The organism is Mesorhizobium atlanticum (genome assembly GCF_003289965.1).
GTDB classification, from domain to species: domain Bacteria; phylum Pseudomonadota; class Alphaproteobacteria; order Rhizobiales; family Rhizobiaceae; genus Mesorhizobium; species Mesorhizobium atlanticum.
The window spans coordinates 219,713-331,196 of the sequence record NZ_QMBQ01000007.1; the positions used below are offsets into that span (position 1 = coordinate 219,713).

Consider the following 111,484-nt stretch of genomic DNA (forward strand, 5'->3'; position numbering starts at 1 on the left):
CGCTTGAAGCGTCAGCTCGAACGTCTCGGCGTGACCGTCCTGGTGCAGTGGAAGCCGCTCGATCTCGCCGAAACGCCGGCGGACATCGTCCTGGTCGACGCCGACCAGGGGTGGGACGATCTCTTGCCATGGGACGGCGACGACGCGCCTGTCCCGGTGGTCGCGCTGCTCGGCTCCGAAGCGCCGGGCCGCATCGCCTGGGCGCTCGGAAAGGGCGCCGGGGCGCTCATTGCCAAGCCGGTCACCGCCTCCTCGGTTTATCCAGCGCTGGTGCTTGCCACGCACGCCCACCATGAGCGCACCGCCGTCAAGGCGCGCATCGCCGGCCTGGAGGAGCGACTGCGGCTGAGACCGATCGTCTACGACGCGATGCGCTCGATCATGGCCGTGCAAGGCGGCGATGAGACCGGCGCCTATCGCACGCTCTGCCGCCTCGCCATGCAGCGCCGGCTTACCGTCGAGCACGTCGCCGCGGCAATCGTTGCCGGGCACGAGCCCGTGCCGCGCGCGATGTAGGCCGCCGGCATGCGGGTTCTGCGCGAATTGATAAGACGGCCTTCCGCCCTCTTCGGGCTGATCGTGGTCGTGCTCGTGCTGCTGGCGGCGATCTTCGCGCCATGGATCGCGCATTTCTCGCCGGACGATCAGCTTGCCGACGGCCTGTCGCTCGAAGGCGCGCCGCTGCCGCCCGGCGGCGGCCATCTGTTCGGCACCGACACGCTCGGCCGCGACCTCTTCGCCCGCGTGCTGTTCGGCGCCCGCACGTCGCTCATCATCGGTCTCGTCGCCAACGGCGTCGCCGTCGCGATCGGACTTCTCGTCGGGCTGCTCGCCGGCTATCTGCGGGGCGCCGCCGGCAATTTGCTGATGCGCTTCACCGACCTGATGATGGCCTTTCCGGCTCTGCTGCTCGCCATCGCGCTCGCGGCGCTCCTGAAACCCAGCCTGTGGATCGTCGCCATGGTGATCGCCCTGGTGAACTGGGTGCAGGTCGCCCGTATCGTCTACACCGAAACGCGCGGCCTGGTGGAACGCGACTTCATCGTCGCCGAGCGTTCGCTGGGCGCCGGCAACGGTCGCATCATCCTTCTGCACATCCTTCCCCATCTGATGCCGACGGCCATCGTCTGGGGCACGCTCGGCATCGCCACCACCGTGCTGCTCGAGGCGACCTTGTCCTTCCTCGGCATCGGCGTGCAGCCGCCGCAGCCCTCCTGGGGCAACATCATCTTCGAGAGCCAGAGCTATTTCCAGGATGCGCCCTGGCTGGTGTTCATCCCCGGCGCGATCATCCTCGCCACGGCGCTGTCCTTCAACCTGATCGGCGACGCCCTGCGCGACATCCTCGACCCGACCCAGCGCGGAAGGCTGTGACGATGGCCTTCTTCCTCGCCCGCCGTCTCGTCCAGGCCGTGCTGATCCTGCTCGGCGTGGCCGCCATCACCTTCCTTCTGCTCTATTTCCTGCCGGCGGACCCCGCCGTGCTGATCGCCGGGCGCTCCGCGACGCCGCAGATGGTAGCCGCCATCCGGCATGAGCTCGGCCTCGACCAGCCTTTGGTCATGCAGTTCCTGCGTTATGTCGGCAATCTGCTGCATGGCGATCTCGGCCGTTCCTATACGCAGAAGACCGAAGTATTGCCGCTGATCCTGGCGCGGCTGCCGGCAACGCTGGTGCTGATGGCCGCAGGCATCGTCGTCGAGGTGGCGCTCGGCCTGACCTTCGGCATCATCGCGGCGGTCCGGCGCGGCGGCTTCATCGACCGCTCGGTGATGATGCTCTCCTTCGTCGGCGTCTCGTCGCCGCAATTCGTCGTGGCATTGCTGCTTCTCTATGTCTTTGCCGCCACGCTCGGCTGGTTCCCGATGTCCGGCTTCGGCACGGCGCGGCATGTCGTGCTGCCGGCGCTCACGCTCGGCGTGCTCGGCGCCGGCTGGTACGCGCGCATGGTGCGCTCGGCCATGATCGAGGTGCTGCGCCAGGATTATGTGCGCACCGCGCATGCAAAGGGCCTCAGCGGCCGTCGCGTCGTGCTTGGCCACGCGCTGCCCAACGCGCTTTTGCCGATCATCGCCATGGTCGGCATCGACATCGGCCAGTTCATGAGCGGCGTGGTCGTGGTCGAGGCCGTCTATGGCTGGCCCGGCATCGGCCAGCTCGCCTGGCAGGCCATCCAGCAGGTCGACGTGCCGATCATCATGGGCGTCACCCTGGTCTCGGCGCTGGCCATCGTGCTCGGCAACCTGCTCGCCGACTTCGTCGCCCCGTTCGTCGATCCCCGCATCCGCAGCCAATAACCAACAAGACCGACAGAGGAGTGAACTCAATGAACAAATTCGCCAAACAGATCAGCCTGGCGGCGCTGCTTGCCGCCTCGGCCCTGGTGCCCGCCAGGCTCGCCTTCGCCGACACGCCGACCAATGGCGGCGACATCATCGTCACCTATAAGGACGACATCGCCACGCTCGACCCCGCCATCGGCTATGACTGGCAGAACTGGTCGATGATCAACGCCCTGTTCTCGCGCCTGGTCGACTACAAGCCGGGCACCACGGAACTCGGACCGTCCCTTGCCGACAGTTACGACGTGTCCGACGACGGCAAGGTCTATACGTTCAAGCTGCATCCCGGCGTCAAGTTCACCAACGGCCGCGCGGTGACGGCGGCGGACGTCAAATGGTCGATCGAGCGCGCCGTCAATCCCAAGACGCAAGGTCCGGGCGCCGGCTTCTTCCACTCGATCGTAGGCGCCGACAAGATGACGGCCGGCACCGCCGACACGATGGAGGGCATCACGGCGATAGACGACCATACGGTGAAGTTCACGCTTTCGCAGCCCGACGCCACCTTCCTCAACGTGCTGGCGCTCAACTTCGCTTCCGTCGTGCCGAAGGAGGCGGTGGAAGCAGCAGGCGGCGACTTCGGCAAGCATCCGGTCGGCTCCGGCGCCTTCACGCTGAAGGAATGGACGATCGGCCAGCGCCTCGTCTTCGTGAAAAACCCCGACTATTTCATCAAGGACCGGCCGCATGTCGACTCTTTCACGATCGAGGTCGGCCAGGAGCCGCTGGTGGCGCTTTTGCGCCTGCAGAAAGGCGAGGTCGACATTGCCGGCGACGGCATCCCGCCGGCGAAATATCTGGAGATGAAGAAGTCGCCCGAGTTCGAGGGCATGATCGTCGACCGCCAACAGCTGGAAACCAGCTACGTCACTTTGAACACGCAGGTAAAACCCTTCGACAATGCCAAGGTGCGGCAGGCCGTCAACATGGCCATCAACAAGGACCGCATCGTGCGCATCATCAACGGCCGCGCCACGCCGGCAAGCCAGGTGCTGCCGCCGCTGATGCCGGGCTATGACCAGAACTACAAGGGCTATGCCTACGATCCCGAAAAGGCCAAGGCGCTGCTTGCCGAAGCCGGGCTGAAGGACGGCTTCTCGACGCAGATCTACACCTCCAACACCGATCCGCAGCCGCGCATCACGCAGGCGATCCAGCAGGATCTGGCAGCGATCGGCGTCAAGGCCGAGATCAAGGCGGTGGCCAATCCGAACGTGATTGCCGCCGGCGGCACGCAGGGCCAGGCGCCCATGGTCTGGTCCGGCGGGCTCGGCTGGATTGCCGACTTCCCGGATCCGTCCGACTTCTACGGGCCGATCCTCGGCTGCGGCAGCGCGGTTGCCGGCGGCTGGAACTGGTCTTGGTACTGCAACAAGGACATCGACGCCCGCGCCCAGGCGGCGGACGCCATGCCGGTGCCGGCCAAGGCCGAGGAGCGCAACAAGGCCTGGGCGCAGATCTTCACCGACATCCAGACCAATGACGCGCCCTGGATCCCGGTCTTCAACGAACGCCGCGTGGTGGCCAAGTCCAAGCGCATGGGCGGCCCGGACGAGATCTACATCGATCCGACCCGCGTCATCGACTACGAAGCAATCTATGTGAACAAGTAGGCCGTCACATTTTCCGGCGGCGGGCGTTTGGCCCGCCGCCGGCCGCCTTTCAATGATGCCGCCAAACGGGAGGGCGGCTTGCCAAAGACAAACGAGAAGCAACCATGTGCGTGAAGTGCGACTACACCATCCATCGCGCCAGCCACCATTTCGGCTGGAACCGCGATTTCGAGCCGGCGCTGACGGCCAGGCCGGGTTCGACGATCCATTTCGAGTGCCTCGATTCCTCCGGCGGACAGTTCGATGCAAACTCCACGGTGGCGGATGTCTCGACCATGGATTTCGGCAAGGTCAATCCGGTCACCGGACCGGTCTATGTCGAGGGCGCCAGGCCGGGCGATGCGCTGAAGATCACGCTGCGCCATTTCGAGCCGTCGGGCCTCGGCTGGACCGCCAACATTCCGGGCTTTGGCCTGCTCGCCGACCAGTTCAAGGAGCCGGCGCTGCACATCTGGAAATATGATGCCGCCTCGCTGGCGCCGGCGCTCTATGGTCCGGGCGGGCGCGTGCCGCTGAAACCCTTCGCCGGCACGATCGGCTTGGCACCGGCCGAACCCGGCCTGCATTCCGTGGTGCCGCCGCGCCGTGTCGGCGGCAATCTCGACATCCGCGACCTTGCCGCCGGCACCACGCTCTATCTGCCGGTCGAGGTCGAAGGCGCGCTTTTCTCGATCGGTGACACGCACGCCGCCCAGGGCGACGGCGAGGTCTGCGGCACGGCCATCGAGAGCCGCATGGACGTCCAGGCGACGATCGAGCTGGTCAAGGACGCGCGGCTGGAAAGTCCGCGCTTCACCACGCCTGGCCCGGTGACCCGCCACCTCGACGGGGCCGGCTATGAGGTCACCACCGGCGTCGGACCGGACCTGATGACAGCAGCCCGCGAAAGCGTCATGCGCATGGTCGACCTGCTTGCCGCCGACCATGGGCTGAAGCCGATCGACGCCTACATGCTCTGCTCGGTCTGCGGTGATTTGCGCATCAGCGAGATCGTCGACATGCCGAACTGGGTCGTCTCGTTCTACTTCCCAAGGATCGTCTTCAATTGATGACGGCCGGGCGAGGAAGAGATGCCGTCCTGACCGTCGACAATTTGTCGGTCGACGCGCTTACGCCTGAGGGCGCGAGGCGCGTCATCGACGGCATCAGCTTTGCGCTGGCGCCGGGCGAGACGCTCTGCCTTGCCGGCGAGTCCGGCTCCGGCAAATCGGTGACGGCGCTTTCGATCATGCGCCTGTTGCCGCGCGCCTCGCTGCGCATCGCCGGCGGCGACATCAGGCTCGAACGCCAGTCGCTTCCGCGCCTGCCGGAGCGCGCCATGCGCGATGTGCGCGGCGGCGAGATCGCCATGATCTTCCAGGAGCCGATGACGTCTCTCAACCCGGTCCACTCGATAGGCGCGCAACTGACCGAGGCGATCCGCATCCACCAGGGCGCGGAAGGTTCAAGCGTCGAGCAGCGCGCCCGCGACATGCTGGATGTCGTGCATATCAGCGACCCGGCGCGACGCATGAAGCAATATCCGCACGAGCTTTCCGGCGGCATGCGCCAGCGGGTCATGATCGCCATGGCGCTGTCCTGCCGGCCGAAAGTGCTGCTGGCCGACGAACCGACAACGGCGCTCGACGTGACGGTGCAGGCGCAGATCCTGAAGCTGATGCGCGAGCTGAAGCGCGAATTCGGCACCGCCATCATCCTCATCACCCATGACATGGGCGTCGTCGCCGAGATGGCCGACCGGGTGGCCGTCATGCGCGACGGACGAATCGTCGAAGCAGGCCCCGTGCTCGACATTTTCGAGCGGCCGCAAGCCGACTATACGCGCGAATTGCTCGCCGCCGTGCCGCGCCTCGGCGCCTTCGCGGGAACCGACGCGCCGCCTCGCGTCACGGCCACCCCCCGGCCGCCGACGCCGAACGGCGAAGCGCCCGTGCTTTCGGTCAAAAACCTTGTCGTCGACTACGGCGCCTCGTCCAACCTCTTCCGCCGCCGCGCCTCGGAGGCGCCGGCGGTCCAGGATGTCTCCTTCGAGATAAGGCCGGGCCGCACGCTCGGCCTCGTCGGCGAAAGCGGCTCCGGCAAGTCCACCACCGGCAAGGCCGTGCTCGGCCTTGTTCCGTTCACCGGCTCGGTGATCATCGGCGGCACGTCCATCCACCGCCTCTCGGCGAGCGCGATGCGGCCGGTGCGCCGCGCAGCGCAGATGATCTTCCAGGATCCCTACGCCTCGCTCGACCCGCGCATGACGGTGGGAGCCGCCATCGCCGAACCGCTCGTCATCCACGGCATCGGCACAAAGGACGAGCGGCGAGAACGCGTGGCCTCGCTTCTTGCGCGTGTCGGGCTCGAAGCCGATCATGCCTTTCGCTATCCGCATGAATTTTCCGGCGGCCAGCGCCAGCGCATCTGCATCGCGCGGGCGCTGGCGCTCGAACCGAAGCTGATCGTCGCCGACGAAAGCGTCGCGGCGCTCGACGTGTCGGTCAGGGCGCGCGTGCTCGACCTGATGCTGGAGCTGCAGGAGACACTGGGGCTTGCCTATCTCTTCATCTCGCACGACATGGCGGTGGTCGAGCGCATGAGCCATGACGTCGCTGTCATGCGCGGCGGCCGCATCGTCGAAGCCGGCTCGCGGCGCGCGGTGCTGTCGTCACCGCGCGAGGACTATACTCGCGAACTGATCGCCGCCGTGCCCATTCCGGATCCGCGTGTCGCTACCCTAACATAGCGTAACCGATTGCGGGACCGCCGCAATTCCCGAGTGGCTGGCAGCGCCAAAGGGAAATCACTTGCCCCCTCAGCTATTGCGCGTCGCCACGAACGTCGCGGCCTCCTTGAGCAACTCCGCCTCTTCGCCATAGGGCTCGAGCAGCGCATGCGCCTGGTCGATCAGGCCGTGCAACTGGCCGCGCGCCCAGTCGGGGCCGTGCAGTGCGGCGAGCGTCGCCTTGCCGGCGGCGGCGTCCTTGTTCGTCGCCTTGCCCATCTGCTTGGCGTCGGCGGTGAGGTCGAGCAGGTCGTCGGCAAGCTGGAAGGCAAGGCCGATCGCCGAGCCGAACTCCGCCAGCCTCTCGCGGTCCGCGGGCGGCGCGCCGGCGACGATCGCGCCGGCCTCGCATGCGAAGCGGATGAGCGCGCCGGTCTTCATGGCCTGCAACGTGATGATGCCGGCCTCGTCCGGCCGGTTGCGCTCGGCTTCCAGATCGAGCATCTGGCCGCCCACCATGCCGCCGGCGCCGGCCGCGCGCGAGAGCGCCAGCACGAGCGCCACCCTACGCTCGGCAGGCAAGGCCGTCGCCTCGTCGGCGATGATGTCGAAGGCTAAAGTCAGCAGCGCGTCGCCGGCGAGGATCGCTGTCGCCTCGTCGAAGGCCTTGTGCACCGTCGGCTGGCCGCGGCGCAGGTCGTCGTCGTCCATCGCCGGCAGATCGTCATGGATCAGCGAATAGCAGTGCACGCATTCCAGCGCCGCAGCGACACGCAACGTCGCGTCATTGTCCGCCGAAAACAGCGCGGCACTTTCCATGACCAGAAAAGGGCGCAGCCGCTTGCCGCCGTTGAGCACGCCATGCCGCATGGCCGCCATCAGGCGCTCGGGCCGCGCGATCTCACCGGTGAGCGGACGCGCGTCGAGGATGCGGCGCAGCTCCGTCTCGACGGCGGCGGCGCGCATGAAAAGGGCGGATTCGAAGGCGATCTGGTCGTCTTTGCTCATGTCCGGGACCGGTAGCCGACACTCAGACATTGCGCAAGCTGGCGCGCGCCTTTATGCCGGAGAGGGCGAGGCACGGGTGGGACGGCTTGACGGAACCGATCGTCGAAGATGGAAGCGAAGGGCTGGACATGGCGCGGTCGCGGCGCCTGAGCCGCGCCAGTCTGAGGCGCATCGGCCGGCGCTGCCTGGTCGTCGCGCTCGTGCTGGCGGCCATCCCGGTCGTGCTCACCTTCCTGTACCTGCCGTCCTTCGTGCACCCTGTCTCGACGCTGATGCTGAAGGACCTCGCGACTTTCTCCGGCTACGACCGGCGTTGGGTATCGATCGATGACGTGGCGCCGGTGCTGGCGAATTCGGTGATCATGTCGGAGGACGGGCAGTTCTGCTTCCATCGCGGCGTCGATCTGGGCGAATTGCGCGGCGTGGTCGACGACGCGCTGGCCGGCGAGGCGACGCGCGGCGCCTCCACCATCACCATGCAGACGGTGAAGAACCTTTTCCTGTGGTCGCGGCCGCTTGGCAGCGTGCGCAAGGTGGTCGAGCTGCCTTTGGCCGTCTATTTCGATGCGGTGATGTCGAAGCGGCGGATCATGGAGATCTATCTCAACATCGCCGAATGGGGGCCGGGCATCTACGGCATCGAGGCCGCCGCGCGGCATCATTTCGGCATCTCGGCCAGGCAGTTGTCGCGCAGGCAGGCGGCGCTGCTGGCCGTCAGCCTGCCCAACCCGATCGAGCGCAATCCGGCCAAGCCCGGGCCGGGACTGAGACGTCTTGCGAGCTTGATCGAGCGCCGCGCGAGCCGGTCCGGCGCCTATGTCGGTTGCCTTGATTAGGCGTATCGGGATTCAGGTGAGCCAGTTTTCTGCTCCGGCAAAAAAATTCGCGGGTAACGCTGGCCAAAACGGCGCAAGGCGTGTATAGGCACCCGACTTTCTCAGATTATGGCCTCGATGCGGCCCTTTCGCGAGGGTTGCCGGGGCATTTTGACCATGTAGTGGAGCATATCCATGGCCGTTCCAAAAAGAAAAACCTCTCCGTCGAAGCGCGGCATGCGCCGCTCGGCCGACGCCCTCAAGGCCCCGACCTATGTCGAGGACAAGAATTCCGGCGAAATGCGCCGCCCGCATCACATCGACCTGAAGACCGGCATGTATCGCGGCCGCCAGGTTCTGGAGCCGAAGGAAAGCTGAGAAGCTTCCACGGTTCGTGATGTCCAAAAGACCGGCCTCTGGCCGGTCTTTTTGTTTTTTGTCGCCGGCGGCATACGGAATTGATCGCTCGCGCTGCCGAAGGCTAAAGCATGTCTCCCGAAAGTGGGAACCGGTTTCGGGATAAAGACATGCGTAAAATCAAGAACCTAAAGCGCGTGGAGCGAACCTGAAAGATCGCGACGCGCTTTAGACCGATTCACCGTTTCACGGAAACGGCGAGCCGCTCTATCTCCTTGTTCTGGCGCAATTCCGGACGGAAAACCGCTCACACTTTTCTTGGAATTGCTTTAAGCAACCGGCTGACATCGTTATTTCATTAGGTCTTACAGCGTGTTCGCCGCCGCGGCGAAAAGCCTTGACGGCACGCTTGCCGCGGATTTTACAAAAGGGTGCCTCATTGGAGTCGCCCAGATGTTCGGTGCCGTTCCGCTGCTGATCGTGCCTTTCGTCCTCTACAATCTCGGCCTGCTGGGATTGTTCGGCGGCGGCGACGACCCCTGGATGACCGAGATGTTCTCCTTCCGCATGATGTCGGGCGGCGTCTTCTCGATGACGCTCGGCGACCTGATGGTGCTGATCGGGTTGATCTTTCTCTTCATCGAGATCTCGAAATCGGTGCGCACGACCAATGCCTCGATCCTGGATCACCTTCTGTCGACGCTGGTCTTCATCGCCTTTCTCGTCGAGTTCCTGCTGGTGAAGGGCGCGGCGCACTCCGTCTTCTTCACGCTGATGATCATCGCGCTGTTCGATGTGCTGGCCGGCTTCTCGGTGTCCATGCGGTCGGCAAGCCGCGACATCAATCTGAACTAACCCGCACGGGAGTTTTGACGGGCCGCTTCCGCTATCGGATGCATGCGTTGACGATTGGCGGAAACCTCTAGCTCGCGCAGACCACGGCAGCACGACAGATTCCGGCTGCCAACGCCGCCTCAACCTGTCAAGATCGCCTGACCGCTGAACCAGATCGTGACCTGCCCTCGTATCTCACCGCATGAACCTCATCGGCGCCGCGCTCCTCTTCCTCATCGCGCTCCTCTTTGCCCTGGCCGGCGTCACCCGCGCCGGCGTCTGGCTGATCGAGCGACGCAGCCCGCCGGCCGGCGAGTTCGCCGAGATCAACGGCGCGCGCATCCATTATGCCCATATCCCGGCGCCCGCCGGCGCCGACCTGCCGCCGGTCGTCTTCATCCATGGCGCCAGCGCCAACCTCAAGGACCAGATGCTGCCGCTGCAGCCGCTGCTCGAGGGCCGCGCCGAGATGCTGTTCCTCGATCGCCCGGGCCTCGGCTGGTCGCGGCGCGGCAACAACGAAACTCTGGCCGCGCAGGCCGATACGATCGCCGGGCTGATGGACCGCCTCGGCATTGAAAAGGCCATTGTCGTCGCGCATTCCTTCGGCGGCGCGATCACCACGGCCTTCGCTCGCCAGCATCCTGAAAAGACACTGGGTCTGATCTTCCTCGCGCCCGCCACGCACCCATGGCCGGGCGGCGCGACCGCCTGGTATTACAGGCTCACCGCCACGCCGCTGATCGGCTGGCTGTTTTCCGAAACGCTCGCTTACCCGGCCGGCATGCTGCGGATCGGCGATGCGACGGCTTGCGTCTTTTCCCCCAACACCCTGCCGGACTTCTACCTCCAGAACGCCTCGATCCCTCTGGTGCTCAGGCCATCCGCCTTCCGCGCCAACGCCCGCGATGTCGCCCAGCTCTACGACTACGTCCGTGCCGCCTCGCCCGCTTACCGGGAAATCAAGGCGCCGACTGTCGTCATCTCGGGTGACCGCGACAAGGTGGTCTACGCGACGATCCACTCTGTCGGGCTCGAGCGCGACATTCCCGGCGCCGAACTGGTTTGGGTCCGCAATCTCGGCCACAAGCCGGACTGGATCGCGCCCGATCTTGTGGTCGGCGCGATCGAGAAAGTTGCCGGCGCGCCGGTCGATCTCCAGGCAATGGCAAGGACCGTGGAAGGCCGCATCGCCGGTGATGCCTATAACGACGGAAAATGCCCCGACATCAAAGTGCCCGACGCCGAGCTCGCGCCGACCTGATGAGCTTGTATTGCAATCGCCAACGACCTCACGTCAGCGCTGCGCTGACATTGAAAGCTTTACACGCAGCGATCTCGATGGAGCCCTTAGCCAACTTGGCCGGCAAATCACTCGGCAATTGGGCGCTAATGGGTGTCCGACCCGATATACGCAATGCGCAGCATATTGGTCGATCCGGGTGTCCTGAGCGGTACGCCGGCGGTGATGATGACGCGGTCGCCTGGCTTGCCGAAACCTTCTTCCAGCGCGATGCGGCAGGCCCGGTCGACCATGTCGTCGAGGTCGGTGGCGTCCGGCGAGACGACGCAATGCGTGCCCCACAAGAGCGACAGGCGACGCGCCGTGTTGAGGATCGGTGATAGCGCCACGATCGGCACCTGCGGGCGCTCGCGCGCGGCGCGCAGTCCGGTCGTGCCCGACGCGGTATAGGAAATGATCGCCGACAGCTTCAGCGTCTCGGCGATCTCGCGCGCGGCAAGCGAAATGGCGTCCGCCCCGGTGGCCTCGGGTTCCGAGCGCTGTGCGTTGATGATGCCGGCATAGGTCGGGTCGGTTTCGACCTTGGTGGCGATGCGGTTCATCATGCCGACTGCCTCGACCGGATAGGCGCCGGCCGCGGATTCGGCCGAAAGCATGATCGCGTCGGCGCCTTCGAAAACGGCGATGGACACGTCGGAGACCTCGGCGCGGGTCGGCACGGGCGCCGTGATCATGGATTCCAGCATCTGTGTCGCGATCACCACCGGCTTTCCGGCGCGCCGCGCCGCGCGCGTGATCTGCTTCTGGATGCCGGGCACGGCTTCGATCGGCATCTCGACGCCGAGATCGCCGCGGGCGACCATCAGCGCATCGGACAGCTCGATGATTTCGGGGAGCCGGGCAACGGCCTGCGGCTTCTCGATCTTGGCCATGATCAGCGCGCGGCCGCGCGCGATCTTGCGCGCCTCGGCCAGGTCCTCCGGCCGCTGCACGAAGGACAGCGCCACCCAATCGACGCCGGTGGCAAGCACCGCGTCGAGATCGGCGCGGTCCTTGTCGGTCAGCGCGCCGACCGGCAGGTCGGTGTCGGGCAGGCTGACGCCCTTCTTGTCGGAAATGCTTGAGCCCGCGACGACGGTGCAGGTGATCGACTTGCCGTCGGCCTTCACCGCCTTCAGCTCCAGCTTGCCGTCGTCGATCAAAAGTCTGTGACCGGGCTCGACCGAGCTCAGGATTTCGGGATGCGGCAGGTACACGCGCTTCGACGTGCCGGGTTCCGGATTGTCGTCGAGCGTGAAGGTCTGGCCGACAGTCAGCGCTTCCTTGCCGTTGGCGAACTTGCCCACCCTGAGCTTCGGCCCCTGCAGGTCGGCGAGGATGCCGATCGGCCGGCCGACGGCGGCCTCGACGGCGCGGATGCGGCCGACCAGCGTGCGCATCAGCTCGTGATCGGTATGGCTCATATTGATGCGGAAGACATCGGCGCCCGCTTCGAAAAGCTTCTTCAGCATCTCCTCGGAAGAGGAAGCCGGGCCGATGGTGGCGAGGATCTTGACCTTGCGGTTGCGTCTCATTGACTGTTTGTTCCCGGAGCGGGGGTCGCTGGCGCGCCTCCCGTTGCGGGCTCGTCGGTCAGCTGGACCATCCAGCTGGCCTGCTCGCCCGTGTCATATTCCTGAAATCCGGCGCGTTGAAAGCCCCGGGCGACGCAATCATTCACGCCGGCGATCTTGAACTCTTTTTCGGCGACGCACATGTTGATCGGGCCGTCCCAGCGCCCGCCACGCTCGGCATCTTCTGCATAAAGATAGTAAAACCTTGATGACAGCGGACCCTCGATCAGCGTCTTGCAGGTCGATCCTTCGATGTGCCACCAGCCCTCTGTGATCCAGCCGGCCTTGGCGCGATAGCCGATGCCGACGCCCACCAGATTTTGCGTTGCGTTGCAAACGCGGAAGTCGGCCCGGGCCGGCGAGGTCGCGGCTATCGCGAAAAATCCCGCGCCGACGATCAGCAACGGCACGGCCAGGCGCTCGCGCAGCCGGCCGGCAAAACCCATCGCAGATCCCCTTGCGAACCACATTTGCATCTCTCGAAGCCCCTTTTCAGCAAACTCCGGTCGCATGTCAACGCGCCGTTTTGTTCAATTCCAATCGATTTAGAAGGGCCGGCCGCGCAATTTCTTGTCCCATCGGGGATTTTTTGCGGAAACCTTGGCCAAACAACGGCATTGCGCCGGCGTCCTCTTCGTGGAATGACGATACCACATCGCAGCCGCCATCCCCTTTTCAGCCGATGACCCGATCCACAGTTTTCACGCCGTTCGACATCGTCGAGGGCGACCGCAAGAAAGGCGTCGTGCTTCTGGCCGACCACGCCCGCCGCGACCTGCCCGAAGAGTATGGCAGCCTCGGTCTGCCGGCGTCCGAATTCGACCGCCACATCGCCTATGACATCGGCGTCGAGACGGTGACGCGCGAGCTGGCGGCGGCGCTCGACGCGCCGGCGGTGCTGGCAGGCTTCTCGCGGCTGCTGATCGATCCAAACCGGGGCGAGGACGACCCGACCATGATCCGTCAGCTCTATGACGGCACCGTGGTGCCGGGAAACTATCCGATCGCCGCGGAGGAGCGCGAGCGGCGGCTCGACCGCTTCTACCGACCCTATCACGACGCCGTCGGCGCGATGATCGCCTCCGTCGCCCATGCCTCGGGCAAGGCGCCGTTCATCTTCTCGGTTCATTCCTTCACGCCGGTGATGCAGGGTTTCGTCCGCCCCTGGCATATCGGCGTGTTGTGGGACCGCGACGACCGCGTGGCGCGGCCGCTGATCGATATGCTGGCGCGGGACAAGGCCCTCGTCGTCGGCGATAACGAACCTTATGACGGCGCGCTGCGCGGCGACACCATGTTCCGCCATGCCATCGTCAACGGCTACGCCCATGCGCTGATCGAGATCCGCCAGGACCTGATCGCCGACCGTGCCGGGGCGCTTGCCTGGGCCGAGCGGCTGGCGCCCATCGTTGACGCCATCGACCGCCGTGCCGATATACACGAGGTGAAAATGTTCGGCTCGCGCACCGGGCCGGTGTGAGAAGGCCGCCAAGGCCGGGAGTCCCTCAATGACCGAACTCAGCGACGACCAGAAACGCGACTTCGAGGCAGCCGCCTTCCGTCGCCTGGTGGGGCATCTGCGCGAGCGCGGCGATGTCCAGAACATCGACCTGATGAACCTCGCCGGCTTCTGCCGCAACTGCCTGTCCAACTGGTATCGCGAGGCCGCCGAGGCCGAGGGTGTGGCGCTGTCGAAGGACGAGTCGCGCGAGATCATCTACGGCATGCCCTATGCCGAATGGCAGGCGCTCAACCAGACCGAGGCTTCCGCAACCAAGAAGGCCGAGTTCGAGGCAAAGCGGCCGAAGGATCATTAACGCTATCGAACGCCTTCGCGACTTCGAGAGGCGATTCCGCCAAACCTCCAAAGCTGCTGCCTGCCACGAACGACACTGGCTCCTTTGGGTCGCGCACCTGGTCCAAGCACTTCCTCATCACGGTCCTTGACTACGAATTGAATCGATCTAATTTGCCGCGCAAAACCCCTTTGCATGGCAGATTTCAGACCATGAGCGTGCAAACAACAATGCAAGCCGCGACGCGCGGCCGCTGGGCCGTCGCCGGCATTTTCCTCGCCAATGGTTTCTTGACCGGCAGCTGGGCGCCGCAGATTCCGGTGTTCCTGACCCGACTCGACATCACCAAATTCACGCTCGGCCTGCTGATCCTCCTGTTCGGCGTCGGCGCGGTCATGGCCATGACATGGTGCGGCCATCTCATCTCCAGGCATGGCTCGCGTAGCGTGACGCGGCTGTTCGGCATCTGCGGCAGCTTCGGCCTGCTGATAGTAGCGCTTGCGCCCAACGTGCCGCTGGCGGCCATCGCCATGCTCATCTTCGGCGGCTCGATCGGCGGCATGGATGTCGCCATGAACTCGAATGCCGTGGTGGTGGAAAGAAAGCTTTCCCGGGCGATCATGTCGTCCTCGCATGGCTTCTGGAGTCTTGGCGGCTTCGCCGGCGGCGCGCTCGGCGGCTATTCGATCCAGAACTATGGCTACCTGCCCCATGCCGTCGCGGTGACGGTGATCGCCTTCGCCGTGATCGCCTTCGCCATTCGCTACCTCATCGCCGAGGACCGGCCTCAGGCCGTCGAGCACCAGAAATTCACGCTGCCGCGGCACACCGCCGTCTATCTGGTCGGGCTGATGGCGCTGCTCACCATGGTCTCCGAAGGCGCGGTGCTCGATTGGGCGGCACTCTTCCTGCATCAGGAACTGGGCGCCGACCTCGCGGTCGCCGGCCTCGCCTATGCCGCCTTCTCCGGCGTCATGGCGCTGATGCGCTTCCTGGGCGATGGCGTGCGCAACCGCTTCGGCGCCGTGGCGACGCTGCGCGGCTCGGCGCTGGTCGCGGCCGCCGGCATGCTGGTCGCCGGCCTGTCGCCCTCGCCCTACCTCGCCATCGCCGCCTTCGCCTTCTGCGGCTTCGGCATCGCCAACATGGTGCCGATACTGTTCTCGGCCGGCGGCAACCAGGAAGGCATGTCGTCCGGCACTGGCATGAGCGTCGTCACCACCATGGGTTATTCCGGCATATTGGTGGCGCCGTCGGCGATCGGCTTCGTCGCGGAGCATTCCAGCTTCGGGCCGATCTTTATCGCCCTCTCAGGCCTGTTGGTCATCGTGCTGTTGATGGCAGGGCTCGCTCACCGGGCCGAGTTCGCTCCCGAACCTGCGCCGGCCGAATAGCGCTTCAACTCCTCCTGCAGGAAATCTGCCACACGGCGGATGCGCATGCTGGTGCGCACGTCGCGATGCATGGCGAGCCACACGGGCAGGACCGGCAGGGGCACATCGGGCAACAGCTTTTCCAGCTCCGGATCGCGGTCGGCCAGCGGCTCCTGGCCGAGGCCGATGCCGTTGCCGGTCCGCACCGCCTCCCACAGCACGATCTGGTTGTCGGTCCGGAAACGGAAATGGCTGCGGGCCACCGGTATGCCGAAGGCGGTGAAGCCGCGAATGATCTCGTCGCTGCGGTCGAAACCGACCAAGGCGTGGTCGGCAAGGTCGGCGGGTGTTTTTGGGCGACCGCGCCGGTCGAGATAGGCGCTGGCCGCGCATAGGCAGAGGGGAATGTCGGTCACCTTGCGCGCCACCAGCTCGTTCTGCGCCGGCCTGACCATGCGGATGGCGATGTCGGCGTCGCGACGCAAAAGGTTCTCGACCTGGTTCGAGGCGACGATCTCGACCTCGATGCCCGGTTCTTCCTCGCCAAGCCGCGCCATCATGTCCGGCAGAACGAAGGCGGCGACCACCTCGCTAGCCGCGATGCGCACTGTTCCCTCGATCGCCTCGACCGACCCCAACGCCAGCAGCGAGAAGGCATTGGCCTGCTCGCTGACCGCCCGCCCGCGCTCGTAGAGCGTGCTGCCGGCTTCCGTCAGCTCATAGCCGCGCCGCCCGCGCCGGAACAGGGTGACGCCGAGCGCCGCCTCCAGCTCGGCGATGTGGCGGCCGAGCGTCGGCTGGCTGGCCGCGAGCCTGCGCGCCGCGCCCGACAGACTGCCTGCCTCGGCGACCGCGACAAAACTCTTGATCAGGTTCCAGTCGAATTCCTTCATTCATTTTTGAATAACAGATCGCCGATCTCAGTCAATTTCAATTCGTCTATGAAGGCATCAGATTGCAGGGGCAAACGCAAACAACGGAGAGAACAAATGACCAAGATCGCAATCCTCGGCGCCAATGGCCGGCTCGGCCGCGTGGTCGGCAAGGCCTTCATCGATGCCGGCTTCGACGTCCGCGCCGTCACCCGCACCGGCAAGGTGCCGGCCGAACTGAAGGGCGCAACCGCCGTTGCCGGCGACGCGCTGGACCGCCAATCCCTGATCCGCGCCACCCAAGGCGTCGACATCGTCTTCAACGGCCTGAACCCGATCTACACCGACTGGGGCAAGTGCATGCCGATGGCCGAGAACGTCATGGCCGCCTGCCGCGAAAATGGCGCCCTGCATCTCTTCCCGGGCACCGTCTACAATTACGGCTCGCCAATGCCGCAGGTGATTACGGAAGCGACGCCGTTCCATCCGACGACCGAGAAGGGCCGCATCCGCTGCGCCATGGAAGACCTGTTCCGCGGCGAGGCTGAGGCCGGCCGGGTGCGCACCATCGTCCTCAGAGCCGGCGACTTCTTCGGCGGCACCGGCAGCGGCTCCTGGTTCGACCTCGTCGTCGCCGCGAAGATGAAGAAGGGCGTCTATACCGCGCCCGGGCCGGCTGACCTTACCCATGAATGGGCTTATCTGCCGGACTTCGCCGTCGCCTTCGTCGGCCTGGCGAAGAACATCGACAAAACGGGCTTCTTCGAAGCCATCAACTTCCCGGGCCACGCCATCACCGACCTCGACATGAAGGCGGCGGCCGAGAAGGCGCTGGGCCGCAAGCTGAAGCTCTCCTTCATGCCCTGGTGGGTGCTGCGCGCCGGCAGCCCGTTCGTCGCCATGTGGCGCGAGATCGTCTCAATGTCCTATCTGCGCTTCGAACCGCACCGGCTGGTTTCGACGCGGCTGGAAGAGGTCATCGGCGAAATACCGCACACCCCGCTCGATGAAGCGGTGAAGGAGGCGTTGCAGGATATCGGCATCGCCACGGAGCCGTCCCGCCTCGCCGCCTGATAAGACTGATCAGAATTGAACCGGCCGGGGCCAAGCCCGGCCGCGATCGTTTGGGGTCAGATCCTGCCCATCAGCAGTAGGATGAGCAGCACGACCAGGATGACGCCGACGATGCCGGAAGGGCCGTAGCCCCAGGAGCGCGAATGTGGCCAGGCCGGCACGGCGCCGATCAGGATCAGGATCAGGATAATTACGAGAATTGTGCCGATCGTCATGAAAAACCCTCGCCGTCTGGTTGAACTTCGAGGGAACAATGCAAAAAGCCGCCCGGTTGTTCCGGGCGGCTTTTTGCATTGGCGATCTGCAAGCGCTCTATTCCGCGGCTTTCGGGAACGCCGCTCCCGGGTCCAGATCGGTTTCCACGGCCGGTTGATCGGTCGAAATCTCGCCCTTGCCGCGCCGGAACAGGCGGCCGAACCAGTTACGCCGCTGACCGGGCTTCACCTTGGCGCGGGTGAACACCATCAGCATCGACGGCGTCACCACCAGCGTCAGCAGCGTGGCGAAGGACAGGCCGAAGACGATCGCCGAGGACAGCGATATCCACCATTGCGTCGATGGCGCGTTGATCGTCGTCTCGTGATGGAAGATTTCCAGGCCGAGACCGAAGGCGATCGGCAGCACGCCGAGGATGGCCGACACCGCCGTCAGCACCACCGGACGGGCGCGCTCGCGGCAGGTCTGCAGCACCGCTTCCATCTTGTCCCAGCCTTCCTCGCGCAGCCGGTCATAGGTGTCGATGAGCACGATGTTGTTGTTCACGACCACGCCGGCGAGCGCGATCACACCGATGCCCGACATGACGATGCCGAAGGCCTCGCCCGTCAAAAGCAAGCCGAGGAACACGCCGATCGTCGCCATGACCACGCAGGACAAGACGAGCCATACACTGGTGAACTTGTTGAACTGCGCCAGCAGCACCAAAAAGATGAGGAAGATCGCGGCGCCAAAGGCCTTGCCGAGGAAGGCGCTGGCCTCCGCGCTGTCCTCGTTGGAGCCGGCGAGCTTCCAGCGTATGCCGCTGCCGAGATCCATGTCGGCGACGGCCTTGGTCACCTGTTCCTGCACCGCCGCGACCTGCGCGCCGGCACTGACATTGGCCTGCACCACCACGGTGCGCGCGCCGTCGATGCGGTTGAGCACGCCGACGGTCGGCTCGGGCTTGCGCACCACGAAGTTGGAGATCGGCACCGAGCCCTGCGAGGTCTGCACACGAAGCTCGTCGAGCGTCGACAGCGTGCGCCGGTCCTCCGGCAGGCGCAGCCTGATGTCGACCGCCTTGTCGGCCCCCGCCGGCCGGTACTCGGAGAGCTTTAGGCCGTTGGTGACCAGTTGCACCACGGTGCCGACGGAGGTCGGGCTGATGCCATATTGCGCGGCCTTGGCACGGTCCACCTCGAGCGCCCAGTCGACGCCGGGCGGTGGCAGGCCATCCGAGATATCGATGACATTGGGCACCTTGGCGATCCGCGCCGCCACTGCGCGGGCCTTGTCGTCGAGCCCGGCCGGGTCGGCCGCCGACAGCCTAATCTGGATCGGCTTGCCGGTCGGCGGACCAGCCTCCGGCACGCGCACTTCGACATCCACGCCGGGAATGCCGGCCATGACGGTACGCAGCTCACTCAGGATCTGATTGGCCGATTTGCGCTCGCGCCAGTCGACGAACTCGTACTGGATGACGCCGACGACGTCTTCCGGAACATCCTGGCCGCCGCCTTGCGTCTTGCCGACGCGCGTATAGACCGACTTTACGCCAGGCCAGCCGAGCAGGCGGCTTTCCGCCGTCTTGGTAGCCGCATCCATTTCGGCCAGCGAGAGGTTGCCGCGGGCATGAACATAGAGCAGGCCGTAATCCGGCTCGACGCTTGGGAAGAATTCGACGCCGGCGCCATATTTCGAATAGGCAAAGCCGACGCCGACCAGCAGGCCGACGGTGAGCAGGATCACGGTGACCGGGAAGCGCACCGCTTGTTTGACGATCGCCATATACCAGCCGTCGCGATGATCGTCCTCGTGATGCTCGGGCGCCTTGGCGAAGATCGCACCCAAAGTTGGGGCGAAGACCAGCGCGTAGAGCATCGAGGCCGACAGCGTCACGATCAGCGTGATCGGCATGTATTTCATGAAGTCGCCGATGATGCCGGGCCAGAAGAGCAGCGGCGAGAAGGCGGCGATGCGGGTCATCGTGGCGGCGATCACCGGGCCGGCCATGCGCTGGGCGGCCAGTGCGAAGGCGTCCGCCTTCGGCATGCCCTCGCTCATGCGCCGTTCCGCGAATTCGGTGACGATGATGGCGTCGTCCACCAGCATGCCGACCGCAAGGATCAGGCTGAACAGCACGATCATGTTGATCGTGTAGCCCATCATGGCGAGCAGCAGGATACCGATCAGGAAGGACGACGGGATGGCAAGACCGATGAGCAGCGAGGCCCGTCCCGACAGCGCATAGAGGATGACGATGAACACCAGGATGACGGCGATCATCACATGGTTCTGCAGATCGCCGAGCAGCTGGTTGACGAAGACGGACTTGTCCTGCGTGTAGGTGACGTGCATGCCCTCGGGCATCGTCTTGATGAAGGCGTCTGACACCTGCCTGACATGGGTCAGCGTGTCGATCAGGTTGGCGCCGATGCGCTTCTTCACCTCGATGGCGATCGCCGGCTTGCCGTCGAGGCGCGTGACTGTCTCGGCGTCCTTGAAGGTCGAGCGGATGGTGGCGACGTCCTTGGCCTGCACGACGGCATTGGGCGTGGCGACAACCGGCAGGTTGGCGACGTCCTCCGGCGTCACGATCAGCGACGGCACCTTGACTGCGTATTTGCCCTCCGAACCCTCGAGGTTGCCGGCCGCGACCAGGCTGTTGGAGGCACCTACACCCTGGATAACCTGGTCGAGCTGCAGCCCGTAGGAAGAGAGCTTCACCGGATCGATGACGACCTCGACCAGGTCGTCGCGCGCGCCCTGCAGCGAGCCTTCGAGCACGCCGGGCACTTCCTCGATACGGTCGCGCAGCTCGCGCGCCGCAGCGGTCAGCACGCGTTCCGGCACATCGCCGGAAAGTGTGACGACCAGAACCGGGAATTCCGAGACGTTGACCTCGTTGACCGTCGGCTCCTCGGCCGCCTGCGGCAGGTCGGCCTTGGCGTCCTGCACCTTGCTGCGCGTATCCTGCAACGCGGTCGCCAGGTTGGTCTGCGGCTGGAATTCAACCAGCACATAGCCGCCACCCTGGAAGGCGGCCGAGCGCATCTCCTTCAGCCCCTTGAGGCTCTTGAGCTTGCTCTCCATTGGCCTGAGCAGCAGGCGCTCGGAATCCTCCGGCGAGATGCCCTGATAGATCAGGCTGACATACATCATCGGAATCGGAACGTCGGGCTCCGCTTCCTTCGGCGTCGACTGATAGGCGACCCAGCCGGCGACGAGCAGGAACAGCAGCGCCGATATTGTGAGGCGGGCGTTATTGATGGCGAGTCTGACGATATCCATGACTTCGGCCTGTTATGCTTCCAAGGCTGCGGACCGCCGCCGCCGGGTTGGTTCGGCAGCGAACGCGTCGTGCTTTACTGCGTGCCGGCGGCGGCTTCGCCGATCAGCTTGCGGATGGTCGCCTGGTCAGCCTCGACGGGCTTCACCACGTCGCCCTCCTTCACCAGCTCCTGTCCGGCGACGATGATGCGCGCATCTTCAGGGATGCCGCCCAGCACCAGGCCGTGCGGGGTATCGTCGACGAGATCGATCGGGAAGAACGCCACCTTGTCGTCCTTGCCGACAGCGCGGATGCCCAGATCGCCCTTATCGCCCAGCGTCACCACCGAGCGCGGCAGCATGACTGCATTGGTCGGCTCGGCGCTGAGCGTGATCTCGGCCGTCATGCCGGCGGGGATGGAGCCGTCGCCATTGGGGATCGCCACTTCGACACGGAAGGTGCGGGTCTGCGCCGAGGCATCGCGGCTGATGTAGCGTACCGTGCCGGTGACCTTCTGGTCGTTGACCAGGCGCACATCGGCCTCGTCGCCGATCTTGACGTAGCGCAGGTCGCGCTCGCTGATCTCGCCGCGCGCGATCACCGGATCGAGCTTCAGGATCGTCGCCACCTCGCCGCCCTGCATCACCGAGCTGCCGAGCTCAACCGGAATGCGGTCGATGACGCCGTCGAACGGTGCCTTGACCTCGTTGCGGTCGAGTTCGGCCTGCGCGGTGTCGAGCTGCGATTGCGCCTGGGTCAGGTTGGAGCGGGCGGTGTCGAGCTGCAGCTTGGGCAGATTGCCGGTTTTGGCCAGCCGCTCGGCGGCATCGAGCTCGGCCTTTCGCTGCGCCAGGAGCTGCCTGGCATTCTCGACGTTGGAGATCTTCTCCTCGGCCGCAAGCATCATGACCAGATCGCCGGTCTTGACGCGGTCGCCCTGCTTGACCGGCAGCTTTTCGATGACGCCTGCGACGCGCGTCGCCAGCACGGCGCGCTTGTCGGCCTCGGTGAGACCAGAAATCCGTATCGCTCTCGCGAAGGTCTTGCGCGGCGGCGTCACCACCGCGACGGTGCGCAGCGCGGCCTTAGGCTCGGCTTGCGCTGTCTCCGGCTTGGCAGCCTCCGGCTTCGCGGCGTCGGGCTGCGCCGGCTTGCCGGCGTCAGCAGGCTTGTCGGTGGTGACCGACTTGTTCGCGGCGCTGCCGACGGACGAAAATTCGCCCGTTCCCATCCAGGCGCCAAATCCGATGAGCACAGCTATGGCCGCAAGCTTGTGAAACCTGATTTTCGGCATCGTCATTTTTCCGTTACAGGACTTGGCGAAGTCGGCGCTTCCGACTTCGGGCGCGCGGCCGATATGGGTGCGCGCAAGGTCCGGTTCAATTTGCCGTGATCGGCGAAGTGCGCCTTCTACCTGAAAGTTGCGGCGCAATATAGTCGGAAAAGTTGCAGGATCATTGCGCCAGGGAAGGCAATATCTCGACAAAACGAAGCTTTTCTGCCAGCCGGCCGCACTTTTGCGGCCACGCGGATGACTTTCCCTAGGCTTCCCCGAGGTCACTGGCAGCAGCCGTCAGCATGATGCAAAAAATCTTCGACATCCGGCGGCAATTGGCTGGTTGAGCGCGGCCCTGCCCCGCGCTTCCTGGGCCTAAGCTGTCAAGTGATGAGGTTCAGCAACCGGAAGATCCGCTCGAACGTCTTCCCATAGGGCGGACGCAGCAGGCCGCCGGCGCTGAGCTTCGACTGGATGAAGATCGGCTTTTCCTTGCTGAAGGTGCGGAACCCCCATTCGCCGTGATAGGCGCCGGTGCCGCTCTCGCCGACGCCGCCGAAGGGCTGCCGCTCCTGCGCCAGATGCAGCATGCAATCGTTGATCGTGACGCCGCCGGCCACCGTCTCGCGCATCACCCTTTGGCGATTGGTGCTGTCGGTGCCGAACCAGTAGAGCGCCAACGGCCGCTCGCCCCGGTTCACATGCTCGATGGCCTCGTCGACCGTGCCATATTCGACGATCGGTAGCACCGGCCCGAAAATCTCTTCGCGCATCAGCCGCAGATTTTCGGCGGCATTGCGCACCAGCACGGGCGCCATCTTGCGGTCGCGGACACCAAGTGTCTCGTTGGCCGGGTTGACTTCGATAATATCGGCGCCGCTCTCGCGCGCTTCGGCGACCATGTCGCTCAGCCGCCGATGATGCCGCTCGCTGACGATCGCCGTGTAGTCGGGATTATCGGCAAGCCGCGGATAGAGCTTCGCGATTGCGGCGGAGAACTTGGCCGCGATCGCCGCGCCCTGCCTTTGTGGGACCATCAGATAGTCCGGCGCGATGCAGGTCTGGCCAGCATTGAGCAGCTTGCCATAGGCGACGCCGGCGACCGAAGCGTCGAGATCGCAGGAGGGGTCGAAGATAGCCGGCGACTTGCCGCCAAGCTCGAGCGTCACCGGCGTGAGATTGGCGGCGGCGGCCAGCGCAACCTGGCGGCCGACGGCGGTCGAGCCGGTGAAAAGGAGATGGTCGAACGGCAGCGACACGAATGCCTTGCCGACATCCGCGTCGCCGACCATCACGCTGACCTCATCGGCGGCGAAGTATTTTTCGACCAGGCTGGCAAGCAGGTCCGAAAACTTCGGTGTCAGCTCCGACGGCTTGATCATGACGCGGTTGCCGGCCGCAAGTGCCGCGGTCGCCGGCGCGATGGCGAGTTGAAACGGATAGTTCCAGGGTGAGACGATGCCGACCACGCCGAGCGGCTGCGGCAAGAGGCGGTTGCGCCCCGGCAGGAACGGCAGGCTGGTTGCGACGCGCCGCTCGCGCATCCAGGCGCTCAGATGCGACAGCGCATGCCTGATGCCGGCTCGCACGACGAACAATTCGGCAAGCCGCGTCTCCTCGGCCGAGCGGGCGGAAAAATCGCTGTCGATCGCCGCACAGATCTCGGCCTCGTGCTTTTCGGTGAGCGCCAGAAGGCGGTTCAGCCGGTCCTTGCGCGCCTCCAGGGTCGGGAACGGCTCCTTCTCGAAGGCCCGGCATTGCGCTTCAAACCGGACTCCCAGGGCATTCTGCCTGATCTGCAGCATCGTTACCTCCCCTTTACGTTCAGGTAAGACTACATCGCGCCGCGGGCATGATCCAGCGCCCGCCGGTTCCGCTGGGGAAGATGCTGACAGTCAAGGTGGACTTGCTGACAGGCAGCGAGGCCGCTCTAAGCCCGACGTCGCGCCGACTCCGGCTTGATGTGCGCGGCGAGGAATTCCTTGACGCGGCGCCCCGGCGCTGGGCCGCGCAACGGCTTGAAGCCGTCATCGAGCTCACCCGAGAGATCGAGCGTGGCCCGTTGCCCGACGGCGTCGTAATTCTCTTCCAGCCAGTCGCTGGCGGCACTTCGGCCAAGGTCGCGCAGATAGGCGATGAAAGCCCATTCGGCATTGACCTTGGACGACGCCGAGAGGTCCTTGAACGCCTCGTCGGCATCGATGCGGTGCATGCGGATGTCACGATATTCGCCATGCGGCAGCCGCCCGGCCGCGATCAGTTCCTTGACGAAGGCGATCGAGCGGAATTCGCGCAGCAGCCCGGCATTGAAGGTGATCTCGTCGATGCGGTTCTGAATCTCATTGGCGCTTTTCGGCGTGCCTTCGCGCACCACGGGGTTGATCTGCACCAGGAGCACATCCTCGGTGGCCGCCGCCTTGAAGAACGGAAAGAGCGCCGGATTGCCGCCATAGCCGCCATCCCAATAGGGCACGCCCTTTATCTCGACGGCGCGGAACAATTGCGGAAGGCAGGCCGACGCCATCACCGTGTCGAGGTCGATCTCACCGTCGGAGAAAACGCGTAGCTGTCCGGTCTCGACATTGGTCGCCGAGATGAACAACTCCATCGACTTGCAGGCGCGCACATTGCTGAAGTCGATCTCCTTCGCGACCACATCGCGCAGCGGGTTGAGGCCGAGCGGATTGGCGACATAGGGCGAGAACACCCGCGACATCGTGTCGAAGAAGAGATAGCCCGGCGTGTTCTCGATCGACCAGTTGCCCCACGCGATGTCCCACGGCATGCGCTGTACCGGGCTGAAACGGCCCTTCGAGGCCACCGCCCGCCAGAAATCTTCGAGCTTTTTTCGCGCGCCTTCCACGCCGCCCCGGACAAAACCGTCGGCCAGCGCCACCGCGTTCATGGCGCCGGCGCTGGTGCCGGACACCGCCGCGATCTCCAGCCGCCCATCCTCGAGCAGGCGGTCGAGCACGCCCCAGGAGAAGGCGCCATGCGAGCCGCCGCCCTGAAGCGCGATGTTGATCTTCTTCTTTTCCTCCGCCTTGCCGTTCTTCGCCATGGCGTTCCTTGTCTTGATGCGCCGGCCTGCCGCCACGTCATTTGGACGGAGCCGGCACGGTCAGCCTATGTTGCAGTGCAGCATATAAGGGCGAACCAAGGCAAGAACACGAACACACAAGCGTGATCACATGAAATTTCGGTCATGAAAGCTCCTTTCCTCGCCCCACGAAAGTAGCTAGGGACACACATCTTCTGTGACTGGCGTCACTGATCAGGCCGCGGCTTGATTGCCATGTGGTTCCCCCAATCCGTCGCTGCTTCGCAGCGCCACCTTTCCCCCCTCCGGAGGGAAAGGAAGGGAGCCTTGCTGGACAAGCGCTGACGGCAAAGGCTTGACGCCTCTGCTCTACCCCGTCGAACGGGGGAGAGGTGGCTCGGCGAAGCCGAGACGGAGTGGGGGTCGACCAGCGCTACCTTGGACAATGCGTGCGCCAAGCTGCCATGAACGCTATCGCCAAAGACCGACCGCTTAGAAATGTGTGCATGCCGTAGACAAAAGTGGGCGAGGAACCAGCTCAGGCCACCAGATCGGGCACCGGCCCGACATAGCGCGACTGCGGCCTGATCAGCCGCCCGGTCGCCTGCTGCTCGCGTGCATGCGCGATCCAGCCGGCGACGCGGCCGGCGGCAAAGACGTTGGAGAAAGCCTCTTTCGGGAAGCCGACCGCTTCGAGCAGAAGCGCGGTGTAGAACTCGACATTGGTCTGGATCGAGCGTTGCGGCTTGGCGATCCTGAGCACCTCGAGCGCGGCCTGCTCCACCGTCTCGGCGAAGGCCAGCCGGCTGCCGGTCTCGTTGCGGGAAGCGAGCTGCCGCACGACCGCCTTCAGCGCGTCGGCGCGCGGATCGCGCACGCGGTAGATGCGATGGCCGAAGCCCATGATGCGCTCGCCATGCGCGATCTCATTGCTGAGCCATGCGGTGGCGTCGCCGCTGGCCTCGATGGCGTCAAGCATCTCGATCACCGGTCCCGGCGCGCCGCCGTGCAGCGGGCCTTTGAGCGCGCCGAGCCCGGCCAGGATCGCCGACGTCAGCCCGGCCTGCGTCGAGGCCACCACGCGGGTCGCGAAGGTCGAGGCATTGAGCCCGTGGTCGCAGACCGTCACCAGATAGCTGTCCAGTGCCCTGGCAAGCGACGGCGAGGCGCTACCGGCCAACATCCTGAGCATATCGCCGGCATGATCGGCTTTTGCGTCGGGAGCGATCGGCGTCTCGCCCCGGCCAAGCCGCAGCAGGGCCGGCGTCAGCACCGCCGGCGCCGCGATGAGCCTGAGCGCGTCATCAAGTCCGTCGCCGTCCGGCAGCACGGTCATGCCGGCCCGCATGCCGCTGTAGATGTCCAGTGGCGCGAGCTGCGCAAGCATCGGTTTCACACGCTCAAATACCTCCACCCGCGCCTCGCCGATCGCCTTCTCCAGTTCGCCGTCGCCGGGAAGATCGTCGAAGAAGCCGTCGAACAGCAGGCGCACCACCTGCGCGTAGCGCCAGCGGCCGACCAGTTCCGCCAGCGAATGGCCGCGGATGGTCAGGTGCCCGCCCACACCGTCGACATCGGAAAGCACGGTGTCGGCCGCCACAACATCATCGAGCCCATTCGCCATGATCGTCTCCTTGACCTTTCGCGCATTGCAATTAATGCTGCGAAATCAATGCATCAATCTTGATCAAGATAATCAATGTAAGGCGGCGGCAAATGACGGAGTGGCTGACGCGGGAGCAAGCGCTGGAGCGGCTGAATATCCGGCCGCAGACGCTCTATGCCTATGTCAGCCGCGGCCGCATCGGCATGAAGCCGGACGACGCCGACCCGCGCCGCAGCCAGTACCGCGCCGACGACATCGCAGCACTTGCCACGCGCCGCGACCGCGGACGGAGCCCGCAGGCGATCGCCGAAAGCGCCATCGCCTGGGGTGAACCGGCCATCGCCACGTCGATCTCGACTGTGCTGCATGGCCGTCTGATCTATCGCGGCAAGGATGCGGTGAAGCTTTCGGCGACGGCGACATTGGAGGAGACCGCCGAACTCCTGTGGGCTTCCGACCGTCCGGTGTCGTTCGCCTCGCTGACGCCGTCGGCCGCCCGGCAGAGCGGCACGCCGACAGCTTTCGCCAGGCTCTCGGCGCTCGCGGCCGAAGGCTGGTCCTCCCTCGGCCGCAGGCCGGCCATGCTGCAGCAGGACGGCGCCGCCGCGACCAGCGCGCTGGCCACCGCACTCGGGGCGACGCCAGGCTCCGAACCCGTGCATGCAAGGCTGGCGCAGGGCTGGTCGGTGGAAGCCCCCGGCGCCGACCTCATCCGCAAGGCGCTGGTGCTTTTGGCCGATCACGAGCTCAACGCCTCGACCTTCGCCGCCCGCGTCGCGGCCTCCACCGGCGCGCCGATCGCCGCCTGCCTGCTCGCAGGTCTGGCGACGCTTACCGGCCCGCGCCACGGCGGCGCGGGTGCCGCGGCGATCGCGCTGGTCGAGGATGCGGAGCGGCTGGGCGCGGACGAAGCGATCGCCCGCTGGCTGGCCCATGACCGGCCGCTGCCGGGCTTTGGCCATCCGCTCTATCCGGAAGGCGACCCGCGCGCCGAGAGCGTCTTCTCCGGCCTCGAGATCGACGACGGGCTGTCGCGGCTGCGCAAGGCGGTCCTTGCCGCGACCGGCCTGCATCCCAATATCGACTTTGCTTTGGCCGCTATAACGCGCAGCCTGCGCCTGCCCGCCGACGCGCCCTTCCGCCTGTTCGCGCTCGGCCGCAGCGTCGGCTGGACCGCGCATGCCATCGAGCAGGTGACCAGCAACCGGCTGATCAGGCCCCGCGCCCGCTACGACGGGCCTATTAGCATGGGATGACGGCCTTGCAGATTAGCCGAAACACGTTTGAGGTCGTCATTCTAGGGCGGAGCAAGAAGCAAAGCGACGCGCGCAGACCCTAGAATCCATTCCGTGACGTTAAGGCGTTGCGAACATCTACAGAATTCTGCACCGCTGCGGCCCCCGGCAGACGTCACGGAATGGATCCTCGGGTCAAGCCCGAGGATGACGAAGGGATAGGCCTTTGCGCCAATCTCCACCGTTCGCGATCGCCGCCAAACGGCGGCATACCTTAAGACATCGTGTCGAGCTTGCGCTGCATGGCCGCGATCTGCGCCTTCAATTCCTGCAGATCGTCGGACTTCTCTTCCTTCTTCGGCGGCTCGGCCGGGGCCGCGGCATTGCTGCCGGCGGGCGGAAACGGCGTGAACATGCGCATAGCGTTCTGGAACATCTCGACATTGCGGCGCGTCTGTTCCTCGAGCGCCTTCATCGGCGTCTTCATCATGTCGATCGGCGTCTTGCCGAAGGCGCCCTTCATCTGCTCGCGAAACCGCTCCTGCTCCTTGGAGAAGGCGATCATCGACTGTTCGAGGAAGCTCGGCACGATCATCTGCATCTGATCGCCGTAGAAGGAGATGAGCTGTCGCAGGAACGGGATCGGCAGCATGTTCTGCCCGTCCTTGTTCTCCAGCTCGAAAATGATCTGCGTCAGCACCGGATGCGTGATGTCGTCGCCGGTCTTTGCGTCCTGGACTGTGAATTCCTCGCCCTTCTTGACCATCTCGGCCAAGTCCTCGAGCGTCACATAGGTGCTTGTGCCGGTATTGTAGAGCCGGCGGTTGGCATATTTCTTGATGACGATCGGGTCGTCTTTTGCGGCCATCCGTATCCTCCCCAGGACACCGGCACCTCTAGGAGTAAGCGGCCGGTAACGATTGCGCCCTCTATCGAGGATACGCGCAAAAGCGTCACAATTCCAAGCGGTTTGTGCACTGCGGCATCAATTAATGCTGCACAGCCCTTGCAAAATCCGCCGCGCGACCGACGTCACGTTACCGCGACTGGCGCGCGCTCTGCTTGCCTCGCATGGCGGCCATGCCCATTTCCGGTTTGACTCAGATCATTGAACGGGCAAGAAAAGTCTTCAACGATAACCTAAAGTACGACACCTCGAAGTCTGGAGAAGAAAATGGCCGCTTCCAATTCAATCGTCGTCGCCAGCGCCGCCCGCACCGCGGTCGGCTCCTTCAACGGCAGTTTCGCCGCCACGCCGGCGCATGAGCTCGGCGCCGTGGTCATCAAGGAACTGCTCGCCCGCGCGAGCGTCGAGGCCGCGGAAGTCGACGAGGTCATCCTCGGCCAGGTGCTGACCGCCGCTCAGGGGCAGAACCCGGCCCGCCAGGCCTCGATCAATGCCGGCCTGCCGAAGGAGACCACCGCCTGGGGCCTCAACCAGGTCTGCGGCTCGGGCCTGCGCGCCATCGCGCTCGGCATGCAGCAGATCGCCGCCGGCGACGCCAAGGTGATCATCGCCGGCGGCCAGGAATCGATGTCGCTGTCGCCGCATGCCGAGCACCTGCGCGCCGGCGTCAAGATGGGCGACTACAAGATGATCGACACCATGATCAAGGACGGCCTGTGGGACGCCTTCAACGGCTACCACATGGGCAACACCGCCGAGAACGTCGCCCGCCAGTTCCAGATCACCCGCGAAACCCAGGACGAGTTCGCGCTTGCCTCGCAGAACAAGGCCGAGGCGGCGCAGAAGGCCGGCAGGTTCAAGGACGAGATCGTCGCCTTCACCATCAAGGGCAAGAAGGGCGACACAGTCGTCGACCAGGACGAGTATATCCGCCACGGCGCAACGCTCGACGCCATGACCAAGCTGAAGCCGGCCTTCGACAAGGACGGCACGGTCACCGCCGCGAACGCTTCCGGAATCAATGACGGCGCCGCCGGCGCGCTGCTGATGACCGAGGCCGAGGCCGCCCGCCGCGGCATCACCCCGCTGGTGCGCATCGCTTCATGGGCGACCGCCGGCGTCGACCCGGCGATCATGGGCACCGGACCTATTCCCGCCTCGAAGCGGGCGCTGGAGAAGGCCGGCTGGTCGGTCAAGGACCTCGATCTCGTCGAGGCCAACGAAGCCTTCGCCGCGCAGGCCTGCGCCGTCAACCAGGGCATGGGCTGGGACCCCTCGATCGTCAACGTCAACGGCGGCGCCATCGCCATCGGCCATCCGATCGGCGCGTCCGGCGCCCGCATCTTCAACACGCTGGTCTACGAGATGCGCCGCCGCGGCGCCAGGAAGGGCCTTGCCACGCTGTGCATCGGCGGCGGCATGGGCGTCGCCATGTGCGTGGAAGCGCTGTGAGCGAACAGCAGATAGGGAGTAGCGAATAGGGGAGAAAAAGCGACGCGCGCGGCGGGACATCAAATCCCTACTCGCTATTCGCCACTCCCTATTCGCTCAGACGATTTCAAAGGGAGGACCACATGAGCAAAGTAGCAATCGTCACCGGCGGATCGCGCGGCATTGGTGCTGCGATATCGGTCGCCTTGAAGAACGCCGGCTATTCGGTCGCGGCCAACTATGCCGGCAATGACGAGGCGGCCCGGAAATTCAAGGCCGAGACCGGCATCCCGGTCTACAAATGGTCCGTCGCGGACTACGATGCCTGCGCCGCCGGCATCAAGCAGATCGAAGCCGATCTCGGCCCGATCGGCGTGCTGGTCAACAATGCCGGCATCACCCGCGACGCCATGTTCCACAAGATGACGCCCGCGCAGTGGAAGGAAGTGATCGACACCAACCTCTCCGGCGTCTTCAACATGACGCATCCTTTGTGGAGCGGCATGCGCGACCGCAAGTTCGGCCGCGTCATCACCATTTCCTCGATCAACGGCCAGAAGGGCCAGGCCGGCCAGGCCAACTACTCCGCCGCCAAGGCCGGCGACATCGGCTTCTCCAAGGCGTTGGCGCAGGAAGGGGCCCGCGCCGGCATCACCGTCAACGTCATCTGCCCGGGCTATATCGCGACCGAGATGGTCAAGGCGATCGACGAGAAAGTGCTCAACGAGCGCATCATTCCTCAGATTCCGGTCGGCCGCCTCGGCGAACCGGAAGAGATCGCGCGCTGCGTCGTCTTCCTGGCCTCCGACGAGGCCGGCTTCATCACCGGCTCGACCATCACCGCCAATGGCGGCCAGTACTTCGCCTGACAGTGTCATCGCCTGACAGTATTGCCAGGGCGGCCCGGTACCGGGGCCGCCCTCTCGGCCAGGGCGGCGCGACACCTTGCCTCAATTCGGGACGCAAAAGTTAACGGCCCGGCCGCGCTCTGTGCACAACCCCTCTGACAAACTGTGAATCCTCGGTGGGCAAGCTGTGGATAACACCATATCTAGGGGTGAACAAACCGGGAAACTTCCTGCATCTCTGATTCGTCGCCGATTCGTTCTGGCTTTGGCCGAGAAGTTAACGGCGGAGGGCGAAAACGTTACCCAAATCGTTAAAAGCGATTAAGAAAAATCAACAAATTCATAACCTTGACGACAGCCTCGAATCGACAGTGACCGTTCACCGGCAAAAGTTAACGGCGGCTCGATCCCGGCGGAGGCAAGGCATGAATCGGGCCAGTTTGCCGATTCAGCATGTGGTGAGACTCACCGTCAAAAAATCCACATATAGCCGTGAACAAAACCTGAATCAGAACGAGTCAGCGATTCGTCGCTGATTCGTTCCAGACTCGTTCCAGCCGTTAACGACAGGCGGTTTTGACCGGGTCCGCCGATTCCCGCCTGCCCCAAAAGAACATTCCGCTTTCGCTCGGCGTCCTAAATCCCTATGTGTCGGCTGTCACACGCGGCGGCGCCGTCGCGCTTCCGACCAAAAGCGTGATCCCGAAAAGTGGAAACCGGTTTTCGGAGAAAGATCATGCTTAAACAATCAAGGCGGCAGAAACACTTATTTCCGAGCCGATGAATATCCAGCCGAAACACTCCCAGCCGCTGATCCTTTCGGGCCGCGACGTGACGGCCGTGCTCGGCCCCACCAACACCGGCAAGACCCATCTCGCCATCGAGCGCATGGTTGCACATGAGACCGGCATAATCGGCCTGCCGCTCCGGCTGCTCGCCCGCGAGGTCTATGCGCGCGTCTGCGAAAAGGTCGGCGCCCACAAGGTGGCGCTGATCACCGGCGAGGAGAAGATCGTTCCTGCCGGCGCGAGATATTCGGTCTGCACCGTCGAAGCGATGCCGCGCGAGACCGACGCCGCCTTCGTCGCCATCGACGAAGTGCAGCTCGCCGGCGACCTCGAGCGTGGCCATATCTTCACCGATCGCATCCTGCATCTGCGCGGCCGCCAGGAAACGCTGCTGCTGGGCGCGGCCACCATGCATGGCATCCTGCAGAAGCTCTTGAAGGGCGTGTCGGTGGTGACGCGGCCCAGGCTTTCGCATCTTGCCTATGCCGGCTCGAAGAAGCTCACCCGGCTGCCGCGGCGCACGGCGATCGTCGCTTTCTCGGCCGACGAGGTCTATGCCATCGCCGAGCTGATCCGCCGCCAGCAGGGGGGTGCGGCCGTCGTGCTCGGCGCGCTTAGCCCACGCACCCGCAACGCGCAGGTGGAGATCTTCCAGTCCGGCGATGTCGACTATCTCGTCGCAACCGACGCCATCGGCATGGGGCTTAACCTCGACCTCGAGCACGTCGCCTTCGCCCAGAACCGCAAGTTCGATGGTTACCAATACCGCAACCTCAGCGCCGCCGAGCTCGGCCAGATCGCCGGACGTGCCGGCCGGCACCTGCGCGACGGCACGTTCGGCGTCACCGGCCAGGTCGACCCGTTCGACGAGGACCTGGTCGCCAAGATCGAGGCGCACGACTTCGACCCGGTGAAGGTGCTGCAATGGCGCACTGCCGATTTCGATTTTTCCAGCCTCGACGCGCTCAAGCGCTCGACCGAGACGAACGCGCCGGTCGAGGGGCTGACCCGCGCGCTGCCGGCTGTCGACGCGCAGGCGCTGGAGCATCTGTCGAAGGACGGCGACATCCGCGCTTTGGCCACCGGCAAGGAGCGTGTCGCGCTGCTGTGGGAAGCCTGCGCGCTCCCCGACTACCGCAAGATCGCGCCGGCCCAGCACGCCGATCTCATCGCCTCCATCTATATGGACCTTGCGCGCCATGGCCATGTCGATGAGAATTACATGGCCGAGCAGGTGCGACGCGCCGACACGACGGAAGGCGATATCGACACGCTCTCGCACCGGATCGCGCAGATCCGCACCTGGACTTTCGTCTCCAACCGCCCTGGATGGCTGGCCGATCAGCTACACTGGCAGGAAAAGACGCGCGAAATCGAAGACAGATTGTCGGATGCGCTGCATGAGCGGTTGACGAAACGCTTCGTAGACCGCAGGACTTCCGTCCTCATGCGGCGCCTTAGAGAAAATACCATGCCTGAAGCCGAAATCAGCCCAACCGGAACCGTCCTCGTCGAAGGCCATCATGTCGGCGAGTTGCAGGGGTTCCGCTTCACCGCCGACCAGAGCGCCGGCGGCGAGGACGCCAAGGCGGTGCGCACCGCCGCCCAGAAGGCGCTCGCGGCCGAGTTCGACGCGCGCGCCGAACGCTTTGCCGCCTGCGCCAATGGCGACTTGGCCTTGGGCTCCGACGGCGTCCTGCGCTGGATCGGCGCGCCGATCGGCACGCTGGTCGGAGGCGACGAGGCGCTGAAGCCGCGCCTTGTCCTGCTTGCCGACGAGCAGCTGACCGGCCCTGCCCGCGACAAGGTCGCGGCGCGCGCCGAGCGTTTCGTCAATTTCCAGATCGAGTCGCTGCTGAAGCCCCTGGTCGATTTGAAGAATGCCGACCAGCTCACCGGTATCGCGCGCGGCATCGCGTTCCAGCTCGTCGAGCATTTCGGCCTGATCAATCGCCGCGACATCGCCGAGGAGATGAAGTCGCTCGATCAGGAAGGCCGCGCCGCGCTGCGCCGGCTCGGCGTGCGCTTCGGCGCCTACCATGTCTTCGTGCCGGCGCTGATCAAGCCGGCTCCGGCCGGTCTGGTGACCTTGCTATGGGCGCTGAAGAACGACGGCAAGGACAATCCGGGCTTCGGCGATGTGGTGCATGCGCTGGCTTCCGGCCGCACCTCGGTCGTCATCGACCCGGCTTTCGACAAGACCTTCTACAAGCTCGCCGGCTATCGCAATCTCGGCCGTCGCGCCGTGCGCGTCGATATCCTCGAACGGCTTGCCGACCTCATCCGCCCGGCGACCAACTGGAAGCCCGGCCTCGGCCAGCGTCCCGACGGCGCCTATGACGGCCACGCCTTCATGGTGACGCCGCCGATGATGTCGATACTCGGCGCCACCGCCGACGATATGGAAGAGATCCTCAAGGGTCTCGGCTATCGCTCCGAGGCGAAGCCCGCCGCCGAAGTGAAGGCGAAGCTCGACGCGCTGGACGACGCCGCCCGCGAAGCGGCCGCGGCCAAGCTCGCCGCGGAAGAAGCGGCGCGTGCCGCGCAGGCAGCGGCGGCCGAAGTTGCGACGACGGACACGGTTGCCGAGACATCGGCCGAGGGTTCGGAGCCGGCCGCCGTCGAACCCGTAGCCGAAGCTCCGGCTGAAGCCGTCGCGGAAGTGGCAGCGGAACCTGTTGCGGGAGAGCCGGCAGAGGTTCCGGTCGAGGTCACGGAAGAGGCTCCGGCTGCGGAAGAGACCGCAGTGGTGGACATTGCTGCAGCGACCGAGTCGGCCGCAGGCGTCGACGCCCTTGCCTCCCCCTCGACGGGGGAGGGTAAGGCAAGCGAAATCCCGGCCGAGGCTGAAGAACCGAAGCCTGTCCTTCTGTGGCGCCAGGCGCGTTTCGATCATCAGCGCCCACGCCAGCGCCACGACAACCGTCGCGACAATCGTCAGCGCGGTGGTCAGCCGGCGCGCGACGGCCAGGCGGGCGCCACGGGCGGCCAGCCCGGCGACCGGCCGGCCCATGAAGGCCGCCGCGAGCAGCGCGACGGCGCCGGCAAGCCGCGCTTCGACCGCTCGAAATTCAAGCCGAGACCGGATGCGGGCGACCGCCGCGAGGGCGGTGAACGCCGCGAAGGCAGGCCGCAAGGCGAGCGCCCGGATCGCCACGAGGGGGGCCGCCGCGACGGCCGGCCTGACTGGAAGGGCAACCGGCAGGACGGCAAGGGCAACGCTCCGGGCGGCAAGCCGTCCTTCCAGGGCAAGCCGCGCGAAGAGCGTCCGCAGCGCTTCGATCCGGATTCGCCCTTCGCCAAGCTCGCCGCCTTGCGCGACCAGCTGAAAAAGTAGACTAGAGCATGATCCCGAAAAGTGGGAACCGGTTTTCGGGTAAGATCATGTTCAAACAAAGCTAGTCCCGATGGTTGGAGAAGGCCGCCAGCGCATCGACAAATGGCTGTTCTTCTCGCGCGCGGTGAAATCGCGCTCGCTGGCGGCGAAGGTCGTCGTCGCCGGACGCGTCCGCATCAATCGCGACAAAGCAGCGCAGGCCTCCGATCTGGTGAAGCCCGGCGACGTGCTCACCATCACGCTCGAGGGCCGTATCCTGGTCTGGAAAGTGCTGGATTGCGGCACGCAGCGCGGGCCGGCCGATGAAGCGCGCCTGCTTTACGAGGACATGTCGCCGGCACCGACGCCCAAAGGCGAGGCCGTTGCGGACGCCATTCCGGCACTGCGCGAGGCCGGCAGCGGCCGCCCGACCAAACGCGAGCGCCGCCAGACCGACCGCCTGCTCGGCGACGATTGAGACACAACCGACCCGGGGCGTAGCCGGAGCAATTCCGCGAAACCTGCGCGGCGATCAGGCTCGGTGACCTCGATCCGCTCTTCCGGCCGGAATTCCTTTCCGGCCCTCCGGCTCCGCCGGCAACCCCTGCCCTTGCATGCGGCGGGCAAAGGCGTTACCTCAGCCAAAAAGCCCAACAAAATGGGACGTTCCGGAGCCTGCAATGACCTATGTCGTGACCGACAATTGCATCAAATGCAAATACATGGACTGCATCGAGGTCTGTCCGGTCGACTGTTTCTACGAGGGCGAGAACATGCTCGTCATCCATCCCGACGAGTGCATCGACTGCGGCGTGTGCGAGCCCGAATGCCCGGCGGACGCGATCAAGCCGGACACCGAGGGCGGTCTCGACAAATGGTTGCAGATCAACGCCGAATACGCCGAGAAATGGCCGAACATCACGGCCAAGAAAGAACCGCCGGCCGACGCCAAGACCTTCGACGGCGAGACCGGGAAGTTCGAGAAATATTTCTCGGCCGAGCCCGGCGAGGGTGATTGATAAAGAGGCCGATAGCGCTGGCATGACGCCGCGTAACGGGGCCGATACAAATACTGTCTTGACAGGCAGGGGCTTTGCTTGGCGTTAGCGAACGCAGCAAAACCTTGATTCTTCCGACTTTTTGTGTTACATGAGCGAAACATGCCGGTGACACGACGTCGATTTATGGCGCTAACGCCCCAAATCACTGAAAGGTGAGCTTTTAAGTCCGGACCAGAGCGATCTGGGGCAGGCAGTCGCATTTGTGCGATATGCCGGTCCCCTGCTTTTCCGGTGGGTTCATCCTGTTGCGACGGCTAACGGTCGGCTATCGCCGGCCCCATGGGTTCGCGCCGGCATGATGCCGGCGGCACAACTAAGGAGTTCAGGGCGTAATGGCAACGATCACCCCGCAGAAGAAGTCCACCGCGGCCCGCCACGGGTTCAAGACCGGCGAGTTCATCGTCTATCCGGCGCATGGCGTCGGCCAGATCGTGGCGATCGACGAGCAGGAAGTTGCGGGTCACAAGCTGGAACTGTTCGTCATCGATTTCCAGAAGGACAAGATGCGGCTGAAGGTGCCGGTCGCCAAGGCGACCTCGATCGGCATGCGCAAGCTGTCGGAAGAGGATTATGTCGACCGCGCGCTGAAGGTCGTGCAGGGCCGCGCCCGCATCAAGCGCACCATGTGGTCGCGCCGCGCCCAGGAATATGATGCCAAGATCAATTCCGGCGACCTGATCTCGATCTCGGAAGTCGTGCGCGACCTCTACCGCGCCGACAACCAGCCGGAGCAGTCCTATTCCGAGCGTCAGCTCTATGAAGCCGCGCTCGACCGCATGGCCCGCGAGATCGCCGCGGTGAACCGCATGTCGGAGACCGAGGCGGTGCGCCTCATCGAGGTCAACCTCAACAAGGGCCCGAAGCGCGGCGCCAAGGCCGACAACGAAGAATCCGAACAGGAAGAAGCTGCCTGAGCTTTTTCGCCTTTAAGTTACGAAGAACCCGGCCTCGCGCCGGGTTTTTTGTTTCTGAAGAGCCTGCCGAAGGTTACGCGCCGCCACCTTCCTTCTGCGCCTCTTCCTGGCGCAGCGAGGCAATGAAGCGTTTCGTCCGCTCGCGCTCCGGATTGTCGAACACGACCGAGGCCGGCCCCTTCTCGACGATCGCGCCGGCATCGAGGAAGACGACCTCCTGCGCGATCTTGGAGGCGAGCCTGAGATCATGCGTGGCCATCACCATGGTCGTGCCCTCGCGCGCAAGCTGCCCGAGCACGTCGACCACTTCCTGCGCCAGTTCCGGATCGAGCGCCGAGGTCGGCTCGTCGCAGAGCAGGACGCGCGGCGACGGCGCCAGCGCGCGGGCGATGGCCACGCGCTGCTGCTGGCCGCCCGACAGCGTCGCCGGCCAGGCATCGGCCTTGTGCGCCATCCCGACCTTCTCGAGCAGCGCCATCGCTCGCTCGCGCGCCCTCGGCTCGGGCCATTTCAGCACCGTCACCAGCCCTTCCATGACATTCTCGATTGCCGTGCGATGCGGGAAGAGCTGGAAGTTCTGGAACACCATGCCGGTCTGCAGGCGGATGCGCTGGATATCTTTTGCAGGCACCTTGCCGCCCGGATGGAACGCAAGCGTCTCGTCGCCGATGCGCAAGGAACCGGAAGTCGGGATCTCCAGCAGGTTGATGCAACGCAGCAGCGTGCTCTTGCCCCCGCCGGAAGGGCCGACCAGCGCCGTGACGCTGCCTTCGTCGATGCTGACGGTGACGCCCTTCAGGACAAGATTGTCGCCAAAACGCTTCTCGATATTGGTGAGGCCGATCATGCGTTCGCCTCCAGGAAGCCGCCATAACGGTTGAGCCGCACCTCCAGCCGCGCCTGCAGCGCCGACAGCACCGAACTCAGCACGAGATAGAGTGCGGCCGCCTCGACATAGAGGATCAGCGGCTCGTAGGTGGTGGCGACGATGCGCTGCGCGGCCTGGAACATCTCCGGCACGGTGATGGCTGCCGCGAGCGAGGTGTCCTTGACCAGCGAGATGAAGGTGTTGGAGAGCGGCGGCACCGCGACGCGCCCCGCTTGTGGAAGGATCGTGCGCCGCATCGCCTGGGCCCAGGTCATGCCGATCGAGTAGGACGCCTCCCACTGGCCCTTCGGCACCGAGCCGATGACGGCGCGGATGATCTCCGACGTGTAGGCGCCGATGTTGAGCGTGAAGCCGATCAGCGCCGCGGGGAAGGCATCGAGCAGGATGCCGACAGACGGCAGGCCGTAGAAGATCAGGAACAGCTGGACCAGCAGCGGCGTGCCGCGGAAGATCCAGACATAGAAGCGCACCAGCGCGACCAGCGGTTTCGGGCCGAACAGCCTGATCAGCGCCGTCGCCAGTCCGGCGACGAGCCCCAGCGCGAAGGACAGAAGAGTGAGCGGCACGGTGAAGATGAGTGCCGCCCACAACAGTGTCGGCAGCGACTCCAGCATCAATTGCAGCCAATGCGGCACGGGGCGCTTCTCCCTTCCAGATACGGCGGCGCGTTCCCCCGTATGGACTGACTATCATGCAAAAACCGGCGAGCCGTCAAAGACGGCCCCGATGAATGTCGTGCAAAAAATGGCGGGCCGTCTTCGACGACCCGCCGGCATTCAGGCAAAAGACTGTTCGGTTTACTTCGAAACGTCTTGGCCGAAATACTTGTCGGCGATCTTCTTGTAGGTGCCGTCGGCCTTGATGTCGGCCAGCGCCTTGTTGATGGCCGCGACCAGTTCCGGATCGCCCTTGCGCACGATGACGCCGGAATAGTCGGCATTCTCTTCCTGCGCGGCGATCTTCACATTGGCGTCCGGCTTGTGCTTCTTGAAGTCCAGGAAGGACAGGCTGTCGTTGATGGTGGCGTCCGCGCGGCCGGTGAGCAGAAGCTGGATCGACTGATCGAAGCCGTCGGTGCCGACCAGTTCGGCGCCGTTCTTCTCGGCGAGCTTGGCGAAATTCGAGGTCAGCGACTGCGCGGCCTTCTTGCCCTTGAGGTCGGCGAAGGTCTTGATGTCGGTGTCGTCGCCGCGCACGATCAGCACCGCCTTCGAGGCGATATAGGGATCGGAGAAATCATACTTGGCCTTGCGGGCGTCGGTGATGCCGACCTCGTTGATGACGGCGTCGTAGCGGTTGGCGTCGAGGCCTGCGATCAGACCGTCCCACTTGCCTTCCAGGAACTCGACCTTGACGCCGAGCTTCTCGCCGATCGCCTTGGCGATCTCGACATCGAAGCCGACCAGCGCGTTGGATTCGTCATGATAGGTGAAGGGCGCATAGGTGCCTTCAGTGCCGACCTTGAGCACGCCGGCCTGCTTGATCTGGTCGAGATTGGCGCCGGCATGGCCGGCGGCGACCGCCAGAACCTGCAGCGTTCCGGCGATGAGGAGCGATTTAAGCCATTTCATTTTTCTGTGATCCCGTTTTGACCGGTGGCCCGGTCCGATTGTGAGAGCCGGAAACTGACAGATAGAAGGTCGCAAAATAAGGAACCAGATTTCAAAAATCTGTCTCCTCAGAAATCTGATTCTCAAAATCGCCCGATAATCCGCCAAGCGGCATTTTGGGGCCCGCTAACGGAATGTTCCCGCCGGCAACGTTTGCCCCCTCGGGCGGCGGAACCTTCCATGCGCCTGACACGTTGCATGGCTGTTGTAGGGCGCGGCGGCGTCTTTTCAACCGTCGTAAGCGCAATCACCGCCAACAGGAGCCGACATGATCGAGGACGCGGCAGGACGGACCCTGGTCCGGGCGGCAATGAAGGCTCCCTATCTCGAGCGCGACGAGGAGCACGTGCTTGCGCTGCGCTGGAAGGAAGAGAACGACCAGCACGCCCTGCATCGGATTACCGTCGCCCATATGCGCCTGGTCATCTCCATGGCCTCGAAATTCCGCCACTACGGCCTGCCGCTCGGCGACCTGATCCAGGAAGGCCATGTCGGCCTCCTCGAGGCGGCGGCTCGTTTCGAGCCCGCGCGCGAAGTGCGCTTCTCGACCTATGCCACCTGGTGGATCCGCGCCTCGATGCAGGATTACATCCTGCGCAACTGGTCGATCGTGCGCGGCGGCACCAGCTCGGCGCAGAAGGCGCTGTTCTTCAATCTGAGGCGCTTGCGCGCACGGCTGGCCAACGGCGCCGAGCCGCTCTCCAATGCCTCGCTCTACCGTGAGGTCTCGGCGGCGCTCGGCGTTCCCGAAGCCGACGTGGCGATGATGGACTCACGCCTGTCCTCACCCGACAGTTCGCTCAACGCGCCTTTGGCCGACGAGAACGGCGCCGCCGAGCGGATGGACTTCCTGGTCTCCGAAGACCCGCTGCCGGACGAGATCGTCGGCGAACGGATCGATGTCCAGCGCCGCGCCGTCTGGCTGAAGAGCGCGCTTGGCGCGCTCAACGCCCGCGAGCTGCGCATCATCGAGGAGCGCAGGCTGAGCGATGACGGCGCTACGCTGGAATCGCTGGGCGAGCAGCTCGGCATCTCCAAGGAGCGCGTCCGCCAGATCGAGGCCCGCGCTATGGAAAAGCTGAAGCTGGCCCTGGTGAAGCAGAACCCGGAATTTTTGGCAGAAGCCGCCTGACGGCAAACTGCCACTCGAGTCCGGCGACGGGTAATTTAGTAAATAAGAAAATATAGCCAACGGGGCGATTTTCCTTCATCCATACCGCTGGATTGTGAGGTCTTTAACAGACCATTGCATCGCAATTGGCCTTCTTGAAGCCTCCAGACCGTAACGGATGGGGGATTTGCCATGCTGCGTTGTTGCGTATTCCTTGCAGCCTTGATCCTCGCGGGTTTTACGACATTCGAAGCGCAGGCCGATCGAAGGGTTGCCCTTGTCATCGGCAATTCCGAATACCGCGAGATCCCTGCGCTCAAGAATCCGGACAAGGACGCCGAGGACGTGTCGAAGACATTCCGGCTGGCCGGCTTCGAGGTGTTCGCTGCGAAGGACTTGACCAGGCTTCAGTTCGAAGAGCAGTTCCGCAACTATCTGGCGGCGGCAGACGGCGCCGATCTGGCGGTCGTCTATTATTCCGGCCACGGCTTCCAGATCGGCGGCGAGAATTTCCTGATTCCGGTGGACGCGTCGCTGAAGGACGCGGCCGACATGGAAGTTCAAGCCATCAAGGTCGATGACATACTGCAGCAGCTGCGCTCGAAATCGAAGATCCAGATGATCATCCTCGATGCCTGTCGCAACAATCCTTTTCCGCGCAAGGACTATTGGCTGCGCGATCAGTTGATCGTCGCAGGCGGCACCGGCCTCGCGCAGGTCAGCGGTTCACAGAACACGCTGATTGCCTTCGCGACCGAGCCGGGCGCCGTCGCCTATGACGGCTCTGGCGACCTCAGCCCGTTTTCGTCGTCCTTCTCCCGCCGCGCGCTGGCGCCGAACCAGGAGATACGCTCGGTCATGGCCGCCGTCCGCCGCGACGTGGTCAAGGCCACCAACGGCAAGCAGGTTCCGTGGGAGAACTCTTCCCTGATCGACGACGTGGTGCTGATGCGCGAGGCGGAGCCACCGGCCCTGCCCCCGGCCGACGCCCAGCAGAGCCAGCAGACGGCGGAGCGCGGGATCCAGGCCGCCGCGGCCGCCGAAGCGATTGGAAATCGTGACATCGGCGTCCCGGTCGGCGTTGGCCCCGTTCCCCTGAAACTGGATTTTCCGGCCAAGGATGCCTCGATCAGTATGAAGCTTGCGAGCTACCCGGCGACCGGAACGCTGTCGCTGCCAGATCGCGTCCTGCCGCCGCAATCGAACCTGATGGCCGCCGAGGTCGACAATCTGCGCTACGAGCCGCAGGTCGGTTCGGCGGCTCCCGTCGAGGTCGGCCTCCAGATCCGCGTCGGCAACGTATCGAAGCAGGCGACGGTGAAGCTGTCGCCGAACGTCGATCCATGCGATCAGGCCGCGGGCGAGCCGCTCGACCTGCAGGGCATCGCCTCCGGCAAGTTGCCGAGTGAGATCGGCAGCGAGGCTGTTGAGTCCTGCGGGGCGGCCGTGAAGGCCTACCCCGACATTGCGCGCTTCCGTTACGAACTTGGGCGAGCGCTGCTGGCGTCAGGCAGGATCGACGAAGCAAGGCAGGCGATCCAGGACGCCGCGGACAAAGGCCACGTCCGCGCTGTGTATGAGCTTGGTTACATCGCGGCCTCCGGAATAGGGGCGGCCCCGGATATTACGAAAGCGAACAGCTTCTATGCGCAGGCGTCGGACAAGGGAGATCCCTACGCCATGACCGCCTGGGGGCGCGCCTTGTTCGATGGTGTAGGCGTCCAGCGCGATACCGGCAAGGGGCTGGACCTGCTGCTTAAGGCGGCAGCGATGGGGCATGTCGGCGCCATGAACGATCTGGCGCTGATCTTCAAGCAAGGCCGCAACGGCGTGCCCGCCGACCCGGCGCGCGCTCTGGCTTTCCTCAAAGCCGGCATCGACCGGCAAGAGGCCTATTCGATGGCCATTCTCGGGCTTTCACCCAAGCAAAACACCCCAACGCTCGCAGTGTGTAAGCCCAAGGTGGTGACGAAAGTGATCACGAAGGTAAAGATCATCCGCACTCCCCCGCCAGAAGCGCCGCCGCCGACGATCACCACGCCAAAGGACCCGATCGGACCGGTGCCCTGGCGCGGTAGTAGCGGCGACCACGATCATCCGCAATCCCGGGGTGATAACAGCGATGGCTGATTAACGCCAGCGACGGCAGCAGCGACGAAAGGTACTGCTGCCGTCGCCAACCTCGCAAAAATGGTCCGAGAGCGGAAAGTGACTGCGGTGGCCATGCCGCCACTTGAAAGCGGCCGCCGCCAATAGCGACCTGCAGGGCCTTACTTGTCCGTGACGATCTTGACCTTGTCGCCGGCCGATACGCTGGCGCCCGGCGACATGGCGTTGAGCACCCTGAACAGATCGAGCTTGCGATCGACGCCGACCATCTGCGCGGCGAGCGAGCCCATCGTCTGGCCGGCCTGGACGGTGACGACCCGGATATGCAGGGGCTTCAGCGCCGCCTTCTCGGCCGGACTCAGCACGCGGAAGGAGCCGCTGACCGAGCGCGCCACCGGATCCAGCGACGCGCTGGCCGAGGGCGCGGCCGTCAGCAGCCGGTAGACCTGCCCGCCGGCGCGGATCACCGCGATGTCGAACTGCCAGCCTTGCGCGCTGGCATGCGCCATCGCCGCCTCGTTGCCGTTGACCGTGTCCTGACGCACGCTGGCGTCTTCGAGCCCCGCCACCCAGCCGCTGCGGATGTAATCGGTGAGCGACACCGACTTGTCGATCGCCACGCCGTCGAAACGGATGGCGATGTCGCCCGGCCCGGTCGCGGTGACGGCGGCCGCCGAATTGTCGATGACGAAACCGTCCGGCACGGTGAAGGAGACACCGAGATTGGGGTGCATGAAGGTCTGGCCGCGCACATAGCCCTCTTCCGGCGTGTCGCCGTAGAGCAGGCCGTCTATGCCAGCCAGAAATGCATCGCGGTCGCGCGTGCCGACGCCGGGCGGGCCGAAATTGCGCGCAAGGCGCTGCGCCAATTCGATGCGCTGCGGCGTGTTGGGATGCGTCGCCAGGAAGTCGAGGCTGGCGTCGGTGGCGCCGCTGACCGAGCGGAAATCGGTATAGGCCGACATCGACTGCAGGAAGCGGCCGGCGGCATAGGGATCGTAGCCCGCCTCGCCGATGGACTTGATGCCGATGGCGTCGGCCTGCAGTTCCTGGTTGCGCGAGAACTGCGCGAGCCTCAGCTTGCCGCGGATGAGCGCGGCCTTGGCGGTCGGGCTGTCGCCGAGCACATCGGACACCACTTTGGTCGCCAGACCTTCCTCGGCTTCGAGTTGCTGCCGCTGCAGCCCGTGATTCGCGGTAACGTGGCCCATCTCGTGCGCGATGACGGCGGCAAGCTCGGAGGAATCATTGGCCAGCGCCAGCAGCCCGCGCGTCACATAGAGATAGCCGCCCGGCAGGGCGAAGGCGTTGACGTTGGGGGAGTTGAGGATGGTAATGCGGTAGGTCTGGGTCGGGTTGGCCGACACCACCGTCAGATTGCCGACGACCTTGGCCACCATGCGTTCGAGCTTCGGGTCGGAATATTCACCGCCATAGGTGGCGAGAATGCGCGGATGCTGCGCCTTCGCCATTTCGGCGAGCTTGGCGTTGGCGACGACATTGTCGACGGTGATCGGCTTGTCGGAAGGCTGAAAGCCGCTCTCCTGCACGTCCGGCGGCGTGAGCATCTGGCAACTTGCCAGCACGGCAACGCTTGCCAGCGCGAAAAATCGTGCAAGCGGCCTCATCCACACTTTCTCAGCGCCGGTCGACAGATCGGCTTCCTTTCGAAATCTTTCGGCAAATCACGGCCCCGCCGGACCAGCATGGCCGGACCTAGCCATACTCCCCCGGACAAGGCAAGCAAACGCCGGATCACCCGTTGCCGGTTTGACCGTAAATTATGTCGGCTTCCGGGCAATATGTTGTGATCCGGCAACGGTGCCGCCTCGATCGCCGATATAGCGCCGGAACGCATCCGGTCCAGACCGATCGAAGAAATCCTCGGCCGGTCCGGTCGCCGCGATCCGGCCTTCATCGAGAAATGCCACGTCCTGACCGATGCGGCGCGCATCTTCCGGCTGATGGGTGACGAACAGCACCGTCATTTTACGCTCGGCATGGATGCCGGCGAGAAGGTCGAGCATGTCCTCGCGCAGCGCCGGGCCGAGCGACGCGAAAGGTTCGTCGAGCAGCAATACAGGCCGGTCGCGCAGCAGCACCCGCGCCAGCGCCACGCGCTGCCTTTCGCCGCCGGAGAGCTCGCGCGGCAGCCGCTTTTCCTTGCCGGCAAGGCCGACACGCGCAAGCGCCCCGGCGACGGCGGCGCGATCGGCAGCGCCGAGTTTCAGCGACGGCGAGCGGCCGAGCCCTACATTGGCTTCGACCGTAAGATGGGCGAACAGGTTGTTTTCCTGGAACACCATCGACACCGGTCGCGCCGAGGGCGGCAGGTTGCCAAGATCGATGCCGCCGATCAGCACCTTGCCGGCAACGGGTGATTCGAAGCCGGCTATCAGATTGAGCAGTGTCGACTTGCCGGAACCGCTCGGCCCCATGATCGCGGTGATCCTGCCGGCCGCGAACTCGGCATTGAAGCGGAAGGAAGATTCGCCATAGCTGAACGACACGTCTTCGAGTGCGACGGTCAGCGCCTTTCCTGCCGCGATGCCGTTGTCTGTCGATGTCATGCTTTTGCTTCCCGCCCCAGCCAATCGGCGACAACGACCAGCATCAGGCAAACGAAGCCGAGCAGCAAGGCAAGTCCCGCGGCGTCCGCGGTCCGGTAGCTGCCCATCCGCGCGAGCAGAAGATAGGGCAACGTCTGCACGGAATCGCTGCCGAAGAGCGCTATCACGCCGAGATCCCCGAGCGACAGCGCCATGGCGAAGGCGAAGCCGGTCGCGAGCGGCCGCCTGAGCGATGGCCAGTCGATCAGGCTGAGCCGGGTCCAGCCGGATATGCCGAGCGCCAGGCAAAGCCGCTCATGGCGTTCGCTTGCCGCGTCATAGGCCGGGCGAATGGCGCGGACCGCGAAGGGCATTGCCATCACGGCGTTGACGGCGACGACCATGACCGGCGCGACGGCAAAGACATCGGTGATGTTGCGCAGCGCCAGGAACCAGCCGGCGCCAAGCACGATCGGCGGCACGACGAGCACGAAACCGGCGCCGGTGTCGGCGGCATGTTCGAGCAGCGACATGGCGCCGCCGGCCCTGCGCCGCAGCGCCAGCGTGCGCCGCGCCGCGATCAACGCCAGCGACAGCGACACGCTGAGCAGCGCCGCGAGCAAGGCGAGACCGGCGCTGGTGAGCGTCGCGCGGCGCACCGCTTCCTCGCCCGCCAATCGGCCGAGATCGGCCTGAAGGCCCGAAACCACCGTCGCTACCATCGGTCCGGCGACGAACAGCAGGGCGAGCGCGATGAGGCCGGCATTCAGCACGCTTTCGCTCCGGCCCGCCGATAGGTAACGGCGCGGCGCCACCGGCAGATTGGCATCGCCGACCGTGTTGGCGCCGATCCGTGTAAGCGCTGCGACCACGACGAAGGTGAGCGCGATCTGCAGCAGCGTCAGCACCACAGCTCGGGCCGGGTCGAAGTCGAAGCGCAGCGCCTGATAGATGGCGACCTCCAGCGTCGTCGCCGCCGGACCGCCGCCCAACGTCAGCACGACTGTGAAGGACGTGATGCAGAGCATGAACACCAGCCCGGCAACCCCCGGCAGGGCCGCGCGCAGCACCGGCCATTCGATCAGCCGGAAGGCCGGCCGTGCGCCCATGCCGAGTTGGCTCGCCAGCCGCCACTGGTCGGCGGGAATCGTGCCCAGCGCCTCGAGGAACAGACGCGTGGCCAAAGGCAGATTGAAGAAGACATGCGCGACAAGGATGCCGGAGAGGCCGTAGATGCCGGGCCACTCTCCCGCGCCGAGCCTGGCGAAAGCGCCGGCAAAGTAGCCGGCACGGCCGTAGAGCGCCAGGATGCCGAGCGCGGCGACGATGGCCGGCAATGCCAGCGGCACGGTGAACAGCTGCAGGATCAGGCGGCGACCTGGAAAGGCCGGATGTCTCGACAAAGCACGTGCCACCAGGAGCGCTGGCGCGACCGACAGCAGCGTCGAGAGCAATGCTTGCCACAGCGTGAAGCGCGCGACACGCAGGAGGTAGCTGTCGAAGGCAGCGGCTGCGCCGGAGAGATCGTGCGCGCCTTCGACAATGAGGCCGGCAAAGGCGCCGCCGATGAGCAGCGCGATTGAGGCGAGCGCGACTATGCCGGCGGTTACGCGGCCGTCACGCGCAGCGTGCACGCTGCACCACTTGGGCTTGCACTAGCGAACGCCGCGTTCCTTCGCGCCCCCCTCTGTCCTGCCGGACATCTCCCCCACAAGGGGGGAGATGAGATGTGGCGCCGGCTTTCGCGAATCTCCAACGCCGCAGGATTGAGCAAGGCGCCAAAGCTGCCAATCTCCCCCCTTGAGAGGGAGATGTCCGGTTCGCCCTCCGTAGCTGCAGCGCAGCTGCTGCGAAGGAGGGGCAGGACAGAGAGGGGGGCGTTGGCGCAAGCATCGCAACCCTACTTGCTCATCACCGCCAGCCACTCATCCACCCACGCCTTGCGGTTGGCCGCCACTTCTTCCGGGCTGAACAGCAAGGTCTTCGTCGGCTTCACCAGCTTTTCGAAGGCCGGGTTGAGCGGCTTGTCGGTCTTGCCGGCCGGGAACATCCAGTTGGTTTCCGGAATGACGTCCTGGAATTTCGGCCCGGTCATGAAGGCGATGAATTTTTGTGCCAGCGGGTTCTTCGCGCCGGTCGTGGTGATGCCGGCAACCTCGATCTGCAGGTATTCGCCTTCCTCGAAAGAAGCTGCCTGGTAGCGCTCGGTGTTCTCGGCCACCATGTGATAGGCCGGCGACGTGGTGTAGGAGAGCACCATCGGCGCTTCGCCCTTGGTGAACAGGCCATAAGCCTCGCTCCAGCCGGGGGTCACCGTCAGCACTTTCGGCTTGAGCTTGGCCCAGGCCTCGGGAGCTTTGTCGCCATAGACCGACTTGACCCAGAGCAGCAGGCCGAGGCCGGGCGTCGAGGTGCGCGGATCCTGGATGACGATCTTGTCGGTGCCGCTGCCTTCCACCAGGTCCTTCAGGCTTTTCGGCGGGACTTTTAGCTTCTGCGTGTCATAGACGACGGCGAAATAGCCATAGTCGAAGGGGACGAAAGTGTCGTCGCTCCAGCCGCCGGGCACATTGATGCCCGAGACTTCGCCATGCGGCGCGAACAGGCCGCTCGCCTTGGCGTCCGCCGTCAGATTGGTGTCGAGGCCGAGCACGATATCGGCCTTGGTGCCGGCGCCTTCGAGCTTCACGCGGTTGAGTAGGGCGACGCCATCGGCGACCGAGACGAATTCGAGGTCGCAGCCGCACTCGGCCTCGAATTCCTTCTTGACGGCCGGGCCTGGCCCCCAATCGGCGGTGAAGCTTTCATAGGTGTAGACGGTGAGCTTGTCCTTCGCGGCGGCGGGCGCAACGCCCGCCACAAGCGAAACAAGACCGGCTGCGAGAATGAGCTTGGACAATATCGCGCGCATCGGCGCCTCCTACGTTCGAGTGACAAGGAATTGAGGCGCCGGATGGTCCGAAACGTCTAATCCCTCCGCCGGTACAAACCGGATCAGGTTCAGCGGGTTGGCTTGATTGCCTCTCAGCCGGATCACGTCCGGCACCCCGTTAGAGCGTTTCGACAGATAGGCCCGGCCGAAGCGGCGCGCAAGCGGAAGTTTGCCGGGCAGCTAATGTTCGGGGCAGCAGCCGCGCAACGGAAGCTCGGGCCGTGCGGCTTCCGTTTCGCTTGGAGGGCTGGTAAGGGCGACGGCCATGGGCACATTCACCATCCTGCTTGGCGGCGAGCTTATCCGCACGCCCCGGCTCGAACGCCAGATCGAAGGTTCGCGCGTCATCGCCGCCGACGCCGGCATCGGCCATGCCCGCATGCTTGGACTGATGCCGGAGCTGTGGGTCGGCGATTTCGACTCAGTGCCGGCCGACCTGCCGGATGACCTTGCCGCCGTTCCGCGAAAAGTCTTTCCGGCCGAGAAGGACATGACCGATGGCGAGCTCGCCATCGCAGAAGCGCTTCGGCGCGGCGCCACCAGCCTTGTGCTGGCCGGCGCCTTCGGCGGCAAGCGCGCCGACCACGCCTTCCTGCATCTGGCCCTCGCCGTGCGGCTGGCCGAGGCAGGCACGACCGTGCTGCTGACGAGCGGCGCGCAGGAAGGCGCCCCCATCCTGCCAGGGAAAGCAGCCAGCTTCGACTATGCCAATGGCACCTTGTTTTCGGTGCTTGGCTTCTCTGATCTGTCCGGCCTTACGGTGACCGGCGCCAAATGGCCGCTCGACCGCGTCGAGGTGGCGTTCGGCTCCTCGCTCACTATATCAAACGAGGTCAAAGGGCGGCTTGGCATAGCGCTGGAGCGCGGCCGGGCGCTGCTTCTGGCCCACCCCTATCCTCTTCCCGAAAGCTGACATGGCCCCGCCTCTTCTCAATCTCGACGGGATAAAACTGACCTTCGGCGGCACCCCGCTGCTCGACGGCGCGGCGCTCAGCGCATCCGCCGGCGAGAAGATCGCACTGGTCGGACGCAACGGCTCGGGCAAGTCGACGCTGCTCAAGATCGCCGCCGGGATGATCGAGCCGCAGGACGGCGAAGTGTTCCGCCAGCCTTCGGCGACCGTTCGCTACCTGCCGCAGATGCCGGATATGGACGGCTTCGCCACGGTGCGCGCCTATGTCGAGGCCGGCCTCGGCCCGGCCGACGATCCGCATCGCGCCACCTATCTGATGGAGCATCTCGGCCTCACCGGCGAGGAGCGGCCGAGTGACCTTTCCGGCGGCGAGGCGCGCCGCGCCGCGCTTGCCCGCGTCATGGCGCCGGAGCCAGACATCCTGTTGCTCGACGAGCCGACCAATCATCTCGACCTTTCCGTGATCGAATGGCTGGAAGAGGAACTTGCCCGCACCTCGTCGGCGGTAATCCTGATCTCGCACGACCGCCGCTTTCTCGAGCGCGTCACCCGCGCAACCGTCTGGCTCGACCGTGGCCAGACACGGCGGCTGGACAAGGGCTTTGCCCATTTCGAGGAATGGCGCGACCAGGTGCTGGAGGAGGAAGAGCGCGAGCAGCACAAGCTCGGCCGCCAGATCGTGCGCGAGGAACATTGGCTTCGCTACGGCGTGACCGCCAGGCGCAAGCGCAACATGCGCCGCCTCGGCGAGCTGCAGACGATGCGCCAGCGTTTCCGCAGCCATCGCGGCGCCGAAGGCACCGCCACCATGGTGGCGAGCGACGCCGCCGAATCCGGCAAGCTGGTGATCGAGGCCAAAGGCATCGACAAGAGTTTTGGCGACCTCACCGTGGTCAAGGGTTTCTCGACCCGCATCCAGCGCGGCGACCGCGTCGGCCTGGTCGGCCCGAACGGCGCCGGCAAGACGACACTGCTGAAGATGCTGACCGGGGAGCTGGCGCCGGATGCCGGAACCGTGCGTCTCGGCGTCAACCTGGAGATCGCGACGCTCGACCAGAAGCGCGAGGCCGTCGACCCGGCCGAGACCCTGGCGCACTACCTCACCGACGGGCGCGGCGAGAACCTGCTGGTCAATGGCGAGCAGCGCCACGTCGTCTCCTACATGAAGGATTTCCTGTTCAAGCCGGAGCAAGCACGCACGCCGGTACGCGAGCTTTCCGGCGGCGAGCGCGCGCGGCTGCTGCTGGCCCGCGTGCTGGCGCGGCCGGCGAACCTTCTGGTGCTCGACGAGCCGACCAACGATCTCGACATGGAGACGCTGGAGCTGCTGCAGGAACTGGTCGCGGGCTTTGCCGGAACGGTGATCCTGGTCAGCCACGACCGCGACTTCCTCGACCGCACCGTCACCAGCGTGATCGCGCCGGATGGCAACGGCCCCTGGATCGAATATGCCGGCGGCTATTCCGACATGCTGGCGCAGCGTGGCGGCTCGAAGCTGGAAGATCGCAAGGCAAGGTCGAAAGCCGGGACCGCCGAAGCTTCGCCGAAAGCCGAACAAGCAGCACCCAAGGGCCCGGCGAAGAAACTCTCATTCAAGCAGAAGTTCGCACTGGATTCGCTGCCGAAGAAGATCGAAGCGGTGACGGCCTCGATCGCCCGGCTGGAGAACAACATCGCCGACCCCGCCTTCTACGAACGCGATCCGGTCTCGTTCCAGAAGACCATCGCCGCGCTCGACAAGGAGCGTGCGACGCTCGCCGCGCTCGAGGAAGAATGGCTGGAGCTGGAGATGCTGCGCGAGGAGATGGAGGGGTAATTGGCTTGCTTGCACGCAGACATGCGCTTATTCTGTGCGCATAAAAGAGGTAGGCCATGCTTCAATCAACTGCAAAACCACAACGCAAGTCGGTCAACACCTCGATTGATTCCAGATTGATCGAGGAAGCCAAGGCGCTGGGCATCAATATGTCTCGTGCTGCCGAGCAAGGGATCGCCAAGGCGATTTCCGCCGAGAAGACGCGTCGCTGGCAGGAGGAGAACAAGGAAGCGCTCGAAAGCTCCAACGAATACGTCAGGCGCAACGGTCTGCCTTTAGCCAAGTACCGGCTGTTTTGATGGCTCGCTATGATTTCTATCGGAGCGCAGGAAGCGACGGCTATCTCCTTGATGTTCAGTCCGACATACTGGAGCATCTCGATACCAACGTGGTCGTTCCGCTTCTGCCGCCCAATATCGCACCGTTGCCCGCGCGCAGGCTGAACCCGATCTTCAGGATCGACGGCAAGGACCATGTGATGGTCACTCAGTTCATTTCCGCTGTAACGGCTTCAGAACGCCGGGCGGCAGAAGGAAACCTTGCAAGACACCACGACGATATCGTGGCGGCGCTCGATATGCTCTTCCAAGGGTTTTAGGGCGCTTATCTTTCTTTTTTGCGCAATTCCGGACGGAAAACCGCTCACACTTTTCCTGGAATTGCTCCTCACCCCGACGTCTTCGCCGCCCAGGCCTTCAGCGCCTCATCGAAGACCTTCTCGCCGGGGATACCCTTTTCCATGGTGAGCAGCGCGCGGCGTCCGGTCTTGTAGACCACCGGCACGTCGATCCAGGACTGTCCGCGAAGCAGCGTCAGGTTGGCGTCCTCGTCGGCCTTGGTGTCGTTGAGCGCGACGAGGAAGAAGCCGTCGGCGATCTTGGCCGGGATGCCGATCAGCGGGCTGCCGGCATCCTGCTCCGAACTCTTCATGGCGATGCGCAGGATGTTGTCGACGCCGCCGCCGTCAAACCCTTCCGGCGTCAGGAAGATCATCTCGATGATGTGGCTGGCCGGCAGCGTCTGGTCGGTGTTGCGCCGGATCGTCATGCGCAATTGGATATTCTTGCCGGGGATCGTCGCCTCGGCGCGGATCGCCGGTTCCGGCGGCAGGTCTCCGCCGGGCGATTCCTGCACCAGCGACCACACGATGCTGCCGGGCTCGGCCGTGCCCTGCTGGGTGCTGGTGCGCTCCTCGTAGAAGATCGCCTTCTGGCCGACCGGCACGGTCGCCTCGGCCGTCGCCGGCGCGGGCGGCGTCGTGCCTGCGGCCGGCGGCGTCGCTCCGGCGGCGGGCGGCGTGGCGCCGGCCGCGGGCGGTGTGGTTCCACTCGCCGGCGGCGTCGGATTGGCCGCGCCGGTCGCCGGCGCCGCCGGCGTTGTTCCCGCGGCAGGCGCCCCAGGCGTTTGCGCGGCCGCAGCGGGCGGGGTCGTCGCGGGCGCCGTTGCCGGGGCGGCCGGCGGCCGCGAGGTCAGCGCCGCGACGGATTCACCCTCGCCGATCGTGGCTTGTCCGCCGGCGGGGCCAGGATCGGTCTCCTTGCCCTCCGGCGTTAGGCGTTGCGTGAATTTGGTCGTGTCGGCGGATTCGCCGGCAGGGGCCGGGGCCGGCGCGGCCGCCGTCTCGGTCGCAGGCTTCGCCGGGGCGGGCTTGACCAGCGGTTCGGTCGAGACCGTCTTGTTGCCGCTGCCGCCAAGGCCGAAGAGCGAGCCGAACGCACTCTTGTTCAGCCAGACTCCATAGCCGCCGCCGGCCAGCACCAAAAGCGCGATGACGGCGGCGATCAGGCCGCCATAGCCGCGCTTGCGCTGCGGCTGAGGCCGCAGCCGTTGGAAAGTGTCGGCCGCCGGCTGCTCGTCATTGGCAAAGACGTCGCTGCCGTCATCGGCATCGGCGGCGTCCATGCCAGCGAGGCCGACATCGTCCTCGCGGGGCGACGGCATCGGCGGTGGCGGCGCCTTCTGCCAGGCAGGCTCCGCCTTTGGCGCGGCCTGCCAGCTCGGTTCCGTCCTTGCTCCGCTCTGCCAGGCCGGCTCGGTCTTGACAGGGCTTTGCGGCGCCGGCTCAGCCTTCGGCGTGCTTTGCCAGGAGGGTTCGGCCCTGCCGGGCGTCGGCGCCGGCTTGGGGGGCTCTGATTTGAACGGGTCCGGCTTGGGGGGCGCCGGCACAACCGTGGGCGGCGCCGGCTCGCGGGAGTGGGTCGGCTGGTTCCTGTTGCGGTCGATGGAGGAGAAGATATGCTCCAGCTCCGCCAGCGGATCGGCAGCGGGAACGCTTTTGGCATAACTGCGCTCGACGCTGGAGATGGCGTCCTCAAGGGTACGCTTCTGCTGATCGACGACCGAAGGCGCCAACGGCGGAACGCGATCGGCAAGTTTCTTGGCGATCGTCGCTCGCGCCTTGTCATAGACCTTCGACCGCATCTCCGGCGTGTTCTCGCTGAGATTGTCGATCGTCTTTTTCAGAACAGCGATGAAATCTGCCATGCGTCAGGTGACCTGCATTCTTTTCCCGCCGGCCGCAAATCAGCCATAGCGCCGGGAAGGGCTGTGAAACTAGTCTTGAAACGGATCGGTCACAAGTATCGTGTCGTCCCGTTCCGGGCTGGTGGAAAGCAGTGCCACAGGGGCGCCGATCAGCTCCTCGATATAGCGGACATATTTGACCGCCTGCGCCGGCAAATCGTTCCAGCTCCTGGCGCCGGCGGTGGTTCCTTTCCAGCCTTCGAGCGTCTCGTAGACGGGCTCGACCCGCGCCTGCGCGCCCTGGCTGGCCGGCAGGTAATCGATCGTCTCGCCGTCGAGCCGATAGCCGGTGCAGACCTTGATCTCGTCCAGCCCGTCGAGCACGTCGAGCTTGGTGAGAGCGATGCCCTTGATGCCGTTGACGGCGACGGCCTGGCGCACCAGCACGGCGTCGAACCAGCCGCAGCGCCGCTTGCGGCCGGTGACGACGCCGAACTCGTGGCCGCGCGTGCCGAGGAACTCGCCGATCTCATTCTTCTGCTCGGTCGGGAACGGCCCCTCGCCGACGCGCGTCGTGTAGGCCTTGGTGATGCCGAGCACATAGCCGATCACGCCGGGACCCACGCCGGAGCCGGCGGCGGCTTGCCCCGCGACCGTGTTGGACGAGGTGACGAAGGGATAGGTGCCGTGATCGATGTCGAGCAGCGTGCCCTGCGCGCCCTCGAACAGGATGCGTTCGCCGGCGCGACGCTTGTCGTCGAGCACTTTCCAGACGCGGTCCATGTAAGGCAGGATTTCGCCGGCCACCGAGGTCAGCTCCTGCATGATCGCCTCATGCGTCGCTTCCGGATGGCCGAGCCCGCGGCGCAGCGCGTTGTGGTGCGTCAGCAGCCTGTCGACCTTCAAGGGGAGCGTTTCCAAATCCGCCAGGTCCATCACCCGCACCGCCCGCCGGCCCACCTTGTCCTCATAGGCGGGACCGATGCCACGGCGGGTCGTGCCAATCTTGGTTCCGGAATTCGAGGCGGCGTCTTCGCGGAATCCGTCCAGCTCCCGGTGCAGCGACAGGATAAGCGCGGTGTTTTCGGCTATTTTCAGGCGCTCCGGCGTGACCTCCACGCCCTGCTCCTTGAGCTTCTTCGCTTCGGCCACGAAGGCGTGCGGATCGAACACCACGCCATTGCCGATGATCGAGAGCTTGCCCTGCCTGACCACGCCTGAGGGCAGCAGCGACAGCTTGTAGACCTTGCCGTCGACGACCAGCGTATGGCCGGCATTGTGGCCGCCCTGGAAGCGCACGACCACATCGGCCCGTTCCGACAGCCAGTCGACGATCTTGCCCTTGCCTTCGTCGCCCCACTGCGAGCCGACGACCACCACATTGGCCATGTTCTTTTCCCTTGAAATGCCGCGCGGGCGGCCTGAAACGACAGGCCTCTATAGCGTCAAGCGCCGGCCGGCGCGACCCTTTCTTTGCCGCCGAAACCATCCCTGGAACACGATTTAAAAAGCGGGGGCCGGCTTTCGGAACCCGATCGTGCTCCAGGAGTTGCATCGGGATGACGATGCGGCGAAGCCTCGTCCCGATCAGGCATAACAAATTCCGGCTTTCGCATCATTTACTTGCCGCGCCCGCCACTCTAGGCCGGCCTGAACCCTCGAATACCCTGCAGGGCCGGATCCTCCATGCACAGAGCCGCCTATCTGTTCCTACTGTCGACCATGCTGTTGTGGGGCGGCAATTCGGTGGCGGGCAAGCTTGCCGTCGGCCATGTCTCGCCGATGACCCTGGTGTTCCTGCGCTGGGTCATGGCTGTGCTCATCCTGCTGCCCATCGGCTGGCGGACGCTGCGCGAGGACTGGCCCGAAGTGCGCAGCAATTGGAAACTGCTTGCCGGCCTCGGCGCCTGCGGCTTCACCATTTTCAACGTCATCTTCTACACTGCGCTCAACTACACGACCGCCATCAACGTCTCGATCGAGCAGGCCGCCATCCCGATCGTTATCATCCTGGCCAATTTCATGTTCTTCCGGCTGCGCGTGCAGCCCCTGCAGATCGTCGGCGTCGCGCTTACCATCGCAGGCGTCGCGCTGACCGCAAGCCATGGCGACCTCGGCCAGCTCTTGAAGCTCGACCTCAATTACGGCGACGCCATCATGCTTGTCGCAGTGCTTTGCTACAGCCTCTATTCGGTGGGGCTGCGCCTTAAGCCGGCAATCCGCTGGCAGAGTTTCATGCTGGCGTTGTCGATCGCCGCGCTGCTGATCTCGCTGCCCTTCGTCATCTGGGAGATCGCATCCGGCAACGTCATCGTGCCGGACGCGCGTGGATGGGCGCTCACGCTCTATACGGCGCTCGGCGCCTCGGTCGTCTCGCAGGTCCTCTACATCAAGGGCAACGAGCTGATCGGCGCCAACCGCGCCGGCCTGTTCATCAACCTGGTGCCGATCTTCGGCACGCTGCTTTCGGTGCTGATCGTCGGCGAGCAGTTCCAGCCCTATCAGGCTTTCGCACTAGCACTTGTTCTCGGCGGCATCGCGCTTGCCGAATACAGCGGCAGCAAAGCAGCGCTGCAGATGCAGTGATGGCCCCGCGCTGCCCGTATATTTCTTGACTTGAACGAATACGCTCCGCCTGCTGGTGCAGGCGGAGCGTATTTTTGTGTCGGGCCGTTCACTCGGCGCCGACGTCGAAATGCAGCGGCTTGGCCGAGTCGATCGATTGGTGCGCCCGCAACTGATCGAGCACTTTTTCCGGGAACGGCGCGTCGAGATAAAGCAGCGCGATCGCGTCGCCGCCCGGCCGGTTGCGGCCGAGCTGGAAGTTGGCGATGTTGACGCCGTTCTCGCCGCACACCGTGCCGAGCAGGCCGATGATGCCGGGCGCGTCGGCATTGGTCGTGTAGAGCATGTGCTGGCCGACCTCGGCGTCGAGATTGATGCCCTTGATCTGGATGAAGCGCGGCTTGCCGTCGGAGAAGCAGGTACCGGCGATCGAGCGCGTCATGTGCTCGGTCTTGACCGTCAGCTTGATATAGCCGTCGAACACGCCCGACTTGTCGCGCTTGACCTCGGCGACGATGATGCCGCGCTCCTTCACCATGATCGGCGCCGACACCATGTTGACGTCGGAGACCTGAGGCCGGATCAGGCCGGCAAGGGCGGCGCTGACCAGCGCGCGCGTGTTCATCGTCGCGGTCGAGCCGTCGAACAGGATCTCGACCTCCTTGATCGGATCCTCGGTGACCTGGCCGACGAAGGCGCCGAGCACCTCGGCGAGCTTGACGAAGGGCTTGAGCCTCGGCGCTTCCTCGGCAGTGATCGAAGGCATGTTGATGGCGTTGGAGACGGCGCCCTTGATGAGATAGTCGCTCATCTGCTCGGCGACCTGCAGCGCGACATTCTCCTGCGCTTCAGTGGTCGAGGCGCCGAGATGCGGTGTCGCCACGACATTCTCCATGCCGAACAGCGGGTTGTTCTCCGCCGGCTCGACCTCAAACACGTCGATGCCGGCGCCAGCCACCTTGCCGCTCTTCAGCGCCGCGACCAGATCGGCCTCGACGACAAGGCCGCCACGCGCGCAATTGATGATGCGCACGCCGTCCTTCATCTTGGCGATCGCAGCCGCGTCGATGATGTTGCGCGTCTTGTCCGTCAGCGGCGTGTGCAGCGTGATGAAGTCGGCGCGGGCGAAGAGCTCGTCGAGCTCGACCTTCTGGACGCCGAGCTCCTCGGCGCGGCTGTCCGACAGGAACGGATCGAAGGCAATCACATGCATCTTCAATCCGACGCCGCGCGTGGCAACGATCGAGCCGATATTGCCGCAGCCGATCACGCCCAGCGTCTTGCTGGTGATCTCGACGCCCATGAAGCGGTTCTTTTCCCACTTGCCGGCATGGGTCGAGGCATTGGCTTCCGGGATCTGCCGCGCCAGCGCGAAGATCATCGCCACCGCATGCTCGGCCGTGGTGATCGAATTGCCGAAGGGCGTGTTCATCACGATGATGCCCTTGCGGCTGGCGGCCGGGATATCGACATTGTCGACGCCGATGCCTGCGCGGCCGACGACCTTGAGCCTGGTTGCCGCATTGATCAGCTTCTCGGTGACTTTGGTCGCCGAGCGGATGGCGAGGCCGTCATATTGGCTGATGACTTCGAGCAGCTTTTCCTTGTCCTTGCCGAGATCGGGCAGGTAGTCGACCTCGATGCCGCGATCCTTGAAGATCTGCACGGCGGTGGTTGAAAGTTTATCCGAAACGAGAACGCGGGGCGCCATCACGGCCTCCTTGAAGGGGATTGGATGTGTCGGGAAATGGTGGCGGCCCGCAGGCCGCCACGGATTTCAGGCCGCCGCCTTGAGCGACGCCTTCTGCGAGGCGAAGGCCCAGTCGAGCCATGGCAGCAGCGCTTCGAGATCGGCGGTCTCGACGGTGGCGCCGCACCAGATGCGCAGCCCGGGCGGCGCGTCGCGATAGGAGCCGATGTCGTAGGCGACGCCTTCCTTGTCGAGTGCCGAGACGAGGCCCTTGGCGAAAGCCGCCTGACCGTCGGCATCGAGCGCGGCAACATCCGGATCGGTGAAGGACAGGCACACGGACGTGTTCGAGCGCGTTGCCGGATCGACGGCGAGGTGTCCGAGCCACGCCGACCTGTCGACGAATCGGTCGAGCACCGCGGCATTGGCGTCGGCGCGGGCAATGAGAGCCTCGAGCCCGCCGATCGACTTCGCCCAGTGGAGCGCGTCGAGATAATCCTCGACGCACAGCATCGACGGCGTGTTGATGGTCTCGCCCTTGAAGATGCCCTCGATCAGCTTGCCGCCGGAGGTCAGGCGGAAGATCTTCGGCAGCGGCCAGGCCGGCTTGTAGGTCTCCAGCCGCTCGACGGCGCGGGGCGACAGGATCAGCATGCCGTGCGCGCCTTCGCCACCCAACACCTTCTGCCAGGAGAAGGTGACGACATCGAGTTTTTCAAAATCGAGCCTTTGCGCGAAGGCCGCCGAGGTCGCGTCGCAAATGGTCAAGCCCTTGCGGTTCGCGGGAATGAAATCGCCGTTTGGCACGCGCACGCCGGAGGTCGTGCCGTTCCAGGTGAAGACGACGTCGCGGTCGAAATCGACTTGCGCCAGGTCCGGCAGCTTGCCATAGCCGGCCTCGAACTTGCGCACGTCGGCGAGCTTGAGCTGCTTGACCACATCCGTCACCCAGCCGGAGCCGAAGCTCTCCCAGGCGACCATGTCGACGCCGCGCTCGCCGAGCAGCGACCACAGCGCCATCTCGACCGCGCCGGTGTCAGACGCCGGCACGATGCCGATGCGATAATTCGCGGGAACCTTGAGGATTTCGCGCGTCAGATCGATCGCCTGCTCGAGCTTGCTCTTGCCGATCTTGGCGCGATGGGAGCGCCCGAGCGCGGCCTTCGAGAGCGCCTCGACCGACCAGCCGGGGCGTTTTGCGCAGGGACCTGAGGAGAAATTGGGATTTGCCGGACGGAGTCCGGGCTTGGTAAGCGTCGTCATCGTGGTCTATCCTTCCAGATAGTGGCCCCTCGTTGGGGAGGGGTGGCCCACGGACGGCGATATGCTTTCAGGCTTTCGGCGTCAAGAGCAAAGTTTTTGTCGTTGTCGGGATATTCAGCCCGCGAATAACAACAAGGTAAAATCAAACGGCGGGCCTCAAGACCCGCCATCGTCGAATTGTGCTGGCCTGTGCTACCAAAGATCGTAGCGTAGCCCTAGCTTGACGGTCTGGAAGTTCACGCCCTTGTGAACGTTGAAGAGCCCGTTGTCATAAGCGACGTACCGGGCGCTCGGGATCGAAAGATATTCGTAGCCGAGGTCGACCGAAACATTTTTGGTCACCTGGTAGGAGAGACCGGCCGCCAGCGAATAGGCAAAGTCGTAACTGGCCTTCGAACTGACCTGCCCATCATAACCTGCAGGGTCATCGCAGTTGAATTGCGTCGTGGTGGTGGTGCCGTTGCCGACGACGCTACTGGGCGGCGGAGTAACGCAGTTCTTCGCGCCGATTGTGCTGGCGTACTTGTCGTAGACAACGCCGGCGCCGGCGCCGATATAGGGCGTGATACCGACATAGGTGCCGAGATCGACATAGCCGTTGGCCATCAGACTGTAGGCCTTGTTCAAGGCGTTGCTGGATCCCTTGCAGGGTTGCGTGGTGGGTCGAGCAGTGACTTGGCTCGTAATCGTTCCGGAGGTGTTGTCGAAGACTGTCGTCGTTGTTGAACCGCTACACGTGGTGTCCACGCTGTCGCCGAACTTGTTTGACGGCAGAATCCCCAAGTTCAAATCGGCGCGAAGATAGTCGTTGAAATGATAGCCCATGCCGACGCTGCCATCGAAAAGCGTCCGGCTGTGCGAAAAGCCCGGATTGTTGCTGGTATCGTCAAACGGGTGGCTAAAGGCATAACCGACATCGCCGCGCAGGTACCAGCCCGAGCCGACCTCGACTGGCTGATAGTCCGGCGCCTGGTCGACATAGATCGGCGGATCGTAGTCCGCCGCCAGCGCCGGCGTCATCGGCAACAGGATGATTGCGGCAAGCGCTGACGCGATACGCGATCTGGATATCATGGTCCCCGGCTCCTGAAATTGGCGCCAATCACGAACGTGGGCGCCGTTTCAAGGAGCCATTGTTAACCATAGTGGTTAAGTGGCGGTTAAGGATAACAGTCGGTTACCGAATTGATTTCGAACGATGTTTACCGGCGCATAAGCGAAAGCCGCCCGGCTGGCGCCGGGCGGCTTTGAGAATCCAGGATTTGGGAAGCGATTACTTGGTGTAGATCGGTTCCGGTTGCGGAACGTAGGGTTCCGGCGGCGGCGCGCAGTCGGACTGGCCGCCGAACTGGTAACGGAGGCCGCCGCGAACTTCATGCACGTTGATGCCGCGGTCGTAACCGGGGCCGACATTGCTGTCCGAGGCATATTCGAACATCTTGCCGCCGTTGATGTGGCTGTAGCGGTAGCCGACGTCCAGCTTTACGCGGTCGGTCAGGCAGTAGGACGCGCCGGCCATGAGCGCATAGGCGAAGCGCCAACCCTTGCCGCCCTGATGGAAGAAGTCGCCGTCGGCGTCGCTGTTGTGAAGCGTGTCCCACTTGACCCAGGCGCCACCGATACCGGCGCCGACATAAGGCGTCACGCCATGCCAGGTGCCGATGTCGACATAGGCGTTGGCCAGCAGCAGTAGCGCTGAGTAGGACGAGGTGTCGCTTGATACGCAAGGCGTATTGGGGGCGGGCGTGTTACAGAAGCCGCTGGTCGAGCCGTGGAAGTTCGAGCTGAACAGATAGTCGCCGGTCAAATCCGTGCGGAAGTGGTCGTCGATCTGGTAGCCGATACCGGCGCCGGCAGAGAAAGCGCCCTTTAGGTTACCGGTGTCGAAGCTGCCTTGGATCTGAGGTGCGGCACCATAGGTGATGTAGTCGCCGCCGCCAAAGCGCGACCAATGATAGTCGATATCGCCGCGGATATACCAACCGCCGACATTCACCGGCTGCGCCTCGACGACCGGCGGCGGAGCCTCTTCGACCTGCGGTTCGGGGAGGTCGGCCGCGAAGAGCGGTCCGGCTACCCCCGCGAACAGCACGGCAAGCAATGCCATTCTTGCTGTCTTGAACATTCTGTCACCCCTAAGAAGCCTCGGGACGACACCCGCCCGAAGATGATTGACCTCGGGTGTGGATAATGAATTGCAAAGGTTAAAAGCCGTTTAACCGTACCGATTAACCATGAATCTATACAATTTTAGAGAGAATCCCGTTGTGCGAACGTCCCGTCCGGCGACGAAAAAGCCCGCCTGACGGCGGGCTCGCGGTTTGAGAGGAGCCGCGTGACCGGGTTCAGGCGGCGCTGCGCGTTTCCTGAAGGATGCCGACGATGTCGTTGACGACCGCCTCGACCAGGTGCGGATCGTCGCCCTCGGCCATGACGCGGATCAGCGGCTCGGTGCCGGATGGCCGGATGACAAGGCGGCCGGACTTGCCGAGCCGGTTGCGCCCCTCTTCGATCGCCGCCTTGACCGGCGCTTCCTCCAGCGGCTTGCCGCCGGAGATGCGGACATTCTTCAGAAGCTGCGGCACCGGCTCGAACTTCTTCGACAGCTCGCTGACCGGGCGGTTCTGCCGCTTGATGCAGGCGAGCACCTGCAAGGCGGAGACCAAGCCGTCGCCCGTGGTCGAGAAATCGGAAAGCACGATGTGGCCCGACTGCTCGCCGCCGACATTCAAGCCATGCGCGCGCATATGCTCGACCACATAGCGGTCGCCGACCTTGGTGCGATGCAGTTGCAGCTTCATGTCGCCGAGGAAGCGCTCCAGGCCGAGATTGGACATCACCGTGGAAACGACGCCGCCGCCGGCCAGCCGTCCGCTCTGGTGCCAGGATTCGGCGATCAGCGCCATGATCTGGTCGCCGTCGACGATCGCTCCGTTCTCATCGACGATGACGACACGGTCGGCGTCGCCGTCGAGCGCGATGCCGATGTCGGCGCGCACCTCGTGCACCTTCTTCTGCAGGCCGGCCGGATGGGTCGAGCCGCACTCCTTGTTGATGTTGAAGCCGTTCGGCTCGACATTGATCGCCACCACCTCGGCGCCGAGCTCCCACAGCGCTTCGGGCGCCACCTTGTAGGAGGCGCCGTTCGCGCAATCGACGACGATCCTCAGGCCCGAGAGCGACATCGAGCGCGGCAGCGTGCGCTTGGCGAATTCGATATAGCGGTCATGCACGCCGTCGACGCGCTTGGCGCGGCCAAGCCCGTCCGAATCGGCGAGCGCCAGCTCGATGTCCTTGTCGAGCATGCCTTCGATGCGCTCCTCGATCTCGTCGGAGAGCTTGTAGCCATCGGGACCGAACAGCTTGATGCCGTTGTCGTAATAAGGGTTGTGCGAGGCCGAGATCATCACGCCGATGTCGGCGCGCAGCGAGCGCACCAGCATGGCGACTGCCGGCGTCGGTATCGGGCCGAGCAGGAACACGTCCATGCCGGCGGCGCACAGGCCGGCCACCATGGCGTTCTCGATCATGTAGCCGGAAAGCCGTGTGTCCTTGCCGAGCACGACGCGGTGACGATGATTGCCGCGCTGGAACGAAAGCCCGGCGGCCATGCCGACGCGCATGGCGACCTCGGCCGTCATCGGAAATTTGTTGGCGCGTCCGCGAATACCGTCCGTGCCGAAATACTGACCTGCCATATCCTTAGAGTCCCCGTCGGTTTTTCAGCGGGCCCGTATTGCCACAATTGGGCCGCATCCGATCATCAAATTTCGTGATTGTATATTACCAATCCTTAGAAAAACATTGTCGCGGGCGGTGCAAGTGATTCGACAGCCTGTCACCACCTTTGACTTGGCGGCGCTGTGCCTGCCCAGGCGAGGCCTTCGATGCCCTGCCCCCCGGCAAAGCTTGGCTGTCGGCAAACCCTCAAGCAATTCATCACCTTATCGGGAGCAACACACTTTGTGAGGGCGCCCATGCCGTAAGCATCTGGCGCAACCGGACATTGAGCGTTATTGATTTGGCATAGGGACACTTACTGGCGGCATCAAGGGAGAAAACGCCATGCTTCTTCATAGACTTGCAGCTTTTACCGGTATCGCGGTCGCGACCTTGTTCCTGGCGGCGCCGGCCAACGCGCTGACCATGGCCGAGTGCAGCACCAAGTATAACGCGGCCAAGGATGCGGGAACGCTCGCCGGCCAGACCTGGAACCAGTTCCGCAAGGCGCAGTGCGGCAGCGATGCTTCCGCCGCGACCGACACCAAGGCGGCCACCGACACCAAGACCGCGACCGACACCAAGGCCGCCGACACCAAGACGACCAAGAAGGCAAAAACCGCCGCCGCTGCCGACGACGCGGCCAAGGGCCTGAGCGCCAAGGAATGCAGCGCCAAGTATCAGGCGGCAAAGTCCGCCGGCACGCTCAACGGCATGAAGTGGAATGACTTCCGCAAGGCCGAGTGCGGTCCCGGCGCAACCGCCGCGGCTTCCGCCGCGCCCGCAGCCGAAACCAAGCCGGCCAAGACCTCGACCGCGGCTGCCGATGGCGGCAAGGGCCTGACCATGGCCGAGTGCAGCACCAAGTACCAGGCCGCCAAGACGGCCAACAAGCTCAATGGCATGAAGTGGAACGACTTCCGCAAAGCCGAGTGCGGCGCCAGCGCTGCCGACGACGACACCGTGCCGGCTCCGTCGGAAGCCACCTACACCAGCGAACCGGCGAAGCCGTCGGTCGCCGCGCCGAAGGGCGTGACCTTCCCGAAGGCGATTTCGTCGAAATTCGCCACCGAAACCCCGGCGAAGGGCCGCATGCACACCTGCCTCGAGCAGTACTACGCCAACAAGGACGCCAACACGCTGAACGGCCTGAAGTGGATCCAGAAGGGTGGCGGCTTCTACAGCCTCTGCAATGCCAAGCTGAAGAGCTGACCGCCTAATTTATTCGAAGAAAAAGCCCGCGCATCGCAAGATGCGCGGGCTTTTTGTTGCGCGCGAAAACGCCCGCGGTTCGCCCACACTGCCCACCGCCAGGCTTGTCTGGCGCAAAGATTCTAGTTGAACATACAGGGAACAAACAGTATACAAAAGACGTCAAACCTATTTCAATCAGGAGGGTCTCAATGTTCAATTTGAAATTGGCGGCGTTGACTGTGACGGCACTGGTCGCTTGGAGCGCCTCACCTGCGGGCGCACTGACGATGAAGGAATGCGGCGAGACCTATCGGGCAGCCAAGGAAGGCGGCACCCTGAACGGCATGGACTGGGCCGCTTTCCGCAAGGAGAAATGCGCGACGTCCGCCGCGGAGAGTGCCGGCGCGGATTCGGTCAAGACCGAGGAGCCAGCAGAAAAGGACGCCAGCGCGGCGGTCGCCCCCACTGTAGCGCCAGCGGGCGTGACATTCCCGACCACCCTCGCCGCCGAGTTCAAGGCCGAAAAGCCCGCGAAGGCCCGGATGAAGACCTGCCTGCAGGGTTACCACGACAACAAGGAGGCGGGTACGTTGAACGGCCTTCGCTGGATCCAGAAGGGCGGCGGCTACTACAGCCTCTGCAATGCGCGGCTGAAAGCCGAATCATAAAGCGCGTCGCGCTGAATCGAATTCAGGCGACGCGCTTTAAGTCTTTGTTTTGATGCATGTCGTTGTCCCGGAACCGCTGCGCACTTCCGGGCGACATGCAATGAAAATCGAATATGTCGGATAAGCGGTTCACCGTTTTTCCCGCAGACATTGAGCCATCATCCTCGGGCGTGTCCAAGGATTTGCTGTCGGGCGATATCTGGAGCAATTCCAGGAAAAGTGTGAGCGGTTTTCCGTCCGGAATTGCGCAAAAACAAAAGGATAGAGCGGTTCGCCGTTTCCGTGAAACGGTGAAACGCTCTGGGCGCCAGGACGAGGGAAGTCTTGCCCTGTCTCCAATTCCCAGACAAGAACGCCGCGGACCAAGCCGCGGCGTTTCTCGATCGGTCTTTCGCGCCCCAACCTCAGCTTGACGGCTGCGGTTCCATGCCGCCTTCGGGCTCCGGGCCCTTCTTGCGGCGACCGCCGGTGCCGGCCTTCGGCACAGCCGAACCACGGCTGGGCGGGGTGTCGTCGCCGAGGTCGCGGGCCGGCTTATGCCCGGCGATCAGCTGCTTGATCTCGTCGCCGGTCAGCGTCTCGTATTCGAGCAGCCCTTCGGCCAATGCGATCCAGTCCTTCTTCTTCTTGGTCAGCACGGCCTTGGCTGTCGAATAGGCGTCGTCGATCAAGCGCCGCACTTCGGCGTCGATGATCTGCGCCGTCTCTTCAGAGATGTTTTGCGTGCGCGCCACCGAATGTCCGAGGAAGACCTCTTCCTGGTTGTCGCCATAGGCAACATGGCCGAGCTTGTCGGAGAAGCCCCACCGCGTGACCATGGCGCGCGCCAGCTTGGTCGCCTGCTCGATGTCGGAGGAGGCGCCGGAGGTGATGTTCTCCTTGCCGAACTTGAACTCCTCGGCGACGCGGCCACCCATCATGATCGCAAGCCGCGAGATCATGTATTTGTAGCTCATCGAATAGCGGTCGCCTTCCGGCAACTGCATGACCATGCCGAGCGCGCGGCCGCGCGGGATGATCGTCGCCTTGTGCAGCGGGTCCGCCGTCGGCACGTTGAGCGCCAGGATGGCGTGGCCGGCCTCGTGATAGGCGGTCAGCTCCTTCTCGGCCTGCGTCATCGCCGACGAGCGGCGCTCGGCGCCCATCATGATCTTGTCCTTGGCGTCCTCGAACTCGGCCATGGTGACAAGCCGCTTGTTGCGGCGGGCCGCCATCAGCGCGGATTCGTTGACGAGGTTCATCAGGTCGGCGCCGGAGAAGCCTGGCGTGCCGCGCGCGATGACCTTGAGGTCGACATTGGGCGCCAGCGGCACATTGCGTACATGCACCTTGAGGATCTTCTCGCGGCCGACGATGTCGGGATTCGGCACCACCACCTGGCGGTCGAAACGGCCGGGCCTCAAGAGCGCCGGATCGAGCACGTCGGGCCGGTTGGTGGCCGCGATCAGGATGATCGACTCGTTGGACTCGAAGCCGTCCATCTCGACCAGCAGCTGGTTCAGCGTCTGCTCGCGCTCGTCATTGCCGCCGCCGAGGCCCGCGCCGCGATGGCGGCCGACCGCGTCGATTTCGTCGATGAAGATGATGCAGGGCGCGTTCTTCTTGGCCTGGTCGAACATGTCGCGCACGCGGCTCGCGCCGACGCCGACGAACATCTCGACGAAGTCCGAACCGGAAATGGTGAAGAACGGCACATTGGCCTCACCGGCGACCGAGCGGGCGAGCAGCGTCTTGCCGGTGCCGGGCGGGCCGACCAGCAGCACACCGCGCGGAATCTTGCCGCCGAGGCGCTGGAACTTCTGCGGATCGCGCAGGAACTCGACGATCTCTTCGAGATCCTCCTTGGCCTCGTCGACGCCGGCGACATCCTGGAAGGTGACGCGGCCATGCGCCTCGGTAAGCAGCTTGGCCTTCGACTTGCCGAAGCCCATCGCTCTTCCGGAGCCGGACTGCATCTGGCGCATGAAGAATATCCACACGCCAAGGATCAGGATCATCGGCAGCCACGAGATCAGATAGCCGAACAGCGAATTGGAGCCGTCGGTCTCAGGCTTGGCGGTGATGGTGACGTTCTTGTCCTGCAGCCTGGAGACCAGCGACGGGTCGCCGGGCGAATAGGTCTGGAAGCCGTTGGCGTTGTCCGTGTAGTTGCCGAAGACGCGAGCGCCGGCAATCGTCACGCTTTTGACCCGGCCGGAGGCGACGTCCTGCAGGAACTGCGAATAGGGGATATCCGTCGTGGCACCGCGCGTCTGGGGCGTCTGGAACAGATTGAACAGGGCGATGAGCAGGACCGCTATGATCGCCCAGAGCGCGAGGTTGCGATAATTCGGATTCATCTATTGTCCCGTTGGGGCCCGCTTGCGGGCCCGCGATGATGGAGAAGCTTGGGCCTAACATAGGGAGAGCGCCTCCCCTTGCCAAGCAGAACAGCACGTATCGGTTAAGCTTTCGCCCACCCTCTCCCACCATCTTGGCCGCGGAATGGCGGCGCCGGCAACGGCGGTGCGCCGACAAGCGCCGCGACGGCGGCAGCCGGCTCAACGTCAAAGGACGGCAGGAAGCGTGCAAAGGGGGCAACCGCCGGAACGATCGACACTGGTTGCCGGCCGGCATTGCCGCCAGCAAAATCAAGCTGTTCGCCGCCGGACCACAGCGACGGCTCCGCGGCCAGCGCAGCGCGCGACAGGCTTGGTGGAATCTCCTCGATCGGGGGCGCTCGCCCGGCAGCCGCGGCCCCCAGCGGCGCGATCACCAAACCGCCCGACCGGTCTTTCAAAGTGATGCGCCCACCCAGGGTGACGCGGCGTCGGTTGTCCCAAAGCTGGTTGTCTACCGGTGGAGCGGGGTCGGGCAGGTTGCGGTTCTCGCGGCGAAGGAAGATGCCGGACCGGCGCGCGTCGACCACCGTCCGCGACAATGTGGCGCAAAGCGGCGCGGAGCGCAGGCGGGCAAGCAATGCGGCGCAACGCGCCTCGTCGGCTAGGAACGACATGCCGCCGACCGTGGCCAGCAGGATGCGCAGCGCGTAAATGGCCGCTTGGCCGTCCCCATGCCCAGCGAAATCGCAATCGAGGCGAATGAGACCCGGAACCGGTCTGCTGGCGAACGCGTCGATGAGCATGGCGGCGCGGCGACCGATGTCGTGGCGCTCACGAGCCGCCTGAGCCGACCGCGCCAGCGCTTCCGCGGTGCGCCGTTCGCTCTCGCCTTGCGCGAGCGCCGCGCGCATGCGCGGCCGCTCGAAGCGGACATCCACATTGGTGGGGTCCTCGATCCAGCCGATGTCGCGATGCCGCAGCATGTCGCGCAGCGCCGCGCGCCTGGTGACGAGCAGCGGCCGGACGATCCATGTCCGCCAGTCGTGCAGTGTGGCGGGCGCCATGCCGGCAAGGCCGCGGCCTTCATCGTCGCGCGCCTGGCGCATCAGCACCGTCTCGGCCTGGTCGTCGGCGGTGTGGCCGGTCAGGATCAGCTTGATGCCCTCGGCATCGGCTGCTTCCGCAAGCAGCCTGTAGCGCGCCTCGCGCGCGGCGGCCGGCAGGCCGGTCGCAGGCTTGTCGCCGTGCCAGGCGAGAATGCGATGCGCGATGCCGCGCTGGGCGCAGAAGTGGGCGACGAGCCGCGCCTCGTCGGCCGAGTCCGGCCGCAAGCCGTGGTCGACCGTCACCGCGAGCAGCCTGGCGGCCGGTTCGGTCCGGTCGATGTGATCCTTGAGGAGAAGAAGAAGGGCGGTCGAGTCGCTGCCGCCGGACACGGCTGCAACGGCGCCGGTCGAAAAGTCCAGGTCGAAGAAAAGGCGGTCTGAGAGGTTGGCTTTGGTATCGGGCGTCAGCACGCCGCCAGCGCCTTTTCCTGCTTGATGCGCTCCTTGAGCGTGCCGGAGACGTCGGGATAGCGCTTGCCGATTTCATTGAAGGTGGCGCAGGCGACGTCGTTCTGCTTCAGACCGACCAGCGAAACCCCGAGCTTGAGCAGCATGTCGGGCGCCTTCTTGGCCTTCGGGTAGTCCTTGCTGGCGGCAAGGAAGACCTCCGCCGCGTCGCGATATTTCTGCTGACCGAGCAGCGATTCGCCCAGCCAGTAATGCGCGTCCGCAGCCTTCGCGTCCTTGGGAAAGCGGGAGATGTGGTCGCGAAAACCCTGTTCGGCCGTCGGATAGTCCCCCGACAGGATGAACTGGTAGGAATTGCGGTAGAGCTCGTCCGGATCGTTGGTCGACGGCAGGGCCGCCACTTGCGTGCCGCCCGACTTGCTCTTCTTGGCCGGCGTTTCGGCGGAAGGAGCGCTTGCCGTAGCCGAGGGAGCCTGCGCCGGCGCGCTGGCCTGCGGGTCGGTCTCGGCATTGACCACATTGCCGTTCTTGTCGACGGTGATGGTGCCGAAATTCTTCGGCGGCGCGCCGGTGATCAGCTTGCCCGGATCGCCGGTCTGCGATTCCACGATGACGTCGCCGACCGTCTTGCCGCCGCCATTTTGCCGGCCGGTGTCGGCCGGCGCCTGCGTCGCCGGGGCCTGGGCGACGCTATTGTCGGTTCCGGCGTCGCCGGTGCCGGAATCCCCGGTGCCGGCATCGCCGAGGTTGGTGTTGCCGCCGGTTCCGTTCTGAGGCGCGGCTTCCGATTTCTTCTGCCCGGTCGGCTTGGCGCCTCCTTGCGAACCGCCCTCGAGCTGCTGGAAGCGGAACTCATTGTCTTCCTGCTGCTTTCGGATCTGTTCCTGCATCTGCAGGATCTGGAAATTCATCTCCTCGATCTTGCCGTTCAGCTGGCGCAGCTGGTCTTCCAGACCCGTCATGCCACCGCTGTTGTCCTGCGCGACCTGCGCCTGTTCCGGCTTCTTCTTGTCGCCGAAGATGCCGAGCGTCGGCAGGTGGAAGGTGAACCCACTGTCGGAGGCTCGCGCGGCGCTGTCGGCGGAGGCGGCAAGGCTCGGGAGGCTTGATACGAGCAGCAGCGCAAGCGTGCCGCTCAGGACCGTTCTGAAATGCATTCTGTCTCTCGCGGTGGATGTGTTGGCCTGATGCGCCTTTCCAAATCAAACAATGGGAAGAAGCGCCCTCGCGCTCATAGCAGGACGCGAGACTTCGGCCAAATTTTGTTTCAAGCCGTCGCAAATGAAAAAGGCGGCCCTGAGGCCGCCTTTGATTTTTGCGATGTTGTATTTTTGCCGCCTGTTTCGCGCCAAGCGGCGGCCGGGGCGTGGTTATCAGGAACCGGCGCCCGACAGCGTGGTGACGGCGCGTCGGTTCTGCGACCAGCAGGAGATGTCGTCGCAAACCGCGACCGGACGCTCCTTGCCGTAGGAGATGGTCTTCAGCCGGCTGGCGGAGACGCCCTTGGAGACCAGGAAGTCGCGGGTGGCGGCGGCGCGGCGGGCGCCCAGCGCCAGATTGTACTCACGCGTGCCGCGCTCGTCGGCATGGCCTTCGATGACGATCGCGTACTGGCGATACTGGTTGAGCCACTGCGCCTGGCGCGCCAGCGTGGTCTGTGCGTCGGCGCGGATCGACGAGGAATCGGTGTCGAAGAAGATGCGGTCGCCGATGTTGACGGTGAAGTCCTGCGCGGAACCGGGCGTCGCGGCGCCGGCACCGTTGAGGCCGAGATCGGCTGCGCTGTTCGGGGTCTTCTTCGAGGCACAGCCGGTGATGGCGAGAGCCGCCACCAGCGCGATCATGGCCGGGTTTCGGGTAAGTGCTGCGATACGGCCCATGCCGCCTCTCCTTCGCATTCGAGTGATTTCGTTGATCACCCAGTAACCACGTTTGGGTTAACCGGCATTCAAGAAACACGGTTAATTTTTGGTTTCGGCCGCCGTCCGCGACTGATACGCCCACGCTTTTAACGGGGAGGACATTGCTAGCGGACCCTAGGCGGAAATGCGGCCAAAACATGAAAAAAGGGGCGCACGCTCAACGAAGCGCCCCGGCCTCTCCATTCATCAGTTCCCCAGTTCTTCAGTTCCTACTCCAGCAACGGCGACCAAGCCGGGTCCGAAGCGTAGTTCGCCGTCGGGATCGGCTGCTCGTTGCGGCCGGTAAGATCGACCGAGACCAGCTTCGGTCCGCCGCCGGAGTCGCGGAAGAACATCAAGACGCGGCCGTTCGGCGCCCAGGTCGGACCTTCCTGCTGGAAGCCGGAGGACAGGATGCGCTCGCCCGAGCCGTCGGTCTTCATGACGCCGATCTGAAATTCGCCGCCGCTCTGCTTGGTGAAGGCGATGAGATCGCCGCGCGGCGACCAGACCGGCGTCGAATAGACGCCGTCGCCGAAGGATATGCGGTGTGGATTGGAGCCGTCCGCGCCCATGACGTAGATCTGCGAACGGCCGCTGCCGCCGCCGCGGTCGGAGGTGAAGACGACCTGCGTACCGTCCGGCGAATAGGAGGGCGAGGTGTCGATCGCGGTCGAATCGGTGAGCCGCGTGGTCGAGCGGCTTCTCAGGTCCATGGCGAAGATGTTGGAATTGCCGTCGTCGCGCAGCAGGCTCATGATCACCTTCTGGCCGTCGGGCGAGAAGCGCGGCGCAAACGTCATGCCCGGGAAATTGCCGACCAGCTCGCGCTGCCCGGTTTCGATCTGCAAGAGATAGACCTTCGGCTGCCCGCTTTCATAGGACATGTAGGTGATTTCCTGCCGGTTCGGCGAGAAGCGCGGCGTCAACACGATCGCGCGGCCGTCCGACAGATAGCGCACATTGGCGCCGTCCTGGTCCATGATGGCGAGCCGCTTCTTGCGCGCGTTCTTGGCGCCGGATTCGTCGACGAAGACGACGCGTGTATCGAAATAGCCCTTTTCGCCGGTGATCTTCTCATAGATCGCATCGGCGATGATATGCGCGACACGGCGCTGATTGGCGTCGTTGGCAAAGAACTGCTCACCGGCCATCTGCTGATTGCCGAAGATATCCCACAGCCGGTACTGCGCCCGGATGCGGCCGTCGGCCTCCTTGCTCACGCTGCCGGTTACCAGGGCCTGCGCGTTGATGACCTTCCAGTCCTCGAAACGCGGCGAGGCATCCGGGTTGGTGATCTTTTCGACAAAGGCGGCCTTGTCGATCGGCGCGAACAGCCCCGACCGTTTCAGGTCGGCCGTCACGATCTCCGATATCTGCGGGCCAAGCCCCCCCTGGAAGTCGGGGATGGCGATGGGCATCGGCTCGACATTGCCTTTGTTGACGTTCAGCTCAAGAGTTGCCCAGGCGGGCAAGGTGGCGACCGAACTTATGCCCAGCGCCATTGCGGCGACCATCAGGAGCGGCTTGAGGATGGATTTCATGTCTTCTCGCTTCTCTTGCTGATTTCTTTTGGATGCTCCGGCTACAGGCCAAGCATCGCTCTCGGATCGAAGTTGACGCGAATGTCAGACCAGATGTCCTGCTTTCCGGCGGGAACCTGCAGACCCGCGACATCGCATTTCTGCACGGCGCGAACCGCGCTGGCGTCGAACTGGGGGTTGCCGCTGGACTTCTCGACGGTCGGGCGGCCCTCCAGCTTGCCGGAGGCATTCAGGTTGAAACGGATGACCACGGTGAAGTTTTCAGAACCCTCGAGGCCAACCGGAAGGGTCCAGCAACTCCCGAGCTGATCCTCCAACGCCCCTTGCTCCGACTTGGAGAGCTTCTGGCCCTGATCCTTCTCGCCACCCAGCGAAGCCTGCTGCGTCGAGCGCTTGGCGCCGCCGCCGGACGGCTTCTGCTTATCGAGCAGAGCGGTTATCTCGTCGGCGTTGAACTGCTTCTCGTCCGACTTCTTCTTGGAAGACGCTTCCTTCACCGGCTTTTCAGCGTCCTTGCGATCCGGGGCCTTGGCGCTCTCGGCCTGGGCCGGCTGCGGCTGCGGCTTCGGTCGGGCTTCCGGCGCGGGCGCTGAATTCGGCAGCTTCGCCTCATCCGTCGGCTGATCCTGCGAGATCGCCTCGGCCACCGCGTCCGGCTTGACCTCTTCCTTCTGGATGGCGGCGGTCTTGTCGGGCGTCGGCGTCGCTTCCTTCGCCGGCGGCTTGGGCTCCGTCTGCTTGACCGGCTCGGGCTTGACCTCTTCCTTCGGCGTCGGTGTCGGCGCGACTTCCGTTGCAGGCGTCGGCTTCGGCTTCTCCTGCGGCTTCGGCACGTCCTCGACGGCAGGCTTCTCGGTCGGCGTCGGCGCGGGCGGCGGCGCCGAGGTCTTCTCGACCGGCTTCGGCTTGGCTTCGTCCGTCACCGGCTTGTCGGTGTCGACCGTGTTCTCGCCGACCTTCTGGGCATTGGGAACGATATCCGGGCGCTTGGTCGGAACGGGCGCCGGCTTGTCATGCATGACCGCCTTCTTGTCGCCTTGCAGCGTCTGGGCGATGGCCTCCATCGGCACGATATCCACCGCCACCGACTCCACGTCGGAGGCGGGCATGGCCGGCGGCGAGGACAGCGTGAACAGCCCGAAGGCCAGCGCCACCGCATGCAAGATCACCGATGAGGTGAGACCCGTGCGCATCTGGCGTCTACTGATCCTGTTCCTGCAGCGAGACCAGGCCGATATTTTTGTAGCCGGCCGCTGAAATGCGGGCCATGACCTTCATCGCCGTGCCATAGTCGGTCGACTTGTCGCCGCGGATGAAGATGCGCTCGTCATAGCCGGTCTTCGAAATCGCCTGCAGCTTGGCCACCAGTTCCTCGATCGGGATCTCGGTTTCCTGCAGGAAAATCTTGCCGGTGGCATCGATCGAGACGGTGATCGGCTGCGTATCGACATTCATCGCCTTCGCTTGGGTGTCGGGCAGGTCGATCGGCACACCGACCGTCAGAAGCGGCGCCGCGACCATGAAGATGATCAGAAGCACCAGCATCACGTCGACCATCGGTGTGACGTTGATTTCGGACATCAGGCCGTGGTGACGGCCACGGCGCCTATGACCGCGTCCGCCTCGCCCCGTGCCACCTGCGCCAGCAGCAGACATCCCCATGATCGTTCCTCAGGCCTTCTGCGCTACTTTTTCATCGATTTGGCGCGAGAGTATGGCGGAGAACTCGTCCGAGAACCCTTCCATGCGCACGCCAAGCTTGTTCGCGTCCGATGACAGTTTGTTGTAGGCGATGACGGCGGGGATGGCCGCGAGCAGGCCGATCGCGGTCGCCAGCAGCGCCTCCGCGATGCCGGGCGCCACCACCGAAAGGCTGGTGTTCTTCGACGCGGCGATCGCCTGGAACGACGTCATGATGCCGATGACGGTGCCGAACAGGCCGATGAAGGGCGCGGCCGAGCCGGTGGTGGCGAGGAAGCCGAGGCGTCCCTCCAACCTTTCCATCTCGCGCGTCAATGCCAGGTCCATCGCCTTGTCGATGCGGGTCTGCAGCGCCAGCGGCGATTTCGCGCCCTTTTCGAAGCTCTTCTTCCATTCGCGCATGGCGGCGACGAAGATCGCGCCCATGCCGGTGGTTTTGCGGTCGGCCAGCGTGCGGTAGAGGTCTTCAAGCGATTGCCCGGACCAGAACACCTGTTCGAAGCGATTGAGCGCCAGCCGCATGCGGCTATAGGCGACGAGCTTGTCGATGATGATCGCCCAGGTCCAGATCGAGGCGCAAAGCAGGCCGATCATCACCAGCTTGACCACCCAGCCGGCCTGCATGAACAGGGCCCAGATCGATAAATGCGCTGCCGGATCGGCGAGTGCGATATTTTCCATCACTTAAGTCCTTAAGATTTTCCGGGCATCGCTGGCGGCTGGCCCATGGGCATCCCTTTGGTCCGATCGCGCGAAGCGTGAAGCTTGCGGGACACGCCCCGAATGCACCGTTTCGCGGCCTTTTCGAGGCAAATATTGGTGAAAGGAAGGCGCACGAATTGCGCCAATCTTCGCCAATTCCTTCATGAACCGTTATGGTTAAGGATGGGTTAGGATGTCAGGCGCGGCGCATTGCCGCGCTTGGCCCTCGGCAGAGCTTGTCGAGAACCGTCTGGAAAATACGCCTGCTGAATTCGGCAAGCGCCGCGGATTAGCCCGTCGTTTTCGGTATGAAGGCCGCTATCCATTCTCTAGGGAAGCGTTTGGGCCTGCCGCTTTCGCCGACGATCGCGGCCTCGACTTTCGCCTCGACCAGCACATCGCCGCCGCGCTTCAGCTGCTGCCCCATGAAGATGCGGGCGCCGGAAATGTCGTCTGTGCGCGTATCGATGGTGAGGATGTCGTCCATGCGCGCCGGCGAACGGAAGTCGATCTCCATGCGCCGCACCACCCAGACGATGCGCTCGCCATGCTTGCCGTCGAGCAGTTCGGTGTGGTGGACGCCGGTTAGCCTCAGATAGTCGGAGCGGCCGCGTTCGAGGAATTCGAGATAGCGCGCGTGATAGACGACGCCGGAGAAATCGGTGTCGGCATAGTAGACCCTCGCCATCAGGCGGTGGCCGAAATCCGTCAGCGCGCCGGAAAGCCCGGCGCTGAGCGCCTCCGATTCACCATGATCGTCCATCGCGCTTTCCTTTTCTGGCCCATGGAGGCAGGTGTTTTCTCGCGCGGGAACGGGATGGCACTGTTGGGCACGATGATCAAGAGCTTGATGGCGGCGCTGCTTGCGCTCGGCGCGTTGGCATTGCCGGCCGGGGCAGCGACGTTCTCGATGAAACGAGGGCTCAATCTCGACCAGTGGGTCACCTGGCCCACCGAGGACAAATGGGGCGACCGCCAGGCGATCCTGCCCTATCCGGAATGGCGCAAACTCCTCAAGGAGGATGACCTCAAGGCGCTCAAGGATGCAGGTCTCGATTTCCTGCGCATGCCGGTCGACCCCTCGCCCTTTCTTTCGGACCGGACCGCGGCCCTTCGCGACGACCTCTATGCCAGCGTGCGCGACTCGGCGCGCATGATCAACCGCGCCGGCCTCAAGGTGATCGTCGACCTGCATCTGATCCCCACAGGCGGCAACCGCAAGATCGGCATGGGGCAGGTGATGGACGACCCGGCCGTCTTCGATGCCTATGCCGAGGTCGTGCGCAACATGGCAAAGACGCTCGCCCGGGAAGACCCGAAGCAGGTCGCGCTGGAGCTGATGAACGAGCCGATCGTCGATTGCGACGCGAACGGCTCCAGCCTTTGGCCCGAGCGCCAGAAGCAGCTGTTCGCGGCCGCGCGAGCTTCCGCCACCAGGCTCACGCTGGTGCTTAGCGGTGGCTGCTATTCGAATGCGGCCTCCCTGGCGAAAGTCGACCCGAAGGCGATCCCCGATGACAACATCATCTGGACCTTCCATTCCTACGATCCGTTCCTTCTGACACACCAGGGCGCGACCTGGGCCGGCGATTTCATCCGATACGTCACCGGCCTGCCCTATCCGCTGACAGCCGTTCCGAAGGCGCAATTGGACATGACGCTGGACACGATCCGCGACCGGATAAGGGCCGAGGTGCCCTGGGCGCGGCAGAGCGGCATGCTCGCCTACCTCGACGAACAGGTGGCAGCGATGGACAGCCCCGAAAAGCTGACCGCCGTCATGGATGCGCCGTTCAGGACGGTCGACGCCTGGGCGAAGGCCAACGGCATCAAGCCGCAGGATATCACGCTTGGCGAGTTCGGCATGATCCGCAAGGAATACGGCAACGGCTTCGTCATGCCGGCCGCGTACCGCGCGGCCTATGTGCGCGACATGATCGCCCGCGCCGAGGCGCATGGCTTCTCCTGGTCGGTGTGGAGCTATGGCGGCGCCTTCGGTGTCGTCGACGCCTTCGACGGCGACAAGGCGGAACCCGATGTGATGGATGTGATCAGGTCGCTGCGCTAAACGCGCGGGTCGAACTATCCCAGATCGATCTGCAGGATCTCCGGCCGCACGCCAAAACGCACCGGCAGGATGCTGAAACCAAGGCCGCCGGAAACGATGAGGTTGCGGTCGTTCTCGACGACATGGCCATAGGCATAGCGATTGCCATAGGCGGAAGGCACGACCGGCGAATAGCCGAACAGCCGCACCTGTCCGCCATGCGTATGACCGGACAAGGTGAGCGATACCCGCCATGGCACCTTGGGAAAAATGTCCGGTTCATGCGCGAGCAGGATTATGGGAGCGGTGTCGCCGACCTTGGCCAGCGTGCCGGGAAGATCGTCGAGGCCGGTGAGCCCCCTGCGACCCTTTGCCTTGTTCGGCAGCAGCGCAATCTGGTCGGCTAGCCCCGCGATCCAGAAGCCTTTGCCGTCCTTTTCCAGGCGCACGACGTCGTTCTCCAGCACAGAGATGCCGACAGCCTCGAGCGCCTTGCGCGAAATGGTCGGCCCTGCGCCCGCGGCTTGAGCGGCGCGATCCTCCCACCAGTCGTGATTGCCGAGGATCGAGAACACGCCGAGCGGCGCCTTGAGCCCCGACAAAGCGGGCGCCCATTCCGACGCGTTCACCCAGCCGGTCACCATCCTGGTTCCGGCGGTGTAATCGCCAAGCATGACGATGACGTCCGGCTGCAGCGCATTGGCCTCTTCGGCAAGCGCTGCGATGCGCTCCGGCGTCATCCATGGACGGCAAGCATGGATGTCGGCCAGCGCCACGACCCGCAGCTTGAGGCCGGCCGGCCAATGCGGCGGCGTCAGCGCGTAGCGCTTCACATGCGTCAGCAGCATCGGTTCGATGCCGACCGCATAGGCGCCGAGCGACACCATGGCGAAGGCCGAGCCGCCGACAAGGCGCAGAAAACCGCGTCTGGTGATCATGGAACGGCCCAAGCCCCTTGGGATTCTACCAGGAAGCTGTCTTAAACGCGGCAATTGCGCCCTGAGCTGGGCCGAGCCGCGCAGATTCTGCGCAGACGGGCCGTTGCGGCCCAAACGGCGAACAAATCTGCGTTACTCTTCCTGGAACAGGCTGATCTGCTGCTGGGCGATGTCTTTCGGTGGGTCGAGACCGAGATGGCGCCAGGCATTGGCGGTCAGCACCCGCCCGCGGGGCGTGCGCTGGATGAAACCCTGCTGGATGAGATAGGGCTCGATGATGTCCTCGATCGCGTCGCGCGGCTCGGAAAGCCCGGCCGCGATCGTCTCGATACCGACCGGCCCGCCGCCGAAATTGCGCGCGATCATCGACAGATAGCGACGGTCGAGCGCGTCGAGGCCGAGCGCGTCCACCTCCAGCCTTGTGAGCGCCTCATCGGCGATCTTCCTGTCGACATGCGCGGCGCCGGCGACGCTGGCGAAGTCGCGCACCCGGCGCAACAGCCGGCCGGCGATGCGCGGCGTGCCGCGCGCGCGGCGCGCGATCTCCACCGCGCCATCATCGCCGAGCGGCATCGAGAGAATCCGGGCGCCGCGGCGCACGATCAGTTCCAACTCCTCGACCGTGTAGAAATTCAGCCGCACCGGAATGCCGAAGCGGTCGCGCAGCGGATTGGTGAGAAGCCCGAGCCTCGTCGTCGCCGCGACCAGGGTAAAGCGGGCAAGGTCGATCTTGACCGAGCGGGCCGCCGGCCCCTCGCCGATGATCAGGTCAAGCTGGAAATCCTCCATCGCCGGATAGAGGATTTCCTCGACCGCGGGATTGAGGCGGTGGATCTCGTCGATGAAGAGGACGTCGCGTTCCTCGAGATTGGTGAGCAGCGCCGCGAGGTCGCCGGCCTTGGCGATGACTGGGCCTGAGGTCGAGCGGAAATTGACGCCTAGCTCGCGCGCCATGATCTGCGCCAGTGTCGTCTTGCCGAGCCCCGGCGGGCCGACGAACAGCACATGGTCGAGCGCCTCGCCGCGGCTCTTGGCGGCGTCGACGAAGACCTTGAGATTGGCGCGGACCGCCGCCTGGCCGACGAACTCGTCGAGCGACTGCGGCCGCAGCGTCTGGTCGGCATCCTCGCCGCGCTTGTCGGGGGCAATGAGGCGGGGCGAAAGGCTCATGCCGCGCCCTCTGTGCGCGGCGCAACACTGACAATCTGACGGCCAACTGCGTCCCTTACTGCAGCATCGACTTCTTCCAGCGTGGCCTGACCGCCAAACGGATCGCCCAGAAACCCAGCAAGGTCAGCGAATTCAAGATTGCGCGGCGTGCCGATCAGACGACCGTCCATGACCGTCAGGGCAACCCTGTCGCCGGCCTTGAGCGAAAGCGCGTCGCGAACATGCTTTGGAATCGTCATCTGCCCCTTGGAAGTCAGATTGGCATCTGCGCCCATATTCCTATTTCGGGCAAATGTCACCGCGCCAGTTCCTTCAGGCCGAAACGGATCAACTTCGAGGCATCGGCGCCCTCGCCGGCCGATTTCAGCGCCGCCGCAACCGCGTTCGCCGCGATGTCGCGCGAATAACCGAGATTGACGAGCGCCGAGACCGCATCCGTAATCGGAGCCGGCGCGACGCCCTCGCCAAGCTCCTGCTTCAGCCCGATCGTGCCGGTGGCCGCGCCCGCATAGGCAGGCGCCTTGTTCTTCAACTCGGTGACGATGCGCTCGGCCACCTTCTTTCCGACGCCAGGGGCTCGGCTGACCATCGCGATATCACGTAGCGCGATCGCATTGGCGAGGTCGGCCGGCGCCAACGTCGACAGCACCGCCAGCGCCACCTTGGCGCCGACGCCCTGCACATTGTTCATCAAAAGCCGGAACCACTCGCGCTCCAGCCCGCTCTGGAAGCCATAGAGCCGGATCATGTCCTCGCGCACATAGGTCTCGATGAAAAGCACCACCGCCTCCCCGGGTGATGGCAATGATGCCAGCGTGCGCGCCGAGCAATGGGCGACATAGCCGACGCCATGCACGTCGACGACGCAGGAGTCTTCGTCGATCTCGTCCAGCGTGCCTTTCAGCTTGCCGATCATGTCCGAGGGCTTTCTTACGGGTGCGTATCAGGCGCGATAAGTTCGACATCCGGAAAGTATTTTCTGAAACCCGCCGGATCGCGTGTAAGGATGGGATAGCCACGGATGATGGCATGGGCCCCGATCAAAAAATCGGGCATGACCTTCTCCCGCGGTCCCCCTTGCCGACGATAGATCAAGAATGCTCTCGACGCGGCGAAGGCCGCCTCGAACGGCAACCCTTCACGTCGGTATTCATCCTCGGGCAACACATCATCAACATCTTCGATCATCTCGTAGCGCATCGAAAACTCTGCGTAGATGATCTGATTGATGATCAGGCTGCCGTGCTTGCGCGCAGTCTCTATTTTCGACCGCGACCATTTCAGCCAGACAGGATCCCGAACGGCGACATCGATAAGTACATTGGTATCGACAAGCGTCGCCAAGATCAGCGATCCCGCGTCATGGCCATGACGTCGTCGGCATTCATCGTCTGATCGCCGCTACCCTCCAGCCGATCAAGCGCTGCAAGAAAACGGGCGAGCCGTTCGCGGTCTGCGTGCCGTCCCTTGTCGTGCCGAGGCGTAATCGTGATCTTTCCGCCTTCTATGCCGAAGATCACTTCACTGTTGGCAACAATGCCGAATGTCTCGCGCAGATCACGCGGAATGGTCACCTGGCCCTTGCTGGTCACACGCATGGAATAATCCTTTCTTACAAGTAAGAAATATTCCAACAATCGGAACAAGTCAAGAACATCGTTATTCCGCAGCCGCCATCCGATAGGCGACGCTCGGGCGGTGATGCGCATGGCAGATCGCGATGGCAAGAGCGTCGGCGGCGTCGTCGGTATCGAAGACCGCCTTCGGCATCAGCACCTTGACCATCATATGGATCTGCTTTTTCTCACCGTGGCCGACGCCGATCACCGCCTTCTTGACCGCGTTGGGTGCGTATTCGGCGACCACCAGCCCGGCGCGCGCCGGCACCAGCATGGCGATGCCGCGCGCCTGGCCGAGCTTCAGCGTCGCGGTCGCATCCTTGTTGACAAAGGTCTGTTCGACCGCCGCCTCATGCGGCATAGCTTGGTGCAGCACCTCGGCCAGCCCGTCATGCAGCTGGCAGAGCCGCGTCGCGAGCGGCGCCTTGTCATCCGAGCGCACGGTGCCGGACGCGACGAAGCGCAGCGAATTGCCGAGGCTATCGATGATGCCCCATCCGGTGCGTCTCAGGCCCGGATCGATACCGATGATGCGAATCGCTTCCCCCATGCGCCAAGTTTAACCTCGGCGGCAAGCGATGCCAGTGAAATGTGAACAAACCGGAAACGGTCGCGATCCTGAGATCGCGCCCAAAAATCCCAATTGAGCCGGCGCTCGCGGCCGGCATGCCCAGAACCTAATTCGTCAAGCGACGGATGGCTTTCGACAGTCGCATGAGAACTGCCGGCCTGGACGACGCGACCAGCTTCCATGCCAGGATCGCATTGCCCATGCGCCGCGGCAGGATTCCAATGCAAAGAAACCAGGCCGCCAAGGCAGCCCGCCGCCGCCAGGATGTGTTCATTTCCAGGCTGGCGGCGGCGCCCGCTCTTGCCAGCCCCAGCCGGGAATCGGTCGCAACCGGATGCTGGGGCTCGTCGACGCAGAGCGAAGCCAGCCGCTCTTCCAGATGAACCGGATCGCGAAGGCCGGCATCCGGCGGCACGGTCAAGCCGATCTCGGCCGCCCGGTCGGACAAGGCTTCGAGGCGCCGGAAGTCATGTTGCATGCGCCAGCGCGCCCGCTCGGCAAGCTTTTCGGCAAAGACCGAATGGTTGGAACCGTGGATGCGGTAGGCGCCAAGGCAGGAGTCGATGGATTTCACCTCTCCGTGAAGCGGCGCGAGTGTCGCGAGATAGCCATCGGCGCCTTGCCGGAAATCGCTTTCAGGCATGGGCATTATCGGTTCCAGCGCCTCGCGGTCGAACGCCAGCCCGCTTGTCACCGTCGTGCGGTAGCGCCCCTTGCGCAACAATTCCGGCACGACGTCGCCCGAATCGAACGGCTGTTCCGGAGGGGGAAAGACATCCTTGATCTGCTGGTCCTCATCGACGAGATGCAGGCGGAATTGCGCCTGGACGACATCTGCGTCCCACTCGTCCAGGACCTCGGAGACGGCGTTCGGATAGAGATAGTCGTCGGCGTCGAGGAAAAGAACGATCTCCCCGGTGCTCGCCTCGAACCCGGTGTTGAACGCAGCGGCATGCCCGCCATTCCTGCGCCTGAGGCACGGACGGATCTTGTCGCCATAGGATTCGATGACGGCCACCGAGGCATCGGTCGAAGCATCGTCGACGACCACGACCTCGACATTTCGGTGGTCCTGCTCCAACGCGCTGTCGATGGCGCGTCCGAGAAACTGTTCGTAGTTGTAGTTGGGGATGATGATCGATACCGGGATGCGGTCCAATGGCGAATGCACGGGATCAAGCCTCGCAATCTGCTTTGGTCACGGTGACGGTGATTTTCTTGCAAAACGGGCTCGGGTCGACCCGGCTGCGGCGAACGGCTCCAACTAGGGCCGCATCGCTTCGAGGCAAGGAAGATTCCTTGGCAAGGGCCGGCATCGCCTTCCATGCGATGACGGTCAGCACAATGTCGAAGAGCAGTCAGAGTTGCCGACATTCGACTTGCGGCCGAAAGCACGGCTCGCCAAATCACGGCTCGATCACGGTATCCCGGTTCCCGCGCCACGCTGTCGCGTTGTTGCGCCGGCTTAGCCGCGCGCGAACGCCGTGTTCAAAAGGCTGATCTGGTCCGAAACCGGATTGGCCCGGCGGCTGGGGGCGTGCGTCTCGGCGACCACGCCGCCATAGATTTCCTCGTCCATGCGCCGCACCAGCGCCTGCAGGCGCAGCGAGCGCGTCACCAGATCGAGAAATTCCTTCGGCAGCTCGTTCCAGCCGAGCGCCTCGTCATGCGCCGACGCGGTATCCAGCCGCACCTTGGATTTCTCCGAGGCCACCTGATCGCGCGTCATCTCGCCGGAATTCGCCGCACGCTGAAGCAGAAGCCAGGAGGCCACCTGCATCAGCCTTGTGGTCAGCCGCATCGATTCCGCCGCATAGAGGGTCGCGGCCGTGCGCGACAATTTCTTCGCCTCGAGCCTGCCCTTGCCGTCGAGATATTCGGCGGCCTGTTCGACCAGGCCCATGCCTTCCTGGTAGAGCGGCTTGAAGGATTGGGAGAAAACCCGGCGCTCCGCCAGTTTGATGGTTTTCGCGCTGCCCTTCGAAGGCTCTTTCATCGATACGCCCCTGCACTGCCGCAAGCCGATTCGGCATCCTTGCCGACATGGCCCGCACCCTTAAATGACTGAGGCTTGAAAATGCGCTTCGACGCCCATGAAGGCAAGCGCATGTTTAACAAACGGTTAACGCCGGCCGCTTTCCGGCCATCCGCCGGCGGAAGGCAACGGCCTGCCGTGCACGGGCAAAAAAAGAGCCGCGGATAAGGCGGCTCTCAGGAGTTTAACAGGGAGGCGTCAAACAAAGTGGCTCCAACCACTCGGTAAGAATCCAGCAAAACTGGATGCGCATAGTAAACGCCTGTAAAGCTTAACGAAGCCTTAACGCGGCGGCGATTTTTTAAGCGAACGCGCTTGCCTGTGCCGGAACAGGACAGCCGGCTGAAGCGCGGCGCGCTGAATCGGATTCAGGCGACGCGTTTTAAGCCCTTGTTTTGATGCATGTCGTTGTCCCGGAACCACTGCACACTTCCGGGCGACATGCATTAGGCCGGAAGATCGAATTCATATGCCGTGATCGCGGCCGCCGAAACATGTTGGCTGCTGCCGCGGCATCGTTCCGAAACACGCGCCACGCAAAAGCCCGCTCCTCTGAAGCGGCGCGCAAATCCTCGCCGCTTGAATCAGGCAGGATACAAGGGGCAAACCATGGATTGGTATTCGATCGTCAAATTCCTTCACGTCGTTTCGGCTATTTTGTGGGTCGGCGGCGGCTTCGTGCTGTTCCTGCTCGGCGTGCTGGCCGAGCGTGCCGGCAACATCGAGGACAAGCTGCAGGCAATGCGCGCCAGCGGGCAGCTCGGCAGCAGGTTCTTCGCGCCGATGTCGATGCTGACGCTGGTCTTCGGCCTCATCATGTGCGGCTTTTGGCTCGGTTTTGCCGAGCTGTGGATCGTCATCGGCCTTGTCGGCTACGCCACGACCTTCTCGATCGGCATGCTGATCTTCAAGCCGGCCGGCGAGCGCATAGGGGCGATGATCGCCGAGCAGGGTGTGACGCCGGCCGTCCTCGCCATCGGCCAGCGCATGATGAAATGGGCGCGCCTCGATTATGCGGTGATGCTGGTGATCATCGCCGACATGGTGCTGAAGCCGACTCTGCACGACATCGGCATTCTTGCCGGCATGGCAATGGTGATTGCCCTGGGCGCCGCGCTCGCCTTCGGCGGCGGCCGCCAGATGGTGCCGAGCGCCGCCTGAGCGTCCGCGATTGTCGGAGCGAGGCGGCCGGATGGCCGCTTCGCTTCTACATCAAGCCGGCAATGCCGTCCCACAGCAGCTTGACGGCGACCACCGCGACGGTGGCGTAGGTGAACGGATAGAAGATCTCCGGCCGCATGCGACGCACCAGCCAGGCACCGGCGATGGTCGACAGCGGCGCCAGCGGCATCAGCACCGCCGAGGCCGTGAGGTTGGCGGTGTCGAACTGGCCGAGCGCGAAATAGGGGATGAGCTTCAGCGCATTGGTGGCGGCAAAGAAGATCGCGGCCGTCCCCGACAGCACTTTCGGATCGAGCCGGATCGGCAGCGCATAGACCTGGAAGGGCGGGCCGCCGACATGGGCGACGAAGCTGGTGAAACCGGCGACTGTGCCCCAGAAGGCGGCGGCGATGCGGTTCGGCTCGGCCGCATGACCGGCGCCGTGGCGGAACTGCAGGTAGATCCAGCGCAGCACGAACACCAGCGCGACGGCGCCGACGATCAGCCGCACCATCTCCTCGGTCACCAGGGCCGCGGTCAGCCAGCCGAGGCCGATGCCGATGACGGCGCCGGGCATCATGTCGACCAGCATCTTGCGGTCATAGATGCCCCACCACGTCCACACCGAAACGATGTCCATCAGGCACAGGATCGGCAGCAGGATCGCGGCCGCCTGGACCGGCGGGATGGTCAGCGCCATCAACGGCACGCCGACGAAGCCGACGGCGCCGCCGAAGCCGCCTTTCGACAGGCCGACAAGGATCACCGCCGGAATGGCGGCGGCATAGAACCACGGATCGCTGAGCAGGCCTGACATCGGCAAGAAGAGGTTGGAGAAGGCGGGAAGCCCAGCCATAGCGCAGAACGGCGCCGCCGGGATAGTCATTAATGCCGGCATCCGCTATTGCCGCCCAACATGGACGACCGGCCGCTCCGCCAGGGTCCACAGTCGTCGGCTCGCTATCTCGAGGTGTGGAAATGAACGCCATCAGCATTCGTCGGGCGATCGAAGCGGACGTTGCGGCCATCGTCGCGATGCTTGCGGACGATGCGCTGGGCCGGGCTCGTGAAGACGCAAACCTGCCGCTGGCGCAACCCTATCTGGATGCCTTCGCGGCGATAGAAGGCGATCCGAACCAGCTTCTCGCGGTGATGACCGATGGCGACGACGTCATCGGCACGCTGCAGATCACCTTTCTCGCCGGACTATCGCTGCGCGGTGCGTGGCGCGGCCAGATCGAGGCCGTGCGCGTCGCGTCGGGCCGGCGCGGCGAAGGCTTGGGGCAGCGCCTCTTGGAATGGGCGATGGACAAATGCCGCGAGCGCGGCTGCCGGATCGTCCAGCTGACGACCAACAAGAGCCGGACCGATGCGCACCGCTTCTATGAGCGGCTTGGCTTCAAGGCCAGCCATATCGGCTATAAGCTCGAGCTCTAGGCCCGCGTCCAGCCATTCACCGTAGCGCCTTGACCAGCAAGAACATTGGCCGCTCAAGCTCTTCGGCGAGCTCGGGCCGGGCGGCGATCTGCTCGTCCGTTGGGCGGAATTCCTCGACTTGGCCGATGCTGAAGCCTGACTGGATCAGCAAATTGAGCGTTGTGCCGATGGTGCGGTGGTATTTGACCACGCCCTTGGTGAACCAGTCGGCGGTGCGCGGTCCCTCGACCAGATACCGATCGACTGGCCAAGTCTTCCTGCCCGCGGCATCGATGGACCAGCCCGGATCGGTCGGCGCCATATAGATCGGATGTTCCGTCGAGAAGACGAAGGCTCCGCCGGGAACCAAGGCCTGGTGGACGGTTGCGAACAGGCCCGCGGCATCGCCGACATAATGCAAGGCGAGCGAGCTGTAGGCGAGTTCGAAACGCGCCTTCGGCAGGCTGAGATCATCGAGATCCGCGCGCTGATAGGTGATGGCGTCGTCGGAGCCGGCGGCGCGTGCGCGGGCAAGCATCTTTTCCGACAGGTCGAGGCCGAGGACCTCCCTGGCACCATGCGAGCGCACCCAGCGGCAGAACCAGCCGAAGCCGCAGCCGAGATCGACGATGCTCAAGCCGTCAACGTCGGGCAAAATGGCACGCAACGCCGGCCATTCGGGTGCGCCGTCCAGGCCCTCGACCGAACGGCCCAGCCGGCTATAGCCTTCGAAGAATTCGGGGCGGTCGTAGATGTTTTGCGCCATGTGCCTGTTCCTGCCCTGTCCGTGCACCCGTTGCAGGCCGTCCGCCTGTCCGGAATACGGATATTTGCATTGGTACCGGAACAGCACTTATGCAATGAATGAGCCGGCGGAAAGTGGCGGGTGGCAAAGTGGAGAATCAACCCTTTCAGGGTCGGCTGTTGCCGCATGAGCGCATCTTATGGGGCGGAATGCCCGCGCAGGGATTGCTCTTCTCGAGTCGCGACGTCTTCCTGGTACCGTTCAGCCTGCTTTGGTGCGGCTTTGCGATTTTCTGGACCTATTCGGCGACGAGGCAGGGCGCGCCATTGTTCTTCGAAGCCTGGGGGGCGATGTTCGTCTGCATCGGCCTCTTCATGGTTTTCGGCAGATTCATATTCGACGCCTGGCTGAGGCAGCGGATATACTATGCAGTCACGAACAGGCGCATCCTGATCCTGCGCCGCGCCCCATCGGCTAACTTCACCTCGATCGATCTCGAACGCATTCCCGATGTTCAGTTGACCAGCGAAACCGCGACGAGGGGAACCTTGCGCTTCGGAGCCGCTGCGTCGGCATACCCGTTTTCGCGGATGAACGGATGGCTTCCGGCTCTCGATCCGGTCCCGCAGTTTCTCGGAATCGAGCAGCCGCAGCGCGTGTTCGACCTCATCATCAAGGCCCGGCGCGACGATGCTCGAGCGGACCGGTCCCCGTCCGCAGCATAGCCGACTGTTCAAGCCGCTCCCTTTGCTCTATGCCGCATTGCAACCATCTTCGCCCGGCATAGGCGAAATCGGGATCGAAGGCCAATGAACGATTTAACCCCGCCCAATCGCTGCCGCATCGTGCTGATCGCGCCGCCATTCGTACCGGCGGAGCAGATCTGCTCTGCCTTCGAGGGCGGCGACATCGCTTCGCTGATCCTGCCAGACAACGGCATGGATGACGCCTCCTTCCAGGCCTTCGCCGAACGGATCGTGCCGATCGCTCAAGGTGCCGGCATCGCCGTCATCATCGCCGGCGACAGCCGCATCGCGGGTCGCGTCCAGGCCGACGGCATCCATGTCGAAGCAAAGCCGCGGGATCTAGCCGAGACGATCGAGCGCCTGGCCGGCAAGATGATGGTCGGCGCCGGCGGCGCCAAGACGCGCGACGAGGCGCTGGAGCTCGGCGAGGAGCGGCCCGACTACATGTTCTTCGGCCGCTTCGGCTACGACAACAAGCCGGAGCCGCACCACCGCAACCTCGCTCTCGGCGAATGGTGGGCGGAGATGATCTCGATTCCTTGCATCGTCATGGGCGGCTCCGAGCTTGCTTCCGTCGAGACGGTGGCCGCGACCGGAGCCGAGTTCGTGGCGCTGTCCAGCGCCGTCTTTGCCGACGGACGCGACCCGCGCGCGGCGATCGCCGCCGCCAACGCGCTGCTCGATGAAACCGCGCCGCGTTTCGAGGACTGACTGACATGCGCCTGCGTGGCCCCTGCCTGGTGATCCTGGCCGGCCTGTTTGCGCAGGCCGCGACGGCAGCCGAGACCGTACCGCTGCCGCAGCCGCGGCCGGAGACGAGTGCGCCGGACAAGAGCGCACCCGACGCAGCCAAGCCGGATGCGACCAAGCCGGACGCGGGCACGACGGGCACGGGCAAACCGGACACAGCCACGCCGGACGCCGGCGCGCCGGATGCGAGCAGGTTCGGCGGCGATCCGCATCTCGACAAGCCGATCCAGAACACCTTGCCGCAGCCGGCGACAATGACGCCGCCATCAGCCGACACCGTCAATCCCGACCGTTTCGGCGCCAAGCAGCCGGACGCCGCCTATGGCGCTTTCCAGCGCGGCCTTTACAAGACCGCCTACAATCTTGCCATGGAGCGCGCCAAGAACGGGGATCCGGCGGCCGAGACGCTGGTGGCCGAAATCCTGTCGCGAGGGCTGGGCGTGCCGCTCAATCCGGCCGAAGCCGCAAAATGGTATGGGCTGGCCGCCGAGCAGGGCGTGCCGGAGGCGCAGTTCCAATATGCGCTGATGCTGCTCGACGGCCGTTATGTGAAGAAGGACGAAAAGGGCGCCTTCGCGCTGATGCAGGCCTCGGCCGAGGCCGGCAACCGGCTTGCGCAGTTCAACTTCGCGCAGTTGCTTGTCCAACAGGATCCCGGCGATGCCGGGCTTGCGAAGGCGGCCGTCTACTATGAACGCGCGGCCACCACCGGCCTTGCCGATGCGCAATATGCGATGGCGCAGCTCTATGCCAATGGCGCCGGCGGCAAGCCGCATGACGACGCCCAGGCGCGTATCCTCCTGGCGCAAGCCGCGCGGCAGAACTACGACACGGCGCAGATCGACCTCGCCGCCTGGATGATCGAGGGACGCGGTGGCGAGCGCGACCTGAAATCCGGCTTTGCCTGGATGAAGCGGGCGGCGCAAGGCGGCAACGTCGCCGCCCAGAACCGCCTCGCCAAGCTCTATATGGGCGGCATCGGCACGGACCCCGACCTGATCCTCGCCGGCGCCTGGTACATCGTCGCCCGCCGCGCCGGCCTGATCGACCCACAGATGGACGATTTCCTGCAGGGCCTCGACGACGATCAGACCAAGCAGGCATTGCAAAAGGCAAATCGACTGCCTTGAGGCGCGTCGCCGCGGCGACGCTTGGGCTCCCTCCCTTGCCACTATGTGCAATTTGTGGTCTTGGAGGCGCCAAAGCGCGGCCCGCGCCAGAAAATCTCATTCCGGATCAGTTCATCATGGCCAAGATCAGTGGCAGCGAAATCCGTCCCGGCTATGTCATCGAGCACGATGGCGGGCTTTGGGTGGCGGTCAAGACCAACACCGTCAAGCCCGGCAAGGGCGGCGCCTACAACCAGGTCGAGCTGAAGAACCTGATCAACGGCACGAAGCTCAACGAGCGCTTCCGCTCGGCCGAGACCGTCGAGCAAATAAGGCTCGACCTCAAGGACTTCTCCTTTCTTTACGAGCAGGGCGACGCGCTGGTCTTCATGGATACCGAAAGCTACGAGCAGCTCGAACTGGCCAAGGACTTCGTCGGCGAGCGCGCCGCCTTCCTGCAGGACGGCATGATGGTGACGGTGCAGCTCTACGAGGAGCGGCCGATCGGCATCTCGCTGCCGGACCAGGTGACGCTGACCGTCACCGAGGCCGATCCGGTGGTGCGCGGCCAGACGGCTGCTTCCTCCTACAAGCCGGCGGTGCTGGAGAACGGCATCCGCGTTCTGGTACCGCCCTTCATCTCGGCCGGCGAGCGCATCGTCGTCGACACCAACGAAATCACCTATATGCGCCGCGCGGATTGAGCGCCGGCCGGTAGGAAGACAAAGCCAGGAAGAAAAAATGGCGCGTTCCGCTCTCCTCAACGTCATGGTCCAGGCCGCGATGAAGGCCGGCCGCTCGCTGTCGCGCGACTTCGGCGAGGTGCAGAACCTGCAGGTTTCGATGAAGGGACCAGGCGACTATGTCAGCCAGGCCGACCGCAAGGCGGAAGAGATCGTCTTCGCCGAGCTGTCGAAGGCGCGGCCGGGCTATGCCTTCCTGATGGAGGAGCGGGGCGCGGTCGAAGGCGAGGACGCCCAGCACCGCTGGATCGTCGATCCGCTCGACGGCACCACCAACTTCCTGCACGGCATCCCGCTCTTCTCGGTGTCGATCGCGCTCGAGCGCCAGGGCCAGGTCGTCGCCGGCGTGGTTTACAATCCGGCGATGGACGAGCTCTACACCGCAGAGCGCGGCGGCGGCGCCTTCATGAACGACCGCCGGCTGCGCGTTGCCGGCCGCTCCAAGCTGACCGACGCGGTGATCGGCTGCGGCGTGCCGCATCTCGGCCGCGGCCAGCACGGCAATTTCCTGATCGAGCTGCGCAATGTCATGGCTGAAGTCTCGGGCGTGCGCCGGCTGGGCTCCGCGGCGCTCGACCTTGCCTATGTCGCCGCCGGGCGCATGGACGGTTTCTGGGAAACCGGCCTGTCGTCCTGGGATATCGCTGCCGGCATCCTTCTGGTGCGCGAAGCCGGCGGCTTCGTCTCCGACATGGATGGCGCGCAGGACATGCTGGACAACGGCGAGGTCGTCGCCGGCAACGAGCTCATCCAGCGCGCGCTGCTTAAGACCGTGAAGAAGCCGTTGGCTCCTCGCTGACCAATGCATGTCGCCCGGAAGTGCGCAGCGGTTCTGGGACAACGACATGCAAAGACTTAAAGCGCGTCCCCTGAATCCGGTTCGGCGCGACGCGCCTTAAAGTGTCTTTACGCGTCGAAAGGACGCGCGCCTTTCGTCGCAAAACCGCAACCGAAGCTTGAAATAATGGTCCGCGAGCGCCCAGATTAGGCAATGCAGGATCATTCATGAACGACGCGCGCGCAGATACGAGGCTTGAGATCCCCTTTGTGGGGCGCTGGCACTATTCGCGCGCCGAGATGATCGCCGATGGCATCGTCCATGCTGTCGGCATCGTGCTTGCGATCGCCGCCGGTTCGGCCTTCCTGGCGCTCGCCGCATTCCACTCCGGCCCGGGCGAGTATGTTGCCGCCGTCTTCTATGTCGTGTCGCTGCTCACCGTGCTCTCGGTGTCGCTGGCCTACAATCTGTGGCCGGTCTCGTGGCCGGCGAAATGGATCCTGCGCCGCTTCGATCATGCCGCGATCTATCTCTTGATCGCCGCCACCTACACGCCCTTCCTCGCCCAGCTCAACAACTCGCCGCTGGCGCTGCCCATGATCGTTGTCGTGTGGAGCGCGGCAGCGGCTGGCATCACCATCAAGATGTTCCTGCCCGGCCGCTACGACCGGCTGGCCATCGTCTTCTACCTGGCCATCGGCTGGAGCGGCGTGGTGCTGGCCGGACCGCTGGTCCAGACACTGCCGACCGTCTCCGTGGCGCTGATTGTCGCCGGCGGCATCGTCTATTCCTGCGGCGTCATCTTCTTCGCCTGGAAGGGCCTTCGCTTCCACAACGCGGTCTGGCACGGCTTCGTCGTCACCGGCGCCGGCCTGCATCTGGCCGCCATGGTCGACTGCCTGGTCATCAACCGGTTCTGAAACCTGAGCGCAATTCCAGGAAGAGTGTGAAGCGATCAGGTCCGGCGCCTTCGCCTTGGCTTTGGGTCTGGAATTCGCGCCAAAACAAGCAGGCGCCGGCGATATTGCCAAGCACCATTCAATTTGGTCACAATTCCGTTTAGAGTCGCGGCAATTCTGCGGCGGGTGGCATCGGAAACGGGGCACGGATGGCTTTTCTCAGATCCTTCGGCAGGCGCTCGGATGTCCTGGTCTACGATCCGCACAAGCTGTCGAGCCCGCAGGTCTTCCTGCTCACCATGGTGATCTTCCTGATCATCGTCGCTTTCATCGCCGCCATCCTCACCCGCCAGATCTCGACCGCCTTCTCCAGCAATCCGGGCCTCAACGGATTGATCGTCGGCGTTCTGGCGGTCGGCATCCTGCTTGCGTTCATCCAGGTCGGGCGGCTGTTTCGCGAGGTGCGCTGGGTCAATTCCTTCCGCGCCGGCTCCGAGACCACCGAGCCGGTTCTTTTGGCGCCGATGAAGGCGATGATCGGCCGTTCGTCCTCGATGGCGTTTTCGACCTCCTCGATGCGCACGATGCTCGATTCCATCGCCACCCGCCTCGACGAAAGCCGCGACACCTCGCGCTACCTGGTCGGCCTGCTTGTGTTCCTCGGTCTGCTCGGCACCTTCTGGGGCCTGCTCAACACCATTGCCTCGATCCGCGAGACGATCGAGGCGCTGGACCCCGGCACCGGAGATGCCGCGGCTGTCTTGGATGCGCTGAAGCAGGGCCTGTCGGCGCCGCTTGCCGGCATGGGCACCGCGTTTTCGTCCTCGCTGTTCGGCCTTTCCGGTTCGCTGGTGCTCGGCTTCCTCGACCTGCAGGCCGGCCGCGCCCAGACCCGTTTCTACACCGAGCTCGAGAACTGGCTGTCCTCGGTCACCGACCTGTCGTCGGACATCGTCGTCTCCGACACGGCCAAGACCGAATCCTCCGAGGACATCCGACTTCTGTCGGAGCGGCTGCGCAGCCTGCAGGAGAATGGCGGCGGCTCCAATCCACGCGTCGCCACCGCCATGGCCAATCTTGCCGACGGCATCTCGGGGCTGGTGAAGAACATGCGCTCCGAGCAGCAGATCATGCGCGACTGGGTCGAGGCCCAGTCCGACGAGCAGAAGGCCATGCGCAACACGCTGGAAAAGATCGCCGACGCGCTGAAGAAGCAAGGGGTCCACTGACGTGGCGCTGGCAAGACGGCGCGCCGACCGCCGCATCGACTACTGGCCGGGCTTCGTCGACGCACTGTCGACGCTGCTTCTGGCCATCATGTTCCTGCTCACCGTCTTCGTGCTGGCGCAGTTCCTGCTCAGCCGCGAGATTTCCGGCAAGGACGCGGTGCTCAACCGCCTCAACTCGCAGATCAACGAGCTGACCCAGCTGCTCGCGCTGGAACGCACCAACAGCCAGGACAAGGAAGATTCGCTGGCCAACCTGCAGGCGTCGCTTTCGGCGGCACAGGCCGAAAAGAGCCGCCTCGAACAGCTGCTGGCGCAAGGCGCCGGCGCCGGCGACGCGGCCAACAAGCGGGCCGACCAGCTTTCCGGCGAGCTCAGCAACCAGCGCCAGATCAGCCAGCAGGCGCTGAGCCAAGTCGAGATCCTCAACCAGCAGATCGCGGCGCTGCGCAAGCAGATCGGTGCGTTGGAAGACGCGCTCAACGTCTCCGAGCAGCGCGACCGCGACTCCAACACCAAGATCGCCGATCTCGGCCGCCGCCTGAATGTCGCGCTGGCGCAGCGCGTCCAGGAGCTCAACCGCTACCGTTCCGACTTCTTCGGCCGCCTGCGCGAGATCCTCGCCGACCGCGAGAACATCCGTATCGTCGGAGACCGCTTCGTCTTCCAGTCGGAGGTGCTGTTCCCGACCGGTTCCGATGTGATCAACGATGCCGGCAAGGTCGAGATGAAGAAGCTCGCCGACGCCATCATCGAATTGCAGAAGGAAATACCTCCGGAGATCAGCTGGGTGCTACGCGTCGACGGCCACACCGACAACAAGCCGCTGTCCGGCACCGGCCGCTATCGCGACAACTGGGAACTGTCGACCGCGCGCGCCACCTCGGTGGTGAAGTTCCTGATCGAGAACGGCGTGCCGGCCAACCGTCTGGTCGCCGCCGGTTTCGGCGAGTTCCAGCCACTCGACCCCGCCGACACCGACGAAGCGCGCGGCAAGAACCGCCGCATCGAACTGAAGCTCACCGAACGGTGATTAAAGCATGTCTCCCGAAAGTGGGAACCGGTTTCGGCATCAAGACATAGCAAAATCAAAGTCCTGAAGCGCATGGAGCGAACCCGGGAGATCGCGACGCGCTTTAGGGTGTTCGCCATTTCCGTAAAACGGTGAAACGATCTGGCGCTCAAGGGCCCCCGCACCGACAGCGGCCCTTTTGATCGCATTCCTTTTTTGCTCACAGGCCGAACCAGAGGGCGAGGATGGCAAGCACCGCCGGCACCGTCTGGATGTAGAGTATCTTGCGGCCGACGGTCGCCGCGCCATAGAGGCCGGCTATCGCGACGCAGAGCAGGAAGAACATCTTAACCTGAAAGCCTGCGGTGCCGAGATAAAGCCCCCAGAACAGCCCGGCGGCGAGGAAGCCGTTATAAAGCCCTTGATTGGCGGCAAGCACCTTCGAAGCGCTGGCGAATTCCGGCGTCAGGCCGAACGCCTTGTGGCCGCGCGGCGTGTCCCACAGCACCATCTCCAGATAGACGATATAGCAATGGATCAGCGCCACCAGCCCGACCAGGATATTGCCGATCATAGTCCCCTCCAGCATTTTGATCCCGGCATTGATCACGCAGTCGCGCTCCAAGGCAAGACGGCTGATCCCATCGCGACTGGCCAGGGTTGCCAAGCCCGGCGCCATGGTATCTTTTCGCGCCAGCCAAATTGAAGCTGGGTATATCCATGTCCTTCCAGAAACTCGACGATCTCGGCCACAAGCTCGAAGCGCTGGAACACGCGCTGGCCATCCTCGGCGCCGACGAGGCGACGCATATGGCCGTCGGCGGCGGCGAGAAGCGCGCCGAGGCGATGTCCTCGCTTGCCGGCATGCTGCATCGCCAGGCGACCGCGCCGGAGATCGGTGACTGGATTTCGGCCGCCGAAGCCGAGCCGCTCGGCGAAGAACAGCAGGCGGCCGTCAGGGAGTTGCGTCGGCAATACACCAACCTCACTTGCCTGCCGGCCGAATTCGTCGAGCGCCAGACGGTGGCGCGCATGCGTTCCGAGCAGCTCTGGCGGAGCTTGCGCGCCAGGAACGACTGGGCGGGCTTCCTGCCGGCGCTGGAAGGCGTCGTAGCCCTGGTGCGCGAGGAAGCGGCCCTGCGCGCGGACGCGCTCGGCCTCGCCCCCTATGACGCGCTGATGGAGCAGTATGATCCCGGCAACCGCGCCGCCGACATCACACCGGTGTTTGCCGAGCTGAAGGCCTTCCTCAAGGATTTCCTGCCGCATGCTCTGGCCGTGCAGGATGCCCGGCTGGCGAAGCACCCATTGAAGCCGTTGTCGGGCAGCTACGCCGTCGACAAGCAGCGCGAGCTCGGCCTTGCCATGATGGCGGCCGTCGGCTTCGACCTAACCCATGGCTCGCTGTCGGTATCGCATCACCCCTTCTGCGGCGGCGTGCCGACCGATGTGCGCATCACCACCCGCTACAAGACCTCCGATTTCCTCTCGGCGCTGATGGGCGTGCTGCACGAGACCGGTCATGCGCTCTACGAGCAGAACCTGCCGAAAGCGTGGTCGCATTGGCCGCTCGGCAAGGCGCGCGGCATGGCGGTGCATGAGAGCCAGAGCCTGTTCGTCGAGAAACAGATCGGCCGCAACCCGGCCTTCTGGCGCTGGGCTTTGCCGGTGGTCGAAAGACATCTTGGCGAAGCCTGGTCGCTCGACGACATCCTGCCGCATGTTCACCATGTCGAGCGCGGCCTGATCCGCGTCGACGCCGACGAGGTCACCTATCCGCTGCATGTGATCCTGCGCTACGAGCTCGAGCAGGAACTCGTGTCCGGCCGGCTGGAAGTCGCCGACCTGCCCGAGGCCTGGGACGCCAAGATGCGCGACTATCTCGGCCTCTCGACCATCGACAACCCGGCGGACGGGCCGATGCAGGATGTGCATTGGCCGGGCGCCGCCTTCGGCTATTTCCCGTCCTATACACTCGGCGCCATGATGGCGGCGCAGCAATGGGCGGCGCTGACCAGGGAGCATCCGTCCGCCGACGAGGACCTCGCCAAGGGTGATTTCAGCGCCATCAACGAGTGGCGTCGCGCAAAAATCTGGTCGCAGGGCTCGCGCTGGTCGACGCCGGACCTGCTCGAGCGTGCCACCGGCGAGAAGCTGAACGCCGCTTACTTCGTGAACCATTTGAAACAGCGTTACGGGGCTGCCTAGCCGGGCCGGAACGCAAGATCCGGTCTTCGAAAAAGATCGCGCACAACCAAGGGGCTCGATCAGGGTGGCGGTCCAAGCTCGATGCCATCATAATCTCACAAAGGTTGATCCCGGCGGCCTTCCACAATAGGGATGCCGGAAATAATTCTGGACAATATAGTCCGAAATGATTAGGTCGTGCATCATGGCACGACCAAGGGAATTCGACCGCGACATTGCGCTTCAGCAGGCCATTGGTGTTTTTGCCGACCATGGCTATGAGGGCTCCTCGACCGATACGCTGCTGCAGGCCATGGGCATCAGCCGCCAGAGTCTGTACGACGCGTTCGGCGACAAGCGGCGGCTCTATCTCGAAGCCTTGCAGCGCTACAACGCCGACAGCATCTCGGAACTGATCGGCATCATGAACGCATCGTCCTCGCCGCTGGCAGGGCTGGAAGCGGCGCTGCTTGCGCTCGCGGCCAGGCCCCTTCCACAAGGCGGGATAGGCTGCCTCGGCGTCAGCGCAACCTGCGAATTCGGCGTCTCCGACCAGGAGATACGACTGGTCGGCGAAGCGGCACGCAAGACTTTGATCTCGGCGCTCGAGCGTCGGATCGCGCAGGCCAAGGCAGCGGGCGAGGCCGATCCCGAACTGGATATCCGTGCCTCGGCACAATTCATCGCCGCTACCCTCTCAGGCATCAAGCTGGCTGCACGTGGCGGCGCCTCGATCGAAGCTTTGCGCAGCATAGCGCGAATGGCCATCCGAAGCTTGCGGTAGCACAGACCGGCATGAGTGCGATTTGGCCTGCATAGTTATAGATCAATCAGTCCAAAATAAAGGAACTCACCATGACGAAACCTCTCTCCCGCAAAGTCGCGTTGGTCGCAGGCGGATCGCGCGGCATCGGCGCGGCAATCGTGCGCCGGCTCCATACCGACGGCGCGGCAGTGGCCTTCACTTATATCAGTTCCGCCGCCAGGGCCGAGGACCTTGTCGCATCCCTGGAGGGGCAGCCGCTTGCCATCAAGGCCGACAGCGCGGATCCTGAAGCCGTCCAACGGGCTGTGGCGACAACCGTCGAGCATTTCGGCAGGCTCGACATTCTCGTCAACAATGCCGGCATCCTGATCCACGGTATGGTTGACGACGTCTCGGTCGCGGACTTCGACAAGATGGTCGCGGTAAACATGCGCGCTGTGTTCTTCGCCATACAAGCCGCCGTACGGTCGATGGGTGAGGGCGGCCGCGTCATCACGATCGGAAGCGTCGTGGCCGATCGCACCGGCTTTCCCGGCTCCTCGATCTATTCGATGACCAAGGCCGCGATCACCGGGTTGACCCGCGGCCTTGCCCGCGATCTCGGCCCGCGCGGCATTACCGTCAACAATGTCCAGCCGGGGCCGACCGCCACCGACATGGCACCGACCGATCCGGCTCTCGCGGAAAAGGTCCGCTCGCTGATCGCGCTTGGACGCCTGGGTGAGGATCGCGAGATCGCCGGACTGGTCGCCTATCTTGCCGGACCGGACTCGGGCTTCATCACGGGATCGAGCCTGACCATCGATGGTGGCTATCTGGCGTGAGTGGCGCGGGCGCGGCTACTCAGCCGCGCCCTTGAAGGCGTCGGCTCCGGTCTCGAACTGCAGCTTGGCGAGCCGCGCATAAGTGCCGCCCTTGGCGACTAGGCTCTGATGCGTGCCTTCCTCGACGATGCGTCCGCCCTCCATGACGAGGATGCGGTCGGCCTTGAGCACCGTCGCCAGCCGGTGCGCGATGACGATGGTGGTGCGGCCGCGCATCAACCGCTCCAGCGCCTTTTGCACCAACGTCTCGCTCTCGGCATCAAGCGCGGACGTCGCTTCGTCGAGCAGAAGGATCGGCGCGTCACGCAGGATGGCGCGGGCGATCGCGATGCGCTGGCGCTGGCCGCCCGACAGCGTCACGCCGCGCTCGCCGACCTGGCTGTCATAGCCCTTGTCCAGCCTGGCGATGAATTCATCGGCAAGGGCGGCCTTGGCCGCGGCCTCGATCTCGGCGTCGCCGGCGCCCTGCCGGCCAAAGCCGATATTGTCGCGCACGCTTGCCGCGAAGATGGTGACGTCCTGCGGCACGATGGCGATGCGCTGGCGGATGGCGGCCGGATCGGCCTCGCGCAGGTCGACCCCGTCGATAACGACGCGCCCGGTCTCGGGATCGTAGAAGCGCAGGATGAGCGAGAAGACGGTGCTTTTGCCCGCGCCCGAAGGCCCGACGATCGCCACCGTCTCGCCGGGCTTCACCTGGAAGCTCAGCCCATGCACGGCGGCACGGTCCGGCCGCGCCGGATAGGAGAAGGAGACGTCGTCGAAGCTGATCGCGCCCTTGGCCGTGGCCGGCAATGGAAGCGGATCGACCGGCCGCTGGATCGCAGGCGTCTCGGCCAGGATCTCCGTCAGCCGCTCGGCGGCGCCCGCCGCCTGCGACAGCTCGCTCCACACCTCCGACAAGGCGCCGAGCGCGCCGGCGGCGAACACCGAATAGAGCAGGAACTGGCCGAGCGTGCCCGGCGACAGCGTGCCGGCAAGCACGTCGCGTGAGCCGAACCACAGCACCGCCACCACCGAGGAAAAGATCATGAAGATGGCGAAGAAGGTGAGGAACGAGCGCGCGAGGATGGAAGCGCGCGCCGCCTCGAAGGCGGCGTCGACGGCGCTCGCGAAGCGGCTGGTGACCAATGTCTCATTGGTGAAGGCCTGCAGCGTGCGCACCGCTCCGATCTGCTCGCTGGCATAGGCGGTGGCCTCCGCAAGTGTGTCCTGCGCCATCCGCGATTTGCGCCGCACCGAGCGGCCGAAGGCGACCAGCGGCAGCACGATCACCGGGATGGCGACGAGCACCAGGCCGGAGAGCTTCGGGCTGGTAAAGACCATCATCGCCACCGCGCCGAGGCCCAGGATGAGATTGCGCAGCGCGACCGAGGCGGTGGCGCCGACCGCCGACTTCACCTGCGTCGTGTCGGCGGCGAGCCGCGACACGATCTCACCCGAATGCGCGCGATCGAAAAAGGCGGGCGACAGCGTCGTGACATGGGAGAAAACGTCGCGGCGGATGTCGGCCACGACCCGCTCGCCGAGCGTGATGACGAAATAGTAGCGGCTGGCCGAAGCCGCCGCCAGCAAAGCCGCCATCACCACGAGCGCTGCGAAATACTCGGCGATAAAGGTGGAGCTCGCGGCTTCGAAGCCGTGATCTATCATGCGCCGCACGGCCATCGGCAACGCTAGCGTGGTCACCGCGGCCACGATCAGCGAGATGATCGCGCCGACCGCCAGCTTCCGGTAGCGCGTGATATAGGGGAAAAGGTTTCTCAGCGGCCGGACCGAGCGCCTGCGCTGGTCTCCACTGGCACCGATATCCGCCATGAGCGTTTCCTCTGGCCGCTTGCCAACACCGCGCTTCAATATGCGCTTGCCGCGGCCTTGTGATTCAATTCCGGCTGATGTATAGGCTCGCCGACCGTTTTAGAAGCCGTGGCTTTTCATTAGCTGCGGCTTCGAGTTTTAAAAAGGGGCGCATTCGACGCAGGCCTTTGGCCCGTCACCGGCGCCGGCAAGCCAGGACATAAGACAATGAAGGCCGATATCCATCCCGACTACCACACCATCAAGGTCGTCATGACCGATGGCACCGAATACCTGACCCGTTCGACCTGGGGCAAGGAAGGCGACACGATGAACCTCGACATCGATCCGACCACGCACCCGGCCTGGACCGGCGGCCAGCAGACCCTGCTCGACCGCGGCGGCCGCCTGTCGAAGTTCAAGAAGCGTTTCGAAGGTTTCGGCCTCTAAGCCGGATACATCAGCAGGATTTGAAAAACCCGCCTTCGAGGCGGGTTTTTTTGTTGGCTGCACCTGCCCCTACCTCCCCCTTGTGGGGAGGTCGGACCGAAGGTCCGGGTGGGGGACTTACGCTGCCCCCTCCCCGCTGCTACGCAGCGACCCTCCCCACAAGGGGGAAGGTGGGCTTCCTACGCGCCCACCAATTCCCGCAGCGCCATCCGCTTGTAAGCCTCAACCAACCCGTCGCCCTCTTCGCGATCGACCGAGATCGCCAGCCGCACGGCCGCCTCGCCCATCTGCCAGACGAGGAAGGCCGTCGTCTCCAGCTCGACCGGATCGGCATCGGGCCTCAGCCGCTTCAGCACCGCGACCAGAAATTCGGCATTGGCGCGGCTGTCGGCGAGCTCGAGCGCGCGCAATGCCTTGTCGGCCTGCGTGCCTGACCAGACGTCGCGTATCACCGGCTCGGCCAGGAACAGCTGGTAATAGATGTCCACCAGCTCCGAAAACGCGCTTTTGAAGCCTTCGGCGTCGCCGACATCCTTCAGCGCCGCCGAAATGCAGGCCTGGCTTTCGGCGGTGTAGCGCTCGGCCAGCGCCCAGACGATCGCCCGCTTGTCCGGAAAGAACTGGTAGAGCGAGCCGATCGACACCCCTGCCCGCTCCGCCACCTCGCCCATGCGCATGGCATCGCTGCCCTGCTCGGCAATCAGCGCCGAGGCGGCGGCAAGCATCCGCTCGACCCTCTCGCGGCTGCGTTGCTGGCTCGGCGACCGGCGCGGCGAAGCGATAGCCGCTGGATCCGGCTTGGCGGTGACTTCTTCCATGGCTCTCTCCGGACGCATTTTTTGAAAACGGGCTTGACTCGCAAAATACGAGGGTTTATCACGTTTTGCAAATGTGAGGATTACTCATATTTTGCACAAAACCCGGCCTCTGGAGCAACTGAGATGATGAAACTTCTTCCCACCCTCACCTTCATCGCCGCGATCGGCTCCGGCGTGGTCGCGGGCGTGTTTTTCGCTTTTTCCAATTTCGTCATGGCAGCACTTGCCCGGCTGCCTGTCCCAAGCGGCATTGCGGCGATGAATTCGATCAACGTCACGGTGATCACGCCGACCTTCATGACGGCGCTGTTCGGCACCGGCTTGATCTGCCTGGTGTTGATTGCCGCCGTTTTCTTCGGCTGGAGCCAGTCCGGCTCGTACTGGCTGCTTGCCGGCGCCGTGATCTATTTCGTCGGCAATCCGCTCGTGACCATGGTCTTCAACGTGCCGCTCAACGACGCTTTAGCCGCCGTCGATCCGCAGAGCGCCAATGGCGCCGCCGTGTGGGCGAACCATCTGAGTGAATGGGTGATGTGGAACCACGTCCGCACCGTCACCGCCATCGTGTCGATGGCCTGCTTCATCATGGCATTGATCTGAGGATGAGCAGCCCGCAAATGCGAAAGACCCCGCCTCAGGCAGGGTCTTTTGATCCATGACCTTTGCGGTCGGAGTGGCCGAGATCCCGATCCGGATCGATGACGTCGCGGACCAGCTGTTTCAGCTTTGCTGCGTCAGGAAAACCGCCATCCCGCTTGCGGTCCCAGATCAGCTGATCGTTGCAGGAAATGGTGAAGATGCCACCGGTGCCCGGCACCAGGGTGACTTCGCCGAGATCGGTGCCAAAGGTCGAAAGCAGCTCCTGCGCCATCCATCCGGCGCGCAACAGCCATTGGCATTGCGTGCAGTAGGTGATGCGGATGATCGGAAGCGGCTGCTCACTCATCTCAGGTAGCGCGGCAACTTACGCCGCGCTGAGCTTGGCCATCGTCTCGTCGTCAACCTCGAAATTGGCATAGACGCTCTGCACGTCGTCATCGTCCTCGAGTGTGGCGACCAGCTTCATCAGCGACTGCGCCCGTTCTTCGTCGACCGGGACATTGTTCTGCGGCTGCCAGATCGGCTTGACCGATTCCGCCTCGCCGAGCGCCGCTTCCAGCGACTTCGACACGTCGCCGAGATTTTCGAAGGCGCAATAGATGGTGTGGCCTTCCTCGTCCGACTCGACGTCGTCGGCGCCGGCCTCGATCGCGGCTTCCATCACCTTGTCGGCGCTGCCGGCCGAGGCCGGGTAATAGATCTCGCCGACGCGGTTCCACATGAAGGACACCGAGCCGGTTTCGCCGAGCGCTCCACCGGCCTTGGTGAAGGCGGCGCGCACATTGGATGCCGAGCGGTTGCGGTTGTCGGTCAGCACTTCCACGATCAGCGCCACGCCGCCCGGGCCATAGCCCTCGTAGCGCACGGCCTCGTAATTCTCGGCGTCGCCGGCGGTCGCCTTGTTGATGGCGCGCTGGATGTTGTCCTTCGGCATCGACACGGCCTTGGCATTCTGCACCGCAAGGCGCAGGCGCGGGTTCATCGCCGGGTCCGGCGTGCCGGTCTTGGCGGCGACGGTGATTTCGCGCGCCAGCTTGGAAAACATTTTCGACCGCACCGCGTCCTGACGGCCCTTGCGATGCATGATGTTCTTAAACTGCGAATGGCCAGCCATGGCACCCCTGTCGTGTTCGGCTAGAGCATCTCGAAGCGAAGTGTCGTCACCGCGTCTTCGGCAAAATGCTCGAATTCAATTTCAGAACGCTCCAAGCATGCCTGCGAAGGCATGCGGCGCTCTTTGTCGGAATGGCCGGCTTATAGATAAATCGGCTCAATTCGTCCAGACGCGCCGTCACTCTGGCGTTGAGCCGGAACGCTTACCCCTCGAGATCGGACTTCAGCCGGTCGAGGATGCTGATGGCGTGGCCGGCATACTGGCTGATCCAGCGGTCGTGGATCTGCCTGATCGGCAAGGCATTGAGATGGTTCCAGCGCTCGCGCCCCTCGCGCCTCGCCACCACCAGGTCCGCCTCCTCCAGCACTTTCAAATGCATCATCACGGTGCAGCGGTCCATGTCCGGAAAAGCCTCGCACAGCATGCCGGTGGTTTGCGGCTGATCCTTCAGGCGATCCAGCAGTTCGCGGCGGCGCGGATGCGCCAAGGCCTTGAAAACATGGTCGTCCGCGGTTTGGCTTGACATGTTATATTTCTATAACATATCGTTTCGGCGAGCAAGGAAGGAGCTGTGGATATGTCCCTCGGATTCAGGATTTCCGGACGCATCGGCAAACCGGTCGCCGAGGTCTTCGACGCGGTGGTCAATCCGACGAAGCTCAGTGGCTACTTCACCACCATCGGCGGCGCCTCGGCTCCGCTTGTCGCGGGCACCACCGTCACCTGGTGGAAATCCGTGCCGGTGGAGGTCGACGAAGTGACGAAGGACAAGCGCATCGTGCTGCGCTGGGATGCCACCGATGCCGATGGCAAGCCGGCCTACAAGACCCGCATCGAGATGAATTTCGAGCCGCTGGAGGACGGCGGCACCTTCGTCACCATCGCCGAGCAAGGCTGGCACGACGGCGAGGTCGGCCTGAAGAAATCATACCTGAACTGCGAGGGCTGGTCGCAGATGCTCGCCTGCATGAAGGCCTATCTCGAATACGGCATCAATCTGCGCGACGGCTACTACCGCAGCGAGCTGAAGGGCGAACCGGCCAACGAGACCAACATCTGAGTCCGACGTTCAAGTCCCGATAACCTAGTAGCAGGAGGTCGCCCGATGACGAAAGCAACGCCATTCCTGATGTTCGAGGGAAAGGCCGAGGAGGCCATGACCCTCTATTGCGGGACCATTCCCGATAGCCAGGTCCTCGAGGTCACGCGCTACGGCTCGGGCGAGGACGGAGCGGAAGGAACGCTCAAGCTGGCGCGCGCTTTGATCGGAGGCGTCGAGGTCAGGATCTACAACAGCCCAGTGCACCACGCCTTCACCTTCACGCCGTCCTTCTCCTTCTTCGTCGACTGTTCGTCCGAGCAGGAACTGGAGCGGATCGTTGCCGTTCTCTCCAAGGACGGCGGTTTCCTGATGCCGACCGGCAATTACGGCTTCAGCCGTCGCTTCGCCTGGCTCAACGACCGCTTCGGTGTCTCCTGGCAGATCAATCTGCCCTGAAACAATCCGTGGAGGAAAACCGTGGAACTCAAGCAAGCTCCAACTGCCGAAGCCGCCATGCTGATCCGCCGGCCGGTAGCCGAAGTCTTCGAGGCGATCGTCGATCCGGCGGTGACCACGAAATTCTGGTTCACGCATTCCAGCGGACGGCTGGATGAAAGCAAGCCGCTCGAGTGGGAGTGGCGTATGTATGGCGTCTCAACCAGGGTAGAGGTCAGCGAGATCGCTCCCAACAAGAAGATCGTCATGCAATGGAGCGATCCGCCGACCACCGTCGTCTGGTCCTTCACCGAGATGCCGGACGAGGCGACCTTTCTCGAAGTCAGCAATTTCGGCTTCGCCGGCTCCGGCGACGAACAAGTGAAGCAGGCGATCGATTCGACCGGCGGCTTCTCGCTGGTGCTGGCCGGCGCCAAGGCCTGGCTGGAACAGGGCCTGACGCTCGGCCTGATCGGCGACCGTCACCCGAAGGGCCTGTCGTGATGGGCCTCAATGCCCGTCGCTCGCGCCCTGCTTCTTGCGATTGCGTGCCAGCATGTTGAGGCCCTCGACCAGCGCCGAAAAGCCCATCGCGGCGTAGATGTAGCCCTTGGGCACATGGTAGCCCATGCCATCGGCGATCAGCGTCATGCCGATCATCAACAGGAAGCCCAGCGCCAGCATGACGATGGAGGGGTTCCTGGCGATGAAATTGGCAAGCGGCGTCGCCGCCAGCATCATCACGCTCACAGCCAGGATCACGGCGACATACATGATGGCGATCTCGTCGGTCATGCCGACGGCGGTGATGATGGAATCGATCGAGAAGACGAGATCGAGCAGCAGGATCTGGAAGATGGCGCCGGCAAGGCTCATCTGCAGCGTACCTACCATCGTGTCCTGGTGATCCTGCGGGTCGACCGTGTGGTGGATTTCCTTGGTCGCCTTCCACACCAGGAACAGGCCTCCGGCGATCAGGATCAGGTCGCGCCAGGAAAAGCCGTGGCCGAAGGCGGTGAACACCGGCGTCGTCAGTTGCACGATGATGGAGATCGTGGCGAGCAGGATAAGACGCATGACCAGGGCGGCCGAGATGCCCAGCCGGCGCGCACGTGCGCGCTGCGCCTCCGGCAGCTTGTTGGTCAGGATCGAGATGAAGATCAGATTGTCGATGCCGAGCACGATCTCGAGCACCACCAGTGTCAAAAGGGCGATCCATGCGGTCGGATCGGAAACAAAGGCAAAGTGCGGAGCCAGGAATTCGACAAGCTGCATGGAGGTCGTCCCCTCTACGATCTAGAGCAGTTTCGTCGCCAGTTAGGCACTGGCCTTGGCTATATCAATGTCAGGACCAGAAAGACGGCGCCGTTTCTTCCAGCCGCGGCCCGCGACGAAACGGCGCGATTTTTTCGGCAAGTCCGGTGCGGTCGGAAATATCGACGCCGACCCCGCACAATGTCGCCGGCCCGGTCGCCGCCTCGAAGCGGCCTTTCGGCACTTTCGACAGGAAGCGGTTGAGCGGCTCTTCCTTGTCCATGCCGAGCGAGGAATCGTAATCGCCACACATGCCGGCATCCGAAATATAGGCGGTGCCGCCATTGAGGATCTGATGGTCGGCGGTCGGCTGATGCGTATGCGTGCCCACCACCAGGCTGGCGCGGCCGTCGACGAAATGCGCGAAGCACATTTTCTCCGAGGTCGCCTCGGCATGGAAATCGACGATCGCCGCATCGGCCTGCTCGCCGAGCGGGCAGGCCGCCAGCTCGCGCTCGCCGGCCTGGAACGGGTCGTCGAGCTCGGGGTGCATGAAGACGCGACCCATGATGTTGGCGACCAGCACGCGCGCGCCGTTACGGGCGATGTAGACACCCGAGCCGCGCCCCGGCGTGCCTTTGGGGAAATTGGAGGGCCGCAGGAAGCGCTCCTCGCGCGGCGCGAAGATCAGCGCATCGCGCTGGTCCCAGACATGGTTGCCCGTGGTGACGACATCGGCGCCCGCCGCCAGCGTCTCGCGAAAGATCTCTTCGGTGATGCCGAAGCCGCCGGCGGCGTTCTCGCCATTGACGATGACGAAGTCGAGCCTGAAGTCGGAAATCAGCCCCGGCAGCTGTTCCCAAACCGCCGTGCGCCCTGTTTTGCCAACCATGTCGCCAAGGAAGAGGAGTCTCATAGCCACTTCTATCCAGAGCTGTGGACACTAGGCAAGCGGCACCGAGGTCCTTAACGCCGGCCGAAAGGGCTGCGTTGTTGATCGGCTGGCCCAGCGCCAGCGCCGACAATGCGAACGGTGGATGGCGCCATGGGCGGCGTTTTGCGTCCTCGCAGCCAGAAGAACCAGACATAGAACAAGGTGAAACCACCGCTGACGGCAAGCAGCAGCAGTCCGCCGCGCCAACCTTTCATCGCGGCCGTATCGAGGTTCGATGGATCGGCAGGGTCGTAGTAGAACTCTACCCTGTCGCCTTTGGCCGCCTTGTAGAGACCGATGTCCTTGTCCTTGCCGGACCATGTCATCGGCGCGTCGTTGGCGACATAACTGACGGCGACATTGATGCCGTCCGTGGTGAGACCGTTCGCCCGCGTTTCGCTGTAGGGGCTGACATCCGTCACGGTGGCGACCGTCCGCTGCCAGGCGGCTTGGTGATGCAAGCTTGTGCCGATGATGTGCGCTCCCATCGCAAACAGCACTGCGGCGATCAGGGCGAAAGGCATCAGCAAGTAACGTGCGAAGATAAACACCACGACCCCCGTCGGTTCGGACTATATTGCAGGAATATCACCCGACGGTTCTTTGAAACGCGTTAAGCGGATTGCGATAGTTTAAGCGATATCGAAGCGCCGCAACCCGCTTTCGGTCAGTATTTCCGGAATGATGACGTCATGGTTCTCTTCCGGCACCCGCTCGACTTCCTGGCAATCGAAGGCGATGCCGATCAGCCTCGGCATGATACCCTTTTCGGCCAGCCTGGCGATGGCGCGGTCGTAATAGCCGGCGCCATAGCCGATGCGGTGGCCGCGGGCGTCGAAGGCGGCGAGCGGCACCAGCATCAGCGTCGGGTCGAGCACTTCCGCCTCTTCATGCGGGCCGACCGTGCCGAAGCCCATCTCGACCATCGGCGCGCCGCGCACCAGCTCGCGGAAGACGATCGTGGTCTTGTCGAGGATCGCCGGCAGGCAGAGCCTTGCGCCCTTCTCGCGCAGCGCGAACATCAGCGGCCGCACATCGACCTCCGAGCGCATCGGCCAGAAGCCGGAGACGATGCGGCCGGGCTCGAAGTCGATTTTTTCCTTCGCGGTCTCGGCCATTTCGAGCGCGATCTCCACGCGCCAGAATTCGTCAAGCGCATCACGGCGCGCCAGCGCTTCCTTGCGAAGCTGTTTTTTGAGGTCTTTGGAAGGTGACATGTGTGGACGCTAGAAAGGGCCGAGCTTGGACGGCGTTGCAGGAACGACGTTTTCTAGCGTAATTCCAGGAAAGTGCGCAGCGCTATTCCGACCGGAATTGCGTCAAAACGCAGAGCAGGCGCAAGTCTCCCGAGATCGGCTACGCTATGCACACATCTGTGACGGGCGTGACTGATCGGGCCGAGGCCTGATTGCCACGTGGTTCCCCCAATCCGTCGCTGCTTCGCAGCGCCACCTTTCCCCGCCCTCCGGAGGGAAAGGAAGGGAGCGTTGCTGGACGAGCGTCGACGGCAAAAAGGCTTGGCGCCTTTCCTCTACCCCATCGATCGGGGGAGAGGTGGCGAAGCCGAGACGGAGTGGGGATCGACCGGCGCTACATTGGGCAATGCATGCGCCAAGCCGCCACGCACGCTATCGCCAAAGACCAGCCGCTTGGAATGTGTGCATGCCAAAATCGGGAGAGTGACGATCCACACAACCGGTGGAGAGGTCGATCCCGGGTGCCTACAAAGTAGGTGGGCGCCGTGTGAGAAAACCCACGGGTCTTCCCAGGGACAGCTCCCTAAGGATCGATAAGGCCCCGGGGATAAGTTTCTCCTGCCGGGAAGCGCAGACCGCCGAGGGCAAATATAGGCCGATGGTTAGCCGAGCGCCAGAGAAACGGATGGGCGTTCGAGCGTTATTTGCTTGGTCGGCTACCGCCCAGGCGGGCCAGTTTGGCTTCGAAGCTTGCGCGCATGCGCACGGCTCCTTACGGTCGCCGCAAGATAGCCAGGAGAAAAGATGCGTTTCGAAGGCACAGCGGCCTATGTCGCCGACAAGGATCTGATGGTCGCGGTCAACGCCGCGATCGCGCTGGAGCGGCCCTTGCTGGTCAAGGGCGAGCCCGGCACCGGCAAGACCGAGCTCGCCCGCCAGGTGGCGTCGGCGCTTGGGCTCGAGTTCATCGAATGGAACGTCAAATCGACCACCAAGGCGCAGCAGGGCCTCTACGAGTACGACGCCGTCTCGCGGCTGCGCGACAGCCAGCTCGGCGACGAGCGCTTCAACGACATCGCCAACTACATCAAGCGCGGCAAGCTGTGGGATGCCTTCGCGGCGCGAAAGAAAGTCGTGCTCTTGATCGATGAGATCGACAAGGCCGACATCGAGTTCCCCAACGACCTGCTGCAGGAGCTCGACCGGATGGAGTTCTTCGTCTACGAGACCGGCGAAACGATCCGCGCCGAGTTCAGGCCGATCGTAATCATCACCTCGAACAATGAGAAGGAACTGCCGGACGCCTTCCTGCGCCGCTGCTTCTTCCACTATATCCGTTTCCCCGACATCGACACGCTGCACCGCATCGTCGAGGTGCATTACCCGGGCATCAAGCAAAACCTGGTGCGAGCGGCGCTCACCCAGTTCTACGAGATCCGAGAGGTGCCGGGCCTGAAGAAGAAGCCGTCGACCTCCGAGGCGCTCGACTGGATCCGCCTGTTGGTCGCCGACGACATCGCGCCCGAAGACCTGCGCGCCGATCCCAAGAACATGCTGCCGAAGCTGCATGGTGCGTTGCTGAAGAACGAGCAGGATGTGCACTTGTTCGAGCGGCTGGCGTTCATGGCGAGACGACAGGGTTAAGGCGGCAGCAATAGCGCTTTCCCGGTCTGTGGACCGTTGCCGGCAAGCGACTGCTGCCGCAGCTTCGGCCCCAAACGTTGGAGGAAAAAATGTCCGAGATCACCATCCGCCCGCTCGCGCAGTCCGACCACGCCGACTGGCGCCGGCTGTGGACCGACTATCTGACCTTCTACGAGACGAAGCTTCCGGAAGAGGTCTATGCAATCACCTGGAAGCGGCTGTTCACGGACGGCGAGTTCGAGCCGAAGGGTTTCATCGCCACGCTCGACGGCAAGGCGGTTGGGCTGACCCATTACCTCTATCACCGCTCAGGCTGGTCCGAGAAAAACAACTGTTATCTGCAGGACCTGTTCGCCGACCCCGACGTGCGCGGCAAGGGCGTGGGCGCGGCGCTGATCAAGGCCGTGCAGGACGAGGCCGGCAAGATCGGTGTGAAAAACGTCTACTGGATGACGCACGAAACCAACACCACCGCGCGCCGGCTCTACGACCATGTCGCGCGCCGTACGGGCTTCATCGAGTACGATCTGCTATAAGGGCTTGATGTTCATCCCCTTCTTCCTCGAACTGAAGGCCGCGCGGGTTCCTGTTTCGCTCAGGGAATATCTATCGCTGCTAGAAGGGCTGGAAGCCGGGCTGGTCGACTATGACGTCGAGGCTTTCTACTATCTTGCGCGTTCGGCGCTGGTGAAGGACGAGCGCCATATCGACCGTTTCGACCAGGTCTTCGCGCATGTCTTCAAGGGCGTCGAGGCCCTTGGCGGACCCGATGCCGTCGATGTCGCCAATATCCCGGAGGAATGGCTGCGCCGGCTGGCCGAGAAGCACCTGACCGAGGAAGAGAAAAAGCTGGTCGAGGCTTTGGGCGGCTTCGACAAGCTGATGGAAACCTTGAAGCAGCGGCTCGAAGAGCAAAAGGGCCGCCACCAGGGCGGCTCGAAATGGATCGGCACCGGTGGCACCTCACCCTTCGGCGCTTATGGTTACAACCCCGAAGGCGTGCGCATCGGCCAGCACGAGAGCCGCCACCGCCGCGCGGTGAAAGTCTGGGATAAGCGCGAATTCAGGAACTTCGATGACACGGTCGAGCTCGGCACCCGCAACATCAAGGTGGCGCTGAAGCGGCTGCGCCGCTGGGTGCGCGAGGGCGCCGAGGAGGAGTTCGACCTGCCTGGCACCATCCACGCCACCGCCGAGCATGGCTATCTCGACGTCAAAACCAGGCCCGAGCGACGCAATGCCGTGAAGCTCTTGATGTTCTTCGATGTCGGCGGCTCGATGGATGACCACATTAGAAGCGTCGAGGAGCTGTTCTCGGCCGCGCGCGCCGAATTCCGCCAGCTCGAATATTTCTACTTCCACAATTGCCTCTACGAGCGCGTCTGGAAGGACAATCGCCGGCGGCTGGCCGAGACGATCCCGACCTTCGACCTCATCCACAAATACGGACCGGACTACAAGGTGATCGTCGTCGGCGATGCCTCGATGAGCCCTTACGAGATCGCGCATCCGGGCGGCTCGGTCGAGCACTGGAATCCGGAGGCCGGCAGCGTGTGGCTGGCGCGCCTGTTGCAGCAATGGCCGAATGCGATCTGGCTCAATCCCGAAGCCGAGAAGAACTGGCGCTACACGCATTCGATCGCCATGATCAGCGAGATCTTCGGCGGCCGCATGTTCCCGCTGACGCTGGCCGGGCTGGAAGCGGCGACGAAGCAGTTGTCGCGCAAGCATTAGCTGGGATGGCGTTGGCAAGTGGTGTAACAATCACTTACCTTCGTGCGAATACCCGTTGCAAGCAACAACGAGCCGTCAAGGCCGAGGAGATTTCATGGACACCCACGCCTATCCCGTCACCCGCACCGATGCCGAGTGGCGCGCCCGGCTGACGCCGGAGCAATATGCCGTCATGCGCAACCACGGCACCGAGCGCCCCGGCAGCTGCGCCCTGCTCTATGAGAAGCGCGCCGGCACCTTCTATTGCGTTGGCTGCGACCAGCCGCTGTTCGAATCCAAGCTGAAGTTCGAGAGCGGCACCGGCTGGCCGAGCTTCAACGATCCGGTCCCGGGCGCGATCGAGACCACCGTCGACCGCAGCTACGGCATGGTCCGCACCGAATGCCACTGCTCGCGCTGTGGCAGCCATCTCGGCCATGTCTTCGAGGACGGCCCGCCACCGACCGGCCTGCGCTATTGCATCAACGGCGTGGCGCTGCGCTTCGAGCCTGCGGCCTGACGTCTCTAAAATGACTTCGCAAAGGGCGGCTTCGGTCGCCCTTTTTCGTTTAGCTCATGCCACGACCGTCGCGACCAGCCAGAGCGCCGAACCAAGCATCACCAGTTGCGCCTTGAACCCGCCGCTCTTCTCCGCCGTCCGCCAGACGGCAATGGTAAGGAAGATGTTGTAGGGAACAGGGAGGAAATGCACCGCCAGCACCAGCCAGAGCGGCAGCTTCAATCCAAGCAGGACCAGCGCCAGTGCCGATGAAGCGACGCTCAAGATCGTCCCGACCAGCAGCATGTCGCGCCAGAACAGCCGGTCAAGCGGCGCTTCACCCCTCCAGCGCGTGCGGAAAAAGTCCGTCATCGCCGGGGACCTATTTCTGCCCCAGGACGTCGGTCACGGCCTCTTCGAAGCGTGAGCATTCCCTCACCAGCCAGTCGCTCATGGCCGGCCAGTTGTCCTCGGCATAGCAGTTCACATGCCAAAGTGAATTGATGCCGAGACCTTGCGAGCTCTGCTCGGGC

110 protein-coding genes, 1 other RNA gene and 1 riboswitch (2 of these 112 cut by a window edge) are annotated in these 111,484 nt (G+C 64.2%); of the genes, 53 read left to right on the top strand and 58 right to left on the bottom strand.

Features of this window, described 5'->3' with window-relative positions; translation table 11 throughout:
• The 6 genes from DPM35_RS23725 to DPM35_RS23750 all read left to right on the top strand — a co-directional run.
• Positions 1-516, top strand: partial view of an ANTAR domain-containing response regulator gene (locus DPM35_RS23725; RefSeq protein WP_112129635.1) — the 3' portion only. Its footprint begins 69 nt before the window's first position; 516 of the gene's 585 nt are visible here — the last part of the coding sequence; the start codon falls outside the window, past its left edge; its stop codon occupies positions 514-516.
• Positions 517-525: 9 nt separating this feature from the next.
• Positions 526-1,374, top strand: a complete 849-nt coding sequence (locus tag DPM35_RS23730) for an ABC transporter permease (protein WP_112129636.1) — start codon at positions 526-528, stop codon at positions 1,372-1,374.
• 2 nt (positions 1,375-1,376) lie between these two features.
• Positions 1,377-2,297 (top strand): ABC transporter permease, encoded by a 921-nt coding sequence (locus DPM35_RS23735; RefSeq protein ID WP_112129637.1) that lies wholly within the window; start codon positions 1,377-1,379, stop codon positions 2,295-2,297.
• A gap of 29 nt (positions 2,298-2,326) precedes the next feature.
• A complete protein-coding gene (locus DPM35_RS23740; protein WP_112129638.1) occupies positions 2,327-3,955 on the top strand; it encodes an ABC transporter substrate-binding protein in 1,629 nt (542 codons plus the stop codon).
• A 104-nt stretch (positions 3,956-4,059) separates the two neighbouring features.
• Positions 4,060-5,004 (top strand): acetamidase/formamidase family protein, encoded by a 945-nt coding sequence (locus DPM35_RS23745; protein ID WP_112129639.1) that lies wholly within the window; start codon positions 4,060-4,062, stop codon positions 5,002-5,004.
• Positions 5,004-6,683 (top strand): ABC transporter ATP-binding protein, encoded by a 1,680-nt coding sequence (locus DPM35_RS23750; RefSeq protein ID WP_112129640.1) that lies wholly within the window; start codon positions 5,004-5,006, stop codon positions 6,681-6,683. The genes DPM35_RS23745 and DPM35_RS23750 overlap by 1 nt, the downstream gene beginning before the upstream one ends.
• A gap of 69 nt (positions 6,684-6,752) precedes the next feature.
• Here the strand turns inward: DPM35_RS23750 and DPM35_RS23755 are convergent, their stop codons facing one another.
• Entirely contained in the window at positions 6,753-7,670 is a 918-nt protein-coding gene (locus tag DPM35_RS23755) for a polyprenyl synthetase family protein (protein ID WP_112129641.1), read from the bottom strand.
• 128 nt (positions 7,671-7,798) lie between these two features.
• On the opposite strand from DPM35_RS23755, the gene DPM35_RS23760 reads away from it, so the two are divergent.
• The 4 genes from DPM35_RS23760 (at position 7,799) to DPM35_RS23775 (ending at position 10,940) form a co-directional block, all read left to right on the top strand.
• Entirely contained in the window at positions 7,799-8,506 is a 708-nt protein-coding gene (locus tag DPM35_RS23760) for a biosynthetic peptidoglycan transglycosylase (protein ID WP_181592117.1), read from the top strand.
• Positions 8,507-8,680: 174 nt separating this feature from the next.
• Complete coding sequence (gene rpmF, locus DPM35_RS23765; protein WP_006203806.1) at positions 8,681-8,863, top strand: 50S ribosomal protein L32; 183 nt, start codon at positions 8,681-8,683, stop codon at positions 8,861-8,863.
• Positions 8,864-9,295: 432 nt separating this feature from the next.
• The gene (locus DPM35_RS23770) at positions 9,296-9,697 is read left to right on the top strand and encodes a hypothetical protein (protein ID WP_040985222.1); all 402 of its coding nucleotides are present in this window, start codon (positions 9,296-9,298) and stop codon (positions 9,695-9,697) included.
• 181 nt (positions 9,698-9,878) lie between these two features.
• Positions 9,879-10,940 (top strand): alpha/beta fold hydrolase, encoded by a 1,062-nt coding sequence (locus DPM35_RS23775; protein ID WP_112129643.1) that lies wholly within the window; start codon positions 9,879-9,881, stop codon positions 10,938-10,940.
• Positions 10,941-11,065: 125 nt separating this feature from the next.
• On the opposite strand, the gene pyk is transcribed toward DPM35_RS23775, so the two are convergent.
• Both pyk and DPM35_RS23785 read right to left on the bottom strand, forming a co-directional pair.
• Positions 11,066-12,493 carry a pyruvate kinase gene (pyk, locus tag DPM35_RS23780; protein ID WP_112129644.1) on the bottom strand — a complete coding sequence of 476 codons (1,428 nt, stop codon included), beginning with the start codon at positions 12,491-12,493 and terminating at the stop codon, positions 11,066-11,068.
• On the bottom strand, positions 12,490-13,044 hold the full coding sequence (locus DPM35_RS23785) for a DUF1036 domain-containing protein (protein WP_181592111.1): 555 nt from the start codon (positions 13,042-13,044) through the stop codon (positions 12,490-12,492). Before DPM35_RS23785 ends, pyk begins: the two co-directional genes overlap by 4 nt.
• A gap of 170 nt (positions 13,045-13,214) precedes the next feature.
• Between DPM35_RS23785 and DPM35_RS23790 the strand changes: the two genes are divergently transcribed.
• The 3 genes from DPM35_RS23790 to DPM35_RS23800 all read left to right on the top strand — a co-directional run bounded on the left by DPM35_RS23790 (position 13,215) and on the right by DPM35_RS23800 (position 15,722).
• The gene (locus DPM35_RS23790; RefSeq protein WP_112129646.1) at positions 13,215-14,012 is read left to right on the top strand and encodes an N-formylglutamate amidohydrolase; all 798 of its coding nucleotides are present in this window, start codon (positions 13,215-13,217) and stop codon (positions 14,010-14,012) included.
• A 28-nt stretch (positions 14,013-14,040) separates the two neighbouring features.
• Positions 14,041-14,349, top strand: coding sequence for a DUF1244 domain-containing protein (locus DPM35_RS23795; protein WP_112129647.1), 309 nt, complete (start codon positions 14,041-14,043; stop codon positions 14,347-14,349).
• 191 nt (positions 14,350-14,540) lie between these two features.
• Positions 14,541-15,722 (top strand): MFS transporter, encoded by a 1,182-nt coding sequence (locus DPM35_RS23800; RefSeq protein ID WP_112129648.1) that lies wholly within the window; start codon positions 14,541-14,543, stop codon positions 15,720-15,722.
• Here the strand turns inward: DPM35_RS23800 and DPM35_RS23805 are convergent.
• A complete protein-coding gene (locus tag DPM35_RS23805) occupies positions 15,680-16,594 on the bottom strand; it encodes a LysR family transcriptional regulator (RefSeq protein ID WP_112129649.1) in 915 nt (304 codons plus the stop codon). The genes DPM35_RS23800 and DPM35_RS23805 overlap by 43 nt on opposite strands.
• 96 nt (positions 16,595-16,690) lie before the next feature.
• Between DPM35_RS23805 and DPM35_RS23810 the strand changes: the two genes are divergently transcribed.
• Positions 16,691-17,647, top strand: a complete 957-nt coding sequence (locus DPM35_RS23810) for an SDR family oxidoreductase (protein ID WP_112129650.1) — start codon at positions 16,691-16,693, stop codon at positions 17,645-17,647.
• A 56-nt stretch (positions 17,648-17,703) separates the two neighbouring features.
• On the opposite strand, the gene DPM35_RS23815 is transcribed toward DPM35_RS23810, so the two are convergent.
• The 6 genes from DPM35_RS23815 to DPM35_RS23840 form a co-directional block, all read right to left on the bottom strand.
• A complete protein-coding gene (locus DPM35_RS23815) occupies positions 17,704-17,862 on the bottom strand; it encodes a DUF3309 family protein (protein WP_040991775.1) in 159 nt (52 codons plus the stop codon).
• Positions 17,863-17,959: 97 nt separating this feature from the next.
• Positions 17,960-21,136 carry an efflux RND transporter permease subunit gene (locus DPM35_RS23820; protein WP_112129651.1) on the bottom strand — a complete coding sequence of 1,059 codons (3,177 nt, stop codon included), beginning with the start codon at positions 21,134-21,136 and terminating at the stop codon, positions 17,960-17,962.
• 74 nt (positions 21,137-21,210) lie between these two features.
• Positions 21,211-22,410, bottom strand: coding sequence for an efflux RND transporter periplasmic adaptor subunit (locus tag DPM35_RS23825; protein ID WP_112129770.1), 1,200 nt, complete (start codon positions 22,408-22,410; stop codon positions 21,211-21,213).
• A 365-nt stretch (positions 22,411-22,775) separates the two neighbouring features.
• Positions 22,776-24,197: a coniferyl aldehyde dehydrogenase gene (locus DPM35_RS23830; RefSeq protein ID WP_112129652.1), complete on the bottom strand. Its 1,422-nt coding sequence runs from the start codon at positions 24,195-24,197 to the stop codon at positions 22,776-22,778.
• A gap of 125 nt (positions 24,198-24,322) precedes the next feature.
• Positions 24,323-25,453: a patatin-like phospholipase family protein gene (locus tag DPM35_RS23835; protein ID WP_112129771.1), complete on the bottom strand. Its 1,131-nt coding sequence runs from the start codon at positions 25,451-25,453 to the stop codon at positions 24,323-24,325.
• Between the two features lie 517 nt (positions 25,454-25,970).
• The gene (locus DPM35_RS23840; RefSeq protein WP_112129653.1) at positions 25,971-27,056 is read right to left on the bottom strand and encodes a citrate synthase/methylcitrate synthase; all 1,086 of its coding nucleotides are present in this window, start codon (positions 27,054-27,056) and stop codon (positions 25,971-25,973) included.
• Between the two features lie 92 nt (positions 27,057-27,148).
• On the opposite strand from DPM35_RS23840, the gene DPM35_RS23845 reads away from it, so the two are divergent.
• On the top strand, positions 27,149-28,294 hold the full coding sequence (locus DPM35_RS23845; protein ID WP_112129654.1) for a citrate synthase: 1,146 nt from the start codon (positions 27,149-27,151) through the stop codon (positions 28,292-28,294).
• Between the two features lie 253 nt (positions 28,295-28,547).
• On the opposite strand, the gene phaR is transcribed toward DPM35_RS23845, so the two are convergent.
• Positions 28,548-29,141 carry a polyhydroxyalkanoate synthesis repressor PhaR gene (phaR, locus tag DPM35_RS23850; protein ID WP_112129655.1) on the bottom strand — a complete coding sequence of 198 codons (594 nt, stop codon included), beginning with the start codon at positions 29,139-29,141 and terminating at the stop codon, positions 28,548-28,550.
• A gap of 306 nt (positions 29,142-29,447) precedes the next feature.
• On the opposite strand from phaR, the gene DPM35_RS23855 reads away from it, so the two are divergent.
• The 6 genes from DPM35_RS23855 (at position 29,448) to DPM35_RS23880 (ending at position 37,538) form a co-directional block, all read left to right on the top strand.
• Positions 29,448-30,632 (top strand): acetyl-CoA C-acetyltransferase, encoded by a 1,185-nt coding sequence (locus tag DPM35_RS23855; protein WP_112129656.1) that lies wholly within the window; start codon positions 29,448-29,450, stop codon positions 30,630-30,632.
• A 122-nt stretch (positions 30,633-30,754) separates the two neighbouring features.
• Entirely contained in the window at positions 30,755-31,480 is a 726-nt protein-coding gene (gene phbB / locus DPM35_RS23860; RefSeq protein WP_112129657.1) for an acetoacetyl-CoA reductase, read from the top strand.
• Positions 31,481-32,239: 759 nt separating this feature from the next.
• Complete coding sequence (locus tag DPM35_RS23865; RefSeq protein WP_112129658.1) at positions 32,240-35,584, top strand: helicase-related protein; 3,345 nt, start codon at positions 32,240-32,242, stop codon at positions 35,582-35,584.
• Positions 35,585-35,654: 70 nt separating this feature from the next.
• Complete coding sequence (locus DPM35_RS23870; protein WP_112129659.1) at positions 35,655-36,041, top strand: RNA-binding S4 domain-containing protein; 387 nt, start codon at positions 35,655-35,657, stop codon at positions 36,039-36,041.
• A 202-nt stretch (positions 36,042-36,243) separates the two neighbouring features.
• Positions 36,244-36,582: a ferredoxin FdxA gene (gene fdxA, locus DPM35_RS23875; RefSeq protein ID WP_112129660.1), complete on the top strand. Its 339-nt coding sequence runs from the start codon at positions 36,244-36,246 to the stop codon at positions 36,580-36,582.
• Between the two features lie 374 nt (positions 36,583-36,956).
• On the top strand, positions 36,957-37,538 hold the full coding sequence (locus tag DPM35_RS23880; protein WP_095816705.1) for a CarD family transcriptional regulator: 582 nt from the start codon (positions 36,957-36,959) through the stop codon (positions 37,536-37,538).
• Positions 37,539-37,611: 73 nt separating this feature from the next.
• On the opposite strand, the gene DPM35_RS23885 is transcribed toward DPM35_RS23880, so the two are convergent.
• From DPM35_RS23885 to DPM35_RS23895, 3 genes are all read right to left on the bottom strand, one after another.
• Complete coding sequence (locus tag DPM35_RS23885; protein WP_112129661.1) at positions 37,612-38,385, bottom strand: amino acid ABC transporter ATP-binding protein; 774 nt, start codon at positions 38,383-38,385, stop codon at positions 37,612-37,614.
• A complete protein-coding gene (locus DPM35_RS23890; protein ID WP_112129662.1) occupies positions 38,382-39,062 on the bottom strand; it encodes an ABC transporter permease subunit in 681 nt (226 codons plus the stop codon). Before DPM35_RS23890 ends, DPM35_RS23885 begins: the two co-directional genes overlap by 4 nt.
• A 162-nt stretch (positions 39,063-39,224) precedes the next feature.
• The gene (locus DPM35_RS23895; RefSeq protein ID WP_112129663.1) at positions 39,225-39,998 is read right to left on the bottom strand and encodes an amino acid ABC transporter substrate-binding protein; all 774 of its coding nucleotides are present in this window, start codon (positions 39,996-39,998) and stop codon (positions 39,225-39,227) included.
• 307 nt (positions 39,999-40,305) lie between these two features.
• Here DPM35_RS23895 and DPM35_RS23900 point away from each other — a divergent pair, with 307 nt between their 5' ends.
• Both DPM35_RS23900 and DPM35_RS23905 read left to right on the top strand, forming a co-directional pair.
• On the top strand, positions 40,306-41,169 hold the full coding sequence (locus tag DPM35_RS23900) for an RNA polymerase factor sigma-32 (RefSeq protein ID WP_040991742.1): 864 nt from the start codon (positions 40,306-40,308) through the stop codon (positions 41,167-41,169).
• Between the two features lie 171 nt (positions 41,170-41,340).
• The gene (locus DPM35_RS23905) at positions 41,341-43,278 is read left to right on the top strand and encodes a caspase family protein (protein WP_112129664.1); all 1,938 of its coding nucleotides are present in this window, start codon (positions 41,341-41,343) and stop codon (positions 43,276-43,278) included.
• Positions 43,279-43,418: 140 nt separating this feature from the next.
• Here the strand turns inward: DPM35_RS23905 and DPM35_RS23910 are convergent, their stop codons facing one another.
• The 4 genes from DPM35_RS23910 to thiB form a co-directional block, all read right to left on the bottom strand.
• The gene (locus DPM35_RS23910; RefSeq protein ID WP_112129665.1) at positions 43,419-44,885 is read right to left on the bottom strand and encodes a M48 family metalloprotease; all 1,467 of its coding nucleotides are present in this window, start codon (positions 44,883-44,885) and stop codon (positions 43,419-43,421) included.
• Positions 44,886-45,038: 153 nt separating this feature from the next.
• Entirely contained in the window at positions 45,039-45,827 is a 789-nt protein-coding gene (gene thiQ, locus DPM35_RS23915) for a thiamine ABC transporter ATP-binding protein (RefSeq protein ID WP_112129666.1), read from the bottom strand.
• Positions 45,824-47,440 carry a thiamine/thiamine pyrophosphate ABC transporter permease gene (thiP, locus tag DPM35_RS23920; protein WP_112129667.1) on the bottom strand — a complete coding sequence of 539 codons (1,617 nt, stop codon included), beginning with the start codon at positions 47,438-47,440 and terminating at the stop codon, positions 45,824-45,826. Before thiP ends, thiQ begins: the two co-directional genes overlap by 4 nt.
• Before the next feature lie 266 nt (positions 47,441-47,706).
• A complete protein-coding gene (gene thiB / locus DPM35_RS23925; RefSeq protein ID WP_112129668.1) occupies positions 47,707-48,717 on the bottom strand; it encodes a thiamine ABC transporter substrate binding subunit in 1,011 nt (336 codons plus the stop codon).
• A gap of 43 nt (positions 48,718-48,760) precedes the next feature.
• A riboswitch (TPP riboswitch) is annotated at positions 48,761-48,866 on the bottom strand.
• A 137-nt stretch (positions 48,867-49,003) separates the two neighbouring features.
• Between thiB and DPM35_RS23930 the strand changes: the two genes are divergently transcribed.
• The 4 genes from DPM35_RS23930 to DPM35_RS23945 are packed head-to-tail and all read left to right on the top strand — an operon-like array spanning position 49,004 to position 52,065.
• Positions 49,004-49,651 carry a thiamine diphosphokinase gene (locus DPM35_RS23930; RefSeq protein WP_112129669.1) on the top strand — a complete coding sequence of 216 codons (648 nt, stop codon included), beginning with the start codon at positions 49,004-49,006 and terminating at the stop codon, positions 49,649-49,651.
• A 1-nt stretch (position 49,652) separates the two neighbouring features.
• Positions 49,653-51,467: an ABC-F family ATP-binding cassette domain-containing protein gene (locus DPM35_RS23935; RefSeq protein WP_112129670.1), complete on the top strand. Its 1,815-nt coding sequence runs from the start codon at positions 49,653-49,655 to the stop codon at positions 51,465-51,467.
• A 56-nt stretch (positions 51,468-51,523) separates the two neighbouring features.
• Positions 51,524-51,766, top strand: a complete 243-nt coding sequence (locus tag DPM35_RS23940; protein WP_112129671.1) for a type II toxin-antitoxin system CcdA family antitoxin — start codon at positions 51,524-51,526, stop codon at positions 51,764-51,766.
• Positions 51,766-52,065 carry a CcdB family protein gene (locus tag DPM35_RS23945; protein WP_112129672.1) on the top strand — a complete coding sequence of 100 codons (300 nt, stop codon included), beginning with the start codon at positions 51,766-51,768 and terminating at the stop codon, positions 52,063-52,065. Before DPM35_RS23940 ends, DPM35_RS23945 begins: the two co-directional genes overlap by 1 nt.
• Positions 52,066-52,133: 68 nt before the next feature.
• Here the strand turns inward: DPM35_RS23945 and DPM35_RS23950 are convergent, their stop codons facing one another.
• Entirely contained in the window at positions 52,134-53,951 is a 1,818-nt protein-coding gene (locus DPM35_RS23950; RefSeq protein WP_112129673.1) for a hypothetical protein, read from the bottom strand.
• Between the two features lie 69 nt (positions 53,952-54,020).
• The gene (locus DPM35_RS23955) at positions 54,021-55,319 is read right to left on the bottom strand and encodes an adenylosuccinate synthase (RefSeq protein WP_112129674.1); all 1,299 of its coding nucleotides are present in this window, start codon (positions 55,317-55,319) and stop codon (positions 54,021-54,023) included.
• 297 nt (positions 55,320-55,616) lie between these two features.
• Between DPM35_RS23955 and DPM35_RS23960 the strand changes: the two genes are divergently transcribed.
• On the top strand, positions 55,617-56,516 hold the full coding sequence (locus DPM35_RS23960) for a DMT family transporter (protein WP_112129675.1): 900 nt from the start codon (positions 55,617-55,619) through the stop codon (positions 56,514-56,516).
• An 88-nt stretch (positions 56,517-56,604) separates the two neighbouring features.
• Here the strand turns inward: DPM35_RS23960 and serA are convergent, their stop codons facing one another.
• The 5 genes from serA to glmM form a co-directional block, all read right to left on the bottom strand.
• Positions 56,605-58,206, bottom strand: a complete 1,602-nt coding sequence (gene serA, locus DPM35_RS23965; protein ID WP_112129676.1) for a phosphoglycerate dehydrogenase — start codon at positions 58,204-58,206, stop codon at positions 56,605-56,607.
• Positions 58,207-58,272: 66 nt separating this feature from the next.
• On the bottom strand, positions 58,273-59,448 hold the full coding sequence (locus DPM35_RS23970) for a phosphoserine transaminase (RefSeq protein ID WP_112129677.1): 1,176 nt from the start codon (positions 59,446-59,448) through the stop codon (positions 58,273-58,275).
• A 192-nt stretch (positions 59,449-59,640) separates the two neighbouring features.
• Entirely contained in the window at positions 59,641-60,522 is an 882-nt protein-coding gene (locus tag DPM35_RS23975) for an outer membrane protein (RefSeq protein WP_112129678.1), read from the bottom strand.
• 199 nt (positions 60,523-60,721) lie between these two features.
• Complete coding sequence (locus DPM35_RS23980; protein WP_112129679.1) at positions 60,722-61,573, bottom strand: outer membrane protein; 852 nt, start codon at positions 61,571-61,573, stop codon at positions 60,722-60,724.
• A gap of 220 nt (positions 61,574-61,793) precedes the next feature.
• Positions 61,794-63,146: a phosphoglucosamine mutase gene (gene glmM / locus DPM35_RS23985; RefSeq protein WP_112129680.1), complete on the bottom strand. Its 1,353-nt coding sequence runs from the start codon at positions 63,144-63,146 to the stop codon at positions 61,794-61,796.
• Between the two features lie 367 nt (positions 63,147-63,513).
• Here glmM and DPM35_RS23990 point away from each other — a divergent pair, with 367 nt between their 5' ends.
• Positions 63,514-64,380: a hypothetical protein gene (locus DPM35_RS23990; protein WP_112129681.1), complete on the top strand. Its 867-nt coding sequence runs from the start codon at positions 63,514-63,516 to the stop codon at positions 64,378-64,380.
• 191 nt (positions 64,381-64,571) lie between these two features.
• Positions 64,572-65,030 (top strand): hypothetical protein, encoded by a 459-nt coding sequence (locus DPM35_RS23995; RefSeq protein ID WP_112129682.1) that lies wholly within the window; start codon positions 64,572-64,574, stop codon positions 65,028-65,030.
• A gap of 404 nt (positions 65,031-65,434) precedes the next feature.
• Here the strand turns inward: DPM35_RS23995 and ftsH are convergent, their stop codons facing one another.
• From ftsH to ybgC, 9 genes are all read right to left on the bottom strand, one after another.
• A complete protein-coding gene (gene ftsH, locus DPM35_RS24005) occupies positions 65,435-67,369 on the bottom strand; it encodes an ATP-dependent zinc metalloprotease FtsH (RefSeq protein ID WP_112129684.1) in 1,935 nt (644 codons plus the stop codon).
• Between the two features lie 104 nt (positions 67,370-67,473).
• The gene (gene tilS, locus DPM35_RS24010; RefSeq protein WP_245431625.1) at positions 67,474-68,868 is read right to left on the bottom strand and encodes a tRNA lysidine(34) synthetase TilS; all 1,395 of its coding nucleotides are present in this window, start codon (positions 68,866-68,868) and stop codon (positions 67,474-67,476) included.
• On the bottom strand, positions 68,862-70,022 hold the full coding sequence (ybgF, locus tag DPM35_RS24015) for a tol-pal system protein YbgF (RefSeq protein WP_112129685.1): 1,161 nt from the start codon (positions 70,020-70,022) through the stop codon (positions 68,862-68,864). Before ybgF ends, tilS begins: the two co-directional genes overlap by 7 nt.
• A 216-nt stretch (positions 70,023-70,238) precedes the next feature.
• Positions 70,239-70,745 carry a peptidoglycan-associated lipoprotein Pal gene (pal, locus tag DPM35_RS24020; protein WP_042645746.1) on the bottom strand — a complete coding sequence of 169 codons (507 nt, stop codon included), beginning with the start codon at positions 70,743-70,745 and terminating at the stop codon, positions 70,239-70,241.
• A 251-nt stretch (positions 70,746-70,996) separates the two neighbouring features.
• Entirely contained in the window at positions 70,997-72,310 is a 1,314-nt protein-coding gene (gene tolB, locus DPM35_RS24025; RefSeq protein WP_112129686.1) for a Tol-Pal system beta propeller repeat protein TolB, read from the bottom strand.
• 41 nt (positions 72,311-72,351) lie between these two features.
• Positions 72,352-73,503, bottom strand: a complete 1,152-nt coding sequence (locus DPM35_RS24030) for an energy transducer TonB family protein (protein ID WP_112129687.1) — start codon at positions 73,501-73,503, stop codon at positions 72,352-72,354.
• A gap of 7 nt (positions 73,504-73,510) precedes the next feature.
• The gene (gene tolR / locus DPM35_RS24035) at positions 73,511-73,972 is read right to left on the bottom strand and encodes a protein TolR (protein WP_112129688.1); all 462 of its coding nucleotides are present in this window, start codon (positions 73,970-73,972) and stop codon (positions 73,511-73,513) included.
• A gap of 9 nt (positions 73,973-73,981) precedes the next feature.
• Entirely contained in the window at positions 73,982-74,692 is a 711-nt protein-coding gene (gene tolQ, locus DPM35_RS24040) for a protein TolQ (RefSeq protein ID WP_112129689.1), read from the bottom strand.
• Positions 74,693-75,002: 310 nt separating this feature from the next.
• Complete coding sequence (ybgC, locus tag DPM35_RS24045; protein ID WP_112129690.1) at positions 75,003-75,476, bottom strand: tol-pal system-associated acyl-CoA thioesterase; 474 nt, start codon at positions 75,474-75,476, stop codon at positions 75,003-75,005.
• Positions 75,477-75,530: 54 nt separating this feature from the next.
• On the opposite strand from ybgC, the gene DPM35_RS24050 reads away from it, so the two are divergent.
• Positions 75,531-76,781 (top strand): glycoside hydrolase family 5 protein, encoded by a 1,251-nt coding sequence (locus DPM35_RS24050; protein ID WP_112129773.1) that lies wholly within the window; start codon positions 75,531-75,533, stop codon positions 76,779-76,781.
• Between the two features lie 14 nt (positions 76,782-76,795).
• Here DPM35_RS24050 and DPM35_RS24055 read toward each other — a convergent pair whose 3' ends face one another.
• The 9 genes from DPM35_RS24055 to rcdA all read right to left on the bottom strand — a co-directional run bounded on the left by DPM35_RS24055 (position 76,796) and on the right by rcdA (position 83,054).
• Positions 76,796-77,698, bottom strand: coding sequence for a metallophosphoesterase (locus DPM35_RS24055; RefSeq protein WP_112129691.1), 903 nt, complete (start codon positions 77,696-77,698; stop codon positions 76,796-76,798).
• A gap of 132 nt (positions 77,699-77,830) precedes the next feature.
• Complete coding sequence (gene ruvB / locus DPM35_RS24060; protein ID WP_112129692.1) at positions 77,831-78,868, bottom strand: Holliday junction branch migration DNA helicase RuvB; 1,038 nt, start codon at positions 78,866-78,868, stop codon at positions 77,831-77,833.
• Positions 78,865-79,143, bottom strand: coding sequence for an AbrB/MazE/SpoVT family DNA-binding domain-containing protein (locus tag DPM35_RS24065; protein WP_112129693.1), 279 nt, complete (start codon positions 79,141-79,143; stop codon positions 78,865-78,867). Before DPM35_RS24065 ends, ruvB begins: the two co-directional genes overlap by 4 nt.
• Before the next feature lie 20 nt (positions 79,144-79,163).
• Entirely contained in the window at positions 79,164-79,784 is a 621-nt protein-coding gene (ruvA, locus tag DPM35_RS24070; RefSeq protein ID WP_112129694.1) for a Holliday junction branch migration protein RuvA, read from the bottom strand.
• A 14-nt stretch (positions 79,785-79,798) separates the two neighbouring features.
• Entirely contained in the window at positions 79,799-80,212 is a 414-nt protein-coding gene (locus DPM35_RS24075; protein ID WP_112129695.1) for a type II toxin-antitoxin system VapC family toxin, read from the bottom strand.
• A gap of 2 nt (positions 80,213-80,214) precedes the next feature.
• Positions 80,215-80,466: an AbrB/MazE/SpoVT family DNA-binding domain-containing protein gene (locus DPM35_RS24080; RefSeq protein ID WP_112129696.1), complete on the bottom strand. Its 252-nt coding sequence runs from the start codon at positions 80,464-80,466 to the stop codon at positions 80,215-80,217.
• A 61-nt stretch (positions 80,467-80,527) separates the two neighbouring features.
• Positions 80,528-81,037: a crossover junction endodeoxyribonuclease RuvC gene (gene ruvC, locus DPM35_RS24085; protein WP_112129697.1), complete on the bottom strand. Its 510-nt coding sequence runs from the start codon at positions 81,035-81,037 to the stop codon at positions 80,528-80,530.
• Between the two features lie 127 nt (positions 81,038-81,164).
• On the bottom strand, positions 81,165-82,229 hold the full coding sequence (locus DPM35_RS24090) for a glycosyltransferase family 2 protein (protein WP_112129698.1): 1,065 nt from the start codon (positions 82,227-82,229) through the stop codon (positions 81,165-81,167).
• Positions 82,230-82,523: 294 nt separating this feature from the next.
• The gene (rcdA, locus tag DPM35_RS24095) at positions 82,524-83,054 is read right to left on the bottom strand and encodes a protease adaptor protein RcdA (RefSeq protein ID WP_112129699.1); all 531 of its coding nucleotides are present in this window, start codon (positions 83,052-83,054) and stop codon (positions 82,524-82,526) included.
• A gap of 648 nt (positions 83,055-83,702) precedes the next feature.
• On the opposite strand from rcdA, the gene DPM35_RS24100 reads away from it, so the two are divergent.
• Positions 83,703-84,254, top strand: a complete 552-nt coding sequence (locus DPM35_RS24100) for a DUF2269 family protein (RefSeq protein WP_112129774.1) — start codon at positions 83,703-83,705, stop codon at positions 84,252-84,254.
• 46 nt (positions 84,255-84,300) lie between these two features.
• On the opposite strand, the gene DPM35_RS24105 is transcribed toward DPM35_RS24100, so the two are convergent.
• On the bottom strand, positions 84,301-85,071 hold the full coding sequence (locus DPM35_RS24105; RefSeq protein WP_112129775.1) for a sulfite exporter TauE/SafE family protein: 771 nt from the start codon (positions 85,069-85,071) through the stop codon (positions 84,301-84,303).
• 161 nt (positions 85,072-85,232) lie between these two features.
• Between DPM35_RS24105 and DPM35_RS24110 the strand changes: the two genes are divergently transcribed.
• Entirely contained in the window at positions 85,233-85,691 is a 459-nt protein-coding gene (locus tag DPM35_RS24110) for a GNAT family N-acetyltransferase (RefSeq protein WP_112129700.1), read from the top strand.
• Positions 85,692-85,707: 16 nt separating this feature from the next.
• Here the strand turns inward: DPM35_RS24110 and DPM35_RS24115 are convergent, their stop codons facing one another.
• Positions 85,708-86,436 carry a class I SAM-dependent methyltransferase gene (locus DPM35_RS24115; protein WP_112129701.1) on the bottom strand — a complete coding sequence of 243 codons (729 nt, stop codon included), beginning with the start codon at positions 86,434-86,436 and terminating at the stop codon, positions 85,708-85,710.
• A gap of 128 nt (positions 86,437-86,564) precedes the next feature.
• Between DPM35_RS24115 and DPM35_RS24120 the strand changes: the two genes are divergently transcribed.
• From DPM35_RS24120 to DPM35_RS24155, 8 genes are all read left to right on the top strand, one after another.
• Entirely contained in the window at positions 86,565-87,140 is a 576-nt protein-coding gene (locus tag DPM35_RS24120) for a PH domain-containing protein (protein ID WP_181592112.1), read from the top strand.
• Positions 87,141-87,224: 84 nt separating this feature from the next.
• Positions 87,225-87,872 carry a thiamine phosphate synthase gene (locus DPM35_RS24125; RefSeq protein ID WP_112129703.1) on the top strand — a complete coding sequence of 216 codons (648 nt, stop codon included), beginning with the start codon at positions 87,225-87,227 and terminating at the stop codon, positions 87,870-87,872.
• 5 nt (positions 87,873-87,877) lie between these two features.
• Positions 87,878-89,041 carry a tetratricopeptide repeat protein gene (locus DPM35_RS24130; RefSeq protein WP_112129704.1) on the top strand — a complete coding sequence of 388 codons (1,164 nt, stop codon included), beginning with the start codon at positions 87,878-87,880 and terminating at the stop codon, positions 89,039-89,041.
• 116 nt (positions 89,042-89,157) lie between these two features.
• A complete protein-coding gene (gene efp, locus DPM35_RS24135; RefSeq protein WP_112129705.1) occupies positions 89,158-89,724 on the top strand; it encodes an elongation factor P in 567 nt (188 codons plus the stop codon).
• A gap of 37 nt (positions 89,725-89,761) precedes the next feature.
• Positions 89,762-90,562, top strand: coding sequence for an inositol monophosphatase family protein (locus tag DPM35_RS24140; RefSeq protein WP_112129706.1), 801 nt, complete (start codon positions 89,762-89,764; stop codon positions 90,560-90,562).
• A gap of 206 nt (positions 90,563-90,768) precedes the next feature.
• Positions 90,769-91,461: a PAQR family membrane homeostasis protein TrhA gene (trhA, locus tag DPM35_RS24145; protein WP_112129707.1), complete on the top strand. Its 693-nt coding sequence runs from the start codon at positions 90,769-90,771 to the stop codon at positions 91,459-91,461.
• Between the two features lie 188 nt (positions 91,462-91,649).
• On the top strand, positions 91,650-92,669 hold the full coding sequence (locus tag DPM35_RS24150) for a MotA/TolQ/ExbB proton channel family protein (RefSeq protein ID WP_112129708.1): 1,020 nt from the start codon (positions 91,650-91,652) through the stop codon (positions 92,667-92,669).
• A gap of 1 nt (position 92,670) precedes the next feature.
• Positions 92,671-93,699 carry a peptidoglycan -binding protein gene (locus DPM35_RS24155; RefSeq protein WP_112129709.1) on the top strand — a complete coding sequence of 343 codons (1,029 nt, stop codon included), beginning with the start codon at positions 92,671-92,673 and terminating at the stop codon, positions 93,697-93,699.
• Positions 93,700-93,898: 199 nt separating this feature from the next.
• On the opposite strand, the gene DPM35_RS24160 is transcribed toward DPM35_RS24155, so the two are convergent.
• Positions 93,899-94,252 (bottom strand): DUF1304 domain-containing protein, encoded by a 354-nt coding sequence (locus tag DPM35_RS24160; RefSeq protein ID WP_112129776.1) that lies wholly within the window; start codon positions 94,250-94,252, stop codon positions 93,899-93,901.
• Positions 94,253-94,398: 146 nt separating this feature from the next.
• Here DPM35_RS24160 and DPM35_RS24165 point away from each other — a divergent pair, with 146 nt between their 5' ends.
• From DPM35_RS24165 to DPM35_RS24175, 3 genes are all read left to right on the top strand, one after another.
• Entirely contained in the window at positions 94,399-95,886 is a 1,488-nt protein-coding gene (locus tag DPM35_RS24165) for a carboxypeptidase M32 (protein ID WP_112129710.1), read from the top strand.
• Positions 95,887-96,070: 184 nt separating this feature from the next.
• Complete coding sequence (locus DPM35_RS24170) at positions 96,071-96,649, top strand: TetR/AcrR family transcriptional regulator (protein ID WP_112129711.1); 579 nt, start codon at positions 96,071-96,073, stop codon at positions 96,647-96,649.
• A gap of 71 nt (positions 96,650-96,720) precedes the next feature.
• Positions 96,721-97,455 (top strand): 3-oxoacyl-ACP reductase family protein, encoded by a 735-nt coding sequence (locus DPM35_RS24175; protein ID WP_112129712.1) that lies wholly within the window; start codon positions 96,721-96,723, stop codon positions 97,453-97,455.
• Positions 97,456-97,470: 15 nt separating this feature from the next.
• Here the strand turns inward: DPM35_RS24175 and DPM35_RS24180 are convergent, their stop codons facing one another.
• Positions 97,471-99,273, bottom strand: coding sequence for an ABC transporter transmembrane domain-containing protein (locus DPM35_RS24180; RefSeq protein WP_112129777.1), 1,803 nt, complete (start codon positions 99,271-99,273; stop codon positions 97,471-97,473).
• A 207-nt stretch (positions 99,274-99,480) separates the two neighbouring features.
• Between DPM35_RS24180 and rpmE the strand changes: the two genes are divergently transcribed.
• On the top strand, positions 99,481-99,702 hold the full coding sequence (rpmE, locus tag DPM35_RS24185) for a 50S ribosomal protein L31 (RefSeq protein WP_040974396.1): 222 nt from the start codon (positions 99,481-99,483) through the stop codon (positions 99,700-99,702).
• A gap of 179 nt (positions 99,703-99,881) precedes the next feature.
• Here the strand turns inward: rpmE and DPM35_RS24190 are convergent, their stop codons facing one another.
• Positions 99,882-100,520, bottom strand: a complete 639-nt coding sequence (locus tag DPM35_RS24190) for a TetR/AcrR family transcriptional regulator (protein ID WP_112129713.1) — start codon at positions 100,518-100,520, stop codon at positions 99,882-99,884.
• 123 nt (positions 100,521-100,643) lie between these two features.
• On the opposite strand from DPM35_RS24190, the gene DPM35_RS24195 reads away from it, so the two are divergent.
• Positions 100,644-101,120, top strand: a complete 477-nt coding sequence (locus DPM35_RS24195; RefSeq protein WP_112129714.1) for an anthrone oxygenase family protein — start codon at positions 100,644-100,646, stop codon at positions 101,118-101,120.
• A 34-nt stretch (positions 101,121-101,154) separates the two neighbouring features.
• Here DPM35_RS24195 and DPM35_RS24200 read toward each other — a convergent pair whose 3' ends face one another.
• From DPM35_RS24200 to DPM35_RS24210, 3 genes are all read right to left on the bottom strand, one after another.
• A complete protein-coding gene (locus DPM35_RS24200; RefSeq protein WP_112129715.1) occupies positions 101,155-101,466 on the bottom strand; it encodes an Rdx family protein in 312 nt (103 codons plus the stop codon).
• Positions 101,467-101,484: 18 nt separating this feature from the next.
• A complete protein-coding gene (locus tag DPM35_RS24205) occupies positions 101,485-102,234 on the bottom strand; it encodes a YebC/PmpR family DNA-binding transcriptional regulator (protein ID WP_112129716.1) in 750 nt (249 codons plus the stop codon).
• Positions 102,235-102,436: 202 nt separating this feature from the next.
• Positions 102,437-102,760, bottom strand: coding sequence for an ArsR/SmtB family transcription factor (locus tag DPM35_RS24210; RefSeq protein WP_112129717.1), 324 nt, complete (start codon positions 102,758-102,760; stop codon positions 102,437-102,439).
• A gap of 51 nt (positions 102,761-102,811) precedes the next feature.
• Here DPM35_RS24210 and DPM35_RS24215 point away from each other — a divergent pair, with 51 nt between their 5' ends.
• From DPM35_RS24215 to DPM35_RS24225, 3 genes are read left to right on the top strand one after another with little or no spacing between them, the layout of a single operon-like run.
• Positions 102,812-103,294, top strand: coding sequence for an SRPBCC domain-containing protein (locus tag DPM35_RS24215; RefSeq protein WP_112129718.1), 483 nt, complete (start codon positions 102,812-102,814; stop codon positions 103,292-103,294).
• A gap of 45 nt (positions 103,295-103,339) precedes the next feature.
• The gene (locus tag DPM35_RS24220) at positions 103,340-103,732 is read left to right on the top strand and encodes a VOC family protein (RefSeq protein WP_112129719.1); all 393 of its coding nucleotides are present in this window, start codon (positions 103,340-103,342) and stop codon (positions 103,730-103,732) included.
• Positions 103,733-103,789: 57 nt separating this feature from the next.
• A complete protein-coding gene (locus DPM35_RS24225) occupies positions 103,790-104,215 on the top strand; it encodes an SRPBCC family protein (RefSeq protein WP_425373407.1) in 426 nt (141 codons plus the stop codon).
• 6 nt (positions 104,216-104,221) lie between these two features.
• Here the strand turns inward: DPM35_RS24225 and DPM35_RS24230 are convergent, their stop codons facing one another.
• The 5 genes from DPM35_RS24230 to ssrS all read right to left on the bottom strand — a co-directional run bounded on the left by DPM35_RS24230 (position 104,222) and on the right by ssrS (position 107,735).
• Positions 104,222-104,986, bottom strand: coding sequence for a TerC family protein (locus tag DPM35_RS24230; protein WP_112129721.1), 765 nt, complete (start codon positions 104,984-104,986; stop codon positions 104,222-104,224).
• Between the two features lie 70 nt (positions 104,987-105,056).
• Positions 105,057-105,881, bottom strand: a complete 825-nt coding sequence (locus tag DPM35_RS24235) for a TIGR00282 family metallophosphoesterase (protein ID WP_112129722.1) — start codon at positions 105,879-105,881, stop codon at positions 105,057-105,059.
• A gap of 50 nt (positions 105,882-105,931) precedes the next feature.
• A complete protein-coding gene (locus tag DPM35_RS24240; RefSeq protein ID WP_112129723.1) occupies positions 105,932-106,453 on the bottom strand; it encodes a DUF3592 domain-containing protein in 522 nt (173 codons plus the stop codon).
• A gap of 78 nt (positions 106,454-106,531) precedes the next feature.
• Complete coding sequence (locus DPM35_RS24245; RefSeq protein ID WP_112129724.1) at positions 106,532-107,116, bottom strand: 5-formyltetrahydrofolate cyclo-ligase; 585 nt, start codon at positions 107,114-107,116, stop codon at positions 106,532-106,534.
• Between the two features lie 463 nt (positions 107,117-107,579).
• A non-coding RNA gene (gene ssrS, locus DPM35_RS24250) (6S RNA) lies at positions 107,580-107,735 on the bottom strand.
• Between the two features lie 164 nt (positions 107,736-107,899).
• Here ssrS and DPM35_RS24255 point away from each other — a divergent pair.
• The 4 genes from DPM35_RS24255 (at position 107,900) to msrB (ending at position 110,972) form a co-directional block, all read left to right on the top strand.
• Positions 107,900-108,739 (top strand): AAA family ATPase, encoded by an 840-nt coding sequence (locus DPM35_RS24255; RefSeq protein WP_112129725.1) that lies wholly within the window; start codon positions 107,900-107,902, stop codon positions 108,737-108,739.
• Positions 108,740-108,828: 89 nt separating this feature from the next.
• Entirely contained in the window at positions 108,829-109,275 is a 447-nt protein-coding gene (locus DPM35_RS24260; protein ID WP_112129726.1) for a GNAT family N-acetyltransferase, read from the top strand.
• A gap of 7 nt (positions 109,276-109,282) precedes the next feature.
• On the top strand, positions 109,283-110,473 hold the full coding sequence (locus DPM35_RS24265; protein WP_112129727.1) for a vWA domain-containing protein: 1,191 nt from the start codon (positions 109,283-109,285) through the stop codon (positions 110,471-110,473).
• A gap of 94 nt (positions 110,474-110,567) precedes the next feature.
• Positions 110,568-110,972, top strand: a complete 405-nt coding sequence (gene msrB / locus DPM35_RS24270) for a peptide-methionine (R)-S-oxide reductase MsrB (protein ID WP_112129728.1) — start codon at positions 110,568-110,570, stop codon at positions 110,970-110,972.
• Positions 110,973-111,026: 54 nt separating this feature from the next.
• On the opposite strand, the gene DPM35_RS24275 is transcribed toward msrB, so the two are convergent.
• Positions 111,027-111,323 (bottom strand): hypothetical protein, encoded by a 297-nt coding sequence (locus DPM35_RS24275; RefSeq protein ID WP_112129729.1) that lies wholly within the window; start codon positions 111,321-111,323, stop codon positions 111,027-111,029.
• Positions 111,324-111,333: 10 nt separating this feature from the next.
• Positions 111,334-111,484: the 3' end of a hypothetical protein gene (locus tag DPM35_RS24280; protein WP_112129730.1), read on the bottom strand. 290 nt of this gene lie beyond the right edge of the window; 151 of the gene's 441 nt are visible here — the last part of the coding sequence; its start codon lies beyond the right edge, outside the window — the gene reads right to left on this strand; it ends in the stop codon at positions 111,334-111,336.

Coding starts and splice junctions, on each gene's coding strand:
- DPM35_RS23730 (WP_112129636.1), top strand. CDS start 526: ATGCGGGTTCTGCGCGAATTGATAAGACGGCCTTCCGCCCTCTTCGGG.
- DPM35_RS23735 (WP_112129637.1), top strand. CDS start 1,377: ATGGCCTTCTTCCTCGCCCGCCGTCTCGTCCAGGCCGTGCTGATCCTG.
- DPM35_RS23740 (WP_112129638.1), top strand. CDS start 2,327: ATGAACAAATTCGCCAAACAGATCAGCCTGGCGGCGCTGCTTGCCGCC.
- DPM35_RS23745 (WP_112129639.1), top strand. CDS start 4,060: ATGTGCGTGAAGTGCGACTACACCATCCATCGCGCCAGCCACCATTTC.
- DPM35_RS23750 (WP_112129640.1), top strand. CDS start 5,004: ATGACGGCCGGGCGAGGAAGAGATGCCGTCCTGACCGTCGACAATTTG.
- DPM35_RS23755 (WP_112129641.1), bottom strand. CDS start 7,670: ATGAGCAAAGACGACCAGATCGCCTTCGAATCCGCCCTTTTCATGCGC.
- DPM35_RS23760 (WP_181592117.1), top strand. CDS start 7,799: ATGGCGCGGTCGCGGCGCCTGAGCCGCGCCAGTCTGAGGCGCATCGGC.
- rpmF (WP_006203806.1), top strand. CDS start 8,681: ATGGCCGTTCCAAAAAGAAAAACCTCTCCGTCGAAGCGCGGCATGCGC.
- DPM35_RS23770 (WP_040985222.1), top strand. CDS start 9,296: ATGTTCGGTGCCGTTCCGCTGCTGATCGTGCCTTTCGTCCTCTACAAT.
- DPM35_RS23775 (WP_112129643.1), top strand. CDS start 9,879: ATGAACCTCATCGGCGCCGCGCTCCTCTTCCTCATCGCGCTCCTCTTT.
- pyk (WP_112129644.1), bottom strand. CDS start 12,493: ATGAGACGCAACCGCAAGGTCAAGATCCTCGCCACCATCGGCCCGGCT.
- DPM35_RS23785 (WP_181592111.1), bottom strand. CDS start 13,044: ATGCGACCGGAGTTTGCTGAAAAGGGGCTTCGAGAGATGCAAATGTGG.
- DPM35_RS23790 (WP_112129646.1), top strand. CDS start 13,215: ATGACCCGATCCACAGTTTTCACGCCGTTCGACATCGTCGAGGGCGAC.
- DPM35_RS23795 (WP_112129647.1), top strand. CDS start 14,041: ATGACCGAACTCAGCGACGACCAGAAACGCGACTTCGAGGCAGCCGCC.
- DPM35_RS23800 (WP_112129648.1), top strand. CDS start 14,541: ATGAGCGTGCAAACAACAATGCAAGCCGCGACGCGCGGCCGCTGGGCC.
- DPM35_RS23805 (WP_112129649.1), bottom strand. CDS start 16,594: ATGAAGGAATTCGACTGGAACCTGATCAAGAGTTTTGTCGCGGTCGCC.
- DPM35_RS23810 (WP_112129650.1), top strand. CDS start 16,691: ATGACCAAGATCGCAATCCTCGGCGCCAATGGCCGGCTCGGCCGCGTG.
- DPM35_RS23815 (WP_040991775.1), bottom strand. CDS start 17,862: ATGACGATCGGCACAATTCTCGTAATTATCCTGATCCTGATCCTGATC.
- DPM35_RS23820 (WP_112129651.1), bottom strand. CDS start 21,136: ATGGATATCGTCAGACTCGCCATCAATAACGCCCGCCTCACAATATCG.
- DPM35_RS23825 (WP_112129770.1), bottom strand. CDS start 22,410: ATGCCGAAAATCAGGTTTCACAAGCTTGCGGCCATAGCTGTGCTCATC.
- DPM35_RS23830 (WP_112129652.1), bottom strand. CDS start 24,197: ATGCTGCAGATCAGGCAGAATGCCCTGGGAGTCCGGTTTGAAGCGCAA.
- DPM35_RS23835 (WP_112129771.1), bottom strand. CDS start 25,453: ATGGCGAAGAACGGCAAGGCGGAGGAAAAGAAGAAGATCAACATCGCG.
- DPM35_RS23840 (WP_112129653.1), bottom strand. CDS start 27,056: ATGGCGAATGGGCTCGATGATGTTGTGGCGGCCGACACCGTGCTTTCC.
- DPM35_RS23845 (WP_112129654.1), top strand. CDS start 27,149: ATGACGGAGTGGCTGACGCGGGAGCAAGCGCTGGAGCGGCTGAATATC.
- phaR (WP_112129655.1), bottom strand. CDS start 29,141: ATGGCCGCAAAAGACGACCCGATCGTCATCAAGAAATATGCCAACCGC.
- DPM35_RS23855 (WP_112129656.1), top strand. CDS start 29,448: ATGGCCGCTTCCAATTCAATCGTCGTCGCCAGCGCCGCCCGCACCGCG.
- phbB (WP_112129657.1), top strand. CDS start 30,755: ATGAGCAAAGTAGCAATCGTCACCGGCGGATCGCGCGGCATTGGTGCT.
- DPM35_RS23865 (WP_112129658.1), top strand. CDS start 32,240: ATGAATATCCAGCCGAAACACTCCCAGCCGCTGATCCTTTCGGGCCGC.
- DPM35_RS23870 (WP_112129659.1), top strand. CDS start 35,655: ATGGTTGGAGAAGGCCGCCAGCGCATCGACAAATGGCTGTTCTTCTCG.
- fdxA (WP_112129660.1), top strand. CDS start 36,244: ATGACCTATGTCGTGACCGACAATTGCATCAAATGCAAATACATGGAC.
- DPM35_RS23880 (WP_095816705.1), top strand. CDS start 36,957: ATGGCAACGATCACCCCGCAGAAGAAGTCCACCGCGGCCCGCCACGGG.
- DPM35_RS23885 (WP_112129661.1), bottom strand. CDS start 38,385: ATGATCGGCCTCACCAATATCGAGAAGCGTTTTGGCGACAATCTTGTC.
- DPM35_RS23895 (WP_112129663.1), bottom strand. CDS start 39,998: ATGAAATGGCTTAAATCGCTCCTCATCGCCGGAACGCTGCAGGTTCTG.
- DPM35_RS23900 (WP_040991742.1), top strand. CDS start 40,306: ATGATCGAGGACGCGGCAGGACGGACCCTGGTCCGGGCGGCAATGAAG.
- DPM35_RS23905 (WP_112129664.1), top strand. CDS start 41,341: ATGCTGCGTTGTTGCGTATTCCTTGCAGCCTTGATCCTCGCGGGTTTT.
- DPM35_RS23910 (WP_112129665.1), bottom strand. CDS start 44,885: ATGAGGCCGCTTGCACGATTTTTCGCGCTGGCAAGCGTTGCCGTGCTG.
- thiQ (WP_112129666.1), bottom strand. CDS start 45,827: ATGACATCGACAGACAACGGCATCGCGGCAGGAAAGGCGCTGACCGTC.
- thiB (WP_112129668.1), bottom strand. CDS start 48,717: ATGCGCGCGATATTGTCCAAGCTCATTCTCGCAGCCGGTCTTGTTTCG.
- DPM35_RS23930 (WP_112129669.1), top strand. CDS start 49,004: ATGGGCACATTCACCATCCTGCTTGGCGGCGAGCTTATCCGCACGCCC.
- DPM35_RS23935 (WP_112129670.1), top strand. CDS start 49,653: ATGGCCCCGCCTCTTCTCAATCTCGACGGGATAAAACTGACCTTCGGC.
- DPM35_RS23940 (WP_112129671.1), top strand. CDS start 51,524: ATGCTTCAATCAACTGCAAAACCACAACGCAAGTCGGTCAACACCTCG.
- DPM35_RS23945 (WP_112129672.1), top strand. CDS start 51,766: ATGGCTCGCTATGATTTCTATCGGAGCGCAGGAAGCGACGGCTATCTC.
- DPM35_RS23950 (WP_112129673.1), bottom strand. CDS start 53,951: ATGGCAGATTTCATCGCTGTTCTGAAAAAGACGATCGACAATCTCAGC.
- DPM35_RS23955 (WP_112129674.1), bottom strand. CDS start 55,319: ATGGCCAATGTGGTGGTCGTCGGCTCGCAGTGGGGCGACGAAGGCAAG.
- DPM35_RS23960 (WP_112129675.1), top strand. CDS start 55,617: ATGCACAGAGCCGCCTATCTGTTCCTACTGTCGACCATGCTGTTGTGG.
- serA (WP_112129676.1), bottom strand. CDS start 58,206: ATGGCGCCCCGCGTTCTCGTTTCGGATAAACTTTCAACCACCGCCGTG.
- DPM35_RS23970 (WP_112129677.1), bottom strand. CDS start 59,448: ATGACGACGCTTACCAAGCCCGGACTCCGTCCGGCAAATCCCAATTTC.
- DPM35_RS23975 (WP_112129678.1), bottom strand. CDS start 60,522: ATGATATCCAGATCGCGTATCGCGTCAGCGCTTGCCGCAATCATCCTG.
- DPM35_RS23980 (WP_112129679.1), bottom strand. CDS start 61,573: ATGTTCAAGACAGCAAGAATGGCATTGCTTGCCGTGCTGTTCGCGGGG.
- glmM (WP_112129680.1), bottom strand. CDS start 63,146: ATGGCAGGTCAGTATTTCGGCACGGACGGTATTCGCGGACGCGCCAAC.
- DPM35_RS23990 (WP_112129681.1), top strand. CDS start 63,514: ATGCTTCTTCATAGACTTGCAGCTTTTACCGGTATCGCGGTCGCGACC.
- DPM35_RS23995 (WP_112129682.1), top strand. CDS start 64,572: ATGTTCAATTTGAAATTGGCGGCGTTGACTGTGACGGCACTGGTCGCT.
- ftsH (WP_112129684.1), bottom strand. CDS start 67,369: ATGAATCCGAATTATCGCAACCTCGCGCTCTGGGCGATCATAGCGGTC.
- ybgF (WP_112129685.1), bottom strand. CDS start 70,022: ATGCATTTCAGAACGGTCCTGAGCGGCACGCTTGCGCTGCTGCTCGTA.
- pal (WP_042645746.1), bottom strand. CDS start 70,745: ATGGGCCGTATCGCAGCACTTACCCGAAACCCGGCCATGATCGCGCTG.
- tolB (WP_112129686.1), bottom strand. CDS start 72,310: ATGAAATCCATCCTCAAGCCGCTCCTGATGGTCGCCGCAATGGCGCTG.
- DPM35_RS24030 (WP_112129687.1), bottom strand. CDS start 73,503: ATGCGCACGGGTCTCACCTCATCGGTGATCTTGCATGCGGTGGCGCTG.
- tolR (WP_112129688.1), bottom strand. CDS start 73,972: ATGGGGATGTCTGCTGCTGGCGCAGGTGGCACGGGGCGAGGCGGACGC.
- tolQ (WP_112129689.1), bottom strand. CDS start 74,692: ATGGAAAATATCGCACTCGCCGATCCGGCAGCGCATTTATCGATCTGG.
- ybgC (WP_112129690.1), bottom strand. CDS start 75,476: ATGGACGATCATGGTGAATCGGAGGCGCTCAGCGCCGGGCTTTCCGGC.
- DPM35_RS24050 (WP_112129773.1), top strand. CDS start 75,531: ATGGCACTGTTGGGCACGATGATCAAGAGCTTGATGGCGGCGCTGCTT.
- DPM35_RS24055 (WP_112129691.1), bottom strand. CDS start 77,698: ATGATCACCAGACGCGGTTTTCTGCGCCTTGTCGGCGGCTCGGCCTTC.
- ruvB (WP_112129692.1), bottom strand. CDS start 78,868: ATGAGCCTTTCGCCCCGCCTCATTGCCCCCGACAAGCGCGGCGAGGAT.
- DPM35_RS24065 (WP_112129693.1), bottom strand. CDS start 79,143: ATGGGCGCAGATGCCAATCTGACTTCCAAGGGGCAGATGACGATTCCA.
- ruvA (WP_112129694.1), bottom strand. CDS start 79,784: ATGATCGGCAAGCTGAAAGGCACGCTGGACGAGATCGACGAAGACTCC.
- DPM35_RS24080 (WP_112129696.1), bottom strand. CDS start 80,466: ATGCGTGTGACCAGCAAGGGCCAGGTGACCATTCCGCGTGATCTGCGC.
- ruvC (WP_112129697.1), bottom strand. CDS start 81,037: ATGGGGGAAGCGATTCGCATCATCGGTATCGATCCGGGCCTGAGACGC.
- rcdA (WP_112129699.1), bottom strand. CDS start 83,054: ATGAAAGAGCCTTCGAAGGGCAGCGCGAAAACCATCAAACTGGCGGAG.
- DPM35_RS24100 (WP_112129774.1), top strand. CDS start 83,703: ATGGATTGGTATTCGATCGTCAAATTCCTTCACGTCGTTTCGGCTATT.
- DPM35_RS24105 (WP_112129775.1), bottom strand. CDS start 85,071: ATGTCAGGCCTGCTCAGCGATCCGTGGTTCTATGCCGCCGCCATTCCG.
- DPM35_RS24110 (WP_112129700.1), top strand. CDS start 85,233: ATGAACGCCATCAGCATTCGTCGGGCGATCGAAGCGGACGTTGCGGCC.
- DPM35_RS24115 (WP_112129701.1), bottom strand. CDS start 86,436: ATGGCGCAAAACATCTACGACCGCCCCGAATTCTTCGAAGGCTATAGC.
- DPM35_RS24125 (WP_112129703.1), top strand. CDS start 87,225: ATGAACGATTTAACCCCGCCCAATCGCTGCCGCATCGTGCTGATCGCG.
- DPM35_RS24130 (WP_112129704.1), top strand. CDS start 87,878: ATGCGCCTGCGTGGCCCCTGCCTGGTGATCCTGGCCGGCCTGTTTGCG.
- efp (WP_112129705.1), top strand. CDS start 89,158: ATGGCCAAGATCAGTGGCAGCGAAATCCGTCCCGGCTATGTCATCGAG.
- DPM35_RS24140 (WP_112129706.1), top strand. CDS start 89,762: ATGGCGCGTTCCGCTCTCCTCAACGTCATGGTCCAGGCCGCGATGAAG.
- trhA (WP_112129707.1), top strand. CDS start 90,769: ATGAACGACGCGCGCGCAGATACGAGGCTTGAGATCCCCTTTGTGGGG.
- DPM35_RS24150 (WP_112129708.1), top strand. CDS start 91,650: ATGGCTTTTCTCAGATCCTTCGGCAGGCGCTCGGATGTCCTGGTCTAC.
- DPM35_RS24160 (WP_112129776.1), bottom strand. CDS start 94,252: ATGATCGGCAATATCCTGGTCGGGCTGGTGGCGCTGATCCATTGCTAT.
- DPM35_RS24165 (WP_112129710.1), top strand. CDS start 94,399: ATGTCCTTCCAGAAACTCGACGATCTCGGCCACAAGCTCGAAGCGCTG.
- DPM35_RS24170 (WP_112129711.1), top strand. CDS start 96,071: ATGGCACGACCAAGGGAATTCGACCGCGACATTGCGCTTCAGCAGGCC.
- DPM35_RS24175 (WP_112129712.1), top strand. CDS start 96,721: ATGACGAAACCTCTCTCCCGCAAAGTCGCGTTGGTCGCAGGCGGATCG.
- DPM35_RS24180 (WP_112129777.1), bottom strand. CDS start 99,273: ATGGCGGATATCGGTGCCAGTGGAGACCAGCGCAGGCGCTCGGTCCGG.
- rpmE (WP_040974396.1), top strand. CDS start 99,481: ATGAAGGCCGATATCCATCCCGACTACCACACCATCAAGGTCGTCATG.
- DPM35_RS24190 (WP_112129713.1), bottom strand. CDS start 100,520: ATGGAAGAAGTCACCGCCAAGCCGGATCCAGCGGCTATCGCTTCGCCG.
- DPM35_RS24195 (WP_112129714.1), top strand. CDS start 100,644: ATGATGAAACTTCTTCCCACCCTCACCTTCATCGCCGCGATCGGCTCC.
- DPM35_RS24200 (WP_112129715.1), bottom strand. CDS start 101,466: ATGAGTGAGCAGCCGCTTCCGATCATCCGCATCACCTACTGCACGCAA.
- DPM35_RS24205 (WP_112129716.1), bottom strand. CDS start 102,234: ATGGCTGGCCATTCGCAGTTTAAGAACATCATGCATCGCAAGGGCCGT.
- DPM35_RS24210 (WP_112129717.1), bottom strand. CDS start 102,760: ATGTCAAGCCAAACCGCGGACGACCATGTTTTCAAGGCCTTGGCGCAT.
- DPM35_RS24215 (WP_112129718.1), top strand. CDS start 102,812: ATGTCCCTCGGATTCAGGATTTCCGGACGCATCGGCAAACCGGTCGCC.
- DPM35_RS24220 (WP_112129719.1), top strand. CDS start 103,340: ATGACGAAAGCAACGCCATTCCTGATGTTCGAGGGAAAGGCCGAGGAG.
- DPM35_RS24225 (WP_425373407.1), top strand. CDS start 103,790: ATGCTGATCCGCCGGCCGGTAGCCGAAGTCTTCGAGGCGATCGTCGAT.
- DPM35_RS24230 (WP_112129721.1), bottom strand. CDS start 104,986: ATGCAGCTTGTCGAATTCCTGGCTCCGCACTTTGCCTTTGTTTCCGAT.
- DPM35_RS24235 (WP_112129722.1), bottom strand. CDS start 105,881: ATGAGACTCCTCTTCCTTGGCGACATGGTTGGCAAAACAGGGCGCACG.
- DPM35_RS24245 (WP_112129724.1), bottom strand. CDS start 107,116: ATGTCACCTTCCAAAGACCTCAAAAAACAGCTTCGCAAGGAAGCGCTG.
- DPM35_RS24255 (WP_112129725.1), top strand. CDS start 107,900: ATGCGTTTCGAAGGCACAGCGGCCTATGTCGCCGACAAGGATCTGATG.
- DPM35_RS24260 (WP_112129726.1), top strand. CDS start 108,829: ATGTCCGAGATCACCATCCGCCCGCTCGCGCAGTCCGACCACGCCGAC.
- DPM35_RS24265 (WP_112129727.1), top strand. CDS start 109,283: ATGTTCATCCCCTTCTTCCTCGAACTGAAGGCCGCGCGGGTTCCTGTT.
- msrB (WP_112129728.1), top strand. CDS start 110,568: ATGGACACCCACGCCTATCCCGTCACCCGCACCGATGCCGAGTGGCGC.
- DPM35_RS24275 (WP_112129729.1), bottom strand. CDS start 111,323: ATGACGGACTTTTTCCGCACGCGCTGGAGGGGTGAAGCGCCGCTTGAC.